The 115,343-nt window shown below is 43.1% G+C and carries 101 protein-coding genes and 2 other annotated features (2 of these 103 cut by a window edge); of the genes, 25 read left to right on the forward strand and 76 right to left on the reverse strand.

The features are described from left to right. The 3 genes from rpoC to OP489_RS07430 all read right to left on the reverse strand — a co-directional run. On the reverse strand, positions 1–3,501 hold the 5' portion of the coding sequence (rpoC, locus tag OP489_RS07420; protein WP_266161305.1) for a DNA-directed RNA polymerase subunit beta'. It extends 36 nt beyond the left edge of the window; the window shows 3,501 of its 3,537 coding nt (coding positions 1–3,501); its start codon is at positions 3,499–3,501; the stop codon falls past the left edge of the window. Between the two features lie 18 nt (positions 3,502–3,519). Beyond that, positions 3,520–7,281: a DNA-directed RNA polymerase subunit beta gene (gene rpoB, locus OP489_RS07425; protein ID WP_266163499.1), complete on the reverse strand. Its 3,762-nt coding sequence runs from the start codon at positions 7,279–7,281 to the stop codon at positions 3,520–3,522. A 392-nt stretch (positions 7,282–7,673) separates the two neighbouring features. Beyond that, positions 7,674–8,291 (reverse strand): hypothetical protein, encoded by a 618-nt coding sequence (locus OP489_RS07430; protein ID WP_266161306.1) that lies wholly within the window; start codon positions 8,289–8,291, stop codon positions 7,674–7,676. Positions 8,292–8,381: 90 nt separating this feature from the next. On the opposite strand from OP489_RS07430, the gene OP489_RS07435 reads away from it, so the two are divergent. Further along, a complete protein-coding gene (locus tag OP489_RS07435; RefSeq protein WP_266161307.1) occupies positions 8,382–9,398 on the forward strand; it encodes a glycoside hydrolase family 5 protein in 1,017 nt (338 codons plus the stop codon). On the opposite strand, the gene OP489_RS07440 is transcribed toward OP489_RS07435, so the two are convergent. From OP489_RS07440 to OP489_RS07465, 6 genes are all read right to left on the reverse strand, one after another. Next, positions 9,395–10,639 (reverse strand): alginate O-acetyltransferase AlgX-related protein, encoded by a 1,245-nt coding sequence (locus tag OP489_RS07440; protein WP_266161308.1) that lies wholly within the window; start codon positions 10,637–10,639, stop codon positions 9,395–9,397. The two genes, OP489_RS07435 and OP489_RS07440, sit on opposite strands and share 4 nt — an antisense overlap. Positions 10,640–10,654: 15 nt before the next feature. Beyond that, positions 10,655–12,145 (reverse strand): MBOAT family O-acyltransferase, encoded by a 1,491-nt coding sequence (locus OP489_RS07445; protein WP_266161309.1) that lies wholly within the window; start codon positions 12,143–12,145, stop codon positions 10,655–10,657. Continuing rightward, positions 12,142–13,332: a hypothetical protein gene (locus tag OP489_RS07450; RefSeq protein ID WP_266161311.1), complete on the reverse strand. Its 1,191-nt coding sequence runs from the start codon at positions 13,330–13,332 to the stop codon at positions 12,142–12,144. The genes OP489_RS07445 and OP489_RS07450 overlap by 4 nt, the downstream gene beginning before the upstream one ends. Before the next feature lie 30 nt (positions 13,333–13,362). Continuing rightward, positions 13,363–14,616 (reverse strand): PilZ domain-containing protein, encoded by a 1,254-nt coding sequence (locus OP489_RS07455; RefSeq protein ID WP_266161312.1) that lies wholly within the window; start codon positions 14,614–14,616, stop codon positions 13,363–13,365. Between the two features lie 67 nt (positions 14,617–14,683). Beyond that, positions 14,684–15,589, reverse strand: a complete 906-nt coding sequence (locus tag OP489_RS07460) for an IS3 family transposase (protein WP_416232441.1) — start codon at positions 15,587–15,589, stop codon at positions 14,684–14,686. Beyond that, positions 15,589–15,930 carry a transposase gene (locus tag OP489_RS07465; RefSeq protein WP_236875328.1) on the reverse strand — a complete coding sequence of 114 codons (342 nt, stop codon included), beginning with the start codon at positions 15,928–15,930 and terminating at the stop codon, positions 15,589–15,591. Before OP489_RS07465 ends, OP489_RS07460 begins: the two co-directional genes overlap by 1 nt. A 72-nt stretch (positions 15,931–16,002) precedes the next feature. Here OP489_RS07465 and OP489_RS07470 point away from each other — a divergent pair, with 72 nt between their 5' ends. Genes OP489_RS07470 through OP489_RS07480 form a run of 3 tightly spaced genes read left to right on the forward strand, consistent with a single transcriptional unit; the run spans position 16,003 to position 17,946 of the window. Continuing rightward, positions 16,003–16,251: a hypothetical protein gene (locus OP489_RS07470; RefSeq protein WP_266161314.1), complete on the forward strand. Its 249-nt coding sequence runs from the start codon at positions 16,003–16,005 to the stop codon at positions 16,249–16,251. Continuing rightward, positions 16,244–17,005, forward strand: coding sequence for a hypothetical protein (locus tag OP489_RS07475; RefSeq protein WP_266161315.1), 762 nt, complete (start codon positions 16,244–16,246; stop codon positions 17,003–17,005). Before OP489_RS07470 ends, OP489_RS07475 begins: the two co-directional genes overlap by 8 nt. A gap of 41 nt (positions 17,006–17,046) precedes the next feature. Beyond that, positions 17,047–17,946, forward strand: coding sequence for a CPBP family intramembrane glutamic endopeptidase (locus tag OP489_RS07480; RefSeq protein ID WP_266161316.1), 900 nt, complete (start codon positions 17,047–17,049; stop codon positions 17,944–17,946). A 127-nt stretch (positions 17,947–18,073) separates the two neighbouring features. Here OP489_RS07480 and OP489_RS07485 read toward each other — a convergent pair whose 3' ends face one another. The 7 genes from OP489_RS07485 to OP489_RS07515 form a co-directional block, all read right to left on the reverse strand. Further along, positions 18,074–18,511, reverse strand: coding sequence for an RrF2 family transcriptional regulator (locus OP489_RS07485; RefSeq protein WP_266161317.1), 438 nt, complete (start codon positions 18,509–18,511; stop codon positions 18,074–18,076). A gap of 19 nt (positions 18,512–18,530) precedes the next feature. After that, positions 18,531–19,631: an RNA polymerase sigma factor RpoD gene (rpoD, locus tag OP489_RS07490; protein ID WP_266161319.1), complete on the reverse strand. Its 1,101-nt coding sequence runs from the start codon at positions 19,629–19,631 to the stop codon at positions 18,531–18,533. Between the two features lie 4 nt (positions 19,632–19,635). Then, entirely contained in the window at positions 19,636–21,411 is a 1,776-nt protein-coding gene (gene dnaG / locus OP489_RS07495; protein WP_266161320.1) for a DNA primase, read from the reverse strand. A 39-nt stretch (positions 21,412–21,450) separates the two neighbouring features. Then, positions 21,451–22,446 (reverse strand): deoxyguanosinetriphosphate triphosphohydrolase, encoded by a 996-nt coding sequence (locus OP489_RS07500; RefSeq protein WP_266161321.1) that lies wholly within the window; start codon positions 22,444–22,446, stop codon positions 21,451–21,453. Positions 22,447–22,528: 82 nt separating this feature from the next. Continuing rightward, positions 22,529–23,146, reverse strand: coding sequence for a YigZ family protein (locus OP489_RS07505; protein ID WP_266161322.1), 618 nt, complete (start codon positions 23,144–23,146; stop codon positions 22,529–22,531). 73 nt (positions 23,147–23,219) lie between these two features. Further along, on the reverse strand, positions 23,220–23,423 hold the full coding sequence (rpmE, locus tag OP489_RS07510) for a 50S ribosomal protein L31 (RefSeq protein WP_180340396.1): 204 nt from the start codon (positions 23,421–23,423) through the stop codon (positions 23,220–23,222). A gap of 87 nt (positions 23,424–23,510) precedes the next feature. Continuing rightward, complete coding sequence (locus OP489_RS07515; protein ID WP_266161323.1) at positions 23,511–24,290, reverse strand: D-alanyl-D-alanine carboxypeptidase family protein; 780 nt, start codon at positions 24,288–24,290, stop codon at positions 23,511–23,513. A gap of 175 nt (positions 24,291–24,465) precedes the next feature. Here OP489_RS07515 and pyk point away from each other — a divergent pair, with 175 nt between their 5' ends. Next, entirely contained in the window at positions 24,466–26,223 is a 1,758-nt protein-coding gene (gene pyk, locus OP489_RS07520; protein WP_266161325.1) for a pyruvate kinase, read from the forward strand. 66 nt (positions 26,224–26,289) lie between these two features. Here pyk and OP489_RS07525 read toward each other — a convergent pair whose 3' ends face one another. The 6 genes from OP489_RS07525 to OP489_RS07550 are packed head-to-tail and all read right to left on the reverse strand — an operon-like array spanning position 26,290 to position 31,310. Then, positions 26,290–27,702, reverse strand: a complete 1,413-nt coding sequence (locus tag OP489_RS07525) for an aminopeptidase (RefSeq protein ID WP_266161326.1) — start codon at positions 27,700–27,702, stop codon at positions 26,290–26,292. Positions 27,703–27,723: 21 nt separating this feature from the next. Continuing rightward, the gene (locus OP489_RS07530) at positions 27,724–28,341 is read right to left on the reverse strand and encodes a lytic transglycosylase domain-containing protein (RefSeq protein ID WP_266161327.1); all 618 of its coding nucleotides are present in this window, start codon (positions 28,339–28,341) and stop codon (positions 27,724–27,726) included. Beyond that, positions 28,338–28,940 (reverse strand): dephospho-CoA kinase, encoded by a 603-nt coding sequence (gene coaE / locus OP489_RS07535; RefSeq protein WP_266161328.1) that lies wholly within the window; start codon positions 28,938–28,940, stop codon positions 28,338–28,340. Before coaE ends, OP489_RS07530 begins: the two co-directional genes overlap by 4 nt. Then, positions 28,937–29,956, reverse strand: a complete 1,020-nt coding sequence (locus OP489_RS07540; protein WP_266161329.1) for an L-threonylcarbamoyladenylate synthase — start codon at positions 29,954–29,956, stop codon at positions 28,937–28,939. Before OP489_RS07540 ends, coaE begins: the two co-directional genes overlap by 4 nt. Positions 29,957–29,969: 13 nt before the next feature. Continuing rightward, positions 29,970–31,055, reverse strand: a complete 1,086-nt coding sequence (gene prfA / locus OP489_RS07545; protein WP_266161331.1) for a peptide chain release factor 1 — start codon at positions 31,053–31,055, stop codon at positions 29,970–29,972. 57 nt (positions 31,056–31,112) lie between these two features. Then, complete coding sequence (locus OP489_RS07550; protein ID WP_180340388.1) at positions 31,113–31,310, reverse strand: DUF951 domain-containing protein; 198 nt, start codon at positions 31,308–31,310, stop codon at positions 31,113–31,115. Positions 31,311–31,456: 146 nt separating this feature from the next. On the opposite strand from OP489_RS07550, the gene OP489_RS07555 reads away from it, so the two are divergent. Further along, positions 31,457–32,431, forward strand: coding sequence for a biotin--[acetyl-CoA-carboxylase] ligase (locus tag OP489_RS07555; protein WP_266161333.1), 975 nt, complete (start codon positions 31,457–31,459; stop codon positions 32,429–32,431). A 93-nt stretch (positions 32,432–32,524) separates the two neighbouring features. Here OP489_RS07555 and OP489_RS07560 read toward each other — a convergent pair whose 3' ends face one another. The 6 genes from OP489_RS07560 to OP489_RS07585 all read right to left on the reverse strand — a co-directional run bounded on the left by OP489_RS07560 (position 32,525) and on the right by OP489_RS07585 (position 40,609). Further along, entirely contained in the window at positions 32,525–34,744 is a 2,220-nt protein-coding gene (locus OP489_RS07560; protein WP_266161335.1) for a hypothetical protein, read from the reverse strand. Further along, positions 34,741–36,834, reverse strand: a complete 2,094-nt coding sequence (locus OP489_RS07565) for an efflux RND transporter permease subunit (RefSeq protein ID WP_266161336.1) — start codon at positions 36,832–36,834, stop codon at positions 34,741–34,743. Before OP489_RS07565 ends, OP489_RS07560 begins: the two co-directional genes overlap by 4 nt. An 18-nt stretch (positions 36,835–36,852) precedes the next feature. After that, positions 36,853–37,455, reverse strand: coding sequence for a TetR/AcrR family transcriptional regulator (locus tag OP489_RS07570; protein WP_266161338.1), 603 nt, complete (start codon positions 37,453–37,455; stop codon positions 36,853–36,855). 173 nt (positions 37,456–37,628) lie between these two features. Beyond that, positions 37,629–38,465: a mechanosensitive ion channel family protein gene (locus tag OP489_RS07575; protein WP_266161341.1), complete on the reverse strand. Its 837-nt coding sequence runs from the start codon at positions 38,463–38,465 to the stop codon at positions 37,629–37,631. A gap of 18 nt (positions 38,466–38,483) precedes the next feature. Then, positions 38,484–39,701, reverse strand: coding sequence for a class I SAM-dependent rRNA methyltransferase (locus OP489_RS07580; protein ID WP_266161342.1), 1,218 nt, complete (start codon positions 39,699–39,701; stop codon positions 38,484–38,486). Positions 39,702–39,745: 44 nt separating this feature from the next. Then, on the reverse strand, positions 39,746–40,609 hold the full coding sequence (locus OP489_RS07585; RefSeq protein ID WP_266161344.1) for a DMT family transporter: 864 nt from the start codon (positions 40,607–40,609) through the stop codon (positions 39,746–39,748). 208 nt (positions 40,610–40,817) lie between these two features. Here OP489_RS07585 and OP489_RS07590 point away from each other — a divergent pair, with 208 nt between their 5' ends. Next, on the forward strand, positions 40,818–41,396 hold the full coding sequence (locus tag OP489_RS07590; RefSeq protein ID WP_266161346.1) for an RICIN domain-containing protein: 579 nt from the start codon (positions 40,818–40,820) through the stop codon (positions 41,394–41,396). A gap of 168 nt (positions 41,397–41,564) precedes the next feature. On the opposite strand, the gene leuS is transcribed toward OP489_RS07590, so the two are convergent. The 18 genes from leuS to infC all read right to left on the reverse strand — a co-directional run bounded on the left by leuS (position 41,565) and on the right by infC (position 60,453). Continuing rightward, positions 41,565–43,973 (reverse strand): leucine--tRNA ligase, encoded by a 2,409-nt coding sequence (gene leuS, locus OP489_RS07595; RefSeq protein WP_266161347.1) that lies wholly within the window; start codon positions 43,971–43,973, stop codon positions 41,565–41,567. 33 nt (positions 43,974–44,006) lie between these two features. Beyond that, positions 44,007–44,366 (reverse strand): ribosome silencing factor, encoded by a 360-nt coding sequence (rsfS, locus tag OP489_RS07600; protein ID WP_266161349.1) that lies wholly within the window; start codon positions 44,364–44,366, stop codon positions 44,007–44,009. Positions 44,367–44,372: 6 nt separating this feature from the next. Then, entirely contained in the window at positions 44,373–44,960 is a 588-nt protein-coding gene (gene yqeK, locus OP489_RS07605) for a bis(5'-nucleosyl)-tetraphosphatase (symmetrical) YqeK (protein ID WP_266161351.1), read from the reverse strand. After that, the gene (gene nadD, locus OP489_RS07610) at positions 44,941–45,567 is read right to left on the reverse strand and encodes a nicotinate-nucleotide adenylyltransferase (RefSeq protein ID WP_266161353.1); all 627 of its coding nucleotides are present in this window, start codon (positions 45,565–45,567) and stop codon (positions 44,941–44,943) included. The genes yqeK and nadD overlap by 20 nt, the downstream gene beginning before the upstream one ends. Positions 45,568–45,610: 43 nt before the next feature. Next, complete coding sequence (yhbY, locus tag OP489_RS07615) at positions 45,611–45,919, reverse strand: ribosome assembly RNA-binding protein YhbY (RefSeq protein WP_266161354.1); 309 nt, start codon at positions 45,917–45,919, stop codon at positions 45,611–45,613. Further along, a complete protein-coding gene (gene rdgB, locus OP489_RS07620) occupies positions 45,913–46,506 on the reverse strand; it encodes an RdgB/HAM1 family non-canonical purine NTP pyrophosphatase (RefSeq protein ID WP_266161355.1) in 594 nt (197 codons plus the stop codon). The genes yhbY and rdgB overlap by 7 nt, the downstream gene beginning before the upstream one ends. A gap of 14 nt (positions 46,507–46,520) precedes the next feature. Continuing rightward, positions 46,521–47,453: a signal recognition particle-docking protein FtsY gene (ftsY, locus tag OP489_RS07625; protein ID WP_266161357.1), complete on the reverse strand. Its 933-nt coding sequence runs from the start codon at positions 47,451–47,453 to the stop codon at positions 46,521–46,523. A 17-nt stretch (positions 47,454–47,470) separates the two neighbouring features. Then, positions 47,471–51,040 (reverse strand): chromosome segregation protein SMC, encoded by a 3,570-nt coding sequence (gene smc, locus OP489_RS07630; protein WP_266161358.1) that lies wholly within the window; start codon positions 51,038–51,040, stop codon positions 47,471–47,473. Next, entirely contained in the window at positions 51,041–52,006 is a 966-nt protein-coding gene (locus OP489_RS07635; protein ID WP_266161360.1) for an elongator complex protein 3, read from the reverse strand. It abuts the gene before it with no gap. After that, on the reverse strand, positions 52,003–52,689 hold the full coding sequence (gene rnc / locus OP489_RS07640; protein ID WP_266161362.1) for a ribonuclease III: 687 nt from the start codon (positions 52,687–52,689) through the stop codon (positions 52,003–52,005). Before rnc ends, OP489_RS07635 begins: the two co-directional genes overlap by 4 nt. Beyond that, the gene (plsX, locus tag OP489_RS07645; protein ID WP_266161364.1) at positions 52,686–53,720 is read right to left on the reverse strand and encodes a phosphate acyltransferase PlsX; all 1,035 of its coding nucleotides are present in this window, start codon (positions 53,718–53,720) and stop codon (positions 52,686–52,688) included. Before plsX ends, rnc begins: the two co-directional genes overlap by 4 nt. 23 nt (positions 53,721–53,743) lie before the next feature. After that, on the reverse strand, positions 53,744–55,048 hold the full coding sequence (gene trmFO / locus OP489_RS07650) for a methylenetetrahydrofolate--tRNA-(uracil(54)-C(5))-methyltransferase (FADH(2)-oxidizing) TrmFO (protein WP_266161365.1): 1,305 nt from the start codon (positions 55,046–55,048) through the stop codon (positions 53,744–53,746). After that, complete coding sequence (gene topA / locus OP489_RS07655; RefSeq protein WP_266161366.1) at positions 55,045–57,141, reverse strand: type I DNA topoisomerase; 2,097 nt, start codon at positions 57,139–57,141, stop codon at positions 55,045–55,047. The genes trmFO and topA overlap by 4 nt, the downstream gene beginning before the upstream one ends. Positions 57,142–57,243: 102 nt before the next feature. Beyond that, positions 57,244–58,365 carry a DNA-processing protein DprA gene (gene dprA, locus OP489_RS07660; RefSeq protein ID WP_266161367.1) on the reverse strand — a complete coding sequence of 374 codons (1,122 nt, stop codon included), beginning with the start codon at positions 58,363–58,365 and terminating at the stop codon, positions 57,244–57,246. Continuing rightward, entirely contained in the window at positions 58,358–59,176 is an 819-nt protein-coding gene (locus OP489_RS07665) for a TrmH family RNA methyltransferase (protein WP_266161369.1), read from the reverse strand. The genes dprA and OP489_RS07665 overlap by 8 nt, the downstream gene beginning before the upstream one ends. Positions 59,177–59,256: 80 nt before the next feature. Further along, positions 59,257–59,610 (reverse strand): 50S ribosomal protein L20, encoded by a 354-nt coding sequence (gene rplT, locus OP489_RS07670; protein ID WP_180340364.1) that lies wholly within the window; start codon positions 59,608–59,610, stop codon positions 59,257–59,259. Between the two features lie 71 nt (positions 59,611–59,681). Further along, the gene (gene rpmI, locus OP489_RS07675; RefSeq protein WP_180340363.1) at positions 59,682–59,885 is read right to left on the reverse strand and encodes a 50S ribosomal protein L35; all 204 of its coding nucleotides are present in this window, start codon (positions 59,883–59,885) and stop codon (positions 59,682–59,684) included. 31 nt (positions 59,886–59,916) lie between these two features. Further along, on the reverse strand, positions 59,917–60,453 hold the full coding sequence (infC, locus tag OP489_RS07680) for a translation initiation factor IF-3 (protein WP_266163501.1): 537 nt from the start codon (positions 60,451–60,453) through the stop codon (positions 59,917–59,919). Between the two features lie 275 nt (positions 60,454–60,728). Between infC and OP489_RS07685 the strand changes: the two genes are divergently transcribed. After that, a complete protein-coding gene (locus OP489_RS07685; RefSeq protein WP_266161370.1) occupies positions 60,729–61,040 on the forward strand; it encodes a heavy metal-binding domain-containing protein in 312 nt (103 codons plus the stop codon). 57 nt (positions 61,041–61,097) lie between these two features. Here OP489_RS07685 and OP489_RS07690 read toward each other — a convergent pair whose 3' ends face one another. Then, entirely contained in the window at positions 61,098–62,048 is a 951-nt protein-coding gene (locus tag OP489_RS07690; protein WP_266161372.1) for a LysR family transcriptional regulator, read from the reverse strand. 126 nt (positions 62,049–62,174) lie between these two features. Between OP489_RS07690 and OP489_RS07695 the strand changes: the two genes are divergently transcribed. Continuing rightward, complete coding sequence (locus tag OP489_RS07695; protein WP_266163502.1) at positions 62,175–62,921, forward strand: sulfite exporter TauE/SafE family protein; 747 nt, start codon at positions 62,175–62,177, stop codon at positions 62,919–62,921. 69 nt (positions 62,922–62,990) lie between these two features. Here OP489_RS07695 and addA read toward each other — a convergent pair whose 3' ends face one another. From addA to OP489_RS07730, 7 genes are all read right to left on the reverse strand, one after another. Next, positions 62,991–66,521 carry a helicase-exonuclease AddAB subunit AddA gene (gene addA, locus OP489_RS07700; RefSeq protein ID WP_266161374.1) on the reverse strand — a complete coding sequence of 1,177 codons (3,531 nt, stop codon included), beginning with the start codon at positions 66,519–66,521 and terminating at the stop codon, positions 62,991–62,993. Further along, positions 66,511–69,858 (reverse strand): PD-(D/E)XK nuclease family protein, encoded by a 3,348-nt coding sequence (locus tag OP489_RS07705; RefSeq protein ID WP_266161376.1) that lies wholly within the window; start codon positions 69,856–69,858, stop codon positions 66,511–66,513. The genes addA and OP489_RS07705 overlap by 11 nt, the downstream gene beginning before the upstream one ends. A 108-nt stretch (positions 69,859–69,966) precedes the next feature. Then, positions 69,967–70,566, reverse strand: a complete 600-nt coding sequence (gene spoIIR / locus OP489_RS07710) for a stage II sporulation protein R (protein ID WP_266161377.1) — start codon at positions 70,564–70,566, stop codon at positions 69,967–69,969. A gap of 76 nt (positions 70,567–70,642) precedes the next feature. Beyond that, on the reverse strand, positions 70,643–71,509 hold the full coding sequence (ispE, locus tag OP489_RS07715) for a 4-(cytidine 5'-diphospho)-2-C-methyl-D-erythritol kinase (protein WP_266161378.1): 867 nt from the start codon (positions 71,507–71,509) through the stop codon (positions 70,643–70,645). A 3-nt stretch (positions 71,510–71,512) separates the two neighbouring features. Next, positions 71,513–72,685 (reverse strand): pyridoxal phosphate-dependent aminotransferase, encoded by a 1,173-nt coding sequence (locus OP489_RS07720; RefSeq protein ID WP_266163503.1) that lies wholly within the window; start codon positions 72,683–72,685, stop codon positions 71,513–71,515. Next, positions 72,681–73,166, reverse strand: coding sequence for an Lrp/AsnC family transcriptional regulator (locus OP489_RS07725; protein WP_266161379.1), 486 nt, complete (start codon positions 73,164–73,166; stop codon positions 72,681–72,683). The genes OP489_RS07720 and OP489_RS07725 overlap by 5 nt, the downstream gene beginning before the upstream one ends. A 119-nt stretch (positions 73,167–73,285) precedes the next feature. Continuing rightward, positions 73,286–74,098, reverse strand: coding sequence for a histidinol-phosphatase HisJ family protein (locus tag OP489_RS07730; RefSeq protein WP_266161380.1), 813 nt, complete (start codon positions 74,096–74,098; stop codon positions 73,286–73,288). Positions 74,099–74,336: 238 nt separating this feature from the next. On the opposite strand from OP489_RS07730, the gene OP489_RS07735 reads away from it, so the two are divergent. The 11 genes from OP489_RS07735 to OP489_RS07785 all read left to right on the forward strand — a co-directional run bounded on the left by OP489_RS07735 (position 74,337) and on the right by OP489_RS07785 (position 85,049). Continuing rightward, positions 74,337–74,606: an ACT domain-containing protein gene (locus tag OP489_RS07735; RefSeq protein ID WP_266161381.1), complete on the forward strand. Its 270-nt coding sequence runs from the start codon at positions 74,337–74,339 to the stop codon at positions 74,604–74,606. Between the two features lie 38 nt (positions 74,607–74,644). Beyond that, entirely contained in the window at positions 74,645–76,003 is a 1,359-nt protein-coding gene (locus tag OP489_RS07740) for a PFL family protein (RefSeq protein ID WP_266161383.1), read from the forward strand. Positions 76,004–76,386: 383 nt separating this feature from the next. Next, positions 76,387–76,698: a hypothetical protein gene (locus tag OP489_RS07745; protein WP_266161384.1), complete on the forward strand. Its 312-nt coding sequence runs from the start codon at positions 76,387–76,389 to the stop codon at positions 76,696–76,698. 2 nt (positions 76,699–76,700) lie between these two features. Then, positions 76,701–77,762 (forward strand): V0D/AC39 family V-type ATPase subunit, encoded by a 1,062-nt coding sequence (locus OP489_RS07750; protein WP_266161386.1) that lies wholly within the window; start codon positions 76,701–76,703, stop codon positions 77,760–77,762. Between the two features lie 3 nt (positions 77,763–77,765). Next, positions 77,766–79,706: a V-type ATP synthase subunit I gene (locus OP489_RS07755; protein WP_266161387.1), complete on the forward strand. Its 1,941-nt coding sequence runs from the start codon at positions 77,766–77,768 to the stop codon at positions 79,704–79,706. Positions 79,707–79,747: 41 nt separating this feature from the next. After that, entirely contained in the window at positions 79,748–80,152 is a 405-nt protein-coding gene (locus OP489_RS07760; RefSeq protein ID WP_266161388.1) for an ATP synthase subunit C, read from the forward strand. A 3-nt stretch (positions 80,153–80,155) separates the two neighbouring features. Then, positions 80,156–80,464 carry a V-type ATP synthase subunit F gene (locus OP489_RS07765; protein WP_266161389.1) on the forward strand — a complete coding sequence of 103 codons (309 nt, stop codon included), beginning with the start codon at positions 80,156–80,158 and terminating at the stop codon, positions 80,462–80,464. Positions 80,465–80,485: 21 nt separating this feature from the next. Next, complete coding sequence (locus OP489_RS07770; protein ID WP_266161390.1) at positions 80,486–81,130, forward strand: V-type ATP synthase subunit E; 645 nt, start codon at positions 80,486–80,488, stop codon at positions 81,128–81,130. 18 nt (positions 81,131–81,148) lie between these two features. Further along, positions 81,149–82,909 carry a V-type ATP synthase subunit A gene (locus tag OP489_RS07775; protein WP_266161391.1) on the forward strand — a complete coding sequence of 587 codons (1,761 nt, stop codon included), beginning with the start codon at positions 81,149–81,151 and terminating at the stop codon, positions 82,907–82,909. Between the two features lie 13 nt (positions 82,910–82,922). Then, a complete protein-coding gene (locus OP489_RS07780) occupies positions 82,923–84,404 on the forward strand; it encodes a V-type ATP synthase subunit B (protein WP_266161392.1) in 1,482 nt (493 codons plus the stop codon). A 3-nt stretch (positions 84,405–84,407) separates the two neighbouring features. Further along, a complete protein-coding gene (locus tag OP489_RS07785; RefSeq protein WP_266161393.1) occupies positions 84,408–85,049 on the forward strand; it encodes a V-type ATP synthase subunit D in 642 nt (213 codons plus the stop codon). 167 nt (positions 85,050–85,216) lie between these two features. Here OP489_RS07785 and OP489_RS07790 read toward each other — a convergent pair whose 3' ends face one another. After that, on the reverse strand, positions 85,217–85,654 hold the full coding sequence (locus OP489_RS07790; protein ID WP_266161394.1) for a DMT family transporter: 438 nt from the start codon (positions 85,652–85,654) through the stop codon (positions 85,217–85,219). 137 nt (positions 85,655–85,791) lie between these two features. Next, positions 85,792–86,028 carry an AbrB/MazE/SpoVT family DNA-binding domain-containing protein gene (locus OP489_RS07795; protein WP_266161396.1) on the reverse strand — a complete coding sequence of 79 codons (237 nt, stop codon included), beginning with the start codon at positions 86,026–86,028 and terminating at the stop codon, positions 85,792–85,794. A gap of 236 nt (positions 86,029–86,264) precedes the next feature. Between OP489_RS07795 and OP489_RS07800 the strand changes: the two genes are divergently transcribed. Then, on the forward strand, positions 86,265–87,215 hold the full coding sequence (locus OP489_RS07800; RefSeq protein WP_266161397.1) for an L-lactate dehydrogenase: 951 nt from the start codon (positions 86,265–86,267) through the stop codon (positions 87,213–87,215). 26 nt (positions 87,216–87,241) lie between these two features. Next, entirely contained in the window at positions 87,242–87,721 is a 480-nt protein-coding gene (locus OP489_RS07805; protein ID WP_266161398.1) for an acyl-CoA thioesterase, read from the forward strand. A gap of 108 nt (positions 87,722–87,829) precedes the next feature. Here OP489_RS07805 and OP489_RS07810 read toward each other — a convergent pair whose 3' ends face one another. The 4 genes from OP489_RS07810 to OP489_RS07825 all read right to left on the reverse strand — a co-directional run bounded on the left by OP489_RS07810 (position 87,830) and on the right by OP489_RS07825 (position 92,983). Next, positions 87,830–89,425 carry an NAD(P)/FAD-dependent oxidoreductase gene (locus OP489_RS07810; protein WP_266161400.1) on the reverse strand — a complete coding sequence of 532 codons (1,596 nt, stop codon included), beginning with the start codon at positions 89,423–89,425 and terminating at the stop codon, positions 87,830–87,832. Then, the gene (locus OP489_RS07815) at positions 89,422–90,546 is read right to left on the reverse strand and encodes an aminoacetone oxidase family FAD-binding enzyme (RefSeq protein WP_266161401.1); all 1,125 of its coding nucleotides are present in this window, start codon (positions 90,544–90,546) and stop codon (positions 89,422–89,424) included. Before OP489_RS07815 ends, OP489_RS07810 begins: the two co-directional genes overlap by 4 nt. Positions 90,547–90,697: 151 nt before the next feature. Further along, on the reverse strand, positions 90,698–92,011 hold the full coding sequence (gene nagZ / locus OP489_RS07820; RefSeq protein ID WP_266161402.1) for a beta-N-acetylhexosaminidase: 1,314 nt from the start codon (positions 92,009–92,011) through the stop codon (positions 90,698–90,700). A 33-nt stretch (positions 92,012–92,044) separates the two neighbouring features. Then, positions 92,045–92,983, reverse strand: a complete 939-nt coding sequence (locus OP489_RS07825) for an AEC family transporter (protein WP_266161403.1) — start codon at positions 92,981–92,983, stop codon at positions 92,045–92,047. A gap of 324 nt (positions 92,984–93,307) precedes the next feature. On the opposite strand from OP489_RS07825, the gene cysK reads away from it, so the two are divergent. Then, positions 93,308–94,240, forward strand: coding sequence for a cysteine synthase A (gene cysK, locus OP489_RS07830; RefSeq protein ID WP_266161404.1), 933 nt, complete (start codon positions 93,308–93,310; stop codon positions 94,238–94,240). Positions 94,241–94,355: 115 nt separating this feature from the next. On the opposite strand, the gene OP489_RS07835 is transcribed toward cysK, so the two are convergent. Beyond that, positions 94,356–95,648, reverse strand: a complete 1,293-nt coding sequence (locus tag OP489_RS07835) for a bifunctional folylpolyglutamate synthase/dihydrofolate synthase (protein WP_266161405.1) — start codon at positions 95,646–95,648, stop codon at positions 94,356–94,358. Between the two features lie 23 nt (positions 95,649–95,671). Then, positions 95,672–98,296 (reverse strand): valine--tRNA ligase, encoded by a 2,625-nt coding sequence (locus OP489_RS07840; RefSeq protein ID WP_266161406.1) that lies wholly within the window; start codon positions 98,294–98,296, stop codon positions 95,672–95,674. A 70-nt stretch (positions 98,297–98,366) separates the two neighbouring features. After that, positions 98,367–98,590 (reverse strand) — a binding site (T-box leader). A gap of 134 nt (positions 98,591–98,724) precedes the next feature. On the opposite strand from OP489_RS07840, the gene OP489_RS07845 reads away from it, so the two are divergent. Further along, positions 98,725–99,405 (forward strand): MgtC/SapB family protein, encoded by a 681-nt coding sequence (locus tag OP489_RS07845; protein ID WP_266161408.1) that lies wholly within the window; start codon positions 98,725–98,727, stop codon positions 99,403–99,405. 99 nt (positions 99,406–99,504) lie between these two features. Here the strand turns inward: OP489_RS07845 and OP489_RS07850 are convergent, their stop codons facing one another. From OP489_RS07850 to malQ, 7 genes are all read right to left on the reverse strand, one after another. Then, entirely contained in the window at positions 99,505–99,993 is a 489-nt protein-coding gene (locus OP489_RS07850; RefSeq protein WP_266161410.1) for a hypothetical protein, read from the reverse strand. Positions 99,994–100,121: 128 nt separating this feature from the next. Continuing rightward, positions 100,122–101,789 (reverse strand): Na/Pi cotransporter family protein, encoded by a 1,668-nt coding sequence (locus OP489_RS07855; protein WP_266161411.1) that lies wholly within the window; start codon positions 101,787–101,789, stop codon positions 100,122–100,124. A gap of 218 nt (positions 101,790–102,007) precedes the next feature. Continuing rightward, a complete protein-coding gene (locus OP489_RS07860; RefSeq protein ID WP_266161412.1) occupies positions 102,008–102,727 on the reverse strand; it encodes a tRNA threonylcarbamoyladenosine dehydratase in 720 nt (239 codons plus the stop codon). 141 nt (positions 102,728–102,868) lie between these two features. Beyond that, the gene (locus OP489_RS07865; RefSeq protein ID WP_266161413.1) at positions 102,869–103,360 is read right to left on the reverse strand and encodes a hypothetical protein; all 492 of its coding nucleotides are present in this window, start codon (positions 103,358–103,360) and stop codon (positions 102,869–102,871) included. Between the two features lie 36 nt (positions 103,361–103,396). Next, positions 103,397–104,665 (reverse strand): ArsB/NhaD family transporter, encoded by a 1,269-nt coding sequence (locus OP489_RS07870; RefSeq protein WP_266161414.1) that lies wholly within the window; start codon positions 104,663–104,665, stop codon positions 103,397–103,399. Positions 104,666–104,821: 156 nt separating this feature from the next. After that, the gene (locus OP489_RS07875) at positions 104,822–107,152 is read right to left on the reverse strand and encodes a glycogen/starch/alpha-glucan phosphorylase (RefSeq protein WP_266161415.1); all 2,331 of its coding nucleotides are present in this window, start codon (positions 107,150–107,152) and stop codon (positions 104,822–104,824) included. Further along, entirely contained in the window at positions 107,139–108,656 is a 1,518-nt protein-coding gene (gene malQ, locus OP489_RS07880) for a 4-alpha-glucanotransferase (RefSeq protein WP_266161416.1), read from the reverse strand. Before malQ ends, OP489_RS07875 begins: the two co-directional genes overlap by 14 nt. Positions 108,657–108,822: 166 nt before the next feature. Between malQ and OP489_RS07885 the strand changes: the two genes are divergently transcribed. After that, on the forward strand, positions 108,823–109,338 hold the full coding sequence (locus OP489_RS07885) for a phosphatase PAP2 family protein (RefSeq protein ID WP_266161417.1): 516 nt from the start codon (positions 108,823–108,825) through the stop codon (positions 109,336–109,338). Between the two features lie 52 nt (positions 109,339–109,390). Here OP489_RS07885 and OP489_RS07890 read toward each other — a convergent pair whose 3' ends face one another. From OP489_RS07890 to rimO, 7 genes are all read right to left on the reverse strand, one after another. Beyond that, the gene (locus tag OP489_RS07890; RefSeq protein WP_266161419.1) at positions 109,391–109,786 is read right to left on the reverse strand and encodes a hypothetical protein; all 396 of its coding nucleotides are present in this window, start codon (positions 109,784–109,786) and stop codon (positions 109,391–109,393) included. 28 nt (positions 109,787–109,814) lie between these two features. Further along, positions 109,815–110,312, reverse strand: a complete 498-nt coding sequence (gene ybaK / locus OP489_RS07895; RefSeq protein ID WP_266161420.1) for a Cys-tRNA(Pro) deacylase — start codon at positions 110,310–110,312, stop codon at positions 109,815–109,817. Between the two features lie 27 nt (positions 110,313–110,339). Next, the gene (cysS, locus tag OP489_RS07900) at positions 110,340–111,749 is read right to left on the reverse strand and encodes a cysteine--tRNA ligase (protein ID WP_266161421.1); all 1,410 of its coding nucleotides are present in this window, start codon (positions 111,747–111,749) and stop codon (positions 110,340–110,342) included. Between the two features lie 39 nt (positions 111,750–111,788). After that, positions 111,789–112,463, reverse strand: coding sequence for a serine O-acetyltransferase EpsC (gene epsC / locus OP489_RS07905; protein WP_266161422.1), 675 nt, complete (start codon positions 112,461–112,463; stop codon positions 111,789–111,791). Between the two features lie 57 nt (positions 112,464–112,520). Next, positions 112,521–112,722 (reverse strand) — a binding site (T-box leader). Positions 112,723–112,772: 50 nt separating this feature from the next. Next, positions 112,773–113,672, reverse strand: coding sequence for a tyrosine-protein phosphatase (locus tag OP489_RS07910; RefSeq protein WP_266161423.1), 900 nt, complete (start codon positions 113,670–113,672; stop codon positions 112,773–112,775). 87 nt (positions 113,673–113,759) lie between these two features. Beyond that, positions 113,760–114,332 (reverse strand): CDP-diacylglycerol--glycerol-3-phosphate 3-phosphatidyltransferase, encoded by a 573-nt coding sequence (gene pgsA / locus OP489_RS07915; RefSeq protein ID WP_266161424.1) that lies wholly within the window; start codon positions 114,330–114,332, stop codon positions 113,760–113,762. Next, positions 114,329–115,343, reverse strand: the 3' portion of a protein-coding gene (gene rimO, locus OP489_RS07920; protein ID WP_266161425.1) for a 30S ribosomal protein S12 methylthiotransferase RimO. It continues 332 nt past the right edge of the window; 1,015 of the gene's 1,347 nt are visible here — the last part of the coding sequence; the start codon falls outside the window, past its right edge — the gene reads right to left on this strand; it ends in the stop codon at positions 114,329–114,331. Before rimO ends, pgsA begins: the two co-directional genes overlap by 4 nt.

Consider the following 115,343-nt stretch of genomic DNA (forward strand, 5'->3'; position numbering starts at 1 on the left):
TTGAACTTGGACATCCCGATAGCACTTCATGCCGGTACCGGCAGGGATCAGTTTACCAATGATAACGTTCTCCTTAAGACCTGTCAAATGATCGACCTTGCCCTTGATTGCAGCATCGGTCAAAACTCGAGTGGTCTCCTGGAAAGAAGCAGCTGAAAGGAAGGATTCCGTAGCAAGAGATGCCTTTGTGATACCGAGTAATACTGGGCTACAGGTAGCCTCTTTGAGCCCTTCTTCCCCAGTTGCAATTCGATCACGGACCTCCGCGTTGGCCTCTTTAAAGTTGCTCTTTTCCACAACGGATCCGGGCAGCAGAGTGGTGTCTCCAGAGTCTTCGACACGAACTTTCTTCATCATCTGACGAACAATTACCTCAATATGCTTATCGTTAATATCAACGCCCTGCATCCGGTAAACACGCTGAACTTCTTCAATCAGATAATCCTGCACTGCCTGTGTACCGCTGATTGCCAAAACATCATGCGGATTGACAGAACCTTCTGTCAGGCGTGTGCCCGCAGTGATTTGGTCTCCCTCATTAACGATGATTCTGGAACCAAACGGAATCAGATAGCTGCGGGATTCGCCCTTATCATTTGTGACCACCACATGGCGGTTCTTCTTGATATCTTCAAAAGTAATCTTGCCACCAATTTCAGCAATAATTGCCAAATGCTTTGGCCGACGTCCTTCGAACAGTTCCTCAACACGCGGAAGGCCTTGTGTAATATCTTCTGCACTGGCAACACCGCCGGTATGGAAGGTACGCATGGTCAACTGTGTGCCAGGTTCGCCGATAGACTGTGCCGCAACAATACCAACTGCTTCACCAACTGTCACTTCAGATCCTGTTGCCAGGTTCATACCATAGCACTTCTTGCAAACGCCATGCTTTGCGCAGCAGCCCAAAACAGAACGAATCTTAATTCTCTTGACACCACGGGATACAATCAGTTCCGCGTCGTCGACAGTCATCATCTTGTCTTTGGAAACAAGGACTTCTCCGGTCTTTTCATCTACAAAGTCTTCTACCAGATAGCGTCCCAAGAGACGCTCACTCAGAGGCTCAATAACTTCTTTGCCCTCTTTAATGTCGTAAACTTCAAGGCCATCGGTTGCGCCGCAGTCATCTTCATAAATAATGACATCCTGCGAAACATCAACCAAACGACGGGTAAGGTAGCCAGAGTCAGCGGTACGCAGAGCGGTATCAGCCAAACCTTTTCGAGCACCACGGGAAGAAATGAAGTATTCCAAGATATTCAAACCTTCACGATAGTTCGCACGAATTGGAATTTCAATTGTTTCACCGGACGTATTTGCAATCAATCCACGCATACCGGCGAGCTGACGAATCTGGCTCATAGAACCACGCGCGCCGGAGTCCGCCATCATAAAGATTGGATTGTAGCGATCCAAGTTTTTCTGCAAAGCATTCGAAACATCTTCGGTTGCCTGCCCCCAGATTTTCAGAACAGCTGCATGGCGTTCTTCGTTCGAGAGCATACCTTCTTTATACTGATCAGAAACAAGATCGATCTTATCTTCCGCTCCGGCGATAATCTCTTTCTTCTGCGGAGGAATTGTTGCATCACAAACAGCAACTGTAATTCCAGACAGTGCCGAATATTTATATCCCTGTGATTTAATGGAATCCAAAACCTCACTGGTATCAGCAGTTCCATGGATTCTAATGCAGCGCTCGATAATATTTCCAAGCTGCTTCTTGCCAACCAGAAAATCAATTTCAAATTTCAAAGCATTCTCGCGCTTTGTACGATCGATAAAGCCCAAATCCTGCGGAATCGGACGATTAAAGATAATCTTGCCGACCGTTGTATCCACCAATCCCGTAATGGTCTCTTCATGATAAACAACAGAGCGGCGAACTTTAATCTGTGCATGAAGGTCAATGACTTTATTGTCATAAGCCATAATTGCTTCATCGATATCTTTAAAGATTTTGCCTTCGCCCTTTTCGCCGTCACGGTCCAAGGTCAGCCAATAGGAACCCAACACCATATCCTGCGTCGGCACGGTAACCGGACGTCCGTCAGAAGGCTTCAAAAGGTTGCCGGCTGCCAGCATCAGGAAACGTGCTTCTGCCTGTGCCTCACTGGAAAGCGGAAGATGGACTGCCATCTGGTCGCCATCGAAGTCGGCGTTATAAGCCGTACATGCCAGCGGATGAAGTTTCATCGCACGGCCTTCTACCAAGACCGGTTCAAAAGCCTGAATACCTAAACGATGCAACGTAGGTGCACGGTTCAAAAGGACGGGATGATTCTTAATAACAATCTCCAGCGCATCCCAAACTTCCGGCTTTGCGCGTTCTACTGCTTTACGGGCAGCTTTAATATTTCCGGCAGCACCGGTTTCCACCAAGCGCTTCATTACAAAAGGCTTAAAGAGTTCCAATGCCATTTCCTTAGGCAGTCCGCACTGATACATTTTGAGTTCAGGACCAACCACGATAACGGAACGGCCGGAATAGTCAACACGTTTGCCAAGCAAGTTCTGGCGGAAACGTCCCTGTTTGCCTTTCAGCATATCAGAGAGAGATTTTAACGGGCGGTTGTTAGGGCCTGTGACCGGACGGCCGCGGCGACCGTTATCGATCAAAGCATCGACCGCTTCCTGCAACATACGCTTTTCGTTGCGTACGATAATATCCGGTGCAGAGAGTTCCAACAAACGCTTTAAGCGATTGTTTCGGTTAATGACACGGCGATACAGATCATTCAGATCAGAGGTTGCAAACCGTCCGCCGTCCAGCTGAACCATTGGGCGGATATCCGGTGGGATAACCGGAACCGCATCCAAGATCATCCATTCGGGGCGGTTACCGGAAAGACGAAATGCCTCAATGACTTCCAGACGTTTCAGAATCCGAATCCGTTTTTGGCCGGAAGCATTTGCAAGCTCATCCTTTAATTCCTGAGAAGTTGATTCCAAATCGACTTCTTCCAAAAGTTTTTTGATCGCTTCAGCACCCATACCGGCATCAAAATCATCTTCATATTTTTCGCGCAGATCCCGGTATTCTTTTTCTGTCAGAAGTTGTTTTTTCTGCAGTTCACGGACATTGCCCGGATCTGTTACGATATACATTGCAAAATAAAGCACTTTCTCCAACATACGGGGAGAAATATCCAAAACCAGTCCCATACGGGAAGGAATTCCTTTAAAATACCAAATATGTGATACAGGAGCCGCCAATTCAATATGGCCCATCCGTTCACGGCGAACCTTTGCTCTGGTAACTTCAACACCACAGCGGTCACAAATCTTGCCCTTATAACGAATCCGTTTATATTTTCCGCAATGGCATTCCCAGTCCTTCTGCGGCCCAAAAATACGCTCGCAAAACAGGCCGTCGCGTTCCGGCTTTAAAGTACGATAGTTGATCGTCTCAGGCTTTTTGACTTCACCATGCGACCATTCACGGATTTTTTCGGGAGAAGCCAGACCAATTTTAATCGATTCAAATTCACATTCCATACGCTACGGTTACCCCCTTCATTCTTTGTCGTCCGTCTTGTCGGCATTGCCGTCAAACTCGTCGTCATCCATTGTGTCGTCTTCGAAGTCATCGTCCTTTTCAAAGTCATCGCTGTCTTCGTTTTCATCCGACTTGCCGTCAAACAAGACATCTTCTGCGTCATCTACCGAGTAACCATCCAGGTCATCGGCAACATTCGGTTCATCAAAGCTCTTTTCCGCAGCAGAGAAACTAACATCGTCATCGTCGTCCTCAAAGCTCTTGAGATCGACTTCCTCCTGATTATGGTCAAGCAGCTTGACATCAAGGCCAAGGCTCTGCAGCTCTTTAATCAGCACCTTAAAGGATTCCGGAATGCCCGGTTTCGGGATATTCTGACCCTTTACGATTGCTTCATAAGTTTTAACACGACCGACCACATCATCGGATTTTACAGTCAAGATTTCCTGCAGAGTATAAGCGGCTCCATATGCTTCCAATGCCCAAACTTCCATCTCGCCGAAACGCTGACCGCCAAACTGTGCTTTGCCGCCCAGAGGCTGCTGCGTAACCAGTGAATATGGGCCGGTGGAACGTGCATGAATCTTATCATCGACCAGATGATGCAGCTTGAGGTAATACATGATTCCGACAGTGACCGGATTATCAAAATGTTCTCCTGTACGGCCATCACGAAGCATGATCTTGCCGTCTTCGCTCATTCCTGCTTCACGGAAGCACTCTCGGATATCCTCTTCATGTGCGCCATCAAAAACAGGCGTCATGATCTTCCATCCAAGAGCCTTTGCCGCCATTCCTAAATGGACCTCCAAGACCTGTCCGATATTCATACGGGAAGGAACGCCCAGAGGATTCAAAACAATATCCAGCGGTGTGCCGTCCGGCAGATACGGCATATCTTCTACCGGTAAAATTCTAGAAACAACGCCTTTATTACCATGACGGCCCGCCATTTTATCGCCTACGCTGATCTTACGTTTTTGAGCAATATAGCAGCGAACTACTTTATTGACTCCCGGGCTTAATTCGTCGTGGCTGTTTTCACGAGTAAAGACTTTTACATCTACAACAATTCCATATTCGCCATGCGGTACACGCAGAGAAGTATCTCTGACTTCTCTTGCTTTCTCGCCAAAGATTGCACGCAGCAAACGCTCTTCTGCGGTCAGCTCAGTTTCACCTTTCGGTGTTACCTTTCCGACCAGGATATCACCCGCACGTACCTCGGCACCTACACGGATAATTCCATCTTCGTCGAGATCTTTTAAAAGATCCTCATTGACGTTTGGAATATCACGAGTAATTTCTTCCGGCCCAAGCTTTGTATCACGTGCCTCGGTCTCATGCTCCTCAATATGAATGGAAGTGTAAACATCTTCGCGGACTACTTTTTCGCTGATCAATACAGCATCTTCGTAGTTGTAGCCTTCCCATGTCATAAAGCCGATCAGAGCATTTTTACCGAGCGAAATTTCGCCGTCTTTAGTAGCCGGTCCATCCGCCAGAACATCGCCCTTTTGGACTCGGTCATTTGCATTGACAACCGGAACCTGATTGATGCAAGTTCCCTGGTTGGAACGCATAAATTTAATAATATGATAAGAATCAAGTTTTCCGTCATCGGTAATGACTTCTACTCTATCCGCGCTGACACTCTTAACAACGCCTGCATGCTTTGCCAGTACACAGACGCCGCTATCAACACCGGCTTTATATTCCATACCGGTTCCAACGATTGGAGACTCCGTTGTAAGAAGCGGCACTGCCTGCCGCTGCATGTTGGAGCCCATCAATGCACGGTTGGCATCATCATTCTCCAAGAATGGGATCATCGCTGTTGCTACAGAAACAACCATTCGCGGAGAAACGTCCATATAATCCGCTTTTTCAGCTTCCACTTCTACAAACTGATCGCGGTAACGGCCGTTGACCTTTGAATGGAGAAAATGTCCATCTTTATCCAGCGGCTCATTTGCCTGTGCGACGATAAAATCATCTTCCACATCAGCTGTCATATAGACAACATCTCTCGTAACAACACCGGTCTTTTTATCGACTTTCCGGAAAGGAGCTTCGATAAAACCATATTCATTAATCCGGGCAAAAGTTGCCAGATAAGAAATCAGACCGATGTTCGGGCCTTCAGGCGTCTCAATTGGGCACATACGGCCATAATGCGTATAGTGAACATCACGAACTTCGAATCCTGCACGGTCACGGGATAGACCTCCAGGTCCCAAAGCAGAAAGACGACGTTTATGCGTCAGTTCTGCCAGTGGGTTTGTCTGGTCCATAAACTGAGACAGCGGAGAAGATCCAAAGAACTCCTTGATAGCGGAAGTTACCGGGCGAATATTGATCAGGGAATGCGGAGTCAAAACTTCGAGTTCCTGTGCCTGCAGAGTCATACGTTCACGAATGACTCTCTCCAAACGAGAGAAACCAATTCGGAACTGATTCTGCAGCAATTCGCCGACTGAACGGATTCGACGGTTGCCCAAATGATCAATATCATCTGTGGTACCGAGTCCAATCGCCAAGCAGTTCATATAATTAATCGTTGCAAAAATATCATCAATAATGATATGCTTCGGGATTAACTCATCAATTCTGCTGCGAATTGCATCTTTGAGATCGTCCCCAGTTACGCCGGATTCCAGAATCTCATTGAGAATTGTAAAGCGAACACGTTCATTTACGCCGCATTCCTCTTTCGCATCAAAATCGACAAATTTCTGAATATCGACCATCCCGTTAGAAAGGACTTTGACTTCCTTCTCGTTGACTGTTACACAAACACAGGAAACCCCTGCGTCATCCATCTCATGGGCAAGTTCCATATTGACAACAGTGCCCGCTTCAGCCATCAGCTCTCCTGTAGAAGGATTCACCACGGGTTGGCTCAAAGTCTGGCCGACAATACGACCGGCAAGATTTAATTTTTTATTGTATTTATAGCGTCCTACACGGGAAAGATCATATCGACGATCATCAAAGAACAGGCCGTTCAAATGAGCCTGTGCGCTCTCGATGGTTGGCGGCTCACTCGGACGAAGCTTTTTATAAATCTCAAAAAGAGCTTCTTCTGTGTTCTTACAAGGGTCTTTCTCGATTGTAGCGTGCATCCGATCATCGTCACCGAAATAATCATAAATTTCTTGATCGGTTCCGAGGCCCAACGCCCGGATAAGAATTGTTACCGGAAGTTTGCGGTTTTTATCGATCCGCACATAAAAAACATCATTCGCGTCATTTTCATATTCCAACCATGCGCCACGATTCGGAATCACTGTAGAACTAAAAAGTTCTTTACCGGTTTTATCGTACTCCATCTTATAGTAGACGCCCGGAGAACGAACCAACTGAGAAACGATTACACGTTCAGCACCATTGATTACAAAAGTGCCGCCCTCTGTCATCAGCGGGAAATCGCCCATAAAGACGTCGGATTCCTTGATTTCTCCGCTCTCTTTATTGAGCAGCCTGGCGGTCACATGCAAAGGCGCCGCATAAGTGGCATCGCGCTCTTTACACTCTTCCACGGAATAGTTTGGTTTATCGGTATCCAGATGATAGTCGATAAAATCCAAAACCAGATTTCCCGTGTAGTCGGTAATGCCCGAAACATCTTTAAAGACTTCCTTGAGGCCTTCATCCAGAAACCACTGATAAGAATTTTTCTGGATTTCGATCAGGTTGGGCATTTCCAAGACTTCGTCAATCTTGGAAAAACTCATCCGGACATTTTTTCCTACCTTAACCGGTTTGACATTCACCATTGGCAGAATCACTCCATTCATGTATTTGCCACTTTCTGGCATTTGAAACGAAAGCGTCTTATTTTAAATCTCTTGCACCACTCTTTGTAATCCAACGAATTACTCTTGCCTTTTTACAAAGAACATGATAATATAAATAAGTAATCGAATAGGCACACTTATCTATGATGATGCAGTATATTATTTTATAACAAGTTAAAAGAATTGTCAAGGAAATCCAATGATTTCTCTTGACTTTTTATTTTTTACGTGCTAATAGGGCTTGCTATCTGTAAAAAACGGACAGCAAGCCCTATTATTTTACCTTATCCCAATCAACAAGACCATTCATCAATCTTCATCAATGCAGGTCACAGTCTACTGATCGATCCCATTTTTCATTCTGCTCCTCTTTAATGGTTGTCCGGATTTTTTCCATAAAGCTGAAGCAAAAGTTTTTGGCTAAACTCAAGTTCTATTTTTAATTTTTGGTTCTCTTGTATTTTCTGCGCAAGCTCTTTTCGTAAGCGATTCAGCTCTTTTGTCATCTCTTCTGACTGATTCGGAACTACAACGGAATTTTTTTCTAAAACATCTTGTTTCTGTGACTCTCTCTTGAGTTTCAAATTTAGAATGCTTTTCTTGTTTAAGGTACTTTCCTTGCTCGGAATGTTTTTCTCGTTTAGAGCGCTTTCTTTTGAGCTCGTTTCAATCGGAAAATTTTGTCGCAGAGGAGCAGGAGATAAATCGTTTTTAAAAGGAATCCGGTATTCCTTTTTTTCTGTCTGACGTTTTGCTTGATCCGTTTGATTGGATTCCAAATGCAAATTTTTATCCAACTTTTTCTGTACTGTCTTTGGCTGTGAAATACTGACAATACGGCAGTCTGGGGTCACTTTGTAGAACCCTTCCGGCAGCTTCATTTGTTCCCGTATCGAAACTTGTTTTAAGGGCTGTAATTCCTGCACTCTTTCTGTATCTTCCGACATTTTCTCCAAATCTAAATTCTTTGCAATGATTTCTTCACGCATAAAACAAATTTCTCCTTTAAAAGATTGTTTCTTTGGAATTTTCCGGATATAATAATTGGTAAATGTATAAAATCATAAGGAGGGCATGCCATGAAACGGCTCTCACTATTTTTATTTGCTTCTGTCTTCTGCTTCTTTCTTCTTGCTGGATGTTCTACACAAACCACTGAAAAAGCAGAGCCTCCTGTACTAACAAAATGTATTAATATTGGAAATTGTCTAGAGGCTCCAAAAGGAGTCAGTTGGGATGTTCCCATGAACCCGTCTTACTTTTCTCTGATAAAAAAGGCAGGATTTCAATGTGTACGTCTACCAGTGCGTTTTTCCGACTATGCAGATAAAAGCCGTCCGGATTATCTTTTGGATGAATCTTTCTTAAAAAAGATTGACTCTTATATCAACGAAGCACTCAGTCAAAATCTAACTTTGGTTCTGGATTTGCATCACTTTATGGAAATCATGGACAAACCTAACGATAACATTAATTGTTTAATTGCGATTTGGGATCAACTCTCACGGCGATACAAAGATTATCCAAATGCGCTTGTTTTTGAGCTGCTTAATGAGCCACAAGGAAATTTGGACAGTGCAACTTGGAACAGCTATTTACAAAGAATTGTTCAAACGATTCGCAAAAACGACACCAAGCATTACTTAATCGTCGGCGGTGCAAACTACAATTCCATTGATTCTCTTTCAGCACTGGAACTACCAAAAGATGATCGTTTAATTGCAACCGTCCACTACTATGAACCGAATAATGTCACATTTCAAGGGGATCCTTATCACGCAGGGTTTGAGAACCTCCATGATATCACATGGACCGGAACAAACGAAGTAACTGCTTATCTGAAAATGCGATTGGAAACCGCCAAAAAATGGGCCGATGCACACAATGTTCCTCTCTTCCTGGGGGAGTTTGGAATCAGCCGTGAAGCGCCTGCACAAACGAGGGTAGCTTGGACCAACGCAGTTGTTCAGGAATGTGAAAAATCGGGAATCAGCTACGGATACTGGGAATTTGCTTCCGGATTTGGGATCTATGACCTGAGCACTTCCTCTTGGAATACCAATATGCTGAACGCATTAGTTGGAAGCGGTTCTTAATGGGCAGCCTGCAAACCATCATCCGAATAGAACGTAAAGAAATCCGTTGTTAAATTCTGCGGAGAAAAGCTGACAAAAACGTCATCAAAATGATATTGATCAATGACATCCTGGATATTTCCGCCATAGTAGCGCGGATCGATCATATAGACTTTCGAACAGCCCAGCGAAAAGAACGATGCCACTGGTACCATCAGAGAATCCTTAATAAACAAAACTTTTTTCCCATCCGGATGATCAAAATTGGTAATTTCCACAAAGCCCGGATTTCCATCCATATAAGTAAAATATTTATCGCACTCGGCATCATAAATATCTCCGCCCGAAAGCATAGAAGTAAAGCAGACCGATTGCTCAAAACGCCCGTTGGCTGTGATTGCCTGATTACTTCCCTGTGCATAAAAGAAATAATTGGTATCAAATTTGGGATAAATAAAATCAAAATCTTCCGCTCCAGAATACAGAATTCCTTCCTTACGTCCCATTGACCCCAGATATGAATTTTTATAAATAATTTGATTGTAATTATTGATATCTGTATAATAGGCTTTATTTGGAAACCCAAAATCATACTTCTCGTCTACAACATCTGCAAAACTTTTAAACGCATTAAAAGCAGTTTGAACCTTCCAATGATGATCTGTCCGATAAAAGCTGTCTTGCGTATAAGTTCCATTTTCTTTCATAACTTCCCGAAAGTCCAATGTGTCAATCTGGTGGCTGCGCATTTCATCCAAAAACAAGTCTGCCGTTTCGTTCGCGTAATTGTAGGGAATTCCCTTTTCGAACTTGGTAACTCCTTCAATATATTTATCAGGCGTCATTACATACATCACATGGCTGCCTACCGACTCGGCGTCCTTTTTTAATCGTTCCATTCTCTCTGAAATCGTCTGAACATCATTGGGGCCTGTCGTAAAATAGGTATAATGCAGGGAGCCGTCTTCTGCTTTTACGACTTCAAAGTTATTAACTTCTTTTTTATCCATCAGCTTTTGCAAATATCCATAAGTTTCAATAAATCCATATTTTCCAAACACTTCTGTACTAGCAGTATTATTAAGATTGGTGACTAAATTTGAAAAGGTCTGTGGTTTTTCAGAAGTACTTGATGTTTGGTAGTCACTGACATCTTTTTGCAAAGAAGGAAACACTGTCTGAATGTTTAAAATAGCCATCACAAAAAGGAGCGTCACGAACAAGGCCGCTGTCACTGTTTTTTTCGTAAAAAAATGTTTCATTAACCTCGGCTCCTTTCAAAATTGAAAATAAATAAAGGGATTATAACTTCCTTTTACCAGATAAGATACACATACAATGAACAATAAAATCATTCCAACCGGGTACAGAATTTCCATAACCCGATGAAAGGGAGCCTCCATATAGACGGATTTTTCGTCATAGGGAGGTTCTTTTGAAATACGGCGTTCGGTAAGAATTCCCTTGGCCAAAAACTGATTGACAATTCCGACAACAGGCATAGAAAAGGCTGTACAAAGAACAAAAAACACCCAAAATTCTTTTAGGAACATAGAAGCATAATCATTCCAAAAACCATTTTGGACAAAGTTAAACATGCTCTGAATATAATTCACTGCTTTCGGAAGGGAATCTGAGCGGAACAACACCCACCCTAACACAATGACTAAAAGCGCATAAATATGGCGAACAGCATTTGGAACCTTCATCTTTTCGAAATGGAAAACTCTTTCCCATGCAATACAGACAAAGTTCAGAATTCCCCACGCCAAAAAAGTCCAGTTTGCGCCATGCCAGATTCCTGTTGCAATCCATACCACTACAAGATTTCGAATCACCTTGTCCTGATTGCGCATCCGTGATCCCCCAAGCGGAATATAAAGATAATCGCGAAACCATGCGCCCAATGTAATATGCCATCTTCTCCAGAACTCGCCGATAGATTTAGAAATGTAAGGATACCAAAAATTTCGCGGCAACTGAAAACCGAACATCAGTCCAAGTCCAATGGCCATATCGGAATACCCCGAAAAATCAAAATAGATTTGGAAGGTATATGCAATTGCCCCCATCCATGCCAATCCAACCGGCAAAGTTTCCATCTGTTGCAGAGAAAAAATCCGATCTGCCACGATTGCCATATTATTGGCCAAAAGGACCTTTTTCCCGAGCCCCACTAAAAAGAAACAAACACCGGAAGAAAACTTTTGTATGGTTTCTTTGCGACCATAAATCTGAGGCTCAAAATCCGTATATTTGGTAATTGGTCCCTGCGTTAACTTCGGAAAAAAAGAAAGATACAGTGCAAAATTCAGCGGATTCTTTTGAACCCCAACACTTCCTCTATAAACATCAATTCCATAAGAAATCGCTTGAAAGGTAAAAAACGAAATTCCAACAGGCAATGCAAAAGTAAATTGTGCTACATCAATTGGTGAAGTCATAAAATAATTGATTGTCTGAACGGCGGACGAAAGATATTTAAAGACAAAAAGCAATCCTAAATTAAAGAGAATAGATAAAGTTAAGAAAAAGATTTTACGTCCTTTGGATTTTTTTGCAGAGTCAATCAAAAGTCCGAAAACATAATTAATTAAAATGGAAAGAATTAAAATTCCAATATTTTTTGGTTCGCCAAAGGCATAAAACGCTAAACTGCAGACCAGCAAAATAATATTTTTGAACGTGATGGAAAAGGAAAACAAATAATATAACAGTAATGACGCCGGGAGGAAATAAAATAAAAAGGATAAGCTAGAAAAACTCACAATTTCTCCTCCTTTTTATTCCGATGAAAGTTTCTTTCATATTCTTCTCTTATCGAATAATAATTACGATTGGAAATTTCAAACCAATGTGAAATCAACGCTGCCAATAAAAGAAAGGCAGTTAAAATTCCTCCCTGAATCCAGGTGAATGAATGGCCAAGCCATTGATAAAGAGGAGGTAAAATAGTACCGACTTCGGATGGATCCGGAACGAGGACTCCGGAATCCTGTGAATTCTCATGGACCAGTTGAACTTGCAGCTTCCCAGCATTTAAACTTTGCTCTGTTTTTGCATAAATGGTAACTTCGGATGCAGTACAGTCACTACTGATTTCTAATTGCCCTTCTTTTGTGATCGTAATCCCTGTATCTGTGCCGGATAAAAAAAACTCTGGAGTCTGATCCTGCGGCTTCATATTCAAATCAGTCACAGATGCCTGATAATTTTTTATAAGACTGCCCGTATGCGGAACTGTTATCTGCGTATCTCCAGAAGGCGTAATAAAATAATACTGCCCTCTCATTGCAGCCTCACTATTCTTTAAAAACTCAATTTTTCCGATCGTATAAGAAATAATCTGATACTCAGATTCAACTGCGGTAACGCCCCACGATTGGATCTGTGTAAGCGAAACCCGCCGGCCATCTTCGGTAAGCAACTGTGAAAAAGGAGCATACAGCGTCCCACTAAAATCTCCTGGAACCATCAATGTTCCATTCTCCGGGTAAAGGATGCTTGCTGTTTCTGTTTTATCATCCGGCTGCAAAATTGCAAAAGACTGATCGAGTAAAGACACGCTGACAGTCTTGCTGATCGTCAGGGTGAGATTCATTTTTAATTCAGTATCTTGATTGTTTTCTACATGAAATCGAATCCCATCATACGCCGAAACATTTCGCCTCGTATCATCATAAAGATAAGACGAATAGTATCCCTTTTTAAGATTGGTGCTGTCTGCTGTAACCGTAGTCTTTGTTGACTCCTCTTCTCCTGTCGTATCGACCGTAACATCTGCACCGTCATTCCAAGACTTTATCTGTTCCGGCACAATCTGCACTGCATTGCTATCCTTTGAAGCAGCTGATACGGGGATTGTAAGAAATGACAGCAACAAGCAGATCGAAAGTCCGATCGCCCAAAACAAACTTTTCCTATATTTTGTTTTTATAAATCCATTCTGCTTCACAAAGCACCCCATAATCCACCTTGAAAATTTTTAGTTTAAGTATTGCAGTTCATCAAAGACTTCATAACGATTTAGTGTAGTGTCAATTTGCTTTCTGTAATTTTTCTCCTGAGCTCTATCTTGACGGCAGTCTGTAATCCATGTACTTAAAAGTGTTCGAAAAGCAGCGCTGCTCATTAGCTCTGCAAGATTGTCCACTCGATAAGAAGCTTCATGTTTCGAAATTTCCTCCTGCAAGCTGCACTCAAAAACGACTCCTTCTTCCGAAAAAGAAAGCTTCTGTAAAGCCACCTCTTTAGAGGGATTCCAAAGAACCAACGACTCATAATCAAAAGTCGCCAGCACAAGTTTTCGTCCATCTTTCGTGGTAACCGTATGATCAAGTTCCACAAAAGGAAGTTTTTTGCTTGTGAAATTCTTCTTCGACTTTTTGCGGTACTCAATATTCAAAGCAAGGTCATCCATTGTACTTAGGCCGTTCTCCATCGTTCTTGGAAGCGTCGGATCCCGATCATAAACAATTTGCATCATTTGCCTTTTATTTGGTTCCGTAATTTTTTGCATAGAAATTCCATATTTCCATTTTGAACCGATCTGCATAACATTGGCTACTTTTCCGCTCCACTCTGTTTCGTTCCGATCAGTGGCAAGCCGAATTGTTATTTCTTCCTCCGGTGGAATGTATTCGGGGAAATCGAAGACAAGAGAAATTCCGTTCTCTGAAATATCGTAAGTATGGGTTCGGAGCAGCTTGTTGTCATACGCCACCAAACAGCCAATATTTGCCTGGAATCGTTCAAATTCACGATGTTTCCGTCTTCCGTAAATAAAAAAGACAGACATCAATAAATAATACAAATTCACTGAAAGCCAAAACAGAATCAAAAGATATGACGGCATGGCCAAGGTAAGAAGAAGATGGAGGCATCGTACCCATCCAATCCCATCTAAAGCCAAAAGGACAAGCAAGGTAATCGATGTTTTAAAAGAATACCCAAAATCGCTGGATTTCAGTTTTTCTTTACTGTCCTTTTTCGTCACTTCAAATTTCTTCTGCGAAATTCCAAGAGATTCTTTTAAAACCGGTAAAAAGAGAGCCGGTACCAAAGCCGTTTCATAAATATTTGTAATACGGGTGTTTCGAATATTTCCAGATAAACAATTAAGCGTATAGTGATTCAGCAAATACATTGGCAGCCAAAAGACCAAAACTTCTCCTAAGGTACATTTAACAACGATTAGGTCAAACACAGCATACAAAATTGGAGACAAAATATAAATCATTCGCTTAATTGGGCTGTACTGATATTGTCAATATTGGTTTACACTTTTTTCTCAAGAATGTTCGACCTTATGCTGCCTCCTGCAATGAATCATAGTACTGCTGTCGCTTAACCATCGGAGGTAAGCCACCGTTAGCTGAACAGATTCGCCGGTTATTCCAATAGCCGATGAAGTATCTCCAAATAAGAGTTTTTAACTGTTCTACTGTCATTGAGCTGGTATCGTAACGTCCATAAAGTAATTCCTCTTTGAATCTTGCCCACATACTTTCACATCTGGCATTGTCATGGCATCTGCCACCGGCACTGTTCATGCTTTGAAGAATGCCATATTTGTTGATTGCCTTACGATATAACCCGCTGGTATACTGCGTACCTCTGTCACTGTGAAGAATAGCTCCCCTAAGCATAGGATAGGCTCTATAAGCGTTATCTAAGGTTTGTTCACAAAGGGGAGCTTTCATATTTGTATCCATGGCAAGACCCAATACCGCTAAATCGTAGCAGTCAAAGATGGCTGAAACATACAGTTTTCCATCAGAAGCTTTTATTTCAGTCATATCAGTAATACATTTTTTTAGAAGTTTTTCAGCAGTGAAGTCACGTTTTATTAAATCATCTGATTTCCGGGCTTCTTTGTCAGCTTTAGTAATACCATTAGGCTTGCGTTTTGGTTTGTGATTAAGACCAATTTCGTCCATGACACGATAAACAGTTCTCTCGCCGGGAATGTGTATACCCTCCGGCTGTTTGAGTTGTAATGCCTGATACATACGGATTCTTCCATAAGTGTCATTACATTCATCCTCACTACAAATATCAAGCATTGTATCTACCAATTCCTGATATTTCCATGGAGCATCCTTTGCTTTTAGGTATTTATTGAATGCTTGTCTGGAAACATGAAGCACTCTGCAATAAAAAGAAATTTTGCCCTTAATCTCGCCGTCATCAGTTTTGGTTGCAATAAACATCAGTCTCTGTTTTTTGCTGACTTCCGACGGCTGGCTGCGAAAAAAGCACTGGCTTCTTCGAGAAATTCATTTTCTTCTTTTAAACGACGGATTTCCTTATCCTGCTCTTTAATGCGCTTTTTGAGTTCGATAAGCTCATCGTTAAGAGATAAGGCATTCTTAGGCGTATGAACCGCGTCATTTGCGCTGAGACGACCTTCTTTGAAGGCTTTTATCCAGGTGTACATAGTACCCTTGGGAATCCCTAATTCGTTAGCTGCTTTATGCCCACCAATTTCCTGAGCAAGTTTTACAGCTTGTGCTTTAAATTCATTGTCATAAGATTTTTGATTTTGTGCCATAGGTTGTTTCTCCTGTTCTCGTATTGATTATGATTATATATCAAAGTCCTTGAGAATAGGGTGTCAACTTTTATGATACAACATCATTCCTGTGAGCATCTCATTCAGAACAGCTATCAGGTAAGTGGACCATCCCAATTGGTTGACCGTTTCTGCTCGGAACAAAAAGTTCTGCAAATACAAACTCTCAGCGGCTTAAAAGCAGCTACTATTCTAGGATCGCAGCCACCCGCCTTAGAAGGGCTGACTTTTTCAAAAATTTCACTTTCCGAACTGGTTTTGGCTTTGACCGATCAGGAAGGAGGAATTTCTCATGCGTAAGTCCATCACTTTGGTCCCGTTTCAGGAAAGAAAATCATTTACCGGTCTTTTTCGATATGTACTTCATTTCATTTGGATTCCAATGGTGATTTTTTACGGCTATCTAGGAATGGTCATTTTATCAAGTCTGCATGATCGTCATCTCAGCTGCGAACTAAATACCGCATTCTGTCTGTTGATTACGGCAATCGTGCTGCGTGATCATTCTTTTCGCATGCCGACAGTTCTAGGGATTTCTCGGAAAACCCAAAATCTCGCTTACTGCGCAGCTTTTGCCGTTTTTGCAGCTGTTTTCGCCCTGACCGATACTTTTTTAGACTGGGTTTTATCCCTCAACGGACAGTATATCTCATTTTTCACGATGTGCCAGCAGAGCGACAGTGTTTCCGCCGGAATGACGTTACTGGAACAGCAAATGACATCGCCTTATGAAGAGATCGTATCCGCACCGTTTTTTGTGCCTGCACTGATTCCGATTGCTTTTCTCTGGCGGTTTGCTTTCTATTGGGCATTTCTTTTGCTGGGGAATTTTTACGGAAGCCTATTATATCGAATCGGTTGGATATGGGCAGTCTTGCTCTTCATATTATGTTTTGTCAAATTTTCTTCTTTTTCTTTCATTTTCGCATTAGTTCCCGTATTCCTTACACCGATGCATACTTGGTTTTTTATCCCCTGTGCAATCGGCACGTTTGCCTTTCTCATTTATATTTCTCATTTGCTTACCCATCATCTATCGATCAAAGCAACATGACTTCATTCTAAGTCATCGCACTTTATGTGAGGTGCAGTTTTATGAATCAGAAAACGAATTTGACTTTAGAGCAAAGTTCCAATCGAATTGCAATTATTTTGTTAATTAACATCTTGGGACAAAATCTTTTAGCAAAGATCTTTCCTGTTTCTTCTTTTAATATTGACCAGTATCTTTATGCGACAATTTTAAACGGTTGTATTTTCATGATTGCTTCTCAACTCTTATTAAAGACTTCAGTCAAAAAGGTAATCAAGCATCAAAAAAAGAGTCGTTTTTCTTTGATTGAAAATATTTTATGGATATTTTTTACGGTCTCTTTAAACTTTTCAGGCTGTGCTTTATATTCACGGCGAGACGCACCCCCCATAAACGTGCATCTATCACAGATATGGCTCTTTCTTTTATTAGCAGTTTTCACAGGATTCTATGAGGAATTTATATTCAGAGGTGTCTTTTTAGAAAATCTATGCAAAAGCAGCGGAAAAGTTTTTGCTGTTATATGGACGACTGTTTTATTTAGTTTCATGCATGGAACACAATTTCCTGCACCTTTAATTTTGGGGATTACAATGGGATGTCTCTATGTAATGAGTGGAAATTTACTGTTGCCGATTGCAGCTCATAGTATAAATGATTGGTTTGGATATTTGTTGACACCATTTGGAAACTTCTTATTCCCACAAAAAGCACCTGATGAAGTACAGCTAATTCTTAAATGGAGCTGCTTTGCAATTTTCCTTTTAACCACTTTATTACTTTTACTCTATTATCATTTTTATAAGCATATTTCATTTCACCCCATTAAAAAAACAAAAGAGATCCTAAAATCTATTAAAAGTCATAAAACATCCTATCAAAAATTCTCTGGAACTGCCTGTATGACTTTCTTTTTGTTTCTAATATTAGCTAATATTCTTAGTGATTTTAGTCATTTGTAATAACATAAAAAAAGGGTAAATTCATAAAATATTTAGCTGGGAAAGCCCATAAAAACGCCCTAAGCATTCGAGTAAGGATTTTCGTTCCTACCTGATTGCTTAGGGCGTTTTTTATAAAATCTTATTTTTAAACGTCGTCATCTTTTTGTGATGACAAATCGTCCGAACTGCAAATCTGTGCAAACGTATAACTGTCAAGCTTTTTTCTGACCATCTCAGTGATCTCATCGTAGACTTTATGAAACCGGCAATGTGCCCCACTGCCGCTGTGCGCACAACAATACTCATCCTGTTGGCATCGGCTGATCATATAAGGGCCCTCCACTGATTCCAGCACCTCACGCAAAGTGATTTGATCAGCAGGACGCGCCAGTGCATAACCGCCATGAGCCCCTTTGAATGAAACAATCAGTCCATCCGATACTAATTTTCGGAGAATCTTTAAGGCAAATCTCTGCGGAACGTGGGTATTTTCTGAAATGGAGCCGGCGTCTACTTTTCCATTTGTCTTGGTGAGCAATTCCATAATTCGAACTGCATAATCCGTCTCTAAAGTCATGACCATAGCCGCCATCTCCTTTCAATCAATCCAAAAAATCTTTCAGCTTTTTGCTGCGGCTTGGGTGACGCAATTTACGAAGAGCTTTTGCTTCAATCTGACGAATTCTTTCACGAGTGACATTGAATTCCTTACCGACTTCTTCCAAAGTACGGGAACGTCCATCCTCCAAGCCAAAGCGAAGGCGCAATACTTTTTCTTCTCTGGGGGTCAACGTATCGAGTACATTAGAAAGCTGTTCCTTGAGCATAATATGGGAAGCAGCATCTGCCGGAGCGGGTGCATCATCATCTGGGATAAAATCGCCCAAATGACTGTCTTCCTCTTCACCGATCGGTGTTTCCAATGAAACCGGCTCCTGCGCAACTCGCATAATTTCACGGACCTTCTCCACCGGCATATTAAGTTCTGCACTGATCTCTTCTGCAGTAGGCTCACGGCCATTTGCATGCAGAAGCTGACTCGAAACTTTTTTCACTTTATTGATCGTTTCGACCATATGAACTGGAATTCGAATGGTACGCGCTTGATCGGCAATTGCACGAGTAATGGCCTGACGAATCCACCAAGTAGCATAAGTGGAGAATTTAAATCCTTTTGTATAATCAAATTTTTCCACTGCTTTAATCAGGCCCAGGTTTCCTTCTTGAATCAAATCGAGGAATTGCATTCCTCGGCCCAAATACCGCTTTGCAATACTGACAACCAAGCGAAGGTTTGCTTCTGCCAAACGCTTTTTGGCTGTTTCATCTCCATCGGAAATCCGAATTGCTAAATCGATCTCTTCTTCGGGAGAAAGCAGTGGAACCCGCCCGATCTCTTTCAGGTAAACCTTAACCGGATCATCAACTGAAATACTTTCACTCCCAACTCCGGCATCGGCACCGCTGTCTTCCGGCGAAAGATTCAAATTGATATCATCCAGATTTTCGGTTCCGAAATCTTCTATAATTTCAACGCCCTGACTCTCCAGTGTATCATAGAATTTTTCCAGCTGTTCCGGTTCAAAATCCAGCTCTCCAATCGCGTCAAGAATCTCTTTGGTTGAAAGTTGTCCTTTTGATTTACCCTGCTCAATCAATTCCCGGATCACTGTTTTTTTATCCGGTGTTGGTGTAACTGTCATTTCCTTAATCCCCCTGTTTCCTTGTTTTCTGTTCTTTCAAATATTCAACATATGCTAAAAGGTCCTTTTCACTGGAATTTTTCTGCAACATCTGTTTTTGCGATTCTTCCAGAATTACCTTTACATAATCTTGAGCATCTTTCCGGCTCATAGGAATGTCTGCAACCTTCGCAAGGATTCTCGCAAGAGTTCCCATTTCTTCCGGAGAAAAAACAGACGATAAATCTGTTAAATCTGTAGATTTTCCCTCTTTCATTCTGTCCATAATTACCCGATATACACGGCAATTAAAGGAAGTACTGAATTTTTCCGGCGGTAATTGCTGAAAAATCTGCAAAGAAGCCTCTGGATAACGAATTAAATAGGCAAGCAACGCTTCTTCCGCCCCTGCTGCCCGCAGCTTATCCTGCTTTTCTGGGTTCACAGAATCTTTGAGTCCAATCCTTTTCTGCTGAAAAGAACGGAATTCTTTTTTGCGTTCAGATTTCTGTTGTTTCTGGCGCTGTCTTTTGATCTGACTTAAAAGTGTTGTTCGCTCCACATGTGTCTCTTCAGAAAGTTTTCCAGCGTAAACTTCCTGTTCAATCGGATTATCAAGCGTTGCCAAAACTTTTACGGCACTTTCCAAAAAAGCAACTTTTCCGTCCGGTGTCTGAACATTGACTGTACGACGCGCTTTCTCCAACTGATATTCCACGTCATTGCCGCACTGATCCAAAAGCTGCTGAAAACGAGCATGTCCATTCTCTCCATAAGAGCGAATAAACTCATCCGGATCTTTGCCGTTCGGCACTACTAAAATCCGCACATTCAGCCCCGCTTCTCTCAAAAGGGGAATACTGCGCGAAGCCGCCTTTTGTCCTGCAGAATCCGCATCATAAGAAGCGATTACTTCCCCTGTATAGCGGGAAATCAACTTTGCCTGCTCTGGGGTCAGTGCAGTTCCAAGCCCTGCAATCGCATTTGTAAAGCCCGCCTGATGCAATGCGATTACATCCATATAGCCTTCGCAAAGGATCAGGTTATCTTGCCCCGAATCTTTTGCAAAATTGAGTGCAAACAGATTCCTTCCTTTATGATAAACCGGCGTATCACTGGAATTTATGTATTTGGGCTCTCCGGGGCCAAGAATTCTTCCGCCAAACGCCATAATGTTTCCTCTTAGATCAATAATTGGAAACATCGCACGGTCATAGAAACGATCAATCAAATGGCCGCTGCGTCCGCGAAAAGCAAGGTTTGCACTCACGATTTCGTCTTCTTTATATCCCTTTTTCCCGAGAAAATCCACCAGAGAAAATCTACCGGGTGGTGCATATCCCAATCCGAAATGGCGAATTGTCTTCACGCTTAGTGCTCTGCCCATAAGATAATCCAACGCTTTTTTCCCCTGCGGAGAAAGCAACATCTGATGATAATAGCGGGCAGTTTCCCGATTGATCTCATAAATTCTGGTACGTAGCTTCATTAGTCCATTGTCTGCTGCATCTTCAGGGACTGTCATTCCCGCACGCTGTGCAAGAAAACGAATTGCTTCCATATAATCAAGATTTTCAATTTTACGGACAAAGGTAATTACGTCCCCTCCAGCGCCACAGCCGAAGCAATAAAACGAACCATTTTCCGGATAAATATTGAAGGACGGTGTCTTTTCATTGTGAAAGGGGCAAAGCCCAACCAGATTTCTTCCCTGCCTTTTTAATGAAACATAGGAAGAAGCAACTTCTGTTAGATCACTGCGTGATTTGAGTTCTTCTAAAAATTCCTGCGGCAGCGGCATTTCGAGCTCTCCTTCTTCCTTTTTAAATCTTTCAAAAAATCAGCGATTCCATGCTTTGGGAACGTAAATCTCCATAAATTTTTCGACTGCATATTGGTCAGTCATTCCCGCGATATAATCTGTTACCGCGCGGTTAAGCCCGTCTTCTTTCTCAATTCTCCTCATATCATCCGGGAGATTTCCCGGCTCCCCAAAATATTCATAAAGCTTTCCGATAATTCCGGGAACTTTCTTCTCTTCACTCTTTGCATACGGATTTTCATAGACGGAATGAAACATAAAGCGTCTCAGTTCATCAAAAGGAACTTCAATTTCCGGCTCCATTTCAATTTTTCCATTCTGGCTGCTCTCCACTACGGAATGAACCAATGTATTGATTCTTTGACTTTTACTGTGTCCCAAAAGATTCGTAAGTGTCTGCGGCAGGTCTTCTTCGCTAATAATCCCAGCACGTTCAGAATCATCAATATCATGGTTAATATAAGCGATTCGATCAGAAACCCGCACAATCTGCCCTTCCAACGTCTCTGCTTGTCTTCCGGTTGTATGGCACAAAATGCCATCTACTACTTCTTCAGTCAGATTGAGGCCTTCTCCATTTTTTTCTACACGCTCCACCACGCGAGCACTCTGTTCATAATGGCGGAATCCTCCTGGGCAAAGCTCATTGAGTGCGCGTTCTCCTGCATGCCCAAAAGGGGTATGTCCTAAATCATGTCCCAAAGCAATTGCTTCCGTGAGATCTTCATTCAGGCACAACGCCCTCGCAATGGTTCTTGCAATCTGTGCTACTTCTAATGTATGGGTCAACCGCGTACGGTAATGATCCCCTTCCGGTGCAAGGAAAACCTGTGTTTTATGTTTCAGCCTGCGAAAAGACTTACAGTGGATAATGCGGTCTCTGTCTCTTTGAAACGGCGTGCGCAAATCATCGTCTTCTTCCGGACGCTTACGGCCTTTCGTCTGATCGGAAAATGCCGCATATGGAGATAAAATCTGTCTCTCAATCTTCTGTGTTCTCTCCCGTACTGTCATCTTCAGATATGCACCGCCCTTTTAAAAACATTTCTACATGAATATACGCAAAAAAATGCAAAATTCCTGCAAAAAGAAAAAATCATTCGCAAAAATAAGTTTCTCCCTCTATTTTCACACAAATTGCACCACTCGTTGCTTCTGTAAATTCAGTTTGAAAGAAATGGAATTTCTCACTTTTAATGTGGAACTGCAATTTGACTTCTGCCCCAAACTCACTCTTGTCAATCTTGCCGCCATATTGAGGAATCAATGCAGAAACTTTTCCGTATTGGGAATAGCTGCAAGAAAGAGATAAATTTTTACCAGGGTACATAGTAACAATTCCGGCATCCTCCAAGGCAAGCGATGCCGTATGGGAATAAGCGCGTACCAATCCGCCTGTTCCCAGAAGAATTCCTCCAAAATATCTGGTCACAACGATCATTGCGTTGACCACACCATTTTTAAGAAGTACATTCATCACCGGAACCCCTGCTGTTCCCTGCGGCTCTCCATCGTCTGAGCAATGTTGAATTCCATCTTTTAACACATAAGCCGAAACATTGTGCTTTGCATCCCAATGGCGTTTACGGATCATCTGCAAAAAATCCTGTGCTTCCTTTTCCGTAGAAACGGGAAACGCATATCCAATAAATCGTGATTTCTTTTCCGTAAAATCCCGTTCTCCGGATTTTTGCAAAGTCCGATAGACTTCCATAAAAACGTTCTTCCTCTCATATAAAAACAGGCGGCGCATTTCTGCACCGCCCGATTAAAACCAGTTTAATGATTTATTTGCCAATTCCATAACGCTTTTTGAACATATCAACGCGACCGCTGGTATCCACCAGCTTCTGCTTGCCGGTGAAGAACGGGTGGCACTTGGAGCAAATTTCAACGCGGATATTTTCTTTTGTGGATCTGGTATGAATCACATTTCCGCATGCGCAGGTAATGGTTGTTTCTTTGTACTGGGGATGAATTCCTTCCTTCATGATTGTCACCTCTTTCTTCCAACTGCAAACTTAACATTAAGATTTTACCATAGCCATTTCAAAAAAGCAAGTACTTTTTTAGAAATCTCAACTGAGTGCCCCTGACTGCTTCAGATAAGATACATATTCCTCCAAGCACATCCCATAAGAACGCATCTTCATTGCCGATTCTTCTCCGACATATCGATAATGAGTAAAGCTGCCAGACATTCCGGTATATTCCGTCTTAGACTCCGGGTATCTCCTGATAAATCCATAAAAAACGCATTGATTATCGAGCCACTTGGCCGCTGCACTATTCTCAAAATCTGAGTCTCCGTCTACCTCGAACGACAATCCCAAAGCATCTTCACACGCATTTCCAGGCGGAACGGTCTTTGCCGCCTCGGCTTCAGCACGAACCTGTGTATATCCGCCGCCAGAAATTAAAGAAGAAACCTTATCCTGATAAAGTTTTTCCTGATCATCTGCATTGATATATCCACTCTTAAGCTGAATCGAATATCCTGCTTTTTTAGCAGCTGCTAAAAATTGTTTTAAAGCATCCGCAATCTTTATGTTGACTGAAACACCGGAAACTGTTGTAAGCTGCGGCGGTTTCTCCTCTTTATTACAGGGAAATTTTGACGAAATGACTGTTAAAAGAGAAGGATCAAGCGGCTCTTTTGCAATTGCCTGTGAAGAAACCGTCTTCTGATCCTCTTCTGTCCGAATTTCCTGTAAAGACCGATAGCATAAAAATACGCCGGCCAAAATAACAATCAAAATCAAAATTAAAATAATCCGACGACTAACCTTAATGGTCCCATTTTCATTCTTCGATAATTTTGTTCTGCCTCTGCGCAAAAATGTTCTTTTCGTGCCCATGCGGTCCTCCTCTCTATCTTTATTTTCTCTTGTTATTATTGTAACCTGCGATTTCTTAAAAAGCAAACTCCAAAAAAATGCACAAATAAAGGAATCAAAATTTGATTGTTGATTTTTTCACAACTGCAGAGTAAAATGGATGTAATTTGAAAAATTTAGGATCGAGGTTTGCAGTATGAGAAAAACAAAAATCATCTGTACAGTCGGACCCGCCACAGATCAGGGCGACACTCTGCGCCAGTTGATGCAGAACGGCATGGATGTTGCACGGCTGAATTTCTCCCATGGCACACATGAAGATCACAAGATGCGAGCCGATAAGATCAAGCAGCTTCGTGAGGAACTTGATCTTCCTGTTGCCCTGCTGCTAGATACCAAAGGTCCGGAAATACGAACAGGTACTTTTAAGGAACAGCAAGTTACATTAAAAGAAGGCGCCCCCTTTACACTGACAACGAAACCTATTGTCGGTGATGAAACAATTTCCTATGTAACATTTTCACGTTTACCAAAAGAAGTTCACCCCAACAGTAGAATTTTAATTGACGATGGACTGATTGAGTTGAATGTAAACTCCTGCACAGATACAGAAATTCACTGTACAGTAATAAACGGCGGCACACTTTCTTCTCAAAAAGGAATTAATGTCCCGAATATTTCACTTTCTCTTCCTTTTATCAGTGAAAAAGATCAGTCTGATATTGCATTCGGTGTAAAAGAAGGATTCGATATGATCGCTGCTTCCTTTACACGCAGTGCGGAAGATATTTTAAACTTACGGCGCGAATTAAAAAAGAATAACTGCCATAATATGCGTATTATCGCAAAAATTGAAAATATGGATGGCGTTCGAAACATTGATGAAATTCTGCGTGTTTCGGATGGAATCATGGTTGCACGCGGTGATCTGGGTGTAGAAGTCCCCCTTGAGGAAATTCCAATTCTGCAGAAGCAGCTCATTAAAAAAGCGATGCAACAAGGAAAAACGGTCATTACTGCCACCCAAATGCTGGATTCTATGGTCAGCCATCCTCGTCCCACACGTGCAGAGGCTACTGATGTCGCCAATGCTATTTATGATGGAACGAGCGCAATTATGCTTTCCGGAGAGACAGCTGCAGGAAAATTTCCAGTAGAAGCTCTTAAAACTATGGTCTGTATTGCAACACGCACCGAGGAAGATATCGATTATGCTGCTATTCTTAAAAAGCGCCCTATTTGCTCTTCTAAGTCGGACGTCACTTCGGCAATCTCTCATGCGACCTGTACCACTGCTCACGATTTAGGTGCAGCAGCAATCATTACGGTTTCCAAATCAGGTACCACTGCCCGCATGATTTCAAAATATCATCCCGCCTGCCCCATCATTACCGGCACTACAGACCCCGTCGTTCGTCGCCAGCTAAACATTTCCTGGGGAGTTACCCCCATCATCATACAGGAGCAGGACAATACCGACGCACTTTTTGACCATGCAATTAAGATGGCCCAAAAAGCTGGTCTTGTAAAAGACGGTGATCTAACCGTAATTACTGCCGGTGTTCCTTTGGGAATTTCCGGCACTACAAATTTGCTGAAGGTACAGTTGGTCGGTGATATTTTGGTTTCTGGAAAAACTGCCAATAAAGGATCTGCCTGCGGAAATCTCTGTGTGTGCTCTTCTCCGGAAGATGCTAAACAAAATTTTAAAGCAGGGGATATTTTAGTCGTTCACGAGACAGATAATCAATATCTTCCTTATATGAGAAAGGCTTTCGCAATCGTCTCGGAAGCCCCCGGACTCAACTCGCATGCCGCGATTGTAGGCCTTGCACTGGACACTCCCACAATTGTCGGCGCCAAAAATGCAACCAAGATTTTGCGTAGCGGAACGGTTGTCACAGTGGATGCCGATCGTGGAATTGTTTATTGTGGACAGAAAAAATTCTCTTAAATTTGCTTCATCTACTAAAAAGGGATACCGGAAATTTCCGGTATCCCTTTTTTGACCCTAAATCGATTATTTTGCTTCGTAGAAAGAACGGATTCCACGATAGGTCATATAAATATCCAGTTTGGAAACCACTTCAAAAGGAGCATGCATTGACAAAACCGGAACCCCAACATCAACAACATCAACATTCAAGTTTGCAATGTACATTGCTACCGTTCCGCCGCCGCCAGCATCAACTTTTCCCATTTCACCGGTTTGCCAAAGCACATCATTTTTCTCGAAAATTGACCGAATCTCTGAAACAAGCTCTGCTGTTGCCTCACTGGTTCCGCTCTTTCCGCGGCCACCGGTATATTTGCTCATCGCAACACCATTATTCAGGAAAGTGGAATTATTAAGCTCATACATACTTGCATAGGTGGGATCGTACGCCGCCGTTACATCCGCCGAAAGGCATTTTGATTTTGCCATTACATGACGCGGAACAAGGCCCTCTTTTTCAGCCAAGTCTGCAATAAAGTCTCTCATAAAGACACTGTTGAGTCCAGTGTTTCCATCACTGCCGATTTCTTCCCGATCAGCAAGGACGGTAACGATTGTACTCTCAGGCGTTTTTGCCGTCAGTGCAGCCATCACTGCAGGGTAAGCGCAGACGCGGTCATCATGGCCATAAGCACCGATCATACTGCGATCGAATCCAAGGTCGCAGGGCTTAAACGCCGGTACAAACTCAATATCCGCACTGACAAAATCCTCTTCTGTAATTCCGTATTCCTGATTTAAAAGGCGCATCACATTCAGTTTGAAAATCTGATCTCCTTCATCATCGCGAATCGGACGGCTGCCAACAAGGATATTGAGGTTCTCTCCCTCAATGGCCTTCATCATTGGCTTACGCATCTGCTCATCTCCCAGATGCGGCAGCAAATCGGTCACGGTAAACATTGGATCCCCCGATTTTTCGCCGAGGCAAATATCCACTTGAGAACCGTCTTTCCGGCAAACTCTGCCATGCATTGCCAAAGGAATGGTTGTCCATTGGTATTTTTTAAGGCCCCCATAATAGTGTGTTTTAAAAAGTGCCAAATCATCTTTTTCATAAAGCGGATGGGGCTTTAGATCAAGACGTGGAGAATCAATATGAGATGCAGCAATTCTTACGCCATTTTTGCAGCCTTTTGTTCCAAAGACTGTCAGGATAACTGCCTTTCCACGGTTATTGAAATACACCTTGTCGCCGGCCTGATAATTCTTATCAGGGTCGTAAGGAGTAAATCCTTCTTTCTCCGCCAATGCAATCGTTGAAAGGACAGCTTCCCGTTCGGTTTTAGAAGTCCCTAAAAACTTCTTATACCCTTCACAGAATTTATCTGCCTTTTCAATTTGCTCATCTGTTACCGAAAAGAACCCGTTCTTACGATTAATGAGAAGTTTTTCGGCAAGTTTTTTTGTTTCGCCCTTATTTTCTTTTTTTGCCATACCTGATACCTCCGATCAAAATTATTTTTGGGAATTATATAGACTTTTATACTGCTGATAATTGCTCAGCACCCGCTGAACATATGTCTTAGTTTCTGGATAAGGAATTTCTTTGAGTGTGATTCCATCATCAGAATAATCATTGTCGGAAAGCCACCTGTTTACATTGCCCATTCCTGCATTATAGGCAGCAATACAAGTGCCGAGATCCTGATAAGTACCCTGCAAAATTGAAAGGAATTTGCATCCGTAACGGATGTTAATCTCTGGATTGTAAAGATCTTCGTCTGTATATTCCGGATCATCCGGCATCTGCCACTGCAGCCAGTCAAATGTTTCCGGTGTGATTTGCATCAATCCTCTGGCGTCTGCTCCGGAATGCGCATTGGGATCAAATCCGCTCTCGGCTTTCATGACAGAGTAAACGAGAGAAGGTTCCACTTGAAACTGTGTCGTATATTGATCCACAAGCTCCTGATACTTCTGCGGATATGCAGCATACTGCACCTGTTCATTGCTTTTATGAAGCAATGACACCAGACCAACAACGACCCCTGCTATCAGAGTTAAAGCCGCTACCACAATCAAGATTCGTTTCTTTCGTAATTTTCGGTTGGTTCGTCTTTTGATATATCTCATGCGTTTCCTTCCAATACCTGCTGCAAAAATTCAGAAGCACGCCCCCCTACTTGTTCCGGCAAAAGATTGCCGTTTAAAATAAAATCGGAGTGCTTCCGGAAAAAATCATCCGAATATTGAACGGACATTCGGGAAAGAGCTTCTTCGCGGCTAATCCCATCACGTTTTTGCAGCCGCTTGATTCGAATTTCTTTTGGTGCCAGAACTGCCGCTATAAAATCGCAGCGAGAATCAAGTCCGCTCTCAAAAAGCTGCGGTGCATCAATGATAATTGCCGGAGTAGTTTCTTTTGAAAAGATTTGTAGCTTCTTTTCCAGTAAAGCGAGTATTACGGGATGCGTAATTTGGTCAAGGAGTTTCGTATGCTCTGCATCCTGAAACGCTCTCTTAGCGAGTTCCTTACGATTGAGTCCATCTGCCGAAATCAGATCTTCTCCAAAAGCCCGCTGCAAATCTTTGATGCAATCGGGATCCTGTACCGCTTCTCTGGCAAGCTGATCACAGTCAATGATTCTGCAGCCCAAATTTTCGAGTGCTGCAGTCCATGTCGATTTACCGGCTCCAGTCGGACCGGTCAATCCAATAATCAGCTGTTTCAAAGATGAAGCACCTCAAATCCGGCTGCCCGCATCAAACGATTATAAACTGCCAACCCAACTCCTTTTGGTGCAGGGCAACGAGCATAAACGGTTTTTGCGTCAAGAAGGTCTACTTCGCGCAGGGCATCAAAAAGATGATGTGCCATCTGGGACATATCCGTCTCTGCCCCATAACACAAATAAGGGCTCTTTAATCCCGCACAATCCTCATCATAGCAAAGAGCCATTACTCCCGGTGCAATGTGAGAATTTACATAATTTCTGTACTGCTCATCATTGCCATCAAGAATAATTACATTTGCTTTCGGAGAATAATGCTTATACTTCATTCCCGGAGAAGAAGCACGCACCCCTTCTTTTAAAGGATGCAGCACTGCATCATCCATCTCTACTTCTCCCAAAACAGAACGCAGCTGCTCCAATGTGATTCCACCCGGCCTTAAAAGACGCGGTGGATTTGACGCCAACGTAATCACTGTGGATTCGACGCCAACCTTACAGGGACCACCATCAATTACGGCTTCAATTTTTCCAGAAAGATCATGCATAACATGTTCCGCTGTCGTAGGACTTGGCTTTCCGGAAAGATTTGCAGAAGGCGCTGCCAAAGGCAAACCAGCAGCTGTAATCAGCTGCTGCGCCGCCGGATGAGATGGAAAACGAATTGCAACTGTCGGCAACCCGGCACTAACTTCATCGGGAATACAATCTGCTTTTGGTAAAATCATAGTAAGTGGCCCCGGCCAAAAAGCCTTTGCCAATTTTTTTGCACTTTCGGGGACAGTCGCTACCAAATGATAAATCTGAGAAAAATCCGAAATATGAACAATCAACGGATTATCCATCGGTCGTCCTTTCGCTGCAAAAATTTTCGCAACGGCTTTTCCGTCCAGTGCATTCGCCGCAAGTCCATAAACCGTCTCCGTCGGTATCCCGACGAGGCCGCCGTTCTGAAGGAATTTTGCCGCACGCTCAATTCCTTCCATATCCGCTTTTAACAGTTCCGTTTCCACCATTCTTACCTCACTTTTAATTTTCATGCTCTGATGAGCGCATATTTTTTTCCAATTGAAGCGTTCGATCCGCTGCAATTAAAGGATCTATCAACTGATCCAAACTGCCATTTAAAACGTCCTCCAGCTTATACAGCGTCAGACCGATTCGATGATCGGTTACACGGCTCTGCGGATAATTATAAGTGCGAATCCGCTCGGAACGGTCGCCTGTTCCTACCTGACTGCGACGATTTTCTGCAATCGCCTCATCATGTTTTCTCTGCTCTACTTCAAAAAGCCGACTTCTGAGCACTCTCATTGCTTTATCTTTATTTTTATACTGACTGCGTTCATCCTGACATTCGACTACCATCCCCGTCGGAAGATGCGTAATCCGGATTGCCGAACTGGTCTTATTAATATGCTGACCTCCGGCTCCACTGGAACGAAAGGTGTCAATCTGCAAATCTTTAGGATCGATTATAAGCTCTACCTCATCGGCTTCCGGCAGAACGGCCACCGTCGCTGTTGAAGTATGAATTCTTCCCTGCGTTTCCGTTTCAGGGACGCGCTGCACGCGGTGAACGCCGCTTTCATACTTTAAGCGGGAATAGGCACCCGCTCCCGAAATCTGAAAAGTAACTTCCTTGCAGCCGCCGAGTTCCGTCTCATTTAAATTCAAAAGCTCCGTCTGCCAATTTCTGCTCTGTGCATACATCGTATACATTCGATAGAGCACTGCAGAAAAAAGAGCTGCTTCTTCCCCACCGGCTCCTCCGCGGATTTCCACGATCACGTTTTTTTCATCATTGGGGTCTTTGGGAAGCAAAAGAATATTAATTTCCTCCGTAAGGCGCTTAATTTCTTCCTGCGCTTCTTCCCGATCCATAAGGGCAAGATCATGCAGTTCACGGTCTCCGGATTCCAGAAGCTCCTGGGCTTCCGACAATTTTCTCTGAGCCTTCTCATATTCTCCATATGTACTGACCAAAGGCTCCAGATCTTTATATTCTTTCATCAGCGCTGCAAATTTTGTCTGATCTCCTGCAATTTCAGGCAAACAGAGCTTCTGCCCTAATTCTTCATATCTTTTTTGAAATATCTGTAAATTTTCAAACATAAAAGTTCTCTCCTTATGAATTAATTACCAACATTCTGTAAATTCATAAAGAGTCCCCTAAGCTTTTTCTTTTGGATCATCGCGTAAGATTCTGCGAATATTCTTTTCACATTTTAAGCGCGGAACCATAACTTCTCTTCCACAGGAGGTACAGCGAATTTTAAAATCCATGCCCGCCCGCAGAACCAAAAAAATTTTATTTCCGCAGGGATGCGGTTTTTTCATTTCAATGCGGTCACCGGGTCTGATATCCATCTGAAAATCCTCCTTTTATCTTTGCGTTTCATATTAGTATACCACGAATCCACCATCAGAGACAAATCTTTTTCGGTCGGAACCTTGCTTCCCACTTTTCTTTGTTTTATAATAAAAACACAGTTTAAAAAATGAGGGTGAAATCCATGGCAATTAAAGAGGAAGTTTTGCAATATCTGCGAAAATCCACGGGAGATGTCTCTGGAGAAGAACTGAGTGAGAGACTTGGAATCTCCCGCACAGCAGTTTGGAAAGCAGTAAATGCCCTGCGGGAAGAAGGCTACGAGATTGCTTCTGCCACTCGCCGCGGATACCACCTTTTAAAAGAACCCGACCGAATTGATGCAGAAGATCTTCTGCAAAACTTAGATACGCAGTTCCTCGGCAAAGAGATTCAGGTATTTAAAGAAATTGACTCCACTAACGAAGAAGTAAAACGTCAAGCACTGCGCGGTGCCCAAGACGGTCTTGTGATCGTTTCTGAAGAGCAGAACGGTGGCAAGGGAAGACTCGGGCGTGCATGGAACAGCCCTTTTGGTACAGGACTTTATTTTTCCTTCTTATTACGTCCTGAACACATTCCAGAGCCACTGACAAATGCCACCCTTTTAGCAGGGCTCGGTGTTGCGCGCGCCCTAAGACATGTTTGGGGATTAGATGCTAAAATCAAATGGCCAAACGATGTTGTCATCGGCAATAAAAAAGTCTGTGGGATTCTCACTGAGATGGCTGCAGAAATGGATAAAGTGCAATATATTGTTCCGGGAATCGGTATCAATGTTGGAAACCAATCATTTCCGGATGAGCTTGCAGTGAAGGCAACTTCGATATTGATTGAAACTGGAAAACCAGTGAAGCGTTCCGACGTTTTGCTGGCTATACTGAAAGAACTGGATAAACTATTTCTAAAGAAAGAATTCCCCCTCAAAGAATATAGTGAGCTATGCGTCTCACTTCATAAAAAAGTTCGTTATACGCGTGGTTTAAAATCTTATACGGGAACTGCTTTTGCGATTGCTCCCAGTGGAGAATTGATGGTACGCAGTGATGAAGACGGAACAGAAATTCCGATTAGCACTGGAGAAGTCATTGTTCAGGGAATTTATGGACAAAACATTTAAGAGTTTTTGATAAGTCAAAAGGCGCTTTGTATAAGCAAAAATTGTTTATACAAAGCGCCTTTTAATTTTGTTTGATTTAAGTCATTTCAAAGATCAGAAGAGGCTCTTCATGCGTGCCCAAAAGGACTGATCGGTCTTTGTCTTGATTCCATCATTCACTGATGCATCTTCATTTAGTTTTTCGTCAGAATCATCTTTTTTAATTTCATTAGTCTTCATGATAAAGCTGACATGGTTGCTGCAGTCATCAGAAACGCCGGAGAAAGTTTTATAACTCTTTGCCTGATCTAAAATTGCATCTTTCAGATCAAGCAATTTCTCTGCATCTGCTTTGCTGGAAACCACTTTGTTGGCAACAAGATCGATGCCATTTACCTTAAACTGATTGGTTCCGGTCGAGAGTTCTCCGCTCTTTTCTGCCAAAGTACCGGCAGCCTCTGTTAACTGTCCAATGCCATTCTGCAGCTGAATTCCTCCACTTTGCAGTTCTGTTGCACCGGTCTGTAGTGCCGAAGCACCTGCATTGACCTGTGCAGAACCACTCTTAAGGGAGTTCGCTCCATTTTTAGCGCTCTCTGCCCCATCAGAAACCTGTTTGGCACCGGCAGCCAGCTCATTTGCCTTTTGCATTAAAGTATCAACTCCACCAGAAACTAAAGTCAGATTGTCAGAAATCTGTTTCGTTCCATCAGCGACTGACTTTGCACCATCATTGAGCTGTTGAGCAGATTCATTCAATTTCTTTTCCTGCCCTGCAAAATTACTCTTAATCGTTTGGGCAGAACCGGTAAGTGTACTGTTCGCACCTTGGCCGATCGCCTGAATATCATTGCCAAGTCCCGTTAGCTTTGTACCGATCGTTGTGTTATTCTGGATACCAGCAATCATTGCATTGATCTGTGCTTTTGTAGTCGCATCTGTTGTAGTAGCCGCAATGCCTTGAAGATTTTTAATCAAATCCGCATTCTGCGTCTGCAGGGTTGCACCAATGTCTTTTGTATCACTCCCAGCCTTTGCAAGGCTTTGGACAAACGGCTTATTGGAATCACTCATATCGGCACTGATCTGCTTCATAGAAGAATCTACTAAAGAGCCGGTCACCTGCTGCAAAGCCGTTGTAAACTCTCCTAATCCACTCTGTAATGCAGCCGCTCCGTCTTTCGCCTGATCACTGCCAGCCGAAAGCTGTTTTACGCTGCCGTCTAATTGTGTAATACCCTGTGCAAAAGCACTGCTGCCATCTTTCACCTGTTTTGCACCGGTCGAAAGGGCTTCTGTTCCGGAAGCCAACTGGTCGCTGCCAGAAGAAAGTTGCTGGGTACCGCCTGCAAGCTCTGTACTCCCACTATTTAAAGAATTGATTCCATTATTCAGCGTTTCTACTGCGCTCTGCAATTCCAGCATTTTATTGTTATAAGTAGAAAGAGCACTTGCCAAAGCTTCAGAACCTTCACTCAGCTGACCGGAAGCACTTTCCATTTGATCAACTAAAGAGTCAACCTGACCCACATCAAAAGAAAAACTACCGTTACTGCTTTGGGAACCCGCAGGGAGTGCTGCACCCATAATCGAGTTCATTTCCAAATTGGTGGCATCCGCAGTAATTGTAAAACTATCTTCCAAATTAATTTTGCTTAGACTCTCCAGCGTACTGATAGATGATCCTAAAGTTTCCTTCATGCCCGGCAAAGAAATCATGGTGACGATTTGATTGTTTCCTTCTGAAACGACCGCACCGCCTTCCGAACATTTTACATTCTGAAAATGGTCGGTAGAAAAACTGCAGAGAGCTGCCGCCAAAAACGGCGTATAAATCGTTCTTGATTCTCCTCCGACCGATTTTGTTGCCTTTTCATGATTCTCAAAAGAAACGGTCATTTCCAGCTTTCCGGATTTACCCGCAAGCTGATCTGCACTAATTTCCTGTCCGTCTAATTTATAATCCACTTTCATGGTGACGGGAGCTTGTGCACTGCTATTTCCTTGATAGTAAAGGTCGTCTCCGGAAATATTTTTCCATTCCAGTTCTTTGCCGTCTAAAGTAGGAGAATCGTCTCCCTTTACATTTTTAACATCTGTTAGATTCGTGGATTCGGAATAATTTCCAATTCCATTATCATTGTGAACCCATGCACTAACTGTCTCATTCTGAACATTGCCATTCGGATCGGTAATCAAATAAACCGTTTCTTGACGTTTATAATTTTTGGAACTGTCGTTTGCCGTTGTTCCCTCTGCCGCAAAAGCGGTTGTTGTCACCAGAGAAGCACACAATGCAATACAGATCAGTTTCATCATCACTTGTTTTTTCATGCTGTCTCAATCTCCTTTGAATTAGTCTTATTCTGAATCCAGTGATAGCTGGTCTTTTCAATCACTTTGTTAAACAAAAGCAAAATAGCCGGCAAAACAAATATAATTGTTACCATACTGATCAACGCGCCTCGAGCCAGCATAGAGCAGAGGCTCTTAATTAGATCCACTCTGGAAACAAGCACCACGCCCAAAGTTGCTGAGAAAAAGGTTAGGCCGCTCGTCAAAATAGAGGTAGAACATTTTGTAACTGCCGTCAGCATAGCCTGTTCCGGCACACTGCCGTTATTGAGCTCTTCACGGAATCGATTCGTCATTAGGATTGCATAATCAATCGTTGCTCCCAACTGAATCGTTCCGATCACGATACTCGCAATAAACGGAATGACCGTTCCGGTAAAGTACGGAATGCCCATATTCACGGTGATTGCAAATTCAATTGCTGCAACCAAAAGGACCGGAATTGAAATTGATTTAAACGAAATCAAAATAATGACAAACACTGCAAGAATCGAAACGACACTGACATTTTTAAAATCAATATCAGCAACCTGAACCAAGTCTTTTGTCATAGCGCCTTCGCCCGCGATCACAGCATCCGCGTCATAAGACTTCGCAATTTTCTTCATCTCATCAAGCTGTGCATTGCACTGATCGCTACCCGCTTTGTAAAGGCTGTTGACCAGAATCATTTTATGGCCGCCTTGATTGAATGTCTCCTGAATAGCTGCTGGTTCAAACGCTGTGGGAATTCCGCCCCCTACATATTTCTCATAGGAAAGCGCCTCATTAACACCATCGACATTTTGCAGTTCCTCGGTCAGATTTTTGATTTTATAATCATCCAGCTGATCGCTGACTAATACAAAGTGGGTGGTATCCATCTTAAAATCTTTTTTAAGTTTATTGGTGCTGACGATTGAATTCAAATCCTGCGGCAGGGTCTGATCCAGCGCATAATACTGACTGACTTTTCCCTGTGCTACTGAGAACGGAATTAGCAGTAAAACAAAGACAACTAAAATCCCTTTATGATGCTTTACAATAAACTGCGGAATTTTCTTTGTTTCATGAATCAGCACACGGTGTCTATATTTACCGATGGCATGATCAAATGTCATCAAAAGCGACGGCAGAACGGTAAGCGTACTGATCACACCTAGAAGCACACCTTTCGCCATCACGATACCAATATCGGCTCCCAATTTAAGACTCATGGTACAAAGTGCAAGAAAACCTGCAATTGTTGTCAGACTACTGCCTGTAATAGAATTAAAAGTTGCAACAATCGCGGTAGCCATCGCATTTTCTCGATCAGACTGTTTCGTACACTCTTCGTTATAGCGATGCAGAAGAAAAATAGAAAAATCCATCGTTACCCCTAATTGGAGAACTGCTGCCAACGCTTGGGTGATATAAGAAACCTGGCCAAGAAAAACGTTACTGCCAAAATTGTAAATGATCGGGAAAACGATGCCCAGCATAAAAATCAACGGTACAATCGTGCTCTCCAAAGAGAGGAAAAGGACTATCATACTGAGCAGGACTGCGACCAAAACATATTTTGGCATTTCTGTTTCAACAATATCTTTTGTATCTTTGACGATTGCCGTCATACCAGCTAAAAAACAATTTTTATTTGAAATAGAGCGAATCTGTGCAATCGCCTGAAAAGTGCTTGGCGACGCGGCGCTGTCTTCAAATGAAATGATCATCATTGTTCCGGTATCGCTATAAAAAATCTTTTTAAAATCATCCGGCAGAACATCGTTCGGGATCGAGGTATCCTTAATATCATCTGCCCAGATTACTTTATGGACCCCGGGAACTTCTTTAATTTGATTTTTTAAGTTGACAACATCTTTATCCTCCATATTATCAACTACCAGCATCGCGGAACTTCCCATATTAAAATCTTTATCCAAATATTTCTGGCCAATCATAGAATCCAGATTCTCTGGAAGATAAGACAAAATATCATAATTTACAAAAGTCTTGCTGTATCCAATGACTGATGGAATCAGTAGCAAAACTGCAAGAATTACAATGACTCTCCGGTGATGCACAATCCATTTTGCAAATCGCTGCATTTTCATTCCTCCTTTTATCTATCTGCGAAGTATTTTTCGAATCGATTCATAAAGAATCGGTTTTAGATGATCAATGTCGGTGGGCTGCCTGCGCAAAATTGCATGATAACTGACTTGAGCCACTAATTCAATAATCATATAAAGCAGTTGAAAAGATTCTTGTGCACTGAATTTTTCCTTTTTCATATTTGCTGTATAAGCCGCCAGCAGTTCTTCCATCGTCTGGTTTTCTTTTGCCTGCGCAGAAAGCAGCGTTGGATTTAAAAGCCCTTCTGAAAGATTTTTATTAATAATCTTTAAAATTTCCGGATCTCTTTTAAATCGCTCAATAATATCATCCACCAAAAAAATGATCCGTTCCACGCAGCTTTCTATATTTTGCTGCTGTGCGCGAACCATTGCAGAATGAATAATTTCAGTGCTGTAAAGAATGATCACCTTATTAAGCAATTCCGTTTTATCGTGAAAATAAAGATAAAACGTTCCCTTTGCCACTTTGGCCCGTTTTACAATCTGATCTACCGAAATCCCGGAAATTCCTTTTTCTGCAAAAAGTTCATAAGCCGCTCTTTCCAAATTATTTTTCTTTTGCTTCTTTTTATCTTCAATTTTGCTTTGCAACCTAATCCCTCCTTTCTAAAAATGACCGTCGGTCATTTACCGCTTTTTAGTATATGCAAAAAATGACTGAAAGTCAATCTTTTTCAGATGACTTTCAGTCATTTTGTATACCTGCTCAATTTTTGTGAATTTAGCTATTATATTTAGTAAATATTTGTGTGATTTGCTAAGAACTATTTGTCTGGATGATACTCTTTTATCTCATCTTTCAGATGAACATCAACTTGATCAAACGGGATGGTAAGTTTGGCACGGTCAAACGCCAATTTGACTTGTTCCTGCATTTCATAGTACAGCGGCCAATAATCGGCTGTTTTGCACCAAACACGAAGGAGCAGACGCACCGCACTTGCTCCATGCTCTCGTACAGCCACCATCGGAGCCGGCTCTTTCAAAATTTTTGGATTCTCTTCTGCTAATTTCTGCAGTACTGCTTTTGCCGCCAACAAATCGTCTTGATAAGAAATTCCATAGGTAAGATCGAGCATACGATTTTCCATCGCGGTATAATTCGTAATCACAGCCGCCGTTAAAGTAGAATTAGGAATCACAACTTCTCGATTATCAAAGGTCTTCAGAACAGTAAACATCATTTCGATTCGCATAACAGTCCCCTCGGTACTGTCCACAGCGATATAATCCCCCACTTTAAAAGGCTTTGTCAAAATAATCTGCGCTCCACATGCAACATTGCTGAGATTATCTTTTAAAGCCAATGCCGCAGTCACTCCGGCCGCGCCAACTGCCGCCACGATTGCACTGACATTCACATTGAGCTGATCCAGTACAGCAATCACAACGATTACTTTCAGCAAAATTTTCAGTAAAGAACCTACAAACGTAACAAAGCCAGCCTCAACACCGGTGCGGTTCAGCATACGTTTTCCAATCCGAATCAGCCAGTCACTGAGTTTCCAGCCGATTGCAAAGATCAGAAGTGCACCAATCAGTCTTGGCAACGCCCCTTGTATCCACAAAAGAAAATCCTGCCACATGGTTTCAAATGGCATGTATGCTCCTCCTTTCGTTTAGACTACCTGAAATAAATAGAATTTTAGGTAGTCTGTTTCGGGGACATTCCACAGAATCGGATGATCCGGTCCCTGCTGTCTTTCTTCAATCTGCCGCAGAGAAACACACGCTTTTGAGGATGCCTCCCGCAGCATTTTCCGGAACAGTTCATCCGTCATAAAATGGGAACAGGAACAGGTTGCAAGATATCCTCCACGAGGCAGCAGCTTCATTGCACGTTCATTGATCTCTAAATAGCCGTGTGCTGCATGTTCTACCGTTCTGCGGCTCTTTGTAAACGCAGGTGGATCCAAAATGATAAAATCGTATTGTTTTGGTGTAAGGCTGGAAAGCAGATCAAAAACATTTGCCGTTTCAAAACTCATTTTGGAGTCCAGGTGATTTTCTTTTGCATTTCTTTGCGCCATTTTAATCGCATCATCGCTGATATCCACTGCATGAACATGCTGTGCCCCGCCCTTAGCCGCGTTTAAACCAAATGAACCTGTATGGGTAAAGCAATCCAACACTTTCTTGTTTTTTGCAATTTGTGCAACTGCGCGTCGATTATACTTCTGATCCAAAAAGAAACCCGTTTTCTGTCCGTTTTCGAAATCTACAAAATAACGAATACCGTTTTCCACAATCGGGACTTCACAGGAAGATGGAATCTCCACTTCCTTTAAAGGATAAAATCCTTTTCCCTGTTCCATCCCTTCCAGCTCTCGAATTCCTACATCATTGCGTTCGAAAATTCCGCGAATTTCAATTCCGTCATCTTTTAGTATCTGATAAAGTGCCTCAAAAATAACCGGTTTCCATTTTTCCATTCCAAGGCACAATGTCTGGGTGACTAAAATATCATGAAATTTATCGACTGTCAGACCAGGCATCTGATCCGCCTCTCCGAAAATAATACGGCAGGCATCCAAATCTTCCGCTTTCATAATACTTTTTCGGTATTCCCAGGCATAGCGCAGGCGACGAGCAAAGAATCTTTCGTTGATCTCATCATTCGCATTTCTGGAAAGCACCCGTACCCGAATCTTGCTGTGCGAATTATAAAAGCCTGTCCCAAGAAAGCTTCCTTTCTGAGAATGAATTGTGACAAGCCCTCCATCTTCTGCAACTTCTCCTATGGGCGTAACTTCCGTATCATAAACCCAGGGATGTCCCATCAAAAGAAAAGCTTCCGCTTTTTTACTGACCGCAACCTGCGGATAAATTTTTTTCATATTTTTAATCCTTTCCTGCCCGTTTTATCATCAACCATTCGGTCTTAACACTGTTGTTCCCGTTTTAAAGTACGATCCTGCAAAATGCACCAACCTGTCACTGCGAAAATCACAATGACACTTCCAATCAGCGCAAAAGTTCCTGGTTTTTCCCCATTAAATAAAAACACCCAAATAGGATTTAGCAAAGGTTCAACTGCTCCAATCAAATTACATGCAAGCGGAGGGCAATCTCCCGTTGCAAGTCCAAAAAGCACATAAGGAATTCCGAGCTGAAAAATTCCCAACGCCAAAATCGTAAGAACGCTCTGTACTGTTATCTCCATCGGTGTCCAAAAAGCAAACGGCAGCCCAATTACCCCCGATATCAAAAGGCCTAAAAAGATTCCAGACATTCGCTCGTTCTTTCCGCTTTGCCCGAAAAAGACATAGGTACAGGCAACACAAAAGCCACAAAAAACGCCCAGAAAATTTCCAAGAAGGCTTCCGCTGCCAAGCTGATCAAAAAAGAAAAGCGTGATTCCACACATTGTAATCCCTACAACAAGTGCATCTGCATGGCGAATTTTCTGATGGAAAACCAATGCATTCATAATTAGAATAAAGATTGGAGAAGTAAATTCCAGCACGATCGCATTGGCAGCCGTCGTCAGCTTATTGGCAATTACAAAACAGATAAAAGTAAGGGCCAAAGTAAAGCTGGCCAGAACCGAACGCTTCGTCAAACAAATCGGAATCTTTTGATATTTCATATATATATAAACAACGACTGCTGAAAGCAAGCTGCGAAGTCCACAAATTACCATCGAATGCCATGGAATCAATTTAATAAAAATTCCGGCAGTACTCCAAAGTGCCGCACATACCGCCATCATGATAACAGCCTGCTTCTCACGGGAAGTTTTCAAAATCTTTTCTCCTCTTCTCAAAATCGACTAAAAATTGCACAATTTCTATGATAGCGGAATCATCTTTAAAAAGCAATCATAAAGAAAAGATTCTCCTTTCAAAAACTTTCAGACCGTAGCTTTATGAGAGAATTAGTTGACATTATGTGATCGAATGCTATAATAAATCCAAATTCAGAGAAGTTTTTAGAAAGGGAGCGTATCCGCTATGACAAAAAGAAATGTAACCGCAAAATTTGCCTCTCAGACAAAGTATTATCGAATTGTTTCAAAGCAGAGCGGAAAAGCGATCGATGTATGCGATGCCGCAATGGAAAGCGGAATACTGCTGGAAGTCAATGATAAAAACAATTCTGACAGTCAGCTGTGGATGATTATTCCCGGTCAAAAATCCACCTGCCGCTTTCGCAACAAGGCAACCAATAAATTCTTCGATGTGATCGAAGGCGGAACTAAAAATGGTTGCTGGCTCCACCAATGGGAAGAAGCAAATGCTTCCACGCAGCTTTGGAAAATTGAATCTACCGGAACGGCCGGTGCTTATAAAATCAAATCTATTGCTGCCGAAAAATATCTGGATATCGTTGGTATTTCCTCTATTGCCGGCGCTAATTTGCAGCTTTGGGAAAATACAGATGGGGATAACCAAGAGTGGGCACTGGAACTGATGGAAGATTTCACTCCTAAAAAAGAAAAGAAAGCCAAAATGGCGGCTTCTAAAGCAAAAAGCACAACATCAAAGCCGAAAAAAATCACTCCTAAAAAAGCAATTGAAAAATCCGAATGAAACGTTCAGGACATTTCTCTTCTGTCAAAAACATCAAAAGCAGCGCCATTAAAATCGGTGCTGCTTTTTTATCTTTTTCAAGCAGAAAGATCCCATCAATAAAAGGTAGAAAATGAATTCCGCCTTTAATCGATGGGATCTTTTTAAACAAATAAAACGAAACTAAAATTATCTAGCAACCAAATTGACAAGTTTGCCCGGAACATAGATCTCTTTCAAAAGTTTTTTGCCGGAAAGTTCTTCTGTAATCTTTGGCTCCGCTTTCACTGCTGCCAAAGCATCCTCTTTTGAAATATCCGCTGCAACGTTCAAACGTGCGCGAACTTTTCCGTTCACTTGGACCACGATTTCAATCGTATCTTCTTTACATTTGGATTCATCATAAGAAGGCCATGCCTGCTGACATGCCATCTTATCGTTTATCTTTAGCTGCTCCCAAACTTCTTCCGTCACATGAGGTGCAAAAGGATTAAAGAGCAGAGTGAAAATTTCAAGTTCTTTATGAGTGATCGAGCCAGCAGCATTAATCTCGTTCATCAAGCTCATCATGGCAGCGATTGCCGTATTGAACTTCAGATTTTCGATATCCTCACTGACCTTTTTAATTGTTTTATTGAAAGGCACTTCCATCTCGGGGCGAATAGTTTCTTCCGGCGTCATCACATCGAGCAGTGCATAATACCGCTCAACAAGACGACGGCAGCCTTTGATACTCTTGGTGCTCCACGGGGCCGCTTTTTCAAAATCTCCAATGAACATCTCGTAAAGCCTCATGGTATCCGCACCGTACTCATCAACAACATCGTCCGGATTCACCACGTTGCCGCGGGATTTACTCATTTTTTCTCCGTTTTCACCCAAAATCATGCCATGGCTTGTTCTCTTTGCATACGGTTCCGGACAAGGCACGACGCCAATATCATAGAGGAATTTATGCCAAAAACGGCTGTAAAGCAAATGAAGTGTTGTATGCTCCATGCCGCCGTTATACCAATCGACCGGCATCCAATATTTCATGGCTTCTTTGCTTGCAAGCGCCTTATCATTGTGCGGATCAAGATAACGCAGGAAATACCAGGAAGACCCTGCCCATTGCGGCATGGTATCTGTTTCTCTCCTCGCAGGGCCGCCGCAATGCGGACAAGTGGTGTTGACCCAATCCTCCATATGAGCAAGAGGAGATTCCCCATTATCCGTAGGCTCATAGCTTTTAACCTGCGGCAGTCTCAGCGGCAGCTCACTTTCGGGCAGAGGAACCCAACCACATTTTTCGCAGTAAACCATCGGAATTGGCTCGCCCCAATAGCGCTGACGGGAGAAAACCCAATCACGCAGCTTATAGTTCACTTTGCTGCGCCCAAAGCCTTTTTCTTCAATATATTGCTTAATCTTTTCCTTGGCTTCTTCTACGGTAAGGCCATTCAAGATTCCGGAATTGACCATTACTCCGGTAGCACAATCGGTAAATGCCTCTTTCTGTACATCGCCGCCTTTTACAACTTCGACGATCGGCAGTCCAAATTTCTTTGCAAAATCCCAGTCACGGGTATCGTGTGCCGGCACAGCCATAATAGCGCCGGTGCCATAAGTCATCAGGACATAATCGGAAATAAAGATTGGAATTTCTTTTTGCGTCAATGGATTCACCGCTGAAACACCGGCAAGCCGAACCCCAGTCTTCTCCTTCTGTACTTCGGCACGTTCAAATTCACTCTTTTTAGAAGCTTCTGCCTGATAGGCTTTGACTTCATCCATGTTCTGAATTTTATCTGCCCATTTTTCAATGTAAGGATGCTCCGGAGAAATAACCATATAAGTAGCGCCGTAAAGCGTATCCGGGCGAGTCGTATAAACGGTCAGAAGATCTCCGGCCGTTGTTTTAAAATCAACTTCAGCGCCAGTAGAACGGCCAATCCAGTTCTTCTGCTGAATCTTAACCCGATCCGGATAATCCACCAAATCGAGGTCATCAATTAGGCGCTGTGCATAAGCGGTAATTTTAAGCATCCACTGGCTTTTAACCTTATGAACGACTTCGCTGTGGCAGCGTTCACAGACGCCTTCTACAACTTCTTCGTTTGCAAGCACGCATTTGCAGCCGGTACACCAGTTGACGCTCATTTCTTTTTTATAGGCAAGACCATGTTTATAAAGCTGAAGAAAAATCCACTGCGTCCATTTATAATATTCCGGATCTGTAGTATTAATTTCCCGATCCCAGTCAAAAGAAATCCCCAAATTTTTAAGCTGCTGCTTAAAACGAGCAACATTTTTCTTGGTCACTTCGGCGGGATGGATATGATTTTTAATTGCAAAATTCTCGGTAGGAAGGCCAAAAGCATCCCAGCCGATCGGATAAAGGACATTATATCCCTGCAAACGGCGCTTTCTCGCAATAATATCCATTGCAGTATAGGAACGCGGATGCCCGACATGAAGCCCCTGTCCAGAGGGATATGGGAATTCGATCAGCGCATAAAACTTTTCTTTATCACTATTATTTTCCGCATGAAAAGCATCGGATTTTTCCCATGCCTTCTGCCACTTTTCCTCAATTCTTTTATGATCGTATTTCATTTCTCGATTCGCCCCTATCACTTTATACTGATTTTATTCCTGACTGAGAAGATCTGAAAGATCCTCTTGTGTTCCATCCTGCCACAGTCGGTCAAGATCATAAAAATGCCGCGCTTCTGTGGTAAATACATGAACCACAACATTTCCGTAATCGATCAGGATCCAGGAATGACTGCGATATCCTTCTGTGCGAACCGGCGATTCGCCCTTCTCTTTCAGCTGCACTTCCACTTCATCTGCCAATGCTTTTACTTGTGTGCTGCTGGTACCGGTTGCCAAAACGAAATAATCCGCAAGAGAAGAAATCTCTCGAATTTCGATCATCCGAATTTCTTTTCCTTTCTTCCGATCCAGAATCCGTACAGCCTCTTGGGCCAACTCTTTTGACTCCATTCTTCTTCAGCCTTTCTTTTTGTTTTTCTTCATTCGATTCAGTACAATCTCATTATAAGCCGAAATCGTATCCGGATGAATTGGCGCACACATCTCGGAAAGCTCTCGAATGGTAAAAACCATTCCCTCCAAAAGTGTTTCACCTAAATCTTTTTCCGCTGTTTTTCTAAGCTGTTCTACACCTTTATAATCACGGTCATCAGAAATAAAATCAGAAACAAAAATGATCTGATCCAAAAGTGTCATACCGACACGTCCTGTTGTATGATACCGCACAGCATCCAAAATCTCCGGATCCGAAATAATCTTCTCATTTTTAAGATAAGCGGGTCCCAACATTGCATGCCAAAGTTTCGGCGCATTTTCTTCTATCGGCGTCAAGGCGATTCCATATTTTCTCATCAACGCCCGTTGCTTTTCTTTCGGAATATCTTTCATAATATCATGAAGAATTCCTGCAATCTCTGCTTTATCCTGATCAGCACCATACTGTTTTGCGAGTTCTCCTGCACGTCTGCTGACACATTGGCTGTGATAAAACCGGCCATCTGATAAAAGCGGCCGAATCAAGTTTTCATAAGGTGTAAGATTCATGTTTTCGCTCCTGGTATAAAGAATGTTTTTCAATATAATCCGCAACGGAATCCGGAACTAATTTTCTGATATTCTCCCCTTTTTGAAGGGCTTCCCGCACCATTGTAGAAGAAATAGGCAAATAAGAAATATCTTCTATCAGCGTTTTGCCGCCGTAATTCTTGAGCTTTTCTGCATAGGCCCGCATTCTGAAAAGGCCACTCCGACTTCTTGGTGCCCCGCAGATCGTGGCATTCTTCAGAATCTTTTGAGAATCATGCCATGTAAGAAGCGTGAGAAACATATCCTCTCCAGTAACAAAGAAGAGCTCACAATCAGGATGCTCGCGGGAAATCTGCTCCAGCGTATCGGAAGTATAGCTTGGCCCCTCGCGAACCAGTTCCATATCGCTGACTTCAAATCCGGATTCCTCTTTTGCTGCAAGGCAACACATCTGATAGCGGTCTTCTCCGCTTGCAAGATTTGGAGCTTCTTTATGCGGCGGAATTCTTGCTGGAATCAAAATCACTTTTTGGGCATTGATCCGTTTTTGAAATTCCCTTGCTAAATGCAGATGCGCCCGATGAATCGGATTAAAAGTTCCGCCATAAATTAAAAGTCTTTTCACTGTGCGTCCCCTCTGGAACAAAAAGCATCAAGCTTTTTTTATTCTATCCTTTTTTCTTCGTTTTGGGAAGGGTTATTTTCGGTTGTTTGTCATTTCTGCGATATAAAACGAATTTTCGGCCGATAACCTGTACAATTTCGCTCTTTGTTTCTTCTGCAATCTTTTGAGCTGTTTCTCTGCTTGTTTGTTCACAGGTTTCCAATGTTTTTCCTTTAATCAGTTCTCTTTTTAAAAGAGCATCGTCTGCCTGCTTGATAACATCGGCGGAAATTCCAGATTTTCCGACCATCAAAATCGTATCGATCGGATTTGCCAAAGCGCGCAGATAAGCGCGCTGATTACTTGTCAGCATAAATGGTGCTTCTCCTTATAACTTTTTAAATTTTCTGCAAACCGTCGCAAGGCTTTGCCGCGGTGGCTCACTTGATCTTTTTCTTGTGCCGTCATCTGCGCATAAGTTTTTTCTCCCACCAAAAAAAGCGGGTCATATCCGAATCCGTCTGTTCCGTGAGGCTCGTCTGCAATGATTCCCTGACATTCTCCGCGAGAAGTCAGAATATCGCCGTTTGGAAAGACACAGCAAATCACGCTGACAAAAGTTGCCAGACGGTCTTTTGGGGGCACATCTTTTAACGCAGCAAGTAATTTTTGATTTCGGTCATTGTCATCTGCATTAGGGCCTGCCCACCGTGCAGAATGGACGCCCGGCTGACCATTTAAAACATGAACGCAGAGTCCGGAATCATCAGCGACTGCCGGAAAGCCGGTTTCCTTACAGGCAGCAGCTGCTTTTAGATACGCGTTCTCTTCAAAAGAAGTCCCTGTCTCTTCCACTTCTTTTAAATTCTCGGCCGGCACTACTTCAATTCCAAGCGGCTCTAAAATTCGGGAAAGTTCACGCACTTTATTCGGATTATGTGTTGCCATCACAAATTTCATACGGATCTTTCCTTTCACTCTGATTCGGAGTCTTCGGGTGTGCGCTCAAAAAGAGCCGTTGCAAACGCATCCGCATCAAACGGCTGCAAATCGTCAATCTGCTCTCCTACACCGATAAATTTAACCGGCACTCCCAGATTTTCTCTTACCGAAAGGACGACGCCGCCTTTAGCGGTTCCGTCTAATTTGGTAAGAACAATTCCTGTGATTCCGGCAGCAGTTTTAAATTCTTTTGCCTGATTAACTGCATTCTGTCCGGTTGTTGCATCCAGAACCAGCAGGATTTCCTGATCGGCATCGGGGAGTTCCCGTTCGATCACCCGATGAATCTTTGCAAGTTCCTCCATTAGATTCTTTTTGTTATGAAGACGCCCCGCCGTATCACAGATAATCACATCTGCTCCACGGGATTTTGCCGCCGAAATAGTATCAAAGACAACAGAAGCCGGGTCGCTGCCCTCTTTCTGTTTGATCATCTCACAGTTGGAACGTTCTGCCCAAACCTGCAGTTGCTCAATTGCTGCTGCACGAAAAGTATCGGCTGCCCCGAGGATCACCTCTTTGCCCTCCGATTTTAACCGATTGGCAAGTTTTCCAATGGTCGTTGTTTTGCCGACCCCATTTACTCCGATCACCAGAATGATAGAAGGTTTCGTGCGAAGATTGAGCTCTTCCCCGCCGCGCAGCATATCTGCCACTGTCTCTCGAAGAAGTTCCATCACTTCATTCGGGTCGGTAATTCCACGTTCTTTCACTTTTTCACGCAACTTGTTACAGATATGCTGAGAGGTTTCAACTCCCACATCTCCCATTACAAGGAGCTCTTCCAATTCTTCAAAAAGATCTTCGTCGATCTTTGTAAACGAATGGAGCATACTCATCACATTGTGACTCATGCTGTCACGGGTTTTTTTCAATCCCGCTTTAATTTTATCAAAAAAGCCCATGGTGATATTTTCTCCTTTCAGGAAACATTCAGTTCCTTCTCAATTTCATTGGTATGTAATTCCAAAAGTTTGCTGATTCCTTCCTCCTGCATGGTAACACCGTAAAGCATATCGGCTTCTTCCATGCTGCCGCGCCGGTGCGTAATCACAATAAACTGTGTCTGTGCATTCATGCGGCGCAGATAAGCCGCAAACCGATCAACATTAACATCATCGAGAGCCGCTTCGATCTCGTCCAGCATGCAAAACGGCGGCGGATTTACTTTCATAATGGAAAAATAAAGAGCAATCGCAACGAGTGCTTTTTCACCGCCGGAAAGGGCTTCGATATGTGCAACGATCTTGCCGGGCGGCTGCACTTGAATTTCAATTCCGCTCGTCAAGGGATTTTCAGGATCACTGAGTGAGAGAGAAGCGGTTCCGCCGCCGAAAAGTTCACGGAAAGTAGAACTAAAGTAGGCACTGATTTTCTGAAAGCCCTCCTGAAACTGTCCTTTCATCTGATGTGTTAATTCTCCGATCAGATGATGAAGTTCATCACGACTCTTTTCGATATCCTGTACCTGTGTGTTCATAAATTCATAGCGCTCATTGACTTCTTTATATTCCTCGATTGCAGAAACATTGACATTGCCGAGGGCGCGGATCTTTCCTTTCAGGGTATTGAGACGTTTCTGTGCTTCCGGAGGATTTTCAATCTCGGGAGCCGATTCTTTTGCTTCCCGTGGGGTCATCTCATACTCTTCCCAAAGTTTTGAGATAATAGAATCATACTCTTTCTGCAGATTATCACGCCGTTCTTCGAGACGCGCCAAATCATGGCCGGAAAGTTCCTTCTCTTCCGATTTTTCTCGTTCCTGACGGCGAAGCTGCGTGCTTTCCTGTTCCAATTTCATCCGGTGCTCATTGAGAAAATCGATCTGCTGCGTCTGTGTTTTTGCCGTTTCACGCAGAGATTCTGCTTGCTTTTTGAGAGAATCCGACTTTTCTTGAGCCTGCTCACGCTGCTCCTTTAAAGACTCAATTTCTTCTCCGAGTGCCTTTGCATGATCGATATGGTTGATTTTCTGCTGCTGTAATTCTTCCACTTTTTGGCGCAGAGAATCTGCATCTTTTTCTTCGCCCAAAATCTCCATCCTAATCGTTTGGCACTTTTCGGACAAATCGTCGCTCTGCTGATTAAAGTCGGTCCGATTCCCGCTTTTTTCTTCCATCTTCTTGGAAATCTCCGCAATTTTTTCTGCGATGCTTTCCTCTTCTTCTTTTGCAGCGCGACGGTTTTCTTCTTGCTCTTTAAGGCGATCTGCTGCAGATTCCTTCTCTGCTTGGAGCTGCGTGCAGTCCGAAATCATTCCATCTAAATCCGATTTCAACCGGTCGCGGTTCGATCTGAGCTGAATTCGATCTTCCTGTGCTGTTAAAAGTTCTCCCTGTGTTCCCTGCAGAGAAGCTTGTGCTGCTGAAGTCTCTTCGGAAAGATGATGATATTTCTCTTCGGATTCTTTTGCCTTTTGATGTTGCTCCACTGCTTTTTTGCGAAGCTCTTCGATCTCAGAAGCTCTGCGCAAAAGGCCGGAATTTCTGGCAAGAGAACCGCCGGTCAGTGATCCTCCGGCATTGACAACTTGTCCATCCAGCGTAACGATGCGAAAATGATAAGAAAATTTTCTTGCAATTTCTACCGCATCATCCAAATTTTGGGCGACTACAATCCTTCCGAGCAGACTATCTCGAACCGAATCATATTTTGGCTCACAGGAACAAAGATCTGAAGCAATTCCAACAAATCCTCCGCACTGAGAAAGACCTCTTTCCTGCAGGCTTTTGCCATGAACAGAAGTCAGCGGCAAAAATGTAGCACGTCCGCTATCTTTCTTTTTTAGGAGCCGGATTGCCGTCTTTGCATCCTGTTCACTTTCAACGACAACATACTGCATGGCACCGCCAAGCGCTGTTTCCAGAGCGACCGCATACTCTCCCGGCACCGAGAGGATTCTCGAAACAGGTCCATGAATGCCGGTAAGGACTCCATGCTTCGCTTCCTGCATCACTATTTTAACACTCTTCGCAAACCCTTCCAGATTGCGTTCGAGGTCTTCCAAAACTTTAATACGGTGATCGGTTTCTTTCGCTTCTAAAAGCTGCTGTTCGGCCTCTTTTTTCTGCTCATCGGCTTTTTTGCGGCGGGAAAGAAGGCGCAGCTCATATCCGCGGACTGTATTCTGCAAGGCAGATATTTTGGTGTCCATCTCTTCCAGCATTTTTCCGCTTTCTTCAAAAGAAAGTTCCAATTCCTCTCTCTTTTGACTTTTGGCTTTCAGGGTCTCTTCAACAACTGAAAGGCGCATTCCGATTTCGGAAATAGAGGAAACAGAAGCGGTTTCACGAACCTTTGCCTCAGTCACCTGCTGAGATAACGCGGTCATCTGACGAGAAAGATCATCGATCTGTGCAGAAGCTTCATTCATTGTTCGGCGAAGAGAATCCAGCTTTTCGTTCACTTGAGCCATTGTCTGATTAAGTGCTTCTATCTGCTGCTGCTTCTGCGAAATCTCTGCCTGATAGGAAGTCATCTCTTCTTCCAAACGAGACCGATCATTCTGGGAATTTTCTAATTCTATTTGAAGACGTTTCATCATCTCTTCTGCATGACGCACATCTCCCAAACAGACATCTGCCTCTCCATCTTTCTGAACTGCTTCCGCCTCCAAAGAAGAAATCTGCTGGCGAATCTCATCAGCTCTTGCAGTGGCCTTAGAGGATTCTGAAAAGTTCTGCTCGATTTTTTCCTGCAGATCATCCAGCGCTTTTGCCGCAGCTTCCTGCTGAGCCTGTGCCAAAGCGATTTTATTTTCCTGCTCTTTCAGAATTCTCCCCGATTTTCCAAGTGTATGAAGCCACAAACCAATTTCAAGCGTACGCTTTTCTCCAGAATAATCTAAAAATTCCTGTGCTTTTTGGGATTGTTCTTTTAGCGGGCCTACTCTGCTTTCCAACTCAGAAAGAATATCGTTTAAGCGCAACAAATTCTCTTCGGCCGCAGAAAGCTTTCGCTCGCTTTCTTCTTTGCGGTAACGGAAACGAGATATTCCGACTGCTTCTTCAAAAACCTCCCGACGATCCTCCCCTTTGGCAGCAACGATCGTGTCGATTTTACCCTGTCCGATAATCGAATATCCGTCACGACCCAATCCGGTATCCATAAAAAGTTCATTGATATCTTTCAGCCGGACATTCACTTTATTGATGCGATATTCGCTCTCTCCACTGCGATAATAGCGCCGGGTAACGGATACTTCATCTTTATCAAACGGCAGTCGGCGATCCTGATTATCGATATTCAGGGTCACTTCTGCATACCCCATCGGCTTTCTTCCTGGAGTACCGTTAAAAATCACATCTTCCATCCGCGTACAGCGCAGCGTGCGGGTAGACTGTTCCCCCAACACCCAGCGCATCGCATCGCTAATGTTACTTTTTCCACTTCCGTTTGGACCTACGACCGCCGTAATCCCATCATGAAAGGTTAAAACCGTCTTTTCCGGAAAAGTTTTAAATCCCTGTATTTCCAAAGATTTTAAAAGCAATCAGTTCACCTCCTGCGGAAGAATTTTTACACGATACCCTAAAGCAGCCAATTTTTTAATATTTTCATGATTCTGTCCGATTGCCTGCGAAATCTGTCGTCTTGGAACATAGAAAACAAACGAGTCCTCTTTTTTTCCCTGCAGCTTTCTATAAAAATATCGATACCAGCGAAGACTCTCGCAGCGCTCTCGAAAAGCTGCGTGATAAGGCCCCGCTACTAACTTATCTTTAAGTTCCGGCGAATCATGAAGTCCTAAACGAATGACACGAATTTTTTGTTTCTCAAAGAAATCCAAAAGATCAGCACAAAGTTCCATGCTTTCTTCCAGAGACGGCGGGCAATAAGCCCCCTCGCGATACCATTTCTCCATCTCGGTTCCCTTTAATGTCAAAGCTGGATAGATACGCACCTCCGAAGGAGAAAGCTCAGAAAAATCTCTCGCTGTTTTTCTTGCTCCCTCGGCTGTATCTCCCGGAAGCCCTGTCATCATCTGCAGTCCCAGTGAAATATTGACCTCATGGATCATCTTTGAAGCTTTTCTAACCTGTCCCGCTGTGTGCCCCCGGCCATTTTGAAAAAGGACACGATCATCCATACTCTGCGCACCTAACTCGATCGTGGTAACGCCATATGTCAAAAGGGTCTTCAAAATCTCCGGGGAAATACAATCCGGTCTTGTAGAACAACGGATTCCGCGAAATTGGCCACTCTTTACAAAAGGCCACGCTGCTTCCAGAAGAGAAATCATTTGTTTTTCAGGTAACGCTGTAAAACTGCCCCCAAAGAAGGCAATTTCCGTTTTCGCTGCACGGTCTCCGAGACTTTTTAATGCAATGTTTGCGGCATTTTTCACTTCTTCCGGAGTCAGCATTTTCTGCTGTCCGGTAATAATATGCTGATCGCAAAAACTGCATCGATGCGGACAACCGAAATTTGGGACAAATAGTCCAACCGTCGCACTCAATATCCCATCAGCTCCAACGCTTCCCGCGCTGCCTGCTGCTCCGCTTCTTTTTTGCTGCGTCCGCCGCCTTTTCCAATCACATTGGAGTTTAGGTGGACTTCCACCATAAAATGTTTATCATGATCGGGACCGGATTCGCCGGTAAGAAGATAGGAAAGTGTCTCTCCAGGATTTTTTTGGATAATCTCCTGCAATTTTGTCTTATAATCTTTAAACGGCGCTTTCTGATGCAAAGTCTTTAAAGCCGGCAGCACAAACCGAAGAATAAACTCGCTTGCAGGTGTTAAGCCTCCATCCAAATAGATTGCAGCTGTAATTGACTCAAACGCATCCGCCAAGATAGAAGAGCGAGTGCGCCCACCGCTATTTTGTTCTCCATGGCTTAAATAAAGATATTTTCCAACTTCCATCTCTTGAGAAAATCCGCAGCAAGCTTTTTCACAAACCAAAGTTGCTCTTGTTTTTGTCAGATGACCTTCAGGCCAATCCGGAAAATGTTTGTAAAGATAATCCGCCACTACAAAACCCAATACGCTGTCTCCTAAAAATTCAAGACGCTCGTTGCTCCCTAATGGCGCCTTTGTCTCATTTGCAAAAGAGGAATGAATCAACGCATTTTTGAGTAGCGCCGGATTACGAAATGAATATCCGATCGCTTTCTCTAATTCTTGCAGTTCTTTCATACCGTTTCATGCTTCCCTTCCTTTACATCCGAATTTGCTTTTTTCATAGAAGTAATACTTTCTGTAATTTCAGAAACAATGTTTCCTTCTACATACGCTTTTGTAAGGCGAAGCGCATTATAAAAAGTCTTTGCCTTAGAACTTCCGTGTGCTTTGAATACCGGTTTTGCACATCCCATTAAAGGAGCTCCTCCGTATTCATTATAGTCCATTGTTTTCTTGAGTCCCTTTAAATCACTGAGCATTAGCCCTGCTGCCAATTTCGTCTTCAAGTTTTTCGTTAAAACTCCCTTTAACTTTTCCATTACCATCATGGCAGTGCCCTCATAAGTTTTTAAGAATACATTGCCGGAAAAGCCATCTGCTACCAGCACATCGCATGCATGACCGTTAACGCTGCGGGCTTCCACATTGCCCACAAAATTGAGATTCGAATTTTTGAGCAGAGCATAGGCCTCCTGCTGCAAAGAAGAGCCCTTATGCTCCTCTGTACCTACATTCAAAAGTCCGACCGTTGGATTTTCAATCTGCATAACTTTCTTCATATAGAGTGCACCCATCAGGCCAAACTGATACAACATTTCCGGTTTGCAGTCCGCATTTGCCCCGCCATCCATCAACATAAAACAGCCTTTGCCATCCGGAATAACCGGTGCAAACCCAATTCGCTTAATTCCATGAATTCGTTTGACAAGAAAAGTGGCTCCAACCGTAAGTGCACCACTGTTTCCAGCAGAAACAAAGGCATCCCCTTTTCCTTCTGCCAAAGCGCACAACCCAACTGCCATGGAAGAATTCTTCCACTTTTTCAGGATTTCAGTCCCCGGATCCTCCATCGGCATAACATCAGGACAATCCAGGATTTCCATATGGGACAGATTTATGCCATTTTCTTTCGCTGCCTTTTTAATAATATCCGCTTTCCCCGTTAAAAGGATCTCCACATCCAGTTCTTCTACGGCCTTTGTAGCACCCTTTAAAATTTCAAGCGGTGCATAATCTCCGCCAAAAGCATCTACGATAATCTTCATAGCTTCCCTCTTTCCCATTTCTGTCAAGCTGATTCGATCTGTTCTTTCAGTGCCTTTAATGCGCGTTGGGAAAAAGCACTGTATCGTTCTTTTTTATCCCGTATAACTTCACCAAGCGGTGGAAGAATGCCAAAATTTGCGCCCATTGGCTGAAAATCAGCATTGCCGCCTTCCTCCACATAATGAGCAAGCGCACCTGACATTGTAACTTTCGGCAAGATGAAAAGCGGCTTTTTCTGCTGATACCGCAGCGCATTTTTTCCTGCCAAAAGGCCGCTCATCGCAGATTCCATATAACCTTCCACGCCGGTCATCTGTCCGGCAAAGAAGAGCCTTGGTTCCGTTTTCATCTGAAAAGCAGCATTTAAAATCTTAGGAGAATTTAAAAAAGTATTTCGGTGCATCACTCCATAACGCACAAATTCCGCCTGCTCCAGACCCGGTATCATTCCGAAAACACGTTTTTGCTCTCCAAACTTTAAGTTTGTCTGAAAGCCGACCAAATTATAAAGTGTTCCGGCAGCATCTTCTCGGCGCAGCTGTACATTTGCCCATGGACGATGTCCGGTATGAGGATCGCGCAAACCAACCGGTTTTAACGGTCCAAATCGAATAGTGTCTGCTCCTCGTTGTGCCATCACTTCCACCGGCATACATCCCTCATAAACCTTCGGATCGCGTGCATCAAACCCATGAACCGGCGCCCGCTCTGCATTTACCAATGCATCATAAAAGGCTTCGTATTCAGCCCGATTCATAGGGCAGTTGAGATAATCTCCCTCTGTATCCTGATCATATCTGGAAGCCGAAAAAATCTTTGAGAAATCGAGACTTTCCGCAGTTACAATCGGGGCGGCCGCATCAAAAAAGCGAAGAGTCCCGCCGCAAAGCAAATCAATCTGTCCCGCAAGCGGTCCTGCTGTGAGAGGACCTGTGGCAGTCACCGTAATGCCATCTTGGGGGATTTTTTCGACTTCTTTTTCTTCGATTTCAATATTCGGATGATTTCGGATCGCACTTGTCACGGCATCAGAAAATTTCTGACGGTCTACCGCTAACGCGCCGCCCGCCGGGACTCTGCAATCAAATGCAATCGGCACCAAGAGACTCCCCATCTGCCGCATCTCTTCCTTTAAAAGACCGGCAGCGCTATTTAGGCGTGCAGCTTTTAAAGAATTGGAACAGACAAGCTCTGCAAAATCAGGATTTTGATGTGCCGGCGTATAATGCGCTGGTTTCATCTCTACCAAATGAACTTTTTCTCCGCCCTGAGCGATCTGCCATGCTGCCTCACAACCGGCAAGTCCCGCTCCAATCACGGTAATCATTCTTCATTCTCCTCAATGCGTTCATATCCGCAGTCCGGTGTAATGCAATAATATTTGGGGTGTTTCCCCTTCTTTTTCAGAAGCGTTTTTCCACAGCGGGGGCACTTCTCTTTGACCGGCTCGTCCCATGAAACAAAATCGCATTTCGGATAATTGCTACAGCCATAAAAAACCCGTCCGCGTTTTGTCTTCTTCACAATGACACGTCCATCACATTTCGGACAATCCGCGCCGTTTTCCTGTACCAACTTCTTGACATTTTTGCATTCCGGATAGCCGGAGCAAGCGATAAAGCGCCCATAACGTCCGGTTTTAATGACCATCGGGCGACCACACTTTTCGCAGATCAGGTCAGTCTCATCCTCTTTTAAATGAATCTTAACTCCCTGCATGTCTTCTTTTGCCTTTTTTAAAGTCTGTTCAAAATCCCCGTAAAATTGATGCAGGGTTTCTACCCAATCGTTCTTTCCGCCCTGAACCCCGTCCAGTTCGCTCTCGACCTGTGCTGTAAACTTCACATTCACGATTTTAGGGAAACGCTCACACATCAGCTTTGTAATGACTTCTCCCAATTCAGTAGGCTTTAAGGCTTTGCCGTCCCGCACAACATATTCTCTGCCGGTAATTGTGCTAATAGTTGCTGCATAGGTACTCGGACGTCCAATTCCATTTTCTTCCAAAGCTTTAATGAGGCTTGCTTCTGTATACCTGGCTGGCGGCTGTGTAAAGTGCTGATTCCCCCCAATCTCTTTGCAGTGAATCGGCATTCCAACTTCGAGAGGCGGTAAAATTCCTGATTTTTCTTCGGATTCATCGTCTTTCTTTTCCTCATAAAGTACCGTAAATCCATCAAATGTAACGGTATATCCACTCGCTTTAAATAGATATCCATTTGCACTGATTTCTGCCTGTGTAGTTGCCTGAATACAGTTGCTCATCTGACAGGCAAGGAACCGCTCCCAAATCAATTTATAAAGCTTATATTGATCATTAGAAAGGTTTTCTTTAATTTTATCCGGTTCTAAAGAAACCACAGTCGGACGAATTGCTTCATGACCATCCTGTGCATTAGCCTTTGCTTTATAATGACGTGGTTTGTCTGGAAGATATTTTTTGCCCCAACGCTGTTCAATATACTTTGAAGCATCATTGATCGCATCTTCGGAAAGGCGCAGGGAGTCGGTTCTCATATAAGTAATTAAGCCCACTGCACCCTGGCCGGAAATTTCGACGCCTTCATAAAGTTCCTGTGCGGCCTTCATGGTTCTTCTCGCAGTAAAACCAAGTCTGCGGCTTGCCTCCTGCTGCAGGGTGGAAGTGATAAAAGGAGATGCCGGAGATTTGCGGCGGGTTCCTTTTTTCACTTTTGTAACAATATATTCGGCGTCTTTTAATTTTTCAAGGATCTGATCAGATTCTTCTTTTGAGGAAATCTCCAGCTTACCATCTTGATTTCCATAGAAAGAACCAGCAAACACTCTGCGGGAAGTTCCCTTTGCAGGCGTAAACTTTCCGTCAATCGTCCAGTATTCCTGCGGCTGAAAAGCGCGGATCTCATTTTCTCGATCTACAATGATGCGCACCGCAACACTCTGTACACGTCCTGCAGAAAGTCCTCTGCGAATTTTCTGTGAAAGGAACGGACTAAGTTTATAACCCACCAAACGATCCAAGATTCTGCGGGCCTGTTGTGCATTTACCAAATTCAAATCAATGGAACGCGGGTTTTCCATACCGGTTGTAATTCCTGTTTTTGTAATTTCGTTAAATGTAACACGGTTTATCGCATTTGTATCTAAATCAAGCAAATAGGCAAGATGCCATGAAATTGCTTCTCCTTCGCGATCAGGGTCCGTTGCCAGAAGGACTGCATCGCTTTTTTTGGCCTTATCGAGAAGCTCATCAACCAGTTTTTCCTTGCCCTTGATAATTTCATATTTTGGTTTAAAATCATGTTTTATATCAACACTCAGTCGGCTTTTCGGAAGATCACGCACATGACCCATTGAAGCGATCACGTCATAGCCGGATCCAAGATATTTTTTAATTGTCTTCGCTTTTGCGGGAGATTCCACAATCACTAACGTTGACAAATAAGACACCCCATTTCTAATGACAATCCAAAAAATAAATTCTTATGGTAACATACCAGATTATGGACCATTTGTCCAGTCTAGCACCTTAAAAAATCACATTTACAACTCCTGCTCTGCCCTTTTATAGCGATTATTTTCGCATTCTGTGGCCGCATCCTGAATCTCAAGTTCGGTGAGCGCCGCCATCAATTTTGCAACCGGCAGACCAGTTTTTTCCTGCAGCACCGAAATATGTTGCGGCATACGGGTAAGTACTTTATATACGCTCTCCCCATCTGGAGAAAGCCCTTCCGGTGCTGCCAAAGCAGTCTGGTCCAAAGGAGAAGCAGATGGCTCTCGTACCCAGTCATAGCGGGATTCCAAATCCTTTAAAATATCTTCCGCACCCGTAACTAAGGTAGCTCCATCTTTAATGAGCTGATTAGTACCCTCTGAGAAAGTGCTTTCAAGTCCTCCCGGAACAGCATAGACATCTCGATTCTGTTCCAGTGCATCTCTCGCCGTAATCAGTGAGCCACTGTGAGCTGCGGCTTCCACCACCAAGGCTCCTATAGAAAGCCCGGAAATAATTCGATTTCTAACCGGAAAATGAGCCGCTAAAGCAGGCATTCCCGGTGGATATTCGGATACGAGCGCTCCGTGCTCTGAAATTTCTTTTCGCAGGGGAGCACTTCCCATTAAATAAGGAAAATCAATCCCGCAGCCAAGCACAGAAATTGTCTTTCCTTCGCCTTCTATTGCACCCCGATGAGCACTTTGGTCAATTCCCATGGCACCGCCGCTGACAATAACGACACCGGCTTTTGCAAGATCGCGTGCAAAACTTCGTGTGATTCGGCGACCATTTTCTGTTGATTTTCGTGTTCCGACGATTGCGATTGCTGGGATATGACTCAGATCCGGAAACGTTCCCTGATAATAAAGGACCAGTGGCGCATCATAAATTTCGCGTAGGCACTGCGGATATTCCTCATCTTCATAACAAATTAATTTCTGCCCCGCAGCATACGCTTTTTCAATTTGATTTTCGGCTTGTTCTATCGAAAAATTGCGAAGCTTTTGCAGTTCTGAGCGTCCAATTGAAGATTCTATTCTCCAGTCTTTTTCTCCCGCTTCATAAAAAGCCTTCAAACTGCCATAGCGTTCTAAAATCGGCCGCAGCTTTCCTCCTCCGGAACTAATCGCCTGCTGCATCCAAACCCAATAAGCCTGATTATTCACGGGAAGCTCCCCCCCGCATCATTTCCCAAAGCAGAATTGCCGCACTCGCAGAAGCATTTAAAGACTCTGCGCGTCCTAGCATTGGAATGGTAACCGGCTGACAAAGGGCAATCGTTTCTTTAGAAAGTCCATTTCCCTCATTTCCAACCGCCATAACAGAAGGCTTCGAAAAATCGGCTTCTGTCACCCTGAGTGCATCAGAATCCGGAACTGCAGCCCAAAGAGTCCACCCACATTTTTTTAAAAGCGGCGCTGCTTCTGCAAAATTTGGAATTGAAATCATTGGAAGACGAAAAACCGCTCCCATGCTGCCCCGAAGTACCTTTGGAGAATAGGGATCGCAGCCTTTTCCACAAAGTAAGACCGCTTTTTCTCCCAGTGCCTCTGCTGTTCTAAGTACCGTTCCCAGATTTGCCGGATCCTGAATCTCTTCCAGAGCAACCACACAGCCGGAAGCTTTTGTCTGCAGAAAAATTTCTGTCTGCTCTGATTCACAGGGAAGCGTACAGACACAAAAAATTCCCTGCGGCTGTTTGGTATCAGATAAAAGCGGCGCAATATGCGGAGAAATCTCATAAACTTGCTCTGCTTTTTCACGGATTTTAGCAAGATAAGAAGCATACTTTTCTGCCGCATGAGCAGTATAAAAAGCTTTTTGAATCTGCATCCCGCTTTTGGCTGCATCTGCGCAAAGCCGTGCGCCTTCGCAAAGAAAAGCTCCTTGCTCACGCCGCGCCGCAGCTCCTGATAAAAGTTTTGCTGCGTGCGAAATCATCTCATTTTTTCGACTGGTAATCAATGTTTCTATCATAGCCTGAATTCCTCTCTTTAACAAAAAGCTATAGAATAGAAAAGTTGCGCCCGGAAAAAACCGGGCGCAACTTGAACTTTTTAGAGAGCGGCTTTTGCTTGCTCCACAAGGCTCTTAAAAGCAGCTTCATCAGCGACTGCAATTTCCGACAACATTTTACGATTTAGATTGATGCCGGCCCTCTTGAGGCCATTCATAAATCTGCTGTAAGTGACATCGTTCATCCGGCATGCTGCAGAAATACGAGTAATCCACAGGCGACGGAAATCGCGTTTACGGGCTTTACGACCTGCAAATGCATAGTTTCCGGATTTCATAACGGCCTGTTTCGCCATCTTAAAATGCTTTGATTTACTTCCCCAATAGCCTTTTGCGAGCTTTAAAATCTTCTTTCTTCTTTTGCGCGTCATCATTGCGCCCTTGACTCTTGCCATTTTCTATACCTCCGAACACATACTTATATGCTTATTTTCAAAATAGATCCGTTCGCGTTCTTCCTTATGATTTATTTATAAGGAATCATCATTTTAACGGCCGCTACATTTGTTCTATCCGCCACACGGGTACCGCGCAGTCCACGTTTTCTCTTTGGGCTCTTGCCGTGACCGTTCAAAAGATGGGATTTATTGGCATAGGCACGAATGACCTTACCGTTTTTGGAAAGCTTGAAGCGCTTTTTTGCGCCGGAATGCGTCTTGATCTTAGGCATAATGTTTATATCCTCCTTGATGTTTAAAAACTTATTTGGCGGGCTTTGGTGCAAGGAACATCAGCATATTGCGGCCCTCCAGCTTAGCTGGTTTTTCCACATTGGCAATTTCGACCAGAGTCTCTGCAAAATGGCGCATGACTTCATACCCCTGTGCGGGATGTCCCATCTCACGTCCACGGAAACGGATCGAAACTTTTACCTTATTGCCCTCTTTTAAAAAGCGCTGTGCATGGCTCTTTTTCGTTTCAAAATCATGAACGTCAATATTAAGAGAAAGGCGAACTTCTTTAATCTCTACGATATGCTGATTTTTGCGGGCTTCTTTCTCCCGTTTTGCCAGCTCAAAGCGGTACTTTCCGTAATCGATGATCTTACATACTGGCGGTTTTGCCTGCGGCGCAATCTTCACCAAATCTAGATCCTCTTCGTAAGCAAGCTCCAGAGCTTTTGCCGCGGGCATAATTCCAAGCTGTCCGCCATTTGAATCGATCACTCGGACCTCACGGTCCCGGATTTCCTCGTTGATCTGCAGTTCCTTGTTGCTAATGATTAAACACCTCCAAATAAATTGCCTTTAAATTGACAAAGCGCAGACTAATCCCGTCTGCGCATCAATACAACCCCGCCCCAAAAAGGGCACTGTATTGACCTGTAAACAGACGAAACCGTACAGGTGTGAGCATATAAGCCCCGCTTTGTTTTGCCTTTTTATTATAACATGCTCCAAAAGAATGTCAAGAACAGTTTTTTTAAAAATTAATTGTGATTTTTAAGCATAGATGCTAAAATAAAAACAGAAAAGCGATCTTCATATAAAATGATAAGGAGTGTGCATTTATTATGATCCTGACAACAACAGAAAATATCCCCGGGAAAAGTTATCAAATCATCGGCATGGTACGTGGAAGCACGATTCAGTGTAAAAATATTGGCCGTGATATTGGCTCCAGCTTTAAGAACCTGGTAGGCGGCGAAATGAAATCCTACACAGAGATGATGAATCAAGCCCGTGAAATTGCAACACAGCGTATGGTAGACGATGCACAACAACAGGGTGCTGATGCGATTGTCTGCATGCGGTACGCCTCCTCCTCGATTATGCAGGGTGCAGCTGAAGTCATTGCTTATGGCACTGGAGTCAAATTCTGCTGAACCTTAAATTTTCTAAAATGCAGTTTCTTAAAAGGGACTGCATTTTTTGTTGCATTTTTAATCTTTAAGCCGTTCTGCAGTCAAATCCAAAAATCGTTGCAAAGCCTTCGAAACATACCGATTCTTTTTACAAATAGCGGAAAGGAATCGGCAGGCATCCTGATCATCAATCTTATAAACCGGCGGAATCTTTTCAAAATTTCCGCATCGAATGACGGTATCGCTGATAAAAGAAGCTCCAAAATCTGCCAGAGTCAATGCAAAAGCCGTAAGTGTCTGATTTAAAAACATCTTAATTTTCGGGTGAAATCCTGCATTGCTGCAAAGTTTTTGTGATCGATCGTAAAGATCGTGTTCTTGATTAAGAAACAAAAACTCTTCCTCCCAAAATGCAGAAAGCGGCACTTTCGGACAATCTGGCTGTAAATAATATCCGGATAAAATCTGTTCTTTTGTAAGACGAGATTTATTAAAGATCTGATTTCTAGGGGAACATGGCGGCAACGCCAGAAAAATCTGCTCTTGATGAAGTGGAAGCACTGTTAAATTCTGTGCTTTCTGTGTTTCATAATCAAGCACGCAGTCAACAGTTCCTTCTCCCAGCATCGTTTTGAGCTCAGGATATCCATCTTCCACCAGCGAAATTGAAATTTTCGGATAGTGCCTCGCATAATCCGTAAGAATCGGCGGTAAAAAACAAGTGCAAAAAAATTGTGAACCACCAATCGAAAGACAGCCTGCTTCAAGATTTGTCAGATCTGAAAGATAATCCCCCAATTCTTTTTCAAGTGTCTCTTCTTTACTGGCACAATCTACAAAAGCTCGTCCCTCCGAAGTCAAAGACAAAGGAAATGTATTACGGTCGAATAGGCGGCAGCCGAGTCCTTTTTCAAGCTTTATAATGTAAGCACTCAACGCAGGCTGAGAGATATAAAGCTTTGCAGCGGCACGAGAAAAATTTTTTTCGTGTGCAATCGTCAAAACATAAAGTCGATCCAGTGGATTCATATTTTGCCTCCTATTATATAAATTCGCTTATATTTTTTATATCAATATAGATATTTGTTTATATTAGACTTTTATGGTATCATAGCATAACATGGAATAAAGAACAAGGAGAGGGTTTCTTTGAACGTGCTGCTTTTTTTATGCCCGGCACTATTTCTTTCCGGATTTGTTGATTCAGTTGCTGGCGGCGGCGGCCTAATCTCTATGCCCGCGATTTTGTTGACGGGACTTCCTCTGCAACAAGTTTATGGGATTAATAAATTTACTGCGGCAAGCGGAACCACTTTTTCAGCGATTCGCTATTTTCGCCACGGTGCTGTCGATATCAAAATTGCATTGCTCTCAGCTTGTGGTGCTTTTCTTGCTTCTTCTTTTTCCTCTCGAGCAGTTCTGTTTCTTCCGGAACGTCTTTTAAAGGGAGCACTACTCTGTCTGATGCCGATTGTTGTTGTACTGATTTTAATGAAAAAGAAAGGCAACGACACAAACCGCTCCACAGAAATTCCCATTAAAAAAAGATATCTCATGGGATTTTTAATTGGAATGATTGTCGGTTGTTACGATGGACTTTTTGGACCCGGCACAGGGACAATCGCAATTTTAGTTTATTGCTATCTGATGAAATACGATATGAAAACTGCAGGTGGAAATGCCAAGATTTTAAATCTTGCCTCAAACTACGCCGCACTTGTCACTTACATCCTCGCCGGAACGATCAACTATGCGATAGCAGTTCCCGCCGCATGCTGCTGTATCGTCGGGAATCTAATCGGTTCCGGCTTGGCTCTAAAAAAAGGCAGCGTGGTTATTCGTCCCATCATGCTGGTCGTCGCCGCTTTACTGATTGGCAAAACCGTAATGGATTTCTTTTAACTTTCCTTCCTTTTATATTTTTAAAAAGCCCTCAAACTATGAAAAGTAGTTTGGGGGCTTTCGTATTAATTAAATACTTGTTTCTCTGATTTCTTTATGAAGTGCAAAAGAATAAAGTAAGCATTCCGTCACCGGAAGATCGAAGCATTTTTCGAGTGCTTCACGGTAGAGAAGGAGCTGGCCCTGATAACGATCCCATAGTTCCTTTGCAGATTGAACGTGATCCGTCTTATAATCCATCAAAATGATCCCATCATTTTCCTCAAACGCACAATCTATTGCTCCCTGTAGTACAACCGGCTCCTGTGCCATAGAACCAGTCAGTTTCTGATCAAGACGCTTTGCTGGGATTTCCACTGAAAAGCGATATTCCCGAAGAACGCGCGGAGATCTTTGTATCCGATCAAAAACCGGCGCCTGACAAAAGTCCGTTACGGCAGAAAGATTGACTGCATTTGCCTGCTCCGATGTCAAAAATTCTTCTTTGACAAGGCGTTCCAGTTCTTCCTGTGCATTTTCCTTTAAAATTTTCCAGTCTGCGAACTGCAAAAAAGCATGTAGAGCGGTTCCGCGCTCTGCCGGAGTCAATCCCTTTTTGCCTAAAAACGCTGGTCGGCTCATGGCGGCATATTGTTTCTGAAGCGGTTTTTCTGCAAGCTCAGAAGCAGCTGTTTTTGCTCGTACCGCCCCTAAATCCCGATAAGGATATTGATATTGTGTATAACGCATCAGTTCCTCGAGTAATTTGGGATCTGCCGGCGGCATCTCAATCTTGCATGCTTCATTTTGTTCCGGCTCAAACGGCTGATCATGGATCAGTTCCACTTTCCATAAAGCGTCGCAGGGAAGGACTTTGCAATCCATATTGGAAAGTTCGCGCAGCTTTTTGGAATCCGGATGACGCAGCGCACAGAGCAAAATCCAATCAGACAAGCAATCTGCATGTTGGACTGCAAAAGGAGGAATCTGATTTTTTTCTCCCATCTTACAGGCTAGTGAAGAGAGCGTCTTTTCGGGATCTTTTTGGGAGCAGAGAAGCAAAAGTTTTTCCTTTGCCCTTGTAAGTGCTACATAAAAGACTCTCAGTTCTTCACTCATTCCCTCCTGACGAAGGAGAATCGCATTTGCTTGCCATGGAAGCGTCTTTACCCGATATTCTTTTCCTGTCGCTCGCAGTTGGATTCCTAAGCCCATCTGTGGGTGAAGGAGAACAGTGTCCTTTTCCGTATGAAATTTTCTGGAACATCCCGCTAAAATTACAATTGGAAATTCTAGTCCTTTGCTCTTATGAATACTCATGATCCGTACCACATTGGCACTTTCGCTGAGCGTCTCTGCCATCGGAATATCTTGCCCTTGATTTTTGAGGCGTTCCAAAAAGCGAAGAAATCCGGAAAGCCCATTATGACCGCTGTCCTCATACGATCTGGCGCGTTCCTGCAAAAGGCGCAGATTTGCAAGGCGCTGCGTCCCATTTTCCATTGCAAGCACAAGATCCGCATAACCGGTTTCTTCATATAAAGCTCCAATCAGCTGATCTGACGGAAGCGCGGCTGCAAAATTGCGCCAAAGAGAAAGCTGCTTTAAAAAAGAAAGAATCCGTTCGTTTCCTTCTGCGGCAGCCTTTTGCAAAGAAGCAAAGAGGGAACTGTCTTTGCTTTTCGCACGTATATCTGCCATCTCGTCCAGACTAAAGCCACCGATTGGGCCCATCAAAAGGGCAAGCAAAGAAAGATCATTGAGCGGATTATCAATCGTCTGCAAAAGGGAAAGCACTGCCCGTACTTCCGGTGCATCAAAGAATCCCTTTCCAGCATCCGCCCATGCAGGGATTCCCAATTTTCCCAATTCATCTGCATAAACAGGCGCATATTGATTTGCGCTGCGCAATAAAATACAGATTTCTCGATATTGTGCAGGCCGCATCTGCCCATTCTCTGTTACCGAGTTGGTCGCGGTCCATTCAAAAATCTTCTCTGCAATCCGTCGACATTCCGCTTCCAGAAAATGATCTGTTTCTTCGGCAGAATACTGCAGAACATCTAGTTCCAGAGCAGAATCCTTTGTTTCCGGATACTCCGCTCCGCACACCAAAGATTCTTTTTCGGTATATTCCATCTGTCCAACTTCCCGGCTCATCAGCTGACGGAAAAAGAAATTAACCGATTCCGTAATTCCAAAACGGCTGCGAAAGTTACGGTCCAGTGTAATACATGCGGGAAACTGTGCATGATCTCTATGATATTCAGCGCTTTTTTCCCGTCGGCGAAGAAAAAGTTCCGGCATTGCCTGGCGAAAACTATAGATGCTCTGTTTGACATCCCCCACCATAAAAAGATTCGTCTCATCTTTGGAAACCGCACGAAATAGCAAATCCTGCGTTTCGTTCGTATCCTGATATTCGTCCACCATGATCTCGTCGAACTGATTGGAAATTTCTTCGGCAGCAGAAGTCTTTTGATAGCCTTCCGGCGTCTCCTCCACCAAAAGCTGCAACGCCCAATGTTCCAGGTCTCCAAAATCGGCCATTTTTCGTTCTGCTTTTTTCTGCTGCAGCGCCGTATGAAATTCTTCCAAAATGGCAAACAATTTTTCGACAAGCGGTTTTAGCTGCTGCAAGTCTTCCAGACACTCTGCTTCGGACGGCGCAAAGATTGCTTTTAAATTTTCAATTCCAGATTTTACTTCTTTCCGATTTTCTGCCACCGCAATTTTAATAGAATCATCGGAATAGCCCCTCGGAGTGGAAAGACGTTCAAAAGAGGCCATTTGAATCTTCTGAGAAAAGTCATCCCAAGAATCATTTTGAAGACTTTCGAGAAGGGCCTCTAGCATTTCTTGATCCGACAAAAAAGCCGGCATAGAAGCTGCTCTCAGTTTCTCATCCGCTGACTCTAACAGCCTCATAGAATGCTGCGTTATCGAAATTGCATAGGAAAATGTCTGCTGTGCAAATCGGATAATTACGTCTCCCCAAACCGACTGTCTGATATTTTGGCAATCATACATCGCTGCTTTTTCCCGCAGCCAACGAGACGGAAACGGGTGACTGCGTACAAAATCATACAGTTTAAAAAGAATATTCCGGAGCAGATGGTCGTCCCGCCCAGCTGAAAATGCGTCCAACAGTTGATAAAAGACAGGATCATTTTTTTCGTAGAATAAATTGAGAACCATATCCAGTGTTTCATTCTGCAAAACCGAAAGCTCACTCTCATCCGCAATTCGAAAATCCGGCGAAATTCCGACTGCAGAAAAATGTTCCCGCAAAAGTTCCTGGCAAAAGCTATGTACAGTACTGATATGTGCTCTTGATAAAAGCAGCTGCTGTCTTTGCAGAAAGAGGCTGTCCGGTTCCTCTTCCAGAAGTTCTGAAAGCTTGTCTGCAATCCGCCCACGCATTTCAGCGGCAGCGGCCTTTGTATAAGTAACGACCAGAAGGCGATCCGCATCAATCGGATCTTTTGGATCGGTAATTCTTTTGATAACCCGCTCTACCAAGACCGCTGTCTTTCCAGAACCGGCTGCCGCAGATACTAGAAGCGGTCCGCCGCGCGCTTCGATCGCGTCTTTTTGAGCGCTTGTCCATTCACGTCTCATCTGACTCCCCCCTCCTCAGAATCTCAACTGCCTCTGTCACAGATACATTCGATTTCGTTTCCCGAACGGGCATTCCTTCCTCGGTCATACAAACTGCCCCATACGGACACCACTTGCATGCGGTATCCCGATCTTTTAAAGGCTGTGCTTCCACATTTCCCCGATGAAGTTCTTCTGCCATCTCCTTGACCATTTCCCGAATATTTTGGAGAATCAGCTCAAAATCCCTGCTGCTTACAACACTGCTCTTTGATGTTGATGCCCCATTTTTTAGAGCCGCAGGAATATAAGTCCCCTTTCCGTCCTCCTCCATATCGGAAAGGATTCCTGGGTCGTCCAGCAAGAGACCATTCATACGCAGCTTCTTATTCTGATCTTTTTGGATCGTTTCGTCATCCGTCTTTCGACTGGCAGTAAAAGCCGGCCGGTCTGCCGGCATATAAAGGATTCCCGCAGGCTTCGGATTTTTCCAGTGTGAACCGCCGTTTTCGCACAGCGCTGCAAGATAAATCAACATTTGCAGGTTCGTTCCGTCCAAAACATCGGAAAGGCGAAACATCTTCTTGCCAGTCTTATAATCAACGACCCGCAGATAGGTATTTCCGTCAATTTCATCTGCATCTACACGGTCGACCTTTCCATCAACTTCTACGCTTCCGCCGTCCGAAAGTGAAATTTTCAGCCCGGGAATCTCACTTTGTCCAACCGGAAGCTCAAAATCAGTCGGTGAAAATCTGCTCTGAGAAAGCTCTTCTGCAATATGCCATATCACGACGCAGGCCGCTTCTGCTACGCGCTGCAAAAGCCATGAAAAACGTGCTGTCTGAGTCTCTGTTCCACCAAGTTTTTCCTGTGCATAAGACAAAAGCTGCTGATCTACATTTTTCCGCAGTTCTCTTTGTCCCATCTTTAAAATCTTTTCGGCGCCGATCTCACGAAATAAATGCTCTAAGAGATAGTGCATCAAACTGCCATATTCCAGCGCATCCAGTTTTGCCATTCGTCTTTCCTCTATGTTCATTCCATAGCGGCAGAAATAGCGGAACCTGCATTGATGATACGTTTCAATTTGTGTCGCCGAAACACGCATATTTTTAGGAAAAATCTTTTGGGCGTTTTCAGAATCTTGAAAGACTGCAGTTTCTCTCTTTGACGCTTTTTCCAGTGCATTCATACGGGCTTCTTCCCCTGTTTCAGAGAACAATTGACGCAGAGAAGCTTCTACCGCTGTCTTATGGTTCCACCGCCGCGCAAGCAGCTCGAAAGCAGCCTTTTTAGATCCTGCAAAATAAGATTCCGGTAATGTCATTTCCGATTCAACCGGGCAATGAGGAAACAGTGCCGAAATCTCCGAAACCAGCGAAGAAGGCTGCTTTTGGGTCCCATCGCTGGAATTAATCGGCCACGAAACATAAAGTCTTTCACTAGGAGCTGAAGCCATTTGATAAGCAAGAAATCGTTCCTGCACAGCAACCCCTGAAAGCGGATCACTGAGCGGTAGTCCATGATCGATCAGAGAAATTCTCTCTGAAAAGCTTAGAATTCCTCCGCTGGAAGGAGTCTGTGGAAATTCCCCCTGACAAACGCCAAGTAAAAAGACGACTTTCGGTTTTGCCATGCGGATACGATTTGCGGCACCTATTGTCACTTCATCCAATCCCTGTGGAATACTTGCCATTTCACTTTCTGAAATCACCATTCGTAAAAGTTCTAGAAAGGAAGTCCGCGAGATCGGACGTTCTGAAATGGTCATCGCGCACTGATCCAGAATCTCCATCAGCAAATCCCAGAGACGAAGCGTATTATCTGCAAGCGCAGGGGCTCCTCCTTTTTCGAGAGAATCCGCAAAATTCCGCAGATTTTCTTGTACCCCGGCTTCCGTCAGATAATCGTAGACTGCTTTCGCCATCCCTTTTCCGTCGGTGTCTTTGGTCCTTTCTCTTAGATGTGCCATGGGCGTAATGATTTTTTCCCGCACTTCATTAAGTTCTCCTAGAAGGTTCTGATCTTTCTCTGTCCATTTGGAAACGAATCCACCGGGGTGCATCGTAAACGGCGTCTGCCAAGCCGATTTATTCAACTGCCAAACAAAGCAATAATTTTCCAACTGTGACTGCATATTTTCATCAATTCCAAGAAGATTTGTCTTAATGCATGTAAGAATTTCCTCGGTTTCGAATCCGGAAGAAACAGCTTTTAAAGCCGACAACGTAAGTCGCATTAAAGGCTGTACTGTAATATTCTGTGCTTCGTCCATGAAAAATGGAATCTCGTACCGCTCGAATGCAGCGTTTAAAATTCCACGGTAAGGCTCCAATGACCGAGCCGCCACTGCAATTTCCCGGCAGCGATAGGTGCTGTTTACTAGAAATCTTCGAATGCTTGCTGCTGCAAATTGAGCCTCATCATAAAGATTCTGAGCTGCATAAAGATGAATCTGTTCTGCACTTTTATCTACCTTTTCCCGTTTGCCCCGATAAAGATTTGCCTCCAGTTTGGCAAGATCTTCCGAAAGGAACCGTTTACCTTCCGGCAAAACATCTGGTGCTGCCACCGGCACATTTCCTTCTCTTGCAAGCCGAATCAATTTTTGTGCCGTTTCCCGAACGAACGAAAAAAGTCCCAACCCATGTTCAGGGTCTGCCAATTGATCTGCACAAAGAGAAACCGTAACCTCTTTGCTCTGACGAATTATACATTTAAGAATTTCATATTCCTGCATGGTAAAGCTTTGAAACCCGTCAATATAGACGACTGCATTTTCAAAAAAGGGATGGGCTTCCAGTAAATTTGCCGCGCGGGTTAGATCGTCCTGCGGATCAAGATAGCTCTGACTTACCAATGCTTCATAAGAAGACAGAATTAAAGATAGTTCTGAAAGCTTTTGTTTCAGATTCGGCGTCTGGGCACTCAGAGAAGCTTTCTGCAAATCTTCCGGCGAAACACGGCACATCTTAAATTCGCTTTCTCCCTGCAGCAGTGTCGAAATCAATTCCGTTCCATTTGCGTTTTTACGGTAAAAATGCAGGCGATCTCGAACCTGCTCCAATGCCATATTCATCAGGATGATTCTGCCTCCGGCCGAAAGCCGTTTTCCGGCCATGGCTCCATAGGTACGACCGAGTAAATCACAAAGGCGAGAAAAGCTTAGCACATAAATTTTCTGTGCGTCTTTAGCCCCGAGTGCATGCAAAATTGTTCTTTCATTCTCAAAAGAAGCCTGCTCTGGGACTAACAAAAACAGCTTTGCCTCTTCGTCTTTAGCATGTTTCCGCAATTCTTCCTGCACAGTTCTTGTCTTTCCGCTTCCAGAACGCCCCAACAATAAATGCAGCATCTTCTCACCCGTTCCTTTTTTATTTATTTTTATTATATCATAAACAATTGGGGCGGAAAAGCTAAAAAAGGCTCCTTCGGAAAACCGAAGGAGCCTTTCAAAATCTTTTTAGGAGTTTTGAGAAAGCCATTGGCGAATTTCTTCATAAAGTTCCACCGTTTTAAATTTGACGGCAAACCCTGGTTGTGTCATTTGCTCCTGCGCCGGAGTCAATACATCAGAAAGATTACTATCCTGCTCTGCGCCCGGCAGACAAAGCGCCGGAAACAGCACGCACCACCAATTATGTCCTTTGCCCTCACCAATTAAAATACGAAGCGCACGATAAGTACCAGCAGGCAATGTTACATTTCCATAGGTTCTCGTAGGAAACCAACAGTCTTCTAACCGCACCTCTACCGGATCGTCATTTCCATTTTCTCTCAGGACTTCTTCTCCGGCTTTCTTTAAATCTGCAAGATGTTCCTCGGCAGCTTCTTGTGCTTCTTCGCGGCTATCCGCATTTTTAAACCACTGTTCACTAACCGAAAGGACCCGATCCCGTACTTTTAGTTTTAACGCTTGATCCTCTTCTGAATCTGAATTTGCAAGAACGTGCAGCCGCAAAACCCGATCAGAAATTCCTTCCCCCGCAGCAGTGATTCCCGTACAGGAAATTGCCAAACAAAGGACTAACGCTGCAGCAACTGCTTTTGTAAAAAGGCGCATGCCCCATTCCTCCTCTAAAATAAAGTTCAAAGGAAGTATGGGGCATACTGGAAAATTTATACAATTTGTTTAAAAATTATGGTTCAATTTGAAGCGGAACTGAGACTGGTTCACACAAAAAAGTCTCATCATATTGCTTTTTTAAGGAATCCACGCATTTCTGCGCCAAAATAGGGCCCTCAAAAATTCCAAATACCGCAGATCCACTGCCTGTCATTGCGGCACCAAGCGCTCCCATTTTCAAAAAAGCTGCCTTCAATTTCAAAATTTCCGGAAGTTTTAGAATATCTTCAAAGAAGTTTCCAAGAGAAGCTGAAAGCTTTATCAGATTTCCTTCTTTGATTGCCTGCTTTACATTTTCACTGTAACATGCTTCTAAAGAAGGCAGTCGATCCGCCATCTCAAAAGCCGCCTTTGTTTCCACCCCAATTTTAGGTTTACATAAAACAATTTCGCAGGTAGGCATTTCATTTAACGGAGCAATCTGCTCTCCGATTCCCTCAACTAAAGCTGTGCCTCCCTTGATGCAAAACGGCACATCCGCTCCGATTCTTTCACCAAGAGCAAAAAGAGCTTTCTCCGAAAATGGTTTTCCGGAAATCTGATTTAAAATTTGCAGAACGGCTGCGGCATCGGTACTGCCACCGCCAAGTCCGGCTTCGTGCGGAATATGTTTTTCAATTTGAATTTGAATTTTGGGTGCTTCGGGAACGATTTCGTAAAAATGTTTTGCCGCACGATAGGCAATATTTTCGGGACCGTCTGGTAGATCTGCATCGTCACACTTTACGAGCAGAATATCACTTGGCAGGATCGTCAAGCAGTCAGCAAGACTAACGCTTTGATTCACCATTCGCAGAAGATGATACCCATCTTCTCTTTTTCCAACCAGATCCAGAGCAAGATTAAGCTTTGCATAAGCTTTTACAACAAACGGTTTCATAAATCAGCACCCAAGTTGCTTTAAAAAGTCACGAATTCTGGAAAGCGCTTCTGTGATATGATTGATACTGTAAGAATATGAAACACGAACGTATCCTTCGCCGCAATTTCCAAAGGCGCTGCCCGGAACGACCGCTACATGCTTTGCATAAAGCAATTTTTCACAAAATTCATCACTCGAAAGTCCCGTGCGCTTAATACATGGAAAAACATAAAAAGCGCCCTCCGGCTCAAAGCAGGTCAAGTTCATTTCATTAAAGCCGTCCACAATCAGCCGGCGGCGCATATCATACTGCTCGCGCATATAAACGATATCAGCGTCCCCATGACGCATTGCTTCAATCGCTGCATATTGGCTGGTAGTCGGAGCGCTCATAATTGCATACTGATGAAGCTTTGTCATCTGTGCGATCAGTTCTTTTGGCCCCATGGCATATCCCAAACGCCAGCCGGTCATCGCGAATGCTTTTGAAAAGCCATTGACAACGATCGTACGCTCGCGCATGTCCGGAAGGGACGAAAATGCAACATGCTGCTGATCTCCATAAGTCAGTTCACTATAAATTTCATCAGAAAGGACAATCAGATTGGTCCCACGAATCACTTCGGCAATCGCTTCTAGATCTTTTTTCCGCATAACTGCTCCCGTCGGATTATTTGGGAACGGCAGTACAAGAAGTTTGGTCTTTGGCGTGATCGCTGCGCGCAGTTCTTCCGGTGTCAAACGGAACCCATCTTTTTCTTTTGTTTCGATAATAACTGGAACAGCCCCTACCATCTGTGCCATCGGTTCATAACAAACAAAGCTAGGCTGCGGAATCAAGACTTCTTCTCCTGGTTCTACTAAACAGCGAACCGCAAGATCCAAAGCCTCACTGCCGCCGACGGTGACAAGCACTTCTGTTTTTGGGTCATATTGAACATGATAGTGACGATCAAAAAATTTGCAGATTTCCTCTCTTAATTCTGCAAAACCACGGTTCGGACTATACCATGTTTTTCCCATCTCCAAAGACTTGATTCCTTCTTGTCGCACATGCCATGGAGTCGAAAAATCCGGTTCGCCGATAGAGAGAGAAATCACATCATCCATTTCGTTGGCAATATCAAAAAATTTACGGATACCGGAGGGGCGAACCTGCTGAATCCGTTTTGTCAGCAGTTTGCTGTAATCAATCACAGTATACGTCTCTCCTCTCGTCCTTTTCCTCCTCCTGATTCATAATGACGCCGCTCTCTTTATAGCGAGTCAAAATAAAATGCGTTGCGGTGGAAAGCACACTGTCCAAGGTGGAAAGACGACGCATAACAAACATTGCTACATCCTGCATCGATTTTCCGTGAACGGTAACCGCGAGGTCATAGCCTCCGGACATCAAATAGACGCTGTCTACTTCAGGAAAGCTCATTACTTTTCCTGCAATCTCATCGAAGCCACGATTTTTCTTTGGAGAAACACGCAGCTCAATTAGGGCGATAGCCTTATTGGTATCGACACGCTCCCAGTTGATCAGGGCCTGATAGCCGCGAATAACCCCTCGTTTTTCGTAATCAGCGATCGCTGTGCTGATATTTTCTTCCGTTTCGTCCAGCATTGCTGCCAGCTGTTTATTGCTCAAGCGGGCATTCTCATGTAACAAAGTTAAAAGTCGATCCATCGGTCTTTCACTCCTTCTGAAATACTGTTTTTTATAAATTTTGAGCTTTTATTATACCATATTAAAAAAAGAAACAAAAGAGGAAAGTGCATAAAATGCACTTTCCTCTTTCAAAAAGCTTATTCCGAAATTAAAACCTGCACCGGCGTTCGTTTTTCATAAATTGTAAAATGTGAAAAGCCAATCCGCCGCAGCATACTCAAGGTCTCCTCGATTCCGCTGCCTACATCAGCCCAACGATGCGCATCACTTCCCACCGTTACCATGCTTCCTCCAAGACTTTGATATCTTTTCACAATTTTTTCATTTGGCATCGTTGTTCCCATTTTTTGCCGCAACCCACTGGTATTGACTTCCAAACTCTTCTTCTGCCGAATCAATTCCTTCAATATATGGTCAATCTGGTTTTGATAGTCTTCTATGGGAATTCCAACCCCATACTCTTCAAAATATCTCCACGGATAAGTGAGATGTGCCAGAGAATCAAATTTTCCCCAACGGATCATCTCTAAAAGTTCTTCAAAATATTGGGTCAATACCGGTCTTACATCCCGATGCTGATAGTCAAAATCATAAAAGTCACGTTCATTTTTGACATTATGTAAACTTCCAAGGACAAAATCGAATGAACAGGCGTTTAAAATATCATCCGCGCCGCTTTTATTCTGCATCGGTTGTCCCAATTCGACCCCAGTAAAAATATGGATCTTATTTTGAAAGGAAACAGCAGCACGCCGGGTTTCGCTCCAACTTTGGCAAACTGATTCATGAAAATGCTGTTCCCAATAAGTATTACATTCACAATGATCGGTAACCGTAATCGCATAAAGTCCCTGATCAAGTGCATTTTTGCAAAGCATCATGACCGAATCGGCACCGTCTTCACTGTATTTAGAATGGGTATGAGAATCTGACAAAAAAGGATATTTCACATTTTGACCTTCTTTCTAAAAGGTTCCAATTTTTTGAATTCTTTTGAATAAATAAAAAAGACAAATTTATTTTAACATTTTTTATCTTGGAATCCTAGACATCAGTGTGACTGTTTTACTTTGGCGGAATCTCTGATTTTTAAGCAGTTTGCCGAGGGGGAAAAAAATATTGACAGTCTCTCTTTTATCGTTCATAATAAATTTAAAAAGTTTGAATCATGTATCGGAGGGAATAAATATGCGCGCGGTTATTACAGTTTTGGGCAAAGATATGGTGGGAATTCTTGCAAAAGTCACCGCGATCTGTGCAGAAAACGGCGTGAATGTAACGGATGTTTCGCAGTCGATTATGCAAGATCTCTTTGCAATGATTATGTTGGTTGATCTGAAGGATTCCAAAATTCCGTTTGATCAACTTTCTGACAAATTTACAGCACTCGCAAAGCAAGAGGGACTCACAATTCACATCATGCACGAAGATATTTTTAATTCCATGCACCGCATTTAAATTGATACGGCGTCAAGAACTAATAAAGGAGTAAATCCATGCTCAATACCCATGACATTTTGGAAACCATTGATATGATCGACAATGAAAACCTGGACGTGCGTACGGTCACAATGGGAATTTCTCTTTTAGACTGCATCGACAGTGATGCAGACAAAGCGTGTGACAAAATTTATGATAAAATTTGCCGGTACGCACGTAACCTTGTAAAAACCGGAGAAGATATCAGCAAGGAATATGGAATTCCAATTATTCACAAACGAATTTCTGTCACCCCGATTGCGATGGTTGCAGGAGCCTGCCCCGGTGTAAATCCTGTTCGCTATGCAAAAGCACTCGACCGGGCTGCAAAAGAAGTCGGTGTTAACTTTATCGGCGGCTACTCTGCTCTGGTTCACAAAGGATTCGGCCCCGGTGACTACGCATTGATCGAAAGTATTCCCGAAGCACTTTCCGAAACTGAACTCGTCTGCTCCAGCGTAAACATCGGCACAACCAAAGCCGGCATCAATATGGACGCAGTTGCAAAGATGGGCAAAGTAGTCCGTGAAACCGCAGAGCGCACTGCCGACAGAGACTGTATTGGCGCTGCAAAGCTTGTCGTTTTCTGCAATGCTCCGGAGGATAATCCTTTTATGGCTGGTGCTTTTCACGGAGTAGGCGAGCCGGACTGCGTTATCAACGTTGGTGTTTCCGGCCCAGGCGTTGTACGCGCAGCTCTGCATAAATGCCCAGATGGTGATTTAACCGAAGTAGCGGATATTATCAAAAAAACTGCCTTTAAAATTACCCGTATGGGACAATTGGTTGCGCTGGAAGCCAGCCGCAGACTTTGCGTTCCCTTTGGAATCGTAGATTTGTCTCTCGCCCCCACACCGGCAGTCGGAGACAGCGTTGCGCATATTCTCGAGGAAATGGGGCTGGAGCGTTGTGGTGCCCATGGAACAACCGCTTGTTTGGCACTTTTAAATGATGCGGTGAAAAAGGGCGGCATTATGGCAAGTTCTCATGTAGGCGGCCTTTCCGGCGCATTTATCCCGATTACCGAAGATGCAGGAATGATCGACGCTGCCCGCTGCGGTGCGCTCTCTATCACGAAACTAGAAGCCATGACCGCTGTTTGCAGCGTAGGACTTGATATGATCGCTGTTCCCGGCGATACCCCCGCCGAAGTGATTTCCGCTATTATCGCAGATGAAGCAGCCATCGGTATGGTGAACCTGAAAACAACAGCTGTTCGGCTGATTCCTGCCATCGGCAAAAAAGTCGGCGACGAACTTAACTTTGGCGGTCTCTTAGGCAGCGGCCCTGTAATGGAATTGAATTCCTATTCTCCTGCCAAACTGATTGCACGCGGTGGTCGGATTCCCGCTCCTATGCAAAGCCTTAAAAATTAATTTTGAATTCTGAAAAGTAAAAGATTCATTTTTTAAAAAGTCGAAATTTGTAATATTAAAAAAGTTAGGATAAATTCTAATTCTTTTGTTTTTTCTGCAGAACTTTCAGATTGATTTTGCATACATGTTTCTTGATTCTGCATTTTAAGGAAAATGTTTTATTGCTTATTGATGATATCTACCAAATTTTTAAAAGATTTTTGTAAGATTTGTGAATTTTTCTCTTGAATTTTGATTGCAATTGTACTACTATGATTTTGTCTTAGTAAGTTTCATAAGAAACCTAAATTTACATTTTATAGGCTTTTAAAAATAGATGCTGTCAATCTTTTCCCGGAAAACAAATGTTTTCCGGGATTCATGCCGTTTTAGGAGGTGTATCTATGGAAAACTTAATTGACCAAATTGTAAAAATGGATCAGCAGGCTCAAAAGATCACTGATCTCGCACAAAAAGAAAAGCTCCAGGCTACTAGTGATGTTGCTAAGCGCCGAGAAGAAATTCGGGATGCTTATTTAAAAGAAGCAAGAGAACGCTTACACAAAAACGAACCTCAGGAACGTAAATTGGCTGAAGAAAAATGGAAAGTCACGGAGCAGAAACAAGCTGTTCTGCGAGAAAAGATGGAAGATATTTACCATCAAAATCATGATGGTTGGGTTCAGAAACTGGTCAGCCGTGTATTGGAGGGATAACCATGGGACAGACCTCATCAAACGCCGTCCTCAGTAAAGCGCGCGCACTCTATGGTCAAAGGCTGCGCTTTGAGGACTGGATGGCTCTTCTGGATTGTTCTTCCGTCAATGATATTGCCACTTATCTAAAAGCGCATACCGTATATCGTTCCGTCCTCGTTTCGATAGATGAATTTCATATTCACCGCGGTCAGCTAGAAGCCTGTCTGCGGGAGCGGCTTTTTAGCGAAAGCGCAAAATTAGCTCGATATGATCTAGACCTTGGAGAACATGTTTCAGCTTATCTTCTTCAAAAGCTGGAAATTCAAATGATTCTGCGCTGTATCACAAGACTGAATTCCGGACAGATGGAAGATCCTTTCTTTTTAATCCCGGAAAGCGCAGCACATCAAACAGAGATTGACGAAAAAGCACTTCATACGCTCTCCAGCTATGATCAGCTGCTTCATGCACTTTCCCATACACAGTATGAAAAAATTCTTTTATCATTTGCTCCAAAAAATCCTGAAGAACAGATTGATTATACCGGAATTGAAAGTGCCCTTTGGATTGATCTGATGCAGCGACTCTATCAAGTCATCTATAAAGAAACAAAAGGACAGACCCGTGAAGAATTGCTGCGTATTTTCGACGATTACATTGATCTCAGTAATTACAGCAGGATCATTCGTTTGAAGCGAACTTATCACGCTGACCCCGACCAGATCAAATCGCTTCTGCTGCCTTTTGGCAGCCTAAAAAAAGAAACGCTTGATCGAATGGCAGCAGCAGAATCCGAAAAAGAAGTCGCTGAAATTATGCAGACAACGCGGGTTGGAAAACGTACACTCTCAACCCCACACAAAGACCCGGACGATCTGATCTTTTATATTGAATATCATGACTGCCGCAAAAAGATTCGTTTTAGTCCCAACCCTAGTGTCGTACTTTTTTCCTATGTTTTTCTTCTTCAATCAGAACTACATGACCTAACCACGCTAATTGAAGGAGTGCGTTATCAACTGCAGAAAGCAGAAATTCAAAATCTTCTGAACCCCGAGCGGTTCAGCGGAAGGAGTTCCTAAATCTTGGCTATTATCAAGGTAAAAATCATCAGCATGATAGGACAACTACGTGAATTGGACGCAGTAACTGCAATCTGCGGAAAAAGTCACCTATTTCATCCAGATAATGCGATGAATTTTTACTCTAACACAGAATCCTTTCTGCCTTTAAGTGAAGATAATCCATATCAGGCGCCTTTGCAGCAGCTTTCTTCTTCTATCAAATCGATTGGGCAGCCCCTTCATCTTTTCTCAGAAGAAGAAACTGAAAAGAAACAGCTAAAGCCTATTCAGGCTCTTCACTATGCGCAGGCAATGTCTAATCGTATCGCAAAGCTTCAGGCACAGCACGAAAAAATTTCAAAAGAAGTACAGCGCCATGAACAAGATGCAAAAGATGCTGCCCATTTTGTCGGGTTAGCAATTGATTTGAAAAAAATTCGTGTATGTCAGTTTATCTCTATTCACTTTGGTTCTTTGCCGAGAGCCGGTTATGAGCAGTTAAAAACATATGAAGATAATCCATTTGTAGTGTTCTTTCCTTGTACATCGGATGAAAAAACAGTTTGGGGGGTTTATATTTGCCCCATAGATCAATGCCCAGAAATTGACCGGATTTTTTCTCGTCTGTATTTTCAGCCGCTAAATTTGGAACGCTTTGACGGCACTCCAAAAGAAGCTGTTGAACAATTTAAACAAGAAGCCGAAGCTTCCCGCAATGAGCTAAAAAAGGTCGATGACGAAATCCAACAGCTTTGGAAAAATGAGCAGGAACGCTGCAATTTGATTTATTCATGGCTGACAATTAAAAATACTTATTTTGGCATTCGAAAATACGCCTTCCAATATAATGGCTTTTTTATTCTTTCCGGCTGGATTCCTCAAGAAGCCGAAAATTCCTTTACCAGCAAGCTTGATCAGTGTTCCAGCGTAGAATACAATCTCGATGATGCCTCTAATGAGTTGGTCCATTCCCCGCCGGTAAAACTACATAACCACCGTCCATTTAAAGCTTTTGAATACTTTACTGAAATGTACGGCCTGCCAAATTACAGCGAAATTGATCCAACTCCCCTTCTCGCCTGTATTTTTGTGACACTATTCGGCATTATGTTTGGTGATGTAGGGCATGGTATCTGTGCATTTCTGCTCGGCTTATGGATGTGGAAAAAGAAGAACATGCCTCTCGGACACATTTTAATGCCTTGCGGAATTTCTTCTTGTATTTTCGGCTTTGTATTTGGTTCCGTATTTGGATTTGAGCATTTGCTTGATCCGCTCTATTATGCACTCGGATTTTCAGAAAAGCCGATTTCCGTTATGGAAGGAAGCACAACGACTAATATTTTGATATTTGCTGTTTCTATTGGTGTTGTTCTCCTAATTGTCGCTATGTTCCTCAACATTATCTCTTCTCTTCGTCAAAGACACTATGAGCGTGCACTTTTCGGACAAAATGGGGTTGCTGGTCTGATTTTTTATATTAGCATTGTCTTCGGATTCGTCCTGCAGCTTCTCGGTACTCCGGTAATGACCCCGCTTTATGTAACTCTTCTGATCGTTTTGCCTCTCTTAGTTATGTTTTTCCGTGAAGTTTTTGGCGGCCTTATGGAACATAAGCCCGATTGGAAGCCAGAAAAATGGGGCGAATTTATTGTTCAGAATTTCTTTGAATTATTTGAATTCCTTCTTTCTTACCTCAGTAACACCGTTTCATTCCTGCGGGTAGGTGCTTTTGTACTAGTCCATGCCGGCATGATGAATATGGTATTTACGCTTGCAGATATGGTCGGTGGTGTCGGTTATCCAATTGTCCTTATAATCGGCAATATCTTCGTAATGGCGTTGGAAGGATTGCTCGTAAGCATCCACGTCCTTCGTCTGAATTTCTATGAAATGTTCAGTCGTTTTTACGATGGCGACGGTCGTCCCTTTACTCCAGTAGAGGTTCGTGTCCCATCTTAAAATAATTAAAATGAATTCAATTTGACTTGGAGGTTTTTGTTATGACTGCAATTTTATTAGCTGTTCCAGTAATCTTTTTAATTGGCTCTGTAATGTGGGCTGTCCGCGCGGTAAACCACGGAAAAAAGCCCCGTACTGCTCTAATGACGCAGATTTTCTCCTGCCTTTTGGTCGGTGTCGTTACCCTGGCAATCCCAATGACCGCCCATGCAGCAGATGCCGTTGCTTCCAGCGCTAACGGTCTGGTAGCAATCGCTGCCGGCCTCGCGGTTGGTATTGCCGGCGTCGGCGGCGGAATCGCAGTTGGCCCCAGTGCTGCTGCAGCAATTGGTGCCTGCAGTGAAGATTCTAAGAATTTTGGTAAAGCAATCATCTTCGTTGCATTAGGCGAAGGCATTGCGCTGTATGGTCTGCTGATTGCAATTCTGCTCTTTACGAAGGTGTGAACCATGCGCTTTTATCTAATCAGCGATAACGTTGATACGCAAGAGGGTATGCGGCTTGCGGGAATTGATGGAGTCGTCGTACACAAGGCCGAAGAAGTACAAAAGGCTTTGGACGACGCAATCAAAATGGATGATGTAGCAGTTATTTTAATCACTGCTACCTTATTACAGCTTTGTCCGGAAAAAATCTATACCTTAAAATTAAAAATGAAAAAACCACTGATTGTAGAAATTCCGGACCGCCATGGAAACGGACGTACAAAAGACTCTATTTCCGAATATGTCCGCGAAGCCATCGGGGTAAAAATTTAACCTGTGGGGAGGTGCAGACTGATGAAAACAAATCCTTCCGCAGCCCCAGCCGATACTTCGGCACCAGCTACGGTAAATCATGAAGATTTCCACGTTGGAAAATTTTATGAGGCAATTAACCAATATGCCAGCGAACAACGCCAAAAAATCAAACAGGAAATCTTAGATTATAAACAAAAAGAACTCGAGAAAGCAACCGACCAGGTTCTACAAGAGGCCTACGAGATGATTCAGAAGGAAATGGCCAACATGACCGCCTCTATCGCTCGTGAAATGGCAAAAAAAGAACTAGAAGGCCGGCAGGCACTATTAAAGCGTAGAAAAGCAATTACTGAAGAAGTCTTTAACAGCGCTGCAAAAAAGCTTTTGGACTACGCAAACGGAGCAGAATATCCTGAATACTTAAAGAAGTGTGCACTAAAAATGAAACCACTCTTTACAGTAGGAGATACTGTAATCTATCTGCGGGAAGAAGATAAAAAATATGAGGACCTTTTAGAGCCGCTTTTTGGTCGTTGTATCTTCCGTATAGACCGAAAAATTCGGCTCGGCGGTTTTTGGGCTGAAAGCAATACGCAAGGAATTGTTGCTGATGAAACTTTTGATTCTCTCTTGGAAAATCAGCGCAAATGGTTTGCGGAAAATACCCATATGGAAATAGTATGACGATTGAGGTAACTGTGAATGAGTAGAAATGTGATTTTCGGCATTAACGGTCCGGTCGTCACCGTAAAAGACACCAAAGACTTTTCCATGATGGAAATGGTCTATGTAGGAACACAAAAACTTGTCGGTGAAGTAATTGGCATTACCGACGACCGCACCACAATCCAGGTTTATGAAGAGACCACCGGACTTCGCCCGGGTGAACTGATCACTGGAACCGGGTTTCCGATGAATGTAACGCTTGGCCCTGGAATTCTGGATAATATTTTTGATGGAATTGAACGTCCCTTAAAAGCGATTGCAGATTCTTCCGGCGCATTTATTGCGCGCGGCTGTAATGTGCCTGCACTCGATCAGGAACGTAAATGGGATATGACCCTAAAAGTAAAGCAGGGCGATAAAGCTTCTCCTGGACAAATTTATGCTACCTGCCCGGAAACACCGGCAATTGAACACCGCTGCCTCGTACCCCCCGCCCTTTCTGGCACGTTTACAAAAGTGATGGAAAACGGCAGCTACCGGGTCAACGATACAATTGCAGAAATTACTGATGAAGAGGGTACTGTTCACCCGCTGACTCTCTGTCAGCACTGGCCGATTCGGACCCCACGTCCTGTAAAAGAGCGGCAGCCAAGTTTTGTGCCACTGATCACCGGCCAACGTGTCATTGATACGCTGTTCCCAATTGCAAAAGGTGGTGCAGCAGCAATTCCTGGCGGTTTTGGTTCCGGAAAAACAATGACACAACATCAACTTGCAAAATGGTGCGATGCAGATATCATTGTTTATGTTGGCTGCGGAGAACGTGGAAATGAAATGAGTCAGGTTCTGGAAGAATTCGGCGCTCTAATTGACCCAAAAAGTGGACGTCCGATGACTGATCGTACCGTTCTGATTGCAAACACCTCCAATATGCCGGTTGCTGCCCGTGAAGCGAGTATTTATACTGGTGTAACACTCTGTGAATACTACCGTGATATGGGCTATCATGTGGCAATGATGGCGGATTCTTCTTCACGTTGGGCAGAAGCTCTGCGTGAAATCAGCGGCCGTTTGGAAGAGATGCCTGCTGAAGAAGGATTTCCAGCCTATCTGCCTAGCCGTCTGGCAGAATTTTATGAACGCTCTGGTCTTGTGAAAAACCTAAACGAAAGCGAAGGCTCCGTTACATTAATCGGCGCTGTTTCGCCTGCAGGCGGTGATTTTTCTGAACCGGTTACTCAGAATACCAAACGTTTTACCCGCTGCTTCTGGGCACTGGATAAATCACTTGCCTATGCGCGTCATTATCCTGCTATCAACTGGATGGAAAGTTATTCGGAATATATCAACGATTTAAATCCATGGTACGAAAAAAATATTGGCCCGGAATTTATTAAATATCGTTCTGAAATCAGCTCCATTCTGTTGGAAGAAAACAAGTTAATGGAGATCGTAAAATTGATTGGTGCGGATGTACTGCCGGATGACCAAAAGTTAGTTATTGAGATTGCAAAAGTCATTCGTGTTGGTTTTCTGCAGCAAAATGCTTTTCATCCGGAGGATACTTATGTTCCACTGGAAAAGCAAAAGCGCATGATGGAAGTCATTCTCCATCTCTATCATAAGGCAAAGGAATTGGTCACCACCAATATCCCGATTTCTGGTCTGGTACAGTCTGGCCTGTTCGATAAAATCATTAAGATGAAATACGATGTTCCAAATAATAAATTGGAACTTTTCGATCAATACCTGTCCGAAATTGATAAAACCATTTCCGGACTCGTGATGAACTCTTAAGGGGGCGCAGAAAATGATTTTGGATTATGTTGGAGTCAAAGAAATCAACGGTTCCCTGATCGTTCTGGATGACGTCCCGAATATTTCCTTTGATGAAATGGTAACCATTCAGCTCGAAAACGGTACCCAGCGCCAGGGACGTGTTGTTCAGATGGAAGGCTCTCGTGTCGTGATTCAGGTATTTGAAGGAACGCGCGGTATTTCTCTGACAAACACACGCACTCGTCTAACCGGACACCCAATGGAAATGGCGCTGTCTCCCGAAATTCTTGGACGTGTGTTTAATGGAGCCGGCCGCCCTATTGATGGACTCGGCGATATTTTTCCTGTAAAATGCGCTGACATTAACGGTACCCCAATCAATCCCGTCAGTCGAAAATACCCGCAGAACTATATCAATACCGGTATTTCTTCGATTGATGTGCTGACTACCCTGATTCGTGGACAAAAACTGCCGATCTTTTCCGGCTCCGGCATGAAGCATAACGAGCTGGCAGTTCAGATTGCCCGTCAGGCAAAGATTACTGATAAGGGTGGAGAAGATAGCTTCGCAATCGTTTTTGCCGCCATGGGCGTTACAAATGATGTCGCAGAATATTTTCACCGCAGTTTTGAAGAAAGCGGTGTTCTTGGAAAAGTCGTTATGTTTTTAAACCTTGCCAGTGACCCAATTATTGAACGTACTCTTTGTCCAAGATGTGCGCTGACAGTTGCTGAATATTTGGCTTTTGAGCTTGGAATGCACATTCTTGTTATTATGACTGATATGACAAGCTATGCGGAAGCTTTGCGTGAGTTTAGCTCTTCAAAAGGAGAAATTCCAGGAAGAAAAGGCTTCCCTGGTTATTTATACAGCGACTTTGCAAGTCTTTACGAACGTGCAGGCATGATAAAAGACAAACCCGGCAGTGTTACACAGCTACCAATCTTAACTATGCCAAATGATGACGTCACGCACCCAGTCCCTGATTTGACAGGTTATATTACAGAAGGCCAGATTTCTTTGGACCGCAGTTTGGATGCAAGTGGAATCTATCCTCCTGTCAGTGTTCTCCCCAGCCTTTCCCGTCTTATGAAGGACGGTATCGGCAAAGGATTTACCCGTGAAGATCATCCGGCTCTTGCAAATCAGCTTTTTGCAAGCTATGCAAAAGTAAATGATGCACGGTCTTTGGCCAGCGTAATCGGTGAAGAAGAGCTTTCCCCTATTGATAAAGATTATATGAAATTCGGCAATCTCTTCGAACATCGCTTTTTACGGCAGGGATTCCATGAAAATCGGACGCTTGCGCAAAGCCTTGATTTAGGCTGGCGGTTACTTGCAACCCTTCCGCGCAGTGAACTGGATCGTGTAGATGATGATCTTCTCGACCGCTACTACGAAAAAGCCAAAAAGGAAATTGAGAAGCAAAAAGCAGAACAGGAAAACGCAAAGCAAATGGGAACCGACTCTACAGACCTTAATTTCGATCAGACTACAGTGGGAGGGAAATAACCGATGGCAATCACAACCGTTCCGACAAAAGGTAATCTTTTGGCTACCAAGCGTACGCTCTCCCTTTCGCAGACCGGTTTTGAGCTGCTTGACCGTAAACGCAACATCTTGATTCGCGAGATGATGCAGCTAATTTCCCGTGCCAACGAGATTCAGAGTAAGATTGACAATGTTTATGAAGAAGCATATTCCGCTCTGCAAAAAGCAAACATTACATTGGGAATTGGAGTTGATCTAGCTCGTACGGTTCCTCTGGATAACAGTTTAAAGCTGTCTTTCCGGAGTGTCATGGGCGTAGAAATTCCGATTGTTACGATTAACGATCCTCAGGAAAAACAAGAAATTCCCTTTGGACTTTCTCAGACAAATTCATCGCTCGATCTTGCTTTTTCAAAATTTCAAGAAGTCAAATATTTGACTGCAGAACTTGCTGAGGTGGAAAACAGTGTCTATCGCCTTGCAGATTCTATTAAAAAGACACAGAAACGTGCAAATGCACTGAAAAACATTATGATTCCCCGCTTTCAAAAAGCTGTAAAATTTATTTCAGATGCACTTGAAGAAAAAGACCGAGAAGAATTTTCAAGACTGAAAGTTTTAAAGGCCAAAAAAGAGCGACAAAAACTTCAAAAACAAAAAACATAATAAAAAGGATGGGCTGCCGAAAGACTTCGGCAGCCCATCCTTTTTTAGAGAGAGGAGAAATTTATGAAAAAGAATCTTGTAATCATTTAATAAATACAGAATAACCGGTGAATGTGTTTATTCTGTGTCATTTAAAAGAAAAATATACGAAATATGGATCAAAATTTTTACGTTGGAAGTTTGTATTTTAATAACATTACTCCTCCGACCATCAAGATTAATCCAAGTATCTTCTGCCATGTAAACGGAATTTTTTCTTCATTCAAAAGGCCAAACGCATCCACTACAGCGGCTGTAAGAAGCTGTGCAATTAAAATAATAGAGACCGCAATCGTTGCTCCAAGCCCTTTCATCGCCAGCATAACGGTAACTGTGATGACAACTCCCAAAGCTCCTCCGAGAAGGTCCAGCTTGCTTGCTTCCCCAACCGCACTAAAATTTCCGGTCCCAAAAAAGATCAGAACAATCACAGAACACAAAAATGCAATTCCTTGCACTAGTACATTCGATTCATAAAGTCCAATATGATCACTCAGACGTGTATTAAATACCCCCTGAAAACTCATTGCAGCCCCAGCAATGATGGCAAATATAACTGCAAACATCAAAAAATTCCCCCTGCAGGAAAAGTTTACCCTCCTTTTTCTATTTCTATACAGTGAAACCAAATTTGCCGCTTTTACGCTTTTAAAATATAAAAGCCTTTTCTCTCAGCTTAAGTCTAAGAGAAAAGGCTTGTTCCTTATTTTTCTTCTGGTATTCCGTGTTCAAGTGAAAATAAATTTTTAAAAAGCTGATCATAATCTTTTTTCTGTGGAATTGCGATTCCACGCTCTTTATCAGCAAGCAGCAGCAATGTATCTCCAGGCTCAATTCCAAACATATCCCGTGCTTCTTTTGGAATAACAATTTGCCCCTTAGGCCCAACTTTAACAGACCCCATATATTTATCATCAAGCATTTTTGAAAAACTTTTCATTCAAATACACACCCTTTTAACTGATTTTTTAGTATAACTATAAGAATAACATTTCTTACTTGTAAAACATTTATTGCAAATATTATAACCCGAATGAAAAAAGAAATCAATTAAAACGATTTTTTGTAAATAGAATGTTCATTGACAAGTGAAAATCATGAGTCTACAATAAATAATAATTCAAATTACATAAATTTTTGAAACTTTTGGGGATTTGTATTTTAGGAGGGTAAAAGATGAAAACAAAGAAAGTCGGCATTATTGGTCTAGGACATGTGGGCGCTCATGTCGCATACAGCATCGCTGTTCAGGGAATTGCGGATGAAATTGTTTTGGTCGATCAGAATGAAAGCAAAGTAAAAAGTGAATGTCAAGATTTGATTGACAGCGTTGCCTATCTTCCTCATCGAATTAAAGTCACTGTCGGCGGCTTTGCAGACCTTGGGGATTGTGATATAATTGTAAATAGTGTTGGTAATATCGATCTGCTCCGCGGCAATAACAATCGTCTGATGGAAATGGACTTTACCATCGCCGCAGTAAACGGCTACGTTGATAAAATCAAAGCTTCTGGTTTCGATGGAGTCTTAATTAATATTTCTAATCCTTGCGATATTGTTACCAGGCAGCTGGCTCTTGGACTCAAACTTCCGCGCGGCCGCGTATTTGGAACTGGAACCGGCCTTGATACGGCCAGATTAATTTCAGCTTTGGCCGAACAAACCGGAATCGATCATAAATCCATTACCGCTTATATGCTTGGAGAACATGGCAGCGACCAATTTGCACCGTGGTCTTGTGTATCTTTCCGCGGTAAATCCCTGGATGAGTGGGCAAAAACGGACAAACGATTCCAATTTGACCGCGATGAAATGCAAAAATATGCAATTGGCGCGGGCTGGCGTACATTCAGTGGAAAATTCTGCACCGAATACGCGATTGCCACCACTGCCGCAAGAATGGTTCACATTGTTTTTCATGACGAAAAGCAGATTCTTCCGGTAAGCTGTGAACTCTGTGGGGAATATGGGGAATCCGGGCTTTTCGTCGGTGTTCCTGCTGTAATTGGAGCAACTGGCGCAGAAGAAGTCGTAGAGCTGTCGCTGAATACTCAAGAAAAAGAAAAGTTCCATCATTGCTGCGAACAGATCAAAAAGAACATGGAACATTTAAAAGAAATTAAGTGAAAATTTTTAAAACTGGAGTGATCGTCATGGAAACAAGACCTTCAAAGCATGTCTCAGAATCTACAGTCGTACAGACACAAATTGTTTTAAGCAGCCATATTAATGGTGCTAAAAGACTCTTCGGCGGACAATTAGTAGAATGGATTGACGTTGTTGCAGGAGTTGTTGCGCGCAGGCACTCCCATTGCAATACGACTACCGCTTCTATTGATAATCTTCAATTTAAAGAAGCTGTACATATTAACGACACCGTTCTGTTGTTTGGAAAAATCACCTATGTTGGAAAAACCTCTATGGAGGTTCAAGTAGACAGTTATGTCGAAGAACTGGATGGAAGCCGAAAGCTTGTGAATACCGCTCACTTTGTAATGGTTGCACTGGATAAGGATGAACATCCGACTATGGTTCCTTCTCTGATTGTCGAAACAGACGAAGAAAAAGCGGCATGGAAAGCCGGAGAAAAAAGAGACGCTTTGCGTAGACAGCGCCGAATCGAGCAATATTGATTTTTAAGGCTGAATCAAAATTTTTATATTTCATTTAGCCTTTTGCCTCATTTTTCTATTTGTGCTACCCATATAAAAAAGCAGAGGACTTTTTAGTCCTCTGCTTTTTTAGTCCATTGTTTTTTGAAGAATTTTTTCTGCACAGCGAATCCCATCAACTGCTGCAGAAACAATTCCACCTGCATATCCGGCGCCTTCTCCGCATGGATAAAGCCCCGGAATCGAAACAGATTCATAATTTTCTCCACGCACAATCCGAACTGGCGAAGAAGAACGAGATTCTACTGCCGTTAGCAAAGCATCCGGATCGGAAAATCCATGCAGTTTCCGATCCATTCTAAGGATTCCTTCTCCCATTGCCTCACAGAGAAATTTTGGAAGGCATTCCTGTAAATTTGCCGGCTGGACTCCTCTTGGATAAGTTGGTTCGACGGTTCCAAAAGAATCTGTCTTTCTGCCATTTAAAAAGTCCCCTACACGCTGACACGGCGCCAAATAAGCACCACCTCCTGCTAAAAACGCCGCACTTTCTAATTTTCGCTGAAATTCAATGCCGGAAAGCGGATGATCGCTTCCAAAATCCTGCGGTGTAATTCCAACCAAAAGCGCTGAATTCGCATTCTTACCATCTCTCGCAAAGGCACTCATTCCATTTGTAACGACTCTTCCCTCTTCACTGGCAGCTGCAACAACTGTGCCACCGGGACACATACAAAAGGTAAAAACGCCGCGTCCATTCTCCAAATGGACCGCCATGCGATAATCAGCTGCCCCCAAAGCTGGTTCTTTGAAAAAAGTACCATATTGGCTCTCATTAATTTTTTGCTGCAAGTGTTCAATTCTCGCACCAACCGCAAACGGTTTTGGTTCCAGAAGAGCGCCTTCCTTCAAAAGCATCGAAAAGGTATCCCGTGCACTGTGCCCAACTGCTAAAATCAGCTGTTCACACGGAATTTCAGAAGATCCACTCAAAGAATGAACTCGTATTCCCTTTAAAGACCCGTCAGAATTGCGCAAAAATCCATCCACTCTACTATGGAAATGCACTTCTCCGCCTAAAGACAGGATTTGATTTCGCAAAGTTTGAATGGTTTTGGGCAGCAAGTCCGTCCCAATATGCGGTTTTGCCTCCCATAAAATACACTCCGGCGCTCCTGCCGAAACAAATTGTTCCAAAACATAACGAATCCGAATATCTTTCGTTCCAGTATTCAGTTTTCCATCGGAAAAAGTTCCTGCTCCGCCTTCTCCAAATTGAACATTGCTTTCTGGATTCAGCACACCGGTCTTCCAAAAATCCTGTACTGATTTCTGCCGTTCTTCTACCGGAGCTCCGCGTTCCAAAACAATGGGACGTTGTTCCGACTTTGCTAAAATCAGGGCAGCAAATAGTCCCGCAGGACCAAAGCCAGCAATTACTGGACGCGTAACAAGCGGTTTACTTTCAGGCAAAACATAACGATAAGGAACTGCCTCCGTTATCTTTGAATTGCGGGAAATTCCAGGAACTTTACGATCAACTTCCACTTCTACCGTACAAATAAAATGAATCTGATTTTTATGGCGTGCATCTACTGATTTTTTGGTGAGTTCCAAATGATGAATTTCTTTAGGAGGGATCTGCAAACTGCGCGCTGCTAACTTAAAAAGATCCTCCTGCCGATAAGAAAGAGGCAGCGACAGTGATGAAATTCGATATCTCATTTGATTCCCTCCTTGCTGATTTTTTCGGCTGCCGCCATCGCAGTAATCCATGCCCAATGCAGATTAAAGCCACCACAGTCTCCATTTAGATTTAAAAGCTCTCCCAAAATCCAGAGGTTCCGAACTTTACGTGACTCACAGGATTCATCAATTTCATCTAGTGGAACCCCGCCGACTGTAATCTGTGCATTCTGAAACGGTGCTGTCTTTTGTACTGTAAACTGCAAATGTTTACAGTCTTCGGGCGTACAACAGGCAGCCAATGCCTTGGGTAAAACGCCCTGCAAAGAACCATCACACGCTTGTGCTAATGATTTTAAAGCCTTTACATCATATTCCGGTGCTAGATCCAACGAAATAAGATCCCCCGGCAAAGCTTTCCCGGAAAGATCAAAAATACAGATTCCGGAAAGTCCTTGCGCAGTAAATTGAATTTCCCCCATCGTACAGGCGATCACTTTTCCTTTGCGAAGCAGAGTCACCATTCCCCGAGCTCTTATCCCTTTTAGTGTACGAATTTTCTGCTGTTCACAAACAAAAATGGGGCAAAGTCCTGGTTTCAAGCTGCCAATCGTATGGCCAAGCTGCCGCAGCAGATCATATCCGGAAGAAAATTTTGCGCTGCTTTTTCCCCCAGTCGCTAAAATACAGGTTTGAGCTCTGATTTTTTCGTTACTTTTCGAACTGAGAAGAAACCCATCAGCGTCTTTTTGAATTTCAACCACTTCAAATTCACAGCATTCATGTACTCCCAGTAACTCAAGGCGGGCACGCAGAAGATTCAAAACGGAAGAAGCCTGCATGCTGTAGGGATAAACACGCCCTTCTCCCTCTTCTCTACAAAGAAGCCCCATTTTTCGAAACGATTCAATAACGACTTCGGGAGAATATTTCTGCAAAAGCACTTCTGCTTTTTTGACATCTCCATGATAATGTTCCTGCGACGCCCGAAGATTAGTAAGATTGCAGTGTCCATTTCCGGTAGCAAGCAACTTTGTGCCAACCCGTTTTCCAGCTTCCAAAATTACAATATTTTTTCCGCCAAGTTTCTCTGCAATTTGTACTGCGCAGAAAAGGCCGGAAGCTCCCCCTCCGACAATTACAATTGGAATTTTCTGCATTTTAAAATCCTCCAGTCATCGCTGATATTGCTTAAAATTATACCCTATTTCCCTAAAAAAATCAAAAATATAGACGTTATCCCGTTATAAAAAGAGATCCAGCTTGCACTGAATCTCTTTTTTTAGAACAAACAACAGATTTTAATTCCTTTTATCCACCTGTCACCTGCTGAACAATTTTTTGATGCTCTTCACAGCCAAGAACACTTGGGTCGGAAAGCTTTTTATGATCAAACAAATCATATTTGTATTTTAGTGTCAAAATTCTCAGCACGGAAGTATCAAGGCGTTCTTGTGAAATTGTGCCATTCTGCACAGCTTTTAAAATCGCTTGATAGGCTTCCTCTGGATTTTTCGGCATCAGAATCATATCCATTCCGGCATTTAGTGCCATCGTAGCCGCTTGTGCCGAAGTGTAATTCTCGGTGATTGCTCCCATATCCATTGCATCAGTAACTGCAACTCCATGGAATCCAAGCTCATCCCTTAAAATTCCTGTAACAACCGATTGAGAAAGTGTCGCCGGTGTATTATCTCCATTGATCTGCGGCAGGCTGATATGCGCCACCATAATCATCTCCGCACCAGACCGAATCTGCTCTCTAAAAGGTACCAACTCTGTTTGCTCCAGCTCTGCCTTCGTTTTATTCGAAACTGCATATCCTACATGTGTATCCGCATCGGTATCCCCATGCCCCGGAAAATGCTTTATCACCGGAATCATTCCGGTATCCCGTAATCCGTTGCTGACTGCGATTGACATAGATGCAACCACATTTGGATCACTGGAAAAAGAGCGGTTGCCAATCACGGTATTATGGGGATTGGAAAAGACATCACAATCCGGCGCAAAATCCAAATTAAATCCAAATACAGAAAGTTCACTTCCTAAAACATTGCCGATCTTTCTTGCCAAAGCTGTATCGCCGGTATTGCCCACTTCCATCATTGGCGGCACATTTGTCGCCGGAATAGAATCCGTATTTTTGATTCTCTGAATAAAGCCGCCTTCTTGATCAATCGAAATAAATGGAGGCAGCGTTTCTTGACTTTCTGCCGTTTGAATATAGCTGCGTACTCCCTCTACTGTACTAATATTCTCTTCAAAGAGTATAATTCCTCCCGGCTGAATGTGCTGAATTTGCTTTTGTGAAGCTTCATCGAGCTTTAACAGATTATTTCCGTCAGCATCTTTGCGATAACAAAGGAAAAACAACTGTCCGACCTTTTGCTCCAAGGTCATCTGAGAGAGCCTTTTCTTCGCCTTAAATTCCGGTGTTACTGTTTCCGATTCTGAATTTACGTCTGGAGCAATCGATTCTGCAGAAGAAATTTCTTGCGATGGCGTCGTAGAAGAGGACGAAATTGCCGCACTATTTGATGGGGAAGCCTGTTCGGAGCATCCCGTCAAAAATGCCATTAAAAGCACCGCTATCGTCCCTTTAGTCAGCCATTTCTGTTTCATATTATTTTTCTTTCTTGTATTCTTGATCTTAGTTTAAATAAGTTGAATGTTTCTAAGTAAAAAGATCCAGAAGAAAATTGTAACAACCGAGGCCACTGTACTAATCACTACAAATTGCCCTGCCAGTTTTCCATCTCCGCCCATGTTTTGTGCCATTGCATAGGATGCCGTTGCAACCGGTGCACCATACATAACAAGTAACTGGAAAAGCTCCGGTCCTCGAAAACCGATTGCAGCAGCAATTCCGAGAATGACTGCCGGAATCAAAATCAGTTTTGTGAGAAGTCCAAGCGTCAGCACTTTCGCATTACGAGCCATATCGGAGAAATGCAGCGTACCTCCCAATGTGAATAATGCCATCGGGGTTGTCAAATTAGAAAATTGTGCAACTGTTTTTTCGAGAGAATCCGGCAGATGAATCCCCAAAAGATAAAAAGCCAGTCCACATAAAGCACCCAAAATCAGCGGATTTGTAACAATATTCTTAATTAACTGTTTTGGTTTGGGTTTTCTTCCGCGAAACATTTCCAAAACAATCACAGCAATAATATTATAAGCAGGGACAACAATCGAAACTAAAATAGCCGCTAAAGATGCTTGGTCTTCTCCATAAACAGAAACCGTCAATGCCACACCAAACAGCACAAAATTACTGCGGTAAATTGCCTGGATCACAACGCCGCGTACCGGATTCTCTTTCACCAGCCGTGGTACAATCAAAATGAGCAGCAGCACAACGATTAATAAGCTAAGCATCGCATAAAGGACTAATTTTGTATCAAGCTGAAATCCTGCTTTGGTTTTGTAAACATTATAAAACATTAAAATTGGGAAAAAACATTTAAAAACCATCGTATTGAGTCGGTTTAAAAATTCTTCATCCACCAATTTTGTATGCTGAACTCCATATCCAAAAGCAATATACAGCAAAAACGGCATTACTGCATTCAGTGCAACCCAGAAACTATCCATCCTAAAAACCTCTCTCACCATTCCGAAATTATAAAAAGCACCTATTTTAGCCAAAAATCGGTGCTGTAAATTTTTAAGAACACACCATCGATCCTTAATATCCAATTATGATTAAAATGTACTCTTTCTTTATAACAATTTATTATATCATGTTTCAAAAGCGTGAACAAGCAATATCCATCAGAATTCATGACTGCTTTACGTTTCTCACCCTTCTCCTTTTAAATTTACTGGTTATTTCAAAAAAACTATTGACAATTCCAAAAAATGTGATATTATTAATACATACTAATCATATATGAATAATATGTTGGAGGGATTACAATGGCAAAAATTTATAAAAGTCTAACCGAGCTGGTTGGAAAAACACCGCTTTTGGAATTAACCAATTTTGAAAAAGTCCATCACCTAAAGGCACACATCCTTGCAAAACTGGAATATTTAAATCCCGCAGGAAGTGTAAAAGACCGTATCGCACTGCGCATGATCAAAGATGCAGAAGACTCTGGAAAGCTCAACGCTGACTCTGTCATTATTGAGCCCACCAGCGGTAACACCGGAATTGGCCTTGCCAGCGTTGCAGCTGCACGTGGATACCGAATCGTTTTGACGATGCCGGAAACCATGAGTGTAGAGCGCCGCAGCCTTTTAAAGGCTTACGGTGCAGAACTTGTACTAACCGATGGTGCTGCCGGAATGAAGGGCGCGATTGCAAAAGCAGATGAGCTTGCAAAAACAATTCCAAACGCCTATATTCCGGGGCAATTTGTAAACCCGTCTAACCCTGCTGCACATTACGAAACAACGGGTCCCGAAATCTGGGCAGACACCGATGGAAAAGTGGATTTCTTTATCGCAGGCGTCGGTACCGGCGGAACTCTTTCTGGAACCGGAAAATACCTGAAAGAGCAGAATCCGAATGTACAGGTAATTGCAGTCGAGCCGGCTTCCAGCCCGGTTTTGAGTAAAGGTCACGGCGGTCCGCACAAGATTCAGGGAATCGGTGCCGGATTTGTCCCCGATACTCTGGATACTAAAATCTATAATGAAATTATAGCGGTCGAAAACGAAGACGCCTTCATCATTGGCAAAGAACTTGCCAAAAAAGAGGGTCTTCTCGTTGGTATTTCTTCTGGTGCTGCCGTATCTGCTGCACTGGAACTGGCTCAGCGTCCCGAAAATGAAGGCAAAACCATCGTTGCTCTTTTGCCTGATACCGGAGATCGTTATCTTTCAACACCGCTTTTCCAAGACTAATAAAGTTTTAACATAAGTAAAAATTCAGAATCATAAAATAAAAAAGGCTATGAGTTGGTATTTCCCTCGTTTGGTACCGGCTCATGGCCTTTTTATATAAATATTTTCTTGAACTTTACAGCAGTCTTAGAAGGTCAATTGCCGTGCGGCGCAGTTCTCCCGCAAGATACAGAGACCCACAGATAACCGTAGCGCCATCCTTTCCTGCCATATCCACTGCCATGGCAATCGCCTGTTCTGGATACTCCCCCACCTGAGCTGAAACACCGATCTTTCGCCAGCATTCCGCAAGCTCCTCCGCCGACATAGACCGCGGACTTTCCACTGGAAGTGTGATTACTTCGCTAAAAACATCTTTGCATGTTTCAATCGCATGAAGCACATCTTTATCCTTCATCATTCCCGTTACAGCGACTAATCGTTTTCCGGGCAGATATTTTTTGAGTGCTCTCGCAAGGGACCGCATACCATCCGGATTATGACCGCCATCCAAAATACAAAGCGGCCTTTCCCGAAGAATTTCAAACCGCGCAGGCATGGATACTGATAAAAATCCAGCAGTTAAACTATGCTCACTAATATGCATCTGAAGGTCTTCTTTTAGATAACGGAGCACCGTTAGTACCGTACATGCATTATGAATCTGATGATCTCCTAAAAGCGGAAGATGAATCATTATGCCATGATACCCAAGAGCCGTACCGGACAATTCCTCTGAAAGGAGTTGAATCTCAGAAGGATCTGCAACGATCAGACGGTTATGACGCTCCTCGGCAATCTTTCGGATAACCTCCATTGCCTGAGGTTCCTGTTCTGGGTAGCAGACCGTTACACCGCCTTCTTTGATAATCCCGCATTTCTCATAGGCAATCTGGCCAATGGTATCTCCAAGAATCGAAGTATGATCCAAAGCAAGGTGTGTAATCACGGAACAAAGTGGCTTTTCAATTACATTTGTCGCGTCAAGACGTCCGCCAAGACCAACTTCTAAAACAACGATCTCACATTTTTGCTGCTGAAACCACCAAAGTCCCATCGCGGTAATCATCTCAAATTCCGTGATAATGATTCCTTCATCAGCAAGCTGTCTTACAATCGTCATGAGGTTTTCCGTTAACTGTATTAAATTTCGATGCGGAATCATGCCCCCATTTACCTGAATTCGCTCACCAAAATCACTGATATGAGGAGAAATAAACAAGCCGACCCGATAGTGCGATTTACGCAAAACAGAAGCGATCATCGCACAAGTTGAGCCCTTTCCATTCGTCCCAGCCACATGAATAAACTGCAGCGCATTCTGCGGATTTCCAATTCGCGACAGCAAAATCCGCATATGATCGAGGCCCGGCGTTAACCCAAAGCGCGGCAAAGAATCAATCTGCTCAATCGCCTGTTCGTAGGTCATCGAAAACCTCTCCTCCCTTTACATTACTCCAACGCAGAAAGACCGGACTGAATCAGCGTCATACGTTTTTCTAATTTTTCCATATTGTCACGCACACCATCAATTACATTCTGTGGCGCTTTCTGCATAAATTTCTCATTATTAAGCTTCGCTTGCGCGCTGTTATAGCCTTTCGTAACGGTTTCCAGTTCTTTTTTCAAACGGCTAATCTCAGCCTTACGATCCACCAGTTCGTCCATTTCGATATAAATTTTCGCATGGCTGGTAACAATCGTAACTGCTCCTGAAAGATCAAATGAATCTGAAACCTCGATGGAACTTGCAGAAGCAAGGCGTTCAAACACTTTGGTCCCCGCTTCAAATTCTGCCCTCTGTGCTGTTGCAATATAAAGCTTTGCCTTTCTGCTCGGCGGAACATTCATCTCACTGCGGCGATTACGAATGGCACGCACGGCATCCATGACGATCTCCATCTGTGCAGCCTCCGTCGGGAATGAAAGGTTCTTGTCATACTGCGGATATTCTGCAACAACAAGAGCTTCTCCCTCATGCGGCAAACTCTGCCAGATTTCCTCTGTCAGATACGGCATGAACGGATGAAGAAGTGCTAAGGTTTTGGTCAGCACCCAGCAGAGCACCTGACGCACATTCTGTGCTGCTTTTTTATCGTCTCCCTGCAAGCGAATTTTAGAAATTTCCACATACCAATCACAGAACTGATCCCAGATAAAATCGTGAAGTTTCTGTGCTGCAATGCCCAACTCAAACTTTTCCAGATTATCATTCACTTCGAGGCACAGCTGATTAAAGGAATTCAGAATCCACTTGTCTTCTATGGTCAGCGTTTCCGGAAGGCAATTTTGCACTTCATGCCCATCAATATTCATCAGGGTAAAACGGGCAGCATTCCAGATCTTATTTGCAAAATTCCGGCTTGCTTCTACGCGCTCAGCTGAAAAACGGGTATCATTTCCGGGACTGATTCCTGTTACCAGTGTAAAGCGCAAAGCATCAGCACCGTATTTCTGGATCACTTCCAGAGGGTCAATTCCATTTCCAAGAGACTTACTCATCTTACGGCCCTGCGAATCTCGAACCAATCCATGGAAAAAGACAGTTTTAAATGGTACTTCTCCCATGTGCTCAATTCCGGAGAAAATCATTCTTGCAACCCAGAAGAAAATGATATCATAGCCGGTCACCAATGTATTGGTCGGATAAAAATATTTAAGATCTTCTGTCTGATCCGGCCATCCAAGTGTACTGAACGGCCATAGAGCAGAACTAAACCATGTGTCGAGCGTATCCTCATCCTGATGCAGATGCTTACTGCCACATTTGGAACAAACACTCGGTGCTTCACGAGCTACAGTAATTTCCCCGCAGTCATCGCAATACCATGCCGGAATCCGATGTCCCCACCAAAGCTGACGGGAAATACACCAATCCTTGATGTTTTCCATCCAGTTATAATAAACTTTTTCCATCCGTTCCGGGATAAAACGAACTTCATGGCTGCGCACCGCTTCAATGGCTGGTTTTGCAAGAGGCTCCATCTTCACAAACCACTGCTTACTGACCCGCGGCTCAATCGCAGTATGGCAGCGATAACAAGTCCCTACATTATGCTTGATCGGCTCAATGCTGACAAGGTATCCTTGTTCATCAAGTTCTTTGACAATCTGCTTACGAGCGTCCATTCCGCTCATTCCGCAGTATTTTCCACCATTTTCATTGATGGAACCATCATCATTCATAATATTGATCACCGGAAGATGATGCCGCAGCCCAACTTCAAAGTCGTTCGGATCATGGGCAGGTGTAATTTTCACAACACCGGTTCCAAAATCCCGCTCAACATATTCGTCCGCAATCACAGGAATCTCTCTGCCGACAAGCGGCAAAATCAGCGTCTTGCCAACCAAATCTCGATAACGATCATCTTCTGGATGCACCGCTACTGCTGTATCTCCCAACATCGTTTCCGGACGAGTTGTCGCTAACTCCAGATAGCCGCTGCCGTCTTTAAATGGATAGCGAACATGCCAGAAAGACCCATCTTTTTCGCTGAACTCCACTTCTGCATCAGAAATAGAAGTCTTGCAGTGCGGACACCAGTTAATAATCCGTTCTCCGCGATAGATTAAGCCTTTTTCATAAAGGCGCACAAAAACTTCCCGTACCGCTTTACTGCAGCCTTCGTCCAATGTAAAGCGTTCACGCTGCCAATCACAGGAAGATCCTAATTTACGGAGCTGCTCAACAATTCTTCCTCCAAATTTCGCCTTCCAAGCCCATGCACGCTCTAAAAATGCTTCCCGTCCAATTTCTTCTTTTGTAATCCCCTCTTTGCGCATCGCTTCCACAATCTTTGCTTCGGTTGCAATAGAGGCATGGTCCGTTCCAGGGAGCCACAATGCACAGCGTCCCTGCATCCGACGCCAGCGAATCAAAATATCTTGAAGCGTCTCATCCATGGCATGACCCATATGAAGCTGCCCCGTAATATTTGGTGGCGGAATCACAATCGTATACGGCTCTTTCTTTGAATCAGGTTCCGCATGAAAATAATTCCCCTTCTCCCAGAAGTCGTAAATTCGATCTTCCACTTCTCCGGGATCATAAGACTTTGCGATATCTCTGCTCATCGATTATTCCTCCAACCACTTTTTATAAATTAATCCTTAAAAATAAAAGCCCCGGATACAGAAAAACTGTATCCGGGGCGAATCTGCAACAAAAGATCCGCGGTACCACCCGCATTCGGCTTTTAAAGCCCTCTCTTTCTTAACGCGAAAGCTTTTCACTCGGTCTCGCTTAATCTTGATTCAGCGAGACAACTCCGGGGTGACTGATTCGCAAAAGCACAATATCGGCTCGCATCATCCGCCGACTTTCTGAAAATAAAAATCTTTTGCCTTTTTCCCCATCTTCGTCTTTGTATATAATTGATATTGTCCTCAATAATATTAAGTATTATACGCGGAAAACAGGTCTCTGTCAAGATTCGATTACTTAGTACAAATTTTTTCAAACCATGTTATAATATAGAAAAATAGAAAAGGAGGTCACCACGATGGAGGAAAATTTTTGGATCGTTCAGGGAGAATATTTACTGCGTTTGTTTTTGGCAGCTTTATGCGGCTGCATAATCGGCCATGATCAATCCTCCAATCATACTAAAACAGTTGGGATGCGCACTCACGCCGTTGTGGCAATGGCTTCTGCCCTGATGACTCTGACTTCTAAATATGGATTTTCCGACCTGATCGGCGAAAAAGGGATTTCGCTTGATCCATCCAGAATTACAGCGGGTGTTGTCACCGCTATTGGATTTCTCGGTGCCGGCGTCATTTTTGTTCGAAAAGAAAATGTTACCGGAGTTACCACTGCCGCCGGGTTATGGGCAACCGTCGGTGTCGGCTGTGCACTTGGCGCAGGCATGTACCTTCTAGGTATTGCCGCTTCTATTTTAATTGTAGCTGTCCAGTTGTTTTTACTTCACAATAAAAGAATTTCTCAAGAACCCATTTTTGAAAAGCTGGTCCTTGAAGTCTCGACTGATGAAGACATTCATACTTTATTTTCGGAAATTTTCGAAAGGCACCACATCGAAATCACCAGTCTTCAGACAAAGCGGCTCTCCCCGCAAAAGTTGGAAATTGCGCTTCTAGTTCGTTATCCAGCCGCTTATAATGCCGAAGACGTTATTAAGTTGTTAAAAGACATCCCAGCCATCAAAAGTATTGAATATTGATAAACCAGTAAATCTATAAATGACGTTAAAATACAGGGGGCTCTCATTTTACTGAGAGCCCCCTGTTATAAGACAAATCCATGCAAAATTTTTAAAAAGTTATACGGGAAGCGGCGCAGGCTGTAAAATCTGTTCTTGACAATCCACTGCCGCAGCAATGCAAACAGATTCCAATGCATGACGCTCGTCTGGCACAACAAGCACATAATCATTTCCAGAAACGCCGTAAGCTGATGAATGTGTCATAATCAATGATCCATAGGAATCTACAAAATCAAAGCTGCGATCAATAAGATTCCCACGAAATCTCCAATCTCTGCCCCGGATACGAACCGGATGCTGTCTGGAAACCGGATTTAAAACAACCTGCATTCCAGTCTGTCCTTCTATTGAAATTCCACAATGATAAAGTTCTCTCATTCCCAGAATATGAAGTCTGGCAACTGGTACCTCGTGTGGAGTCACTACAATCAATTTGAGTCCCAACTGTTGCCCATTGGTTTTAATCAAAAAAGCCGGTTTCCCACTCTCATCATAAACGCAATACGCCACATTATCTCCACTGTCCCGTCTAAAGTAGAATTTCAATTTTCCGCCTCCCTTTTTATGAAATCAATAATTAGCTTTATTGTACCATGAATTTTATAAAATAAAAAGAGAAAGAGGCAGAACGAATCATTTTTTCGTCCTGCCTCTTTGTTATATGTGTAATAAAGTTATTCTGCTGTAGTTCCTGTCACAGCTAATTCCGGCAATTTTGCTAAAGGTTTTCCGGTATGCACCGAAAATGCTACATTGGTAGCATGATCCGCAATTCTCTCCAGATTAATCAGCAAATCATTATAGACTGAACCAGACTGAGGAGAACACTCTCCGCTCTTAAGACGTTCAATATGATTCATTTTAAGATATTCTGTTAATTCGTCCACTTGTTCTTCTGTTTTATTGACTACAAATCCAAGATCCTGTTTAGAACCGCCATCTGCAAAAAGTTCTATAGAAGAGTCAAATACCGTCAACACTTTTTCTTGCAGCTGCTTGAGTTCTGCTATTGCCGCATCACTCATAGTTGCTTTTCCATCTGCTACAATTTGAGCTTCTTCTGAAATATTCTCACTGTAATCGCCAATTCTCTCGATGTCATTTACCACATGATACATCGCGCCAATCGTTTCACGATCTTGATCTTCCAGCTCTAATCCGTTGATCTTTACCAAATAAGCAGTAATTCCTTTATTTAGAAAGTTAAGAATGGATTCGTTTTCCTCTAACTCCGATACACGATCCGCATCGCGTTTATAAATCATATCCATACTCAAAAGAAAGTTTGAGCGTGCAATTTGTGACATACGAATGACTTCTTTGATCACTTGGCTAACTGCCACCGGAGGTGCATTTAAAATACGCTCATCCAAATACTGCAACCGTCTTGCTTGGAGCTTTTGGTCTACCCCCGGCACCAGACGGCAAGCAAGATTTACAAGATGATTGGAAAGCGGAAGTAAAACTGCCGTTGTCGTTACATTAAAACAAATATGCACTAACGAAATCTGCATCATCGGATTGTCCGGCGCAAACCCCTCAATTACTGACACAAAAGGAGTAAAATAAGAAATCATGGTAAAAGCGAGAGCACCAATTACATTAAAAAGTAAATGTACAATTGCTGTACGCCGTGCGGTTTTCGTCGTACCAATAGAAGCCAACAAAGCCGTTGCACAGGTACCAATATTCTGACCAAAAATCACATATACTGCAGAACCTAATCCGATGGCACCAGAAGATGCCAATGCCTGCAAGACACCGATGGAAGCAGATGAGCTTTGAATAATTGCCGTAAGGCCCAAACCAACCAAAAGGCCCAACAGCGGATTCCTCAAGCTGGCAAGAAGATTACAGAAGCCTTGATCCTGAGCCAGAGGAGCCATCGCTGTACTCATATTCGTCATACCGAAAAACAAAATGCCAAAGCCTAAAATAATTTGCGCAATATGTTTACGATTGTGCTTCTTAATAAATAGAACGCCAATTACGCCCAAAAAGATTGCAATTGGTGCTAAGTCGTTCAGACGAATTGCAATCAAAAGCCCCGTAACCGTTGTACCGATATTAGCGCCCATAATGACGCCGGCTGCCTGAGAAAGCGACATTACACCAGCATTAACAAAACCGACCACCATTACGGTAGTTGCCGAGGAACTCTGAATAACAGCCGTAACCGCTAATCCTACCAATGCACCAACATAGCGATTTGTAGTCAGGCGCTCGATCATGTTTTTGAGCTTTGACCCGGCGGCAAGTTCCAGTCCTTCACCCATCAGATTCATACCATAAAGGAAGAGTCCAAGTCCGCACAGGAGCATCATGACATTTTGTAATCCCATTCTGTTCCATCCAATCATTTTTATTTAGTTAATACAAATACTTTATTTTTAACCTTTATATAAACTTTTTATAACAAAGCCCTTGTAAAATGATAGTACAAACTTAGAGAATTAATATTCTAAATTAGAATTATAAAACAGAAACTGATAAAATATTTCTCTATAAGATTTAAAATAATTATATCATATTTGCTAATATAAAATTATTAATACAATATCTACCACGCCTGTGTCAGATCCTGCACAACTGCACCCGCTAAAACCAGCCCTGCTGTAGAAGGAACAAACGGCATACTGCCTGGTGTTTGCCGCTTCCCCGGAGCCGCTGGTTCTTCACTTTGCAAGGGTGTTCTTGGCGGCTCTGTGCTGTAGACGACTTTTAAAGAAGCAATCCCTCTCTTTCTTAACTCTCGGCGCATCACTCTTGCAAGCGGACATACCTTTGTCTCGTAGATATCTCCCACTCGAAATGCGGTAGGGTCCAATTTATTCCCTGCACCCATAGAACTAATAATCGGCGTACCTGCCTTTTTAGCATTTTGCACCAACAATAGCTTACTGGATACCGTATCAATACAGTCGATGACATAATCATAGGAATCCAGCCCAAATTTGTCCGCATTCTCTGCCTGATAAAATTTAGGAATCGAAAAGACAGAAGCTTGTGGATTGATAGAAAGAAGGCGCTCTGCCATCATTTCGGCTTTCAGCTGATTCAGTGTCTGATAAGTTGCTACAATTTGGCGGTTTAGATTCGAAACGCTGACAGTATCCGGGTCTACCAAAGTCAGTGAACCAACTCCACTACGGCAAAGGGCTTCCGCTGCATAACCTCCAACCCCACCGACGCCAAAAATAATCACCGAAGATTGATGGAGCTTTTCGATTGCTGACTGACCAATCAACAATTTCGTCCTTGAAAATTGTTCTTCATTCATTTTTATCACATCCCATTTCAAATATTCTTTTTAATTTTTTCCCATTCTAAAATTGGCTGTCATGTCCAGAAGAAGATTTTTCAAGGGCACTCTAAATTATACTTTTCTCTTGTCTTTCATAAATAACAAACTATAACATGATTACTTTTCAATGTCCACATGCGGATGCGTCTGCTGCAATTCCGGAAGTTCCGGTGCCTCCACCTTTTGCACTTTCTTCATGACAAGCTGCATATCATCTTTAATCTCTTCCAACATTGCCTTATCAATATTATGTGTCAAAAACAGATCTTCCATATTCTCTAAAAATTGATGCTCTTTTTCAAAAATTTCGAGAAATTCAGGAAAATTGTGGCTCTTTTTTGCATTTCGAAATTTTTCAATATCATCCTTAATGAATGCAATAATTTCCTGTACATTCGCAAATTTTCCGTGAGAAATTGCATAAGGTCTCACCCGCTGCAAAAAATATTTATCCTCTCGTGTAATATTGAAGACATACGTTACCAACACACCGTCTCCCAAATTGAAATCCACAATATGCATAAAGCTAGGAAACTCCCGGATTTGAGTCGCACCCATCAGCCGCAGCGTTAAGTCGATAACATCTCCATTGATCGAATTGCAGTTCATAATTTGAACTACTCCTTTCCTTTATGGCTCGCTTTTTTAAGCAAACCGCAACAGCAGCCAGACCGTGCTGATTGCAACCGACATCAGCATAATCGGGAAGCCTATTTTTGTAAAGCTTTTAAAAGTAATCGGATAACCATTTTTCGTACTAATGCTCGAAAGCACCACGTTTGCAGAAGCGCCAATCAATGTACCATTGCCGCCGAGGCATGCTCCAAGAGAAAGTGCCCACCACAATGGTGTAATATTTATGCCGCTTTGTCCCATCGTTAAAATCAGTGGAATCATCGTTGCAACAAATGGAATATTATCCAAAAATGCTGAAATAAACGCAGAAGCCCAAAGAACAATCAGCAAGCTCATCACCATATTTCCTTGCGTTGCATTGATCATTGTCTGAGCCAACATGTTAATAACGCCGACCTCTTGTAAACCGCCGACCACTACAAACAATCCGATAAAAAACAGAATTGTTGGCCATTCCACACTCAGAATGATTTCTTCTGCATCCTGTTTTCCAATCAGTAAAATGATAACAGCGCCCGTCAGTGCAACGACTCCAGATTGAATTCCCGTCTGACTATGGAGAATAAATCCAAGAACAACCAAAGCCATCACAACAAGGCTCTTAATCATCAATGTCTTATCGTGAATTGCCACATTTTCGTCCAAACTCATTACCTTATCCATTGCTTCCTGGTCGACCTGCATCTCTTTTACATAGAGGAACCGAAAACATAGCAGCGTTAACGCAAGAATAATAACAACCGGGGTTCCTGTATTGAACAGAAAATCTAAAAATCCAAGCTTAGCGGCACTGCCAATCATAATATTTGGCGGATCACCGATCAGGGTGGCAGTACCACCCATATTAGAAGCCAGGATTTCTGAAATCATATATGGGATTGGGTTGATTTTTAGAATACCAGTAATTGCCAAAGTCATTGGCCCTACCAAAAGGACCGTTGTGACGTTATCCAAAAATGCGGAAAGGATTACCGTTATCAGAACAAACGATACCATAATTCGCCATGGCTTTCCTTTTGCAAGCTTCGCTGATTTAATTGCCACATACTCAAAAATACCGGATTGTTTAACCACAGCCACAAAAATCATCATTCCGACTAATACGCCAAGCGTATTTACGTCTACATGAGAAACACAATCACTTAAATCCAGAATATGAAACAAAATCATCAGAACCGCACCAGCCATTGCGGCTACAGCACGATGAACTTTTTCTGTCATGACAGTAACCATTGTCACCAAAAAAATTACAATCGCTATAATCTGTTGACTTGTCATATAAACACCTCTTCTTCCCTTTTTAGATATTGCTTCTCTTTTCCAATAGCCGTTTCATTCTAACACTTTCTTGTAAAAAGTCAATAAAATTTTATACTAATTTTGCCAAATCTGACAAAATAAAAATTACTTTGAAAAGGCAAAAAAACCAATCAATTAAAGATACCAAATTTCTTTTGCATACTGTGAAACTGTACGGTCACTGGAAAACACTCCAGCATGAGCAATGTTCAAAAGGCATTTTCTTGTAAATTTCGTCCGGTCTCTCAGATAATCCTGATTTGCGCGCAAACGGGTCTCACAATAAGGCAAAAAGTCGAGCAGCAGATAATAATAATCTGCCCGATGCCATGAAGCGCCGTCTAGAATGGAACGATACAATTCCTGAAAAACGCCGCTGCCGCCATCTGTCACAGTACCATTTACCAAAGAATCCATCACTCTACGAATACGCGGCTCCCGCTCATAAAAGATACGGGGATGATAATTCTCTCCAAGTGCCTCCAGTTCTTCTACTCGGGCACCGAAAATATAGTTGTTCTCTTCCCCTGCCTGTTCCACAATTTCGATATTGGCACCATCATAAGTGCCCAACGTTACGGCACCGTTCATCATAAATTTCATATTGCTGGTTCCACTTGCCTCGGTCCCTGCCGTAGAAATCTGTTCACTGAAATCCGCCGCCGGAATCAGTTTTTCGGCATAGGAAACATCATAATTGCTCACAAAAACGACCTGCATCTTCCGATTGACTGCATCGTCATAGTTAATAAGATTGGCAATTTCATTAATATATTTGATAATTCCCTTTGCACGATCATATCCCGGCGCCGCTTTGCCGCCAAAAATAAAAGTAGTGGGATAAAAATCTTTAATCCGGCCTTCTTTTAATCCGTAATAAAGATCCAGAATTGAAAAGGCATTGAGCAGCTGCCGTTTATATTCATGAAGACGCTTTACCTGAACATCAAAAATATTTTCAGTGTTGAGCCCAAAATTATCTTTTCGATAAACATAATCTGCAAGCTGGTTTTTCTTTTCTTTCTTAATCTGCATCAACTGCTTTAAAGAATCAGGATCGTCTGCATAGGGAACTAATTTTTCAAGCTCAGAAAGATTCGTAATCCAGCTGTTACCGATACGGTTGGTGATAAATTTAGAAAGTTCCCGATTACATAGTGCCAACCAACGGCGCTGTGTCACACCATTCGTCACGTTATGGAACCGCTCCGGATAAAGATCATACCACTCTTTAAGCGTCTTTTTCTTTAATATTTCCGTATGAATTTTTGCAACTCCATTGACAGAATGCGTTGCATAAACTGCCATCTTTGCCATATGAACCTTTCCGCCCGCAATCAGACTGTAATCATCCGGATTCCTTTGTGAATTACTTCCGATTTCATGACGAAGACGATTTTGCAGCATCACCACATATGGATAGACCTGTGGCAAAACGGTACAGAAGAGCGACACATCCCATTTTTCTAATGCTTCTGCCATAATTGTATGATTTGTATAAGAAAAAACCTGCTGGACAATTGAAAAAGCTTCGGAAAAAGAAAGATTTTCGCCTGCTATCAAAAGGCGTAAAAGCTCCGGAATCGAAACAACCGGATGCGTATCATTTAGCTGAATGGCATATTGTTCCGGCAGCTTTTTAAAATCGTTTGCGTAAGACTTTTTGAATTCCCTTAAGATGCTCTGAAGTGATGCACTGCTAAAGAAATACTGCTGCTTTAACCGCAGACTTTTTCCTTCATCAGTATCATCATTTGGATAAAGCACGTTGGAAATTCTTTCTGCTGCATTTTTCTCCGCTACTGCTTCTTCATATTTTTGCTCATTAAAAAGCTCAAAATCGAATGGATGTAAAGGCTCCGACTGCCATAAACGCAGCGTATTAATTGTTTTCCCACCATATCCGATCACCGGCATATCATAGGGAACCGCCCAGACACTCTCTTCTCCGAAATCCACACGTACCCGCTCATTTTCCCGGCGAACGCTCCACGGATCTCCAAAAGCAAGCCAATCATCGGCTTCTTCCTTCTGTTCTCCATAAGAAAAAGTCTGGCGAAACAATCCATAGCGATAGCGGATTCCATACCCATTAAGTGAAATTCCAAGAGTAGCTCCGCTGTCCAAAAAGCAAGCCGCAAGCCGTCCCAATCCACCATTCCCTAATGCGTCGTCTTCGACTTTCTCAAATACTTTCGGATCAATTTTGTGCTGTCTCAGTAAATTTTCCGTCTCTTCAAGAAGGCCCATATTTAGAAGGTTAGAATGAATCACTCTTCCAAGCAAAAACTCAGCCGAAAAATAACAAGCTTTTTTCCTTTCTGATTTTGTCTGCCAAGTTGAAAAAATTTGTTTCATCACAGCTTTTGAAACTGCCATATAAACTTCTTTTGGCGTTGCTTTCGAGAAATCTGCGGGAATTTCCTCCGAAAGATTTTGCAAAACAGTTTCTTCATATGCGTTCATTAGAAATGCCTCCTTTACGGTCATAAAGTTCAGCATAATACCAAAGTTTTTGTGATAATTCTGAACTCAATTGTTCTTTCTTCAGACGCCAGCACCAGTTTCCGCCAATGGTCGAAGGATAATTCATGCGTGCTTCATTCCCTAGGTTCAAAAAATCTTGCATTTGAATGATCGCAAGATCTGCCGTACTCTCATAAGCTGCTCGAATACAAGCCCAGTTAAGTTCTTTTCTGCTGTGAACTCCCAAATACGATTTTGCAAAGCGCAGGATTTCCGGTTTCTGATGGGCAAAGAATCCGGACATCGTCTCATTATCATGGGTCCCGCAGTAAACAACACAATTCTGCTCGTAATGGTCGGGCAAATAAGGATTTTTCGGACCGCTGTCAAATGCGAACTGCAAAACTTTCATGCCCGGATACCCAAAACTTTTTCGAAGACGCGTTACTGTCGGCACTACAACCCCGAGATCTTCTGCAATCAATCTGCTGTTCTGAAGGGCAGGCGAAATTGCCTCTAACAGCGCTTCCCCGGGACCTTTTTCCCAATGTCCATTTTGGGCAGTTTTTTCTCCATAAGGAATCGCATAATATCGGGTGATTCCAATAAAATGATCCATACGAATCACATCAAAAAGTGCAGCCGAAAATTTGATTCTCTGCTGCCACCAAAAAAAATGATCTTCCTCCATTTTCACCCAATTATAAAGAGGATTTCCCCAAAGCTGTCCGGTGACACTAAATGCGTCCGGCGGTACTCCCGCGACTTCCTTTGGCTTTAAATTTTCATCGAGACAAAATAAGCCCGGCTGTGTCCAAACATCAGCACTGTCGAGAGAAACATAGATTGGCAGATCTCCAATTATCCGGACACCCTTTTCGTGTGCATAGTTTTTAAGTGCTGTCCACTGGCGAAAAAAGCAGAACTGGCAGAATTTCCAGAACTCTATTTCTTGTGAAAGCAAGGTTCGGTATTTCCCCAGTGCCTGAGGATTACGGCGGCGAATTTCTTCCGGCCATAAAAGCCAGGAAGCTGCATGAAAATACATCTTAAGTGCCATATAAAACGCGTAATCGTCCAACCATGGATCTTCTTCGCAAAAATCGTGATAACCCGGAGAATCAAAATAATGGCTGCGGGAAAAAGCTTTTCTTAAAATTTGGAAACGATTTTTATAAAGCTTTGTATAATCAACCCGGCTTTGATCATCTCCCCAATCAAGACAAACTTCCTCCGAAGTTAAAAGTCCTTCTTCTATTAACAAATCGAGATCAATAAAATAAGGATTTCCTGCAAAGGCAGAAAAGCTCTGATATGGGCTGTCTCCATAACTCGTTGGCCCGATCGGAAGGACCTGCCAATAAGAAAATCCAGAACTGCAGAGAAAATCTATAAAGCGATAGGCATCTTTTCCAAAAGTGCCTATTCCATAAGGAGAAGGCAGTGCAGAAATTGGCAAAAGGATTCCCGCTCCGCGTGGCAGTCGCTTTTGTTTTCGTCTCATCCTACTTTGCTTCCTTTATCATTAAAAATTTCTTCTTAAAAAGTCTTTCTGTTTTTATTAGAGTACCACATTCTCTGTCGGATTGTCTAGGAATGTTCAGAATATTGCTTGACGAATGTGTTAAAATGAAAAAGTTAAAGTAAGCTATAAGGAGATTTTATAATCTATGAATTGGGAAGCCAGTTTTCTGATGCTTTTGCAGGCACATCGCAGTGCTTTTATGGACTCTTCCATGATTTTTTTCACCCACCTTGGAAATTTTGGGCTCATTTGGGTTGCCATAGGGATTCTGCTTTGTATCAAAGCAAAATACCGCAGATATGGAATTGCCCTATTGATTGCAATCGGCTCCACTGCTTTAATTGGAAATTTCATTATCAAACCAATCGCAATGCGTCCGCGTCCCTGCATGGATTTTCCAAATATTTCCCTTCTGGTTCCAGCGCCGACCTCGTGGTCTTTTCCCAGCAGCCATTCTGCTACTTCTTTTGCCGCAGCAGTTGTTTTATGGAAGCTCAACAAGTATTTTGGATTTTTTGCAGGAATCATTGCGGTTTTAATCGCATTTTCACGAATGTACCTTTTCGTACATTATCCTACAGATATTCTTGGCGGACTTTTGTTAGGCTTCTTCTGTGCGTTATTGACCTTACACTTTTTAAAACTTCCTGCAAAAAATTGATCTAAAATAAAAAGGGATTGTCTGATTTTGCTCAGCACAATCCCTTTTTTATTTAGTCGGAATGATCGTTTTCTGAATCCTTTTCTGACAATTTTCGGCGAAGAATCCGCATGCGAAAAATTCCAAGTGTAAACAATATCACCAGTAAAATCCCCATGACGATAGGAAAAATCTGGTCAACCCCAACATTCCGCAGAGAAGCTAGCACTAAAATTGCCATAATTCCATCGATGGCAATAAAATCGCGGATCGCATAACCCCAGTCTCCCCCGGTAGGTTCTGTTTTATTTGCCGGATTATCGGCTGCTTTTTTCTTCATTGCATAATGAATCAATACACGGTCACAAGCATCGATGAATCCTTCAAAAGGGTTTCCGTTCTGCTTTTGAGCTGCTGCACTTTTTGATTTTATCCGAGGCTTTGCCCCCGGCTTTTTTTGTTTTGGCATCAAACAGTTCCCCCCTTTGTGGATTATCTCAAGATTCTTCCAATTTTTTCATGCAGATTGGCGCTGCTTTCGCTCCGATCAAACGAACAAGGTCACTTGGCGCAAGTTCTACCTGCGTTCCGATTCTTCCACCGCTCACAATAATTGTCTCCTGTGACATTGCACTTTCGTCCAACACCGTTTGAAACTGCTTCTTCATGCCAATGGGCGAACAACCCCCACGAATATATCCGGTCAGCGCGTTAATCTCTTTTACATGGATCATCTCAATGCTCTTTGCGCCAACACTTCTCGCTGCTGCTTTCAAATCAAGTTCTTCCGCGACTGGCACTACGAACACATAATATTCTTTGCCGCCCTTTGTTACCAATGTTTTAAAGACGCGTTCGATTGGCTGCCCAAGCTTTTGCGCTACTGCAATGCCATCAATTTTTCCATCTTTATTTTCATAAACATAATGACGATAAGAAATCTTCTTTTGATCTAAAATCCGCATCACATTCGTCTTATCTTCTTTTTTTGCCATCTGTTGTTCCTTTCGCGAAAAATCTTCTCAGGCACGTTTCCATTTAATTCCCTGTGGTGTATCCTCCAAAACGATCCCGCGTGCTTTTAACGTATCTCGAATCTCATCGGCTGTTTTCCAGTCTTTATTCTTTCGTGCCTCAGTACGTTTCTGTACCAGGGCTTCAATCTCCTGATCATCTTCCCCAGCAGTCTCTTCTTTCTGATAGAGAAGCCCTAAAACGCCACAAAGCTCGTTAAAGAGAGCAAGTGCATACTCGCATAATTTGCGACTGGGATTAGATGCTGCACTCAAATCCGTGTTGATAATACGTGCAAGGTCAAAAATTGCAGAAAGTGCATTTGCGGTATTGAGGTCATCGTCCATTGCTTCAATAAAAGCGGTATGATAAGAATCGAGTTTTTTCTTTTCCTGTGCTTCTTCCGGCTTTTCTTCTGCAACCGCATTTTTCATCACGAATTCAAGATTGTCCCGGCAATTATAAAGGCGCTCCAATGACGCTTTGCATTGATCAATCACATCAATGCTATAATTGATCGGGGTACGGTAATGAGAAGAAACCATCAGATAACGAATCGGTTCATAACCAAACTTTTGGGCCACTTCCCGAACAGTAAAGAAATTCCCCAATGATTTACTCATCTTTCTGTTATCCACATTGATATAACCGTTATGCATCCAATAATGAGCAAACGGAACTCCATTGCAGCATTCGCTTTGTGCAATCTCATTTTCGTGGTGCGGAAAAATCAGGTCCTGTCCGCCGCAATGAATATCAATGGTTTTTCCAAGGTACCGTCTCGCCATAGCTGAACATTCAATATGCCAACCGGGACGGCCATGTCCCCATGGAGATTCCCAATAAGGCTCTCCTGCCTTTGCACCCTTCCAAAGGGCAAAATCCATTGCATCTTCTTTGATCTCTCCAGTCGCAATTCTTGCTCCCGCCTGCAGATCTTCCAAAGGCTGATGACTCAGCTTACCATATTGGGGATCCTTGAGCGTGCGAAAATAAACATCTCCATTTTCGGTAGGATAAGCATATCCTTTTTGGATCAAAGTGGAAATAATAGACTGAATTTCTTTGATATTTTCAGTTGCCTTCGGGTGAATCGTTGCCGGACGGACGTTCATTCCCTCCGCATCTTTTTGATATTCTTCAATATAACGACGGCTGACCGTCAAATAGTCACTATTTTCTTCATTTGCTTTACGGATGATTTTATCATCTACATCTGTAAAATTCTGAACGAAAGTGACTTTCATGCCACGATATTCGAGGTAGCGGCGCAGAACATCAAACACACAAATAGGACGGGCATTTCCGATATGGATATAATTATAGACCGTCGGACCACAGGCATAAATTTTTGCTTCTCCCGGTGTAATCGGAACGAACTCTTCCTTTTGGCGCGTCAGCGTATTATAAATCCTCATAATGCTTCTCCTTTTATTAATGATTCAGTCAGCTACAAATCAAGAACGTTTTTGGCTGACAGTTTCTTCCTTTTTTAAAGAATCTTTTGATAAACAATTCACCTTTTTCTGTAGATGTCCCATCTGTGCCTGCATGCGGCAGATTTCCTGTTCGATTGGATCAGTGATATTTACCTGATCCAAATTAGTAGGCCGCACTCCGGAAATTCTCACAATTCGTGCGGGAACACCTACCGCCGTAGCATTGTCCGGGACTTCACTTAAAACAACAGCACCGGCAGCAATCCTAGCATTATCACCGATTTTCATCGGACCAAGCACTTTTGCGCCGGAACCTACCAGCACATTATTCCCTAAAGTCGGATGGCGTTTGCCCTTATCTTTTCCAGTACCGCCCAACGTGACTCCCTGATAAAGCGTGCAATCATCTCCAATTTCGGTAGTTTCGCCGATTACAACCCCCATCCCATGGTCAATAAACAACCCTTTGCCAATTTTAGCACCTGGATGAATCTCGATTCCAGTTTTATGCCTAGCGCGCTGAGAAAGCCACCTTGCCAAAAATGGGTGTCCATGTTCCAAAAGCCAATGTGCCTTTCGATAAGAGCGGACTGCCTTAAAGCCGGAATACAAAAAGAAAACTTCCAAACGATTCCTAGCTGCCGGGTCTCTCTCCATAATTGAATCTAAATCTTCCTTTAATTGCCGAAACATTAGGAATTAAGCCTCCTATTCTAAAAAAACGCCTCCGTCGCACCAATCACTTGATGCAACGGAGGCGGCAAATTTTCGTCGCGGTTCCACTCCGATTTTTCTCTTTTGAGGAAACTAACGGTTCCCGACCGTGCAGGGATTTCCCCCTGCCTGCTCCCAGATGCATTTCATGTTTTTTAAGCCAAAGAAGCTTTCAGCCGATGACTTCTTCTCTCTGATGCGTAAAAGAAACATTACTTCTTCTGTTCTCAGCATTTTGTGGATAGTCTTATTATATGCAATTTGAAGGCAAAAGTAAACCCCTAACTTTTATTCCAAATACCACCGACGCAATGCCTGCTGTTCTTCGCGAGAAATAAAAAGTGCTTGTTCCAGATAACTTTCAACTGTTCCGTACCCTTTTTCGATAGAAGTCAGAACGACTTTTCCCCATTCTTTCTTAACCTGTAACAGCATTCGAATCTGCTCGGCCAATTTTTCGGAGGCTCCGTTTTGAGCTGCATGCTGCGCCGTTTGATCGGCACGATCCTTTACAAAAAAGTTTGTAAGAAGGTAATCCTGCAGAATTGTTTCACGATCGACCCCCAACACGCTTAAAAGCAAAATGGCACCAATTCCCGTACGATCTTTTCCTCCCGTACAATGCCACAAAAATGGGCCACCCTGCTGCTGCAGCAAAATTTCAAAAAAGCGGTGATATCCTTTTTGGCAAACTTCATTTTCTACCATTTCGCAATAAATGCCTTTCATCTGGGTCTCTACATCGCCTAAATTTTCGACCTCTTCCATCAATCCCTGAATGCCATTTTTCGGAGTTGCAAAAAATCTCTCAAAGCTTCCAATTTTATCACCCGATTTATTTTTTGTCTCAAGGCCAGCCTCTGCCCATGCTTCCGGCAAAATCGGCACATGGATCGACTGAAAGCCAGGTTCATCCGGATCTGGTGCCTTTGTAACTTCTGGTGTACCGCGCAGATCCACTGCCACAGAGACTCCATACAATTTAAAAAGGCACTTTTTATCCTCTTCGGTTGCTGAAAAAAGCTTGCCCGTGCGCAAAAGCCTTCCGAATTTTACCGTATGTCCATCCATGGTCTGATATCCGCCTAGATCTCTCGCATTAAAAATGCCCTGAAGCTTTAATGCATGGCTAAAATCCGCTTTTGGCCCCGGATGCAAAATTCCGCATGCTCCTTTTTGTATATCCATTCTATCATTCCTTTCGTTCTCCCTCAGTTTTTTTGATTCTTAAAAAAGAAAGGCATTCCAATTACTCGGAAAGCCTCATTATTTTTATTATTTTGTCTCGCTGACAATCTTCCAGTTTTCTTTGAGATAAATCCCACCGGAAAGAAGGGTGAAAAAGCAACAGACTCCTACAAGAAAGTTCCCGATCATGTTAAGGCTCAAAACGGTCCCAGCACTTAACTGCTGAAACTGTGCCACCGACTGAAAAACCAAAATCACAAGAACTGCAATGATCTGGCTGATGGTTTTAAGCTTTCCCCATTTATTCGCAGCGATTACCTTTCCGCCTTCCACCGCAACCAAGCGCACACCGGTCACCATAAATTCACGAGCAATAATCAGGACTACAAACCAAACACTGCAAAGATCCAAACGGACAAAGCATACAAGCGCTGTCACAATCAACACTTTATCCGCCAAAGGATCCATGAATTTTCCGAAGGTTGTAATTAAGCCCTGTTTTCTGGCAATCATACCATCCAAATGATCGGTATAAGAAGCCACCATAAAAATCAGGCATGCCCCAAAATAGTGGAACGGAATTTCCGGTATCATTAAAAAGACTACAAAAATCGGTACCATGGCCATTCTTGCCACTGTTAGCTTATTCGGAAGTGTCATTCATTTCCTCCTTCAGAGAGTACCCCGATTAAATCGCAGTCAACACAATCTGTCACTTTAACTTTTACAAAATCTCCAGCATTCGGATTGCTTTCACCTGGCACCTCAAACCATACTCTGCCGTCAATTTCCGGCGCGTCTGACTGTGTCCGACCAAAAAACGCCTTTTCCTCCTGATCATATCCTTCACAAAGGACCAAGAGTTGCTCTCCAATTTTACTTTCGCCCAACTCCTGCATACGATTCATTTGCGCTTCCATCAAGATTTCCTGCCGGCGCATCTTTTCGTCTTCTTCAATTTGCCCGGAAAGCGCCGCTGCTTCAGTCCCCTCTTCCTGAGAATAAGCAAAGCAACCCATCCGTTCAAACTGAATTTCTTTTGAAAAACTGCAAAGTTCTTCAAAATCTCCTTCTGTTTCACCAGGAAAACCCACAATAAAGGTGGTTCGAAGCGTAATCCCAGGCACTTTTTCCCGTATCCTAAAAATCATCTTCGTGAGCTTTTCCCGATCTCCATAACGGTGCATCGCACGCAGGACTGAGCCACTGCAATGCTGAAGCGGAAGGTCCAGATATTTAACAATCTTTTTTTCCTCCCGAATTGTATCGAGGAGTTCATCTGTGAGGTTGTCCGGATAGCAGTAAAGAACCCTCAACCAACGGAGTCCGTCAATTTCACAGAGGCGGCGCATCAATTGAGGCAGAAGCAGCTTTCCTTCAAGGTCGATCCCATAACGAGTCGTATCCTGTGCGATCAAAATGAGCTCTTTCACGCCGCTCTTTACCAATTCACGTGCTTCTTCTTCAATACTTTCCATAGGACGGCTGCGGTATCTGCCGCGAATCATGGGAATTGCGCAGTAAGAACAGCGATTATCACAGCCCTCCGCAATTTTCAGGTACGCATAGTAACCAGGTGTTGTCAGACGTCTGACCCCGCAAAGCGGCAGCTCTGTCTTTTCTGGAAAAAGAGAAGTCTTCTCTCCTAAAAGGACTTTTCTGCAGACTGCA

Source organism: Caproicibacterium sp. BJN0003 (genome assembly GCF_026314295.1).
Classification (GTDB): Bacteria; Bacillota; Clostridia; order Oscillospirales; family Acutalibacteraceae; genus Caproicibacterium.

Bases quoted from the DNA above. Each gene is read 5' to 3' on its own strand.
- rpoB (WP_266163499.1), bottom strand. From the start codon at position 7,281: ATGGTGAATGTCAAACCGGTTAAGGTAGGAAAAAATGTCCGGATGAGT.
- OP489_RS07430 (WP_266161306.1), bottom strand. From the start codon at position 8,291: ATGCGTGAAGAAATCATTGCAAAGAATTTAGATTTGGAGAAAATGTCG.
- OP489_RS07435 (WP_266161307.1), top strand. From the start codon at position 8,382: ATGAAACGGCTCTCACTATTTTTATTTGCTTCTGTCTTCTGCTTCTTT.
- OP489_RS07440 (WP_266161308.1), bottom strand. From the start codon at position 10,639: ATGAAACATTTTTTTACGAAAAAAACAGTGACAGCGGCCTTGTTCGTG.
- OP489_RS07455 (WP_266161312.1), bottom strand. From the start codon at position 14,616: ATGATTTATATTTTGTCTCCAATTTTGTATGCTGTGTTTGACCTAATC.
- OP489_RS07460 (WP_416232441.1), bottom strand. From the start codon at position 15,589: ATGTTTATTGCAACCAAAACTGATGACGGCGAGATTAAGGGCAAAATT.
- OP489_RS07465 (WP_236875328.1), bottom strand. From the start codon at position 15,930: ATGGCACAAAATCAAAAATCTTATGACAATGAATTTAAAGCACAAGCT.
- OP489_RS07470 (WP_266161314.1), top strand. From the start codon at position 16,003: ATGATACAACATCATTCCTGTGAGCATCTCATTCAGAACAGCTATCAG.
- OP489_RS07475 (WP_266161315.1), top strand. From the start codon at position 16,244: ATGCGTAAGTCCATCACTTTGGTCCCGTTTCAGGAAAGAAAATCATTT.
- OP489_RS07480 (WP_266161316.1), top strand. From the start codon at position 17,047: ATGAATCAGAAAACGAATTTGACTTTAGAGCAAAGTTCCAATCGAATT.
- OP489_RS07485 (WP_266161317.1), bottom strand. From the start codon at position 18,511: ATGGTCATGACTTTAGAGACGGATTATGCAGTTCGAATTATGGAATTG.
- rpoD (WP_266161319.1), bottom strand. From the start codon at position 19,631: ATGACAGTTACACCAACACCGGATAAAAAAACAGTGATCCGGGAATTG.
- dnaG (WP_266161320.1), bottom strand. From the start codon at position 21,411: ATGCCGCTGCCGCAGGAATTTTTAGAAGAACTCAAATCACGCAGTGAT.
- OP489_RS07500 (WP_266161321.1), bottom strand. From the start codon at position 22,446: ATGACAGTACGGGAGAGAACACAGAAGATTGAGAGACAGATTTTATCT.
- OP489_RS07505 (WP_266161322.1), bottom strand. From the start codon at position 23,146: ATGGAAGTCTATCGGACTTTGCAAAAATCCGGAGAACGGGATTTTACG.
- rpmE (WP_180340396.1), bottom strand. From the start codon at position 23,423: ATGAAGGAAGGAATTCATCCCCAGTACAAAGAAACAACCATTACCTGC.
- OP489_RS07515 (WP_266161323.1), bottom strand. From the start codon at position 24,290: ATGGGCACGAAAAGAACATTTTTGCGCAGAGGCAGAACAAAATTATCG.
- pyk (WP_266161325.1), top strand. From the start codon at position 24,466: ATGAGAAAAACAAAAATCATCTGTACAGTCGGACCCGCCACAGATCAG.
- OP489_RS07525 (WP_266161326.1), bottom strand. From the start codon at position 27,702: ATGGCAAAAAAAGAAAATAAGGGCGAAACAAAAAAACTTGCCGAAAAA.
- OP489_RS07530 (WP_266161327.1), bottom strand. From the start codon at position 28,341: ATGAGATATATCAAAAGACGAACCAACCGAAAATTACGAAAGAAACGA.
- OP489_RS07540 (WP_266161329.1), bottom strand. From the start codon at position 29,956: ATGGTGGAAACGGAACTGTTAAAAGCGGATATGGAAGGAATTGAGCGT.
- prfA (WP_266161331.1), bottom strand. From the start codon at position 31,055: ATGTTTGAAAATTTACAGATATTTCAAAAAAGATATGAAGAATTAGGG.
- OP489_RS07550 (WP_180340388.1), bottom strand. From the start codon at position 31,310: ATGGATATCAGACCCGGTGACCGCATTGAAATGAAAAAACCGCATCCC.
- OP489_RS07555 (WP_266161333.1), top strand. From the start codon at position 31,457: ATGGCAATTAAAGAGGAAGTTTTGCAATATCTGCGAAAATCCACGGGA.
- OP489_RS07560 (WP_266161335.1), bottom strand. From the start codon at position 34,744: ATGAAAAAACAAGTGATGATGAAACTGATCTGTATTGCATTGTGTGCT.
- OP489_RS07565 (WP_266161336.1), bottom strand. From the start codon at position 36,834: ATGCAGCGATTTGCAAAATGGATTGTGCATCACCGGAGAGTCATTGTA.
- OP489_RS07575 (WP_266161341.1), bottom strand. From the start codon at position 38,465: ATGCCATTTGAAACCATGTGGCAGGATTTTCTTTTGTGGATACAAGGG.
- OP489_RS07580 (WP_266161342.1), bottom strand. From the start codon at position 39,701: ATGAAAAAAATTTATCCGCAGGTTGCGGTCAGTAAAAAAGCGGAAGCT.
- OP489_RS07590 (WP_266161346.1), top strand. From the start codon at position 40,818: ATGACAAAAAGAAATGTAACCGCAAAATTTGCCTCTCAGACAAAGTAT.
- leuS (WP_266161347.1), bottom strand. From the start codon at position 43,973: ATGAAATACGATCATAAAAGAATTGAGGAAAAGTGGCAGAAGGCATGG.
- rsfS (WP_266161349.1), bottom strand. From the start codon at position 44,366: ATGGAGTCAAAAGAGTTGGCCCAAGAGGCTGTACGGATTCTGGATCGG.
- yqeK (WP_266161351.1), bottom strand. From the start codon at position 44,960: ATGAATCTTACACCTTATGAAAACTTGATTCGGCCGCTTTTATCAGAT.
- yhbY (WP_266161354.1), bottom strand. From the start codon at position 45,919: ATGCTGACAAGTAATCAGCGCGCTTATCTGCGCGCTTTGGCAAATCCG.
- rdgB (WP_266161355.1), bottom strand. From the start codon at position 46,506: ATGAAATTTGTGATGGCAACACATAATCCGAATAAAGTGCGTGAACTT.
- ftsY (WP_266161357.1), bottom strand. From the start codon at position 47,453: ATGGGCTTTTTTGATAAAATTAAAGCGGGATTGAAAAAAACCCGTGAC.
- rnc (WP_266161362.1), bottom strand. From the start codon at position 52,689: ATGAAAGAACTGCAAGAATTAGAGAAAGCGATCGGATATTCATTTCGT.
- plsX (WP_266161364.1), bottom strand. From the start codon at position 53,720: ATGAAGATTATCGTAGATGCTTTTGGCGGAGATTATGCACCGCTTGAA.
- trmFO (WP_266161365.1), bottom strand. From the start codon at position 55,048: ATGATTACCGTGATTGGAGCGGGACTTGCCGGTTGTGAGGCAGCATGG.
- OP489_RS07665 (WP_266161369.1), bottom strand. From the start codon at position 59,176: ATGATAGAAACATTGATTACCAGTCGAAAAAATGAGATGATTTCGCAC.
- rplT (WP_180340364.1), bottom strand. From the start codon at position 59,610: ATGGCAAGAGTCAAGGGCGCAATGATGACGCGCAAAAGAAGAAAGAAG.
- rpmI (WP_180340363.1), bottom strand. From the start codon at position 59,885: ATGCCTAAGATCAAGACGCATTCCGGCGCAAAAAAGCGCTTCAAGCTT.
- OP489_RS07685 (WP_266161370.1), top strand. From the start codon at position 60,729: ATGATCCTGACAACAACAGAAAATATCCCCGGGAAAAGTTATCAAATC.
- OP489_RS07690 (WP_266161372.1), bottom strand. From the start codon at position 62,048: ATGAATCCACTGGATCGACTTTATGTTTTGACGATTGCACACGAAAAA.
- addA (WP_266161374.1), bottom strand. From the start codon at position 66,521: ATGAGACGTGAATGGACAAGCGCTCAAAAAGACGCGATCGAAGCGCGC.
- OP489_RS07705 (WP_266161376.1), bottom strand. From the start codon at position 69,858: ATGCTGCATTTATTGTTGGGGCGTTCTGGAAGCGGAAAGACAAGAACT.
- spoIIR (WP_266161377.1), bottom strand. From the start codon at position 70,566: ATGCGCCTTTTTACAAAAGCAGTTGCTGCAGCGTTAGTCCTTTGTTTG.
- ispE (WP_266161378.1), bottom strand. From the start codon at position 71,509: ATGAAACCGTTTGTTGTAAAAGCTTATGCAAAGCTTAATCTTGCTCTG.
- OP489_RS07725 (WP_266161379.1), bottom strand. From the start codon at position 73,166: ATGGATCGACTTTTAACTTTGTTACATGAGAATGCCCGCTTGAGCAAT.
- OP489_RS07735 (WP_266161381.1), top strand. From the start codon at position 74,337: ATGCGCGCGGTTATTACAGTTTTGGGCAAAGATATGGTGGGAATTCTT.
- OP489_RS07740 (WP_266161383.1), top strand. From the start codon at position 74,645: ATGCTCAATACCCATGACATTTTGGAAACCATTGATATGATCGACAAT.
- OP489_RS07745 (WP_266161384.1), top strand. From the start codon at position 76,387: ATGGAAAACTTAATTGACCAAATTGTAAAAATGGATCAGCAGGCTCAA.
- OP489_RS07750 (WP_266161386.1), top strand. From the start codon at position 76,701: ATGGGACAGACCTCATCAAACGCCGTCCTCAGTAAAGCGCGCGCACTC.
- OP489_RS07760 (WP_266161388.1), top strand. From the start codon at position 79,748: ATGACTGCAATTTTATTAGCTGTTCCAGTAATCTTTTTAATTGGCTCT.
- OP489_RS07765 (WP_266161389.1), top strand. From the start codon at position 80,156: ATGCGCTTTTATCTAATCAGCGATAACGTTGATACGCAAGAGGGTATG.
- OP489_RS07770 (WP_266161390.1), top strand. From the start codon at position 80,486: ATGAAAACAAATCCTTCCGCAGCCCCAGCCGATACTTCGGCACCAGCT.
- OP489_RS07775 (WP_266161391.1), top strand. From the start codon at position 81,149: ATGAGTAGAAATGTGATTTTCGGCATTAACGGTCCGGTCGTCACCGTA.
- OP489_RS07780 (WP_266161392.1), top strand. From the start codon at position 82,923: ATGATTTTGGATTATGTTGGAGTCAAAGAAATCAACGGTTCCCTGATC.
- OP489_RS07785 (WP_266161393.1), top strand. From the start codon at position 84,408: ATGGCAATCACAACCGTTCCGACAAAAGGTAATCTTTTGGCTACCAAG.
- OP489_RS07790 (WP_266161394.1), bottom strand. From the start codon at position 85,654: ATGTTTGCAGTTATATTTGCCATCATTGCTGGGGCTGCAATGAGTTTT.
- OP489_RS07795 (WP_266161396.1), bottom strand. From the start codon at position 86,028: ATGAAAAGTTTTTCAAAAATGCTTGATGATAAATATATGGGGTCTGTT.
- OP489_RS07800 (WP_266161397.1), top strand. From the start codon at position 86,265: ATGAAAACAAAGAAAGTCGGCATTATTGGTCTAGGACATGTGGGCGCT.
- OP489_RS07805 (WP_266161398.1), top strand. From the start codon at position 87,242: ATGGAAACAAGACCTTCAAAGCATGTCTCAGAATCTACAGTCGTACAG.
- OP489_RS07810 (WP_266161400.1), bottom strand. From the start codon at position 89,425: ATGAGATATCGAATTTCATCACTGTCGCTGCCTCTTTCTTATCGGCAG.
- OP489_RS07815 (WP_266161401.1), bottom strand. From the start codon at position 90,546: ATGCAGAAAATTCCAATTGTAATTGTCGGAGGGGGAGCTTCCGGCCTT.
- nagZ (WP_266161402.1), bottom strand. From the start codon at position 92,011: ATGAAACAGAAATGGCTGACTAAAGGGACGATAGCGGTGCTTTTAATG.
- OP489_RS07825 (WP_266161403.1), bottom strand. From the start codon at position 92,983: ATGGATAGTTTCTGGGTTGCACTGAATGCAGTAATGCCGTTTTTGCTG.
- cysK (WP_266161404.1), top strand. From the start codon at position 93,308: ATGGCAAAAATTTATAAAAGTCTAACCGAGCTGGTTGGAAAAACACCG.
- OP489_RS07835 (WP_266161405.1), bottom strand. From the start codon at position 95,648: ATGACCTACGAACAGGCGATTGAGCAGATTGATTCTTTGCCGCGCTTT.
- OP489_RS07840 (WP_266161406.1), bottom strand. From the start codon at position 98,296: ATGAGCAGAGATATCGCAAAGTCTTATGATCCCGGAGAAGTGGAAGAT.
- OP489_RS07845 (WP_266161408.1), top strand. From the start codon at position 98,725: ATGGAGGAAAATTTTTGGATCGTTCAGGGAGAATATTTACTGCGTTTG.
- OP489_RS07855 (WP_266161411.1), bottom strand. From the start codon at position 101,789: ATGGGATTACAAAATGTCATGATGCTCCTGTGCGGACTTGGACTCTTC.
- OP489_RS07860 (WP_266161412.1), bottom strand. From the start codon at position 102,727: ATGAATGAAGAACAATTTTCAAGGACGAAATTGTTGATTGGTCAGTCA.
- OP489_RS07865 (WP_266161413.1), bottom strand. From the start codon at position 103,360: ATGAACTGCAATTCGATCAATGGAGATGTTATCGACTTAACGCTGCGG.
- OP489_RS07870 (WP_266161414.1), bottom strand. From the start codon at position 104,665: ATGACAAGTCAACAGATTATAGCGATTGTAATTTTTTTGGTGACAATG.
- OP489_RS07875 (WP_266161415.1), bottom strand. From the start codon at position 107,152: ATGAACGCATATGAAGAAACTGTTTTGCAAAATCTTTCGGAGGAAATT.
- malQ (WP_266161416.1), bottom strand. From the start codon at position 108,656: ATGAGACGAAAACAAAAGCGACTGCCACGCGGAGCGGGAATCCTTTTG.
- OP489_RS07885 (WP_266161417.1), top strand. From the start codon at position 108,823: ATGAATTGGGAAGCCAGTTTTCTGATGCTTTTGCAGGCACATCGCAGT.
- OP489_RS07890 (WP_266161419.1), bottom strand. From the start codon at position 109,786: ATGCCAAAACAAAAAAAGCCGGGGGCAAAGCCTCGGATAAAATCAAAA.
- ybaK (WP_266161420.1), bottom strand. From the start codon at position 110,312: ATGGCAAAAAAAGAAGATAAGACGAATGTGATGCGGATTTTAGATCAA.
- cysS (WP_266161421.1), bottom strand. From the start codon at position 111,749: ATGAGGATTTATAATACGCTGACGCGCCAAAAGGAAGAGTTCGTTCCG.
- epsC (WP_266161422.1), bottom strand. From the start codon at position 112,463: ATGTTTCGGCAATTAAAGGAAGATTTAGATTCAATTATGGAGAGAGAC.
- OP489_RS07910 (WP_266161423.1), bottom strand. From the start codon at position 113,672: ATGGATATACAAAAAGGAGCATGCGGAATTTTGCATCCGGGGCCAAAA.
- pgsA (WP_266161424.1), bottom strand. From the start codon at position 114,332: ATGACACTTCCGAATAAGCTAACAGTGGCAAGAATGGCCATGGTACCG.